Here is a 115,343-nt window from a genome sequence, read left to right as displayed (position 1 = left end):
ACATATTCACCATTTATAAACCGATAAACTTCTAAAGGTGGTTTTCTACGGCGTTGGGGATTGTAGACAACATAATACAAAATCTCCATCTCAGCATAAAGTTTCTTTTTGCTAGTGTATTCCCCACGCCGTCTGTGAGAAACAACTTCTAATGCCATAATCGGCATCACTTTTTCTTCCCACAGCACATAACTTAAGCGCAAGTTCTCATCAAAAACTCGCTCGACTCCCAAACTTAAAAACCCATCGGGTACAATCGGCGGTAATTCGGGATCGTAATATATCCCCATATCAACCCCAAAAAACCAATCCATGCGGCTTACCCATAACCAAGCTAGGATGGCTTCTAGCAAGCCAGGAATCAAATGTTGTAGTTGGTTATCTACAGGTTCATCGTCAGAGTCGGGCAAGTCCTCAGCGGAGGGTAAGCAGGGCAATGGGTTGTAATTTAACATAGTGGGGTGATGGCGCGAAGCGCCCGCTAGAAGCTAACGCAGACTCATAATATTAATGATATCTATCCACCTCTGACTTTTTCTTGCGATAATTCCCAAGGGGGACGCGCTTCCCAATGCTTAGTTAAAGGGGGATAGATGACAATCAAACGGTTGCTTTTAATTTTAATGACACTGGTAGCGATCGGTTCTTCCGGTTGGTCTTTGTTCAGCAGTTGGCAAGAACCTCAGTTCCAAAGTCGCCTGGAACTCTACCAAACAAATATTGGGCTGCAAGCGCAAGCATGGCAACCTGAAGATAGCAACGACAAAAATTTGCAAGGAATTCAAGAAGCAATACTGGGCGATAAACCGCTGGAAAATGCTACAAAGCAGTATCAGGAAGCGCGGAAATCGGTTCAAACTAATTTGGACAAAGCCAAAAACCAACTAGCAACACTGCGTTCTCAACCCCAGACAATTCCTATATCTCCTAAACCTTTACCAGAAGCCCCTCCCGCTACTAATACCTCCCGCGAAGTACAGCAAAAAAAGATTCAGCAGTCACTTCAACAACTGCAAAAATTGCTGGGTGAGTTAGATTTACGACTGGGAATTTTACAAGCACAGCAAGGACAGACAGATACAGCTTTCAAGACTTGGACGGACTTGCAGCAACGTTCAGATATCAATCCCGAATTTGGGGAAACTGCTGCTGCATTGCGTGGACTGTGGAGTAATCCGGCTCGTCTTCTACCCAATGCTCAGCAACTGATTCAAAAAAATTTAGAAGGTTGGTTTCGCTCTACTGCATTGGTTCAACTATACCAACTCCAGCAACGTCAAGAAGCTCTATTAGAAGTTAAAGCCACAGCACAAGAAGCTGCAACCCAAGCTTTGTGGAAATTAGCAATTATTGGCACTATCCCGACGTTGACAGCTTTCATTGGGCTGATGCTGCTAATTTTTTTGGTTGGTCAGTTTATGGTAAAGGGAAAAGCCGCTTTATTAGCTCAAAATGCTGATGTGCCTTGGTCAACACCTTGGGACGTGGAAACGATTTTACAGGTTTTTGTCCTGGGCTTTTTCTTGATGGGGCAACTTTTTGTACCCTTGCTATTATCGGTGATCCCCATCCCGCGTCCTGCTGGTAATGTGCGAATTCAGGCTGTTTATGTATTAATCAGTTACCTCCTAGTGGCTTCAGGTGCGCTGTTGGTTCTGTATTACTCTATTAAGCGCTTTTTCCCACTACCAGAATTCTGGTTTCGCTTCCGTTTTCAAGATAAGTGGTTTTTGTGGGGATTCGGTGGCTATTGTGCGGCATTACCGATAGTTGTGATCGTGTCGTTGATTAATCAACAACTATGGCAAGGACAAGGTGGTAGTAATCCACTATTACAACTGGCACTGGAAAGCCAAGATAGTGTAGCACTTGGGATATTTTTCTCTACAGCGGCGATCGCAGCCCCATTGTTTGAAGAACTTCTGTTTCGCGGCTTTTTATTACCCTCTATAACTCGTTACCTACCTGTGTGGGGAGCAATTTTGGTAAGTAGTTTGTTATTTGCGATCGCTCACCTGAGTCTGTCGGAAATTCTGCCACTGACAGCCCTGGGTATTGTCTTAGGCGTAGTTTACACGCGATCGCGCAACCTCTTGGCTCCTATGCTCCTCCATAGTCTCTGGAATAGTGGTACGCTACTGAGTCTTTTCCTTTTAGGCAAAAGTAACGGATAATACTCAATCGGTACGGTTGCTAATAATAAAAATATTTGATTCTATCTCCATATGTAGAGACAATTTACTGATGATTATTTAATAATCAGCATAAATGAATGCTGTACTGGCGCTAAATATGCTAGTGGCGAAAGCAACTCAAACAGTGCTGTTAAATAGATAAAAACTATCTAATTAAGCATTTAGTCTCATCTTTCTTTAATTTAGCCATTTTGGGGATATTAATTGTCTTCCCAATCCGATTGCGTCTTGAAGCATTCGGGTTACAAACTATGTTTGCACTTACAAAAGTGCAGATGATAACTCAGTATGGGTTACTTAAAGATATGGAAGATGCCTCTTGCCTATCTGATGTTTGTATTACGCAGACAACTTAACCTCAAGGTTGCTACAATTCTGATAAAAATTCCGGAAGTAATACTGATGAACTTGTAAACAGTGGCAGACCATAGCAGCTTTTACCAATTATTGCAGTTAATTCTTTTCAAGAAGAAAGTCTTACCTGAAAATCTGTAAAACTGCTTAAGCAAGGTTTGCGCTTAAATTCCTAACAAACCTAACAATCTCATTAGGGAAGTGAGAGATTTTCAAGTTATCTTGGATACTCTATTCTGTAGCATCCTTCCAGTGTTAACTCTGACAGAGACGCACACTGGTTGAAGACGTTTATTGTCGAATATGCTTCGCCTGAAACAAAGTAAAAATATATCTCAGAAAGTAAATATATTTAATTACTTTTATTACATTAAAAACTTTAATTCTATACCTTAGTTATCCCAGGAGCAGCACTCATATGGCAAATCTCAACCCTAGTCACCCTACTAAACAACTTCTAGCTGGGTACTGTGGCATTATTTTGGGTGGTTTCGGAGTTCACAAATTTATTCTCGGATACACTACAGAAGGCTTAATTATGTTGTTAATTTCTGTAGTTGGAGGTTCTTTCACCTATGGCTTTGCCCTGATAATTATGCAACTTGTAGGTTTGATTGAAGGCATGATCTACTTGAATAAAGATCATGAAGAATTCGTTGATACCTACTTCGTCAAGAAGCAAGGCTGGTTCTAGTGGAAGAAGGCAAGGAGATGACGGAGATGAGGAGCAGGGGGAAGAAATAACTCTTGCACCAATTCTCTCAAATCCGGTAAAAAATTTTAACCCCCAAACCAAGTTAAATCTGACGCTTCTTAATTACGAATTACGAATTATTTTAATAATATGCTTTCCCTTAAACCTAAACAGGTTACCTGGGCGATGTTGCTCTTACTGGGCTTAGGTTATTTTAGTGCGATGTCTCATTTAGAAATTAACTATTTCTTGAAAAGCCTGATCTTTACTATGCCAATCCAGCTTGGAGCGGTTATCTATGTGACTTATCAGCGCTGGAGCGATCGCCAAAACTCAACTTAGTACGATAAATTAATAAAATTAATATAGTTGACGTTCAGTCGTAGTTCCAGATTTAGCCTACGCTCGAATTAGAGACGCTTTAAGCAGGCGTTGAATTTTCGTAGTGAATCTAAAACAATTGCCATGCAACTTGTCCCCAAAACTCAGCTTACCCCAGAACTGTCCCCAACTCTAGAGAAAATTATTCTGGATGTTGGGGGCATGAAGTGTGCTGCGTGCGTGAACGCAGTAGAGCGACAGCTAAGCCAATACCCAGGAGTCAAAAGCACCTGTGTGAACTTGGCAACAGAGGTAGCAGTCGTAGAAACGGAAGTTGGTGCGGTAGATCCTGATGCACTGGCAAAGCGATTAACATCTGTTGGGTTCCCATCTCAACCCCGCACAGCTAGCGGTATAGCAGGCGAGACATCTGCTTTACAAGACCCAGCAGAACGACAACGCCGAGAAATGCGCTCTTCATTAGGAAATTTAGCGATCGCTGGTGTGTTGCTAATATTGTCAGCCACTGGACATTTTGGTAGCGATGGTAGCCCAGTGCTGCAAGCGTTAAAAAATATCTGGTTCCACTGCGGACTAGCAACAGTGGCGCTACTAATTCCAGGTCGCCCAATTATAGTAGATGGCTGGCTGGGCTGGCGGCGAAATGCTCCCAACATGAACACCTTAGTGGGATTAGGAACACTCACAGCTTATACTGCTAGTTTGATAGCGCTGCTGTTTCCTCAAATGGGTTGGGAGTGCTTTTTTGACGAACCAGTGATGATGCTGGGTTTTATTTTACTGGGAAGGACATTAGAGCAACAAGCCAGAGGACGTGCAGCCAAGGCATTTAGACAACTGCTTGCACTCCAGCCACAGATAGCCCGATTGATTGCCAACCCAGAGAACGTAGGCGCGGGGTCTACTAGTGTCGAGATTCCAGCAGAACAGGTGCGTGTTGGTGAATTCTTACAGGTGTTGCCAGGAGATAAAATCCCTGTTGATGGTAAGGTAGTGGCTGGTCAAACAACAATCGATGAGTCAATGCTGACTGGGGAAGCAGTACCAGCAATCAAGCAACCTGGAGATACGGTAACAGCAGGAACGATAAATCAGTCAGGTGCGATCGCTATTCAGACAACGCGTACTGGAAGTGATACAACTCTAGCCCAAATTGTTGCTCTAGTTGAAACTGCCCAAACCCGAAAAGCTCCAGTACAGAAATTAGCCGATACAGTAGCTGGTTACTTTACCTACGGCGTGTTAACGGCTGCAATTCTGACATTTGTCTTTTGGTACTTTTTTGGCACTCACATCTGGCCAAATGTCACCATGTCTGGTGGAATGGAAATGATCAGCCACTCTGCACATAACGCCCACCACTCGCAACCTCTAACTCACTACTCCCCACTTTTAGTAAGTTTAAAGTTAGCGATCGCAGTTATGGTAGTCGCTTGTCCCTGTGCTTTGGGACTTGCCACGCCAACTGCTATTCTCGTAGGGACTGGTATAGGAGCAGAACGAGGTCTGTTAATCAAAGGTGGCGACGTTTTAGAAAGAGTACACCAACTTGACACCGTAGTATTTGATAAAACCGGCACATTAACCACAGGTAATCCCACTGTTACTGATTGTTTACTAGTTGGGGAATTGGAAACTCAGAATTCCCATTACCCCTTATCCTCAGAGGGGGCCCCGAGTTCCCCAGTCCCTAATGCTTCGACTACGCTCAACACAAGTCCCCAATCCTTAATACAACTAGCAGCAGCAGTCGAAATCGGCACTTACCATCCCCTGGCAAAAGCGATTCAGAAAGAAGCACAGCAGCAACAGTTATCAATTCCAGAAGCTGTAGACTTCCACACAGAAGCAGGATTGGGTGTGTCTGCTGTCGTAGAAAGTAAAAGCGTGCTTTTAGGAAATTGGGACTGGTTGAGTTGGCACGGAATTGCTATTAGCGAAACTGCACAAAAAGTAGCAGACAGGTTAGCAGCAGATGGGAAAACAGTCGTTTACGTAGCAGTTGCAGGAACTTTATCTGGGCTAATTGCTGTTAGTGATACCCTCAGACCAGATGCCCAAGCGACCATAGACAAGTTACGCCAAATGGGTTTACGGGTAATGCTACTCAGTGGCGATAGAATAGAAGCAGCTAGTGCGATCGCTAAACAACTGGGACTAGATAGCACCGATGTCATTGCAGGTGTTCCCCCAGCAAAAAAAGCAGCTGCCATCGAATCTCTACAAAAAGAGGGACTGGGAACAAGGAGAATAACCAGTCCCCAGTACCCAGTACCCAGTCCCCAATCTGTTGTCGCAATGGTAGGAGATGGAATTAATGATGCTCCAGCCCTATCTCAAGCAGACGTAGGAATTGCGTTGCACTCCGGGACAGATGTGGCAATGGAAACTGCTGAAATTATCTTGATGCGCGATCGCTTAACCGATGTAGTTGAATCAATTCAGCTCAGTCGTGCCACTTTCAATAAAATCCGCCAGAATTTATTCTGGGCTTTTGCATATAATACAATAGGTATTCCTCTAGCAGCAGGGGTTTTGTTACCCAGTTTGGGTTTTGTCATGACGCCATCTGGGGCCGCTGCATTAATGGCTTTTAGCTCTGTTAGTGTTGTCACCAACTCAGTTTTATTACGGTGGTGGTCTCATCGTCTATAGAATAGCTCCTTGGAGATAAGATTTCTCGGCAGAAATCTTGGTTATTCCCTTATAAGGTTAAACTGAGTGCATACTGAGTAATATGCATCTTACTGACTCTGTTGAGACTCCTCTGCGAGCTATGATAGCTACTGGAGTAGAACATTTATGTTCTACTCTTTTGTTAGGGTAATATACCAATTCAATGCTTATTTAGATTTCAGTACCTCAGACTTAATAGTGCGTGAGAATGGCAGGAAACGATACTCAACAAATCTTGATTAATCACAGTTCAAAAGATTTTAGCAACGATTTGTCAATGGCAGCAGAAACCAATGAAAATCATCTACTGATTATTGAAGATGATCAAGGTCGTAAAGAATTTTCTTTGGAACACGCAGTTTATTCTATTGGTAGAGACCGCGATTGCAATATTCGTTTAATATCGCAGTTTGTCTCTCGTCGCCATGCCACATTAGTGAGATTGCCACGAGAACATAATAGTCATAGCTATTATTATCGGATTGTGGATGGCGACGCCAAAGGAAAGCCTAGTTCCAATGGTTTGATGATTAATGGACGCAAGATGCCAACTCACGATTTGAAAAATGAAGATGAAATCGTTTTTGGCCCTCAAGTACGTGCTATTTATTACCTATTAAAAAATACTCAACGTTCGGGGCAAACAGATGCAAGTGAGTATGACATTACGCTAATAAACCCCGGCATGACCGAGGATATAGAGGACTAACAACATCTTGAACCAAGTTATGATATGGAGTCTAGGCGAATTGCTAAAGCTAGCTTCTAACAAAGCTAGCCGCAGCAGAGGCTTTTACTATAAGTACTAATAGTTATTATCCTGCAAGACTTTCAATCAAATGCCAATGGCGGCTGCGTTCAATCTCCTGCTTAACGAATTCAAACATTTGTCGGCAGTGATTATCCAGTTGGAGTGGTAGTTCATCATTTTTAATCACCATACTCAACCGCGTTTCTGTTTCGGTAGCTGTTGCTTTATCAATCATTACTTCTACCGTAACTAGCTTAGAAAAAATAACATTACCGGGAATCTCACGAGCCATAATATAATCTGCCGAGTAGTATTGAACATCTAACTCACAGTCCTGTAGAAGTTCCACAAGTAACGGCTGGAGATGGTCAATAGAAACAGAAACAGTAAATGAACCAGTATAGCGAGCCATAATAGCCCCACGCCTTGCAACACTCCGTCCATCCTATAATACCGAAGCATCGAAACGATAAATCATAGATTCCGGCCTTTAAACTGGCACATTGGATATCTACCACTAAACAAGAATAATCATGGCGATCGCCACCGAATTTATCCTCAATACTTGAAGATAAGCTGAGAATAATATTTGAACAGTTCAGGGGTTTGGCAGAGATAGAAAATGAAAATAGCAATTACTGGAGCAACAGGATTCGTGGGTAGTCGTTTGGTACAACGACTCCACACAGAAGGTCATAGCATATTAGTGTTAACTCGGAATACTACCTTTGCCCAAAAAGTTCTTCCATCTGAGGCTTTCCCAAATCTAGAAATTATTTCCTATACACCCACTCAATCTGGTTCTTGGCAAAGTGCGTTAGCTGGTTGTGATGGTGTAGTTAATCTAGCAGGAGAACCCATCGGGGAAGGACGATGGACACCGGAACGTAAAGAGGCAATCCTCAATAGTCGTAAACTAGGTACACAAAAAATAGTGGAAGCAATAGCTAACGCCAACCCCAAACCAAAGGTGTTAGTCAACACTTCGGCTATTGGCTATTACGGTACTAGTGAAACCGCAACCTTTGATGAAACTAGCCCTGCTGGTAACGATTTTCTCGCCCAAGTCTGCCAAGCTTGGGAAGCAGAAGCGCAAAAAGTAAAAGATGCTGGTGTGCGGCTGGTAATTTTGCGTTTCGGTATTGTCCTTGGGAATGGTGGTGCTTTGGGTAAAATGATTACTCCTTTCAAACTTTTTGCTGGTGGCCCAATTGGTAGTGGTCGCCAATGGTTCTCATGGATTCATTTAGACGATGTAGTTAATCTGATTGTGCAAGCTTTAACCCAATCGGAAATAGAAGGCGTATATAATGCTACTGCTCCTAATCCTGTTCGGATGACAGATTTGAGCCAAACTTTAGGGCAAGTGATCCATCGTCCTTCCTGGCTACCCGTTCCTGCCTTTGCGATCGAGGCTCTCTTAGGAGACGGCGCAATGGTAGTTTTAGAAGGACAACAAGTCTTACCCAAACGCACTGTAGACGCAGGCTTTAAGTACCAATATCCTAATTTGCAATCGGCACTGGCACAAATTCTTAAATAGAGTCTAAGGTTAGCCTTTCAAGCTGAGTCGACATTCCAGAAAATCTTACCCAATTTTGAGCTTTTTGCCTTGGTGGCTTAGTACGGCAGTTGCTTCTCCCTTGGCGCTAGCCTCTCCCTTTGGGAGAAGGGGAGACGCTACGCGAACAAGTCGGCGGAGCCGCCCAACGCACTGCCTCGTCTTTGTGGTTCAGTCTGAATTTTGAACTACAAAGACACTAAGAAAAATACATGATTGGTTATTGACTAGAGAAGAATTTTCGTGAAACCCAACTGATAATACCGCTGAGAATAGCACCTCCCATGAGAATGCCAATAGCTGGGTTAAAAACAGGTTGCCAAAGTTGGTGCCACAAATCCAATCCTAAGTTTACTCCAGCAGCATCACCGATCGCAGCAATCGCTAACCAGCCAAAGCCAAACAAAACCAAAAAAACATCTGCTACTAAAACCACGTTTAGCCAGCTTAACAATTTATCTTTCATTTGCGACTTACATAAAGGGGACTGGGGACTGGAGACTAGGAGGACAAGGGAACAAGGGGAATAATCAGTACCCAATCCCTAATCCCCAGTCCCTAATCACCAATCCCCAGTCCCTTAAATTATTCTTCAAACAGCCAGTTTTTGACTTTTGCCAAACTCTGCCAGTCTGGTTTTCTGCTTAAACCATCTTCTATACTGTTTTTGATTTCATCTCGCCATTCTGGATTGACAAAAATTAACTGTTGTGCAAAATCAATATGTTCGCGTAACCCTTTTTGTTTGGTTTCCAGCATTGCTAGAGCTAGATTAATCCTTGCTTGTGGATCTTGTGGATTTAACTTTACTGCTTTTTGTGCAGCTTTATACGCCAAGCTAGGTTTATTGTCAAGCAAATACAACCACGCTAAACAAATCCAAGCCGCACTAGTTTTGGGAGCGCGATCGCACACTTCTTTAAACACAGGGATTAAAGAATCCGCTGCTTCTCCAGCTTTATAGCGTTCTAAACCTGTATCAAACAGGGATTCAACTGTTTGAGTCATAGTAAATTTGTCAATAGTCATTAGTTAATAGTCATTTGTCCTTTGTCATTTGTCCAATGACAAAGGACAATATTACACCCCAAATGACTTACCGCAACCGCAAGTTTGGGCGGCGTTGGGATTAGTGAATTGAAAGCCGCCACCAATCATAGCGTCACTATAATCAAGCATCAAGCCATAGAGATATAATAAACTCTTGCGATCGCTAACAATTTTGAAGCCTTCATAGTCAAAAACTTCATCCTGAGGGGTGATCTTGCTGACGTCCTCGAAGTCCATCATGTAAGACATCCCAGAGCAGCCACCTTGACGGACTCCTACCCGTAAGCATAAGTCTTTGCCTTGCTTGTCCTGGAGTAATTTTACTTGGCGCAATGCTGATTCGCTCAACAGAATTCCGCGTTGTTGAGGCTGAGTTGCTTGTGTCATCTGCTTTTTCAACTCCTTAAGTGATGTAACTATTACTTTGTTAGAGCTTTTTATTGCCCTTTGGTTGCCTTGAAGTGTTTTTGTATCCATTCTAGCGGGATTGACGTCGCTGGATGCCAAATTGTAAACACTCCGTTAAAAGCAGCCAAAGATTTTTATTCTAGAATTGAGAGATTCGGTGTGTTTAAAGATTCGATATTTTTGAATTTTCAACCTTGTGGCAACCTGAGTTGCAACCATTCTTCAGGTGCAGCCAGGAACTTTCATCCGCGGCGAGTCATTCCCAAAAGTTTACTTTCAAATTGCTTCCTTTGATTAACTTACTCTATGACAAGTTTTAATCGCTCTACCAGTCGTCGGTTGAAGAAATTAACTCAAATTCCTTCTGTATGGGAGGGCGATCGCCGTCCATTGTCATCTTCTCAAACCTCCCTAAGAGAATCGGAGGCAACCGGCGAATGCATTATCTGGGTGGACGGTTCGCAAGGTATTGTCCGAGGAATGGATGTAGTTGCTCCAGACACCGGGCCGGAAGCAGTTGTTCGCACCTTAATGCGAGCAATGGAACATCCCCACAGTCCAGCCAAACCCGCTAGACCCCAAAGGATTGTTGTGCGCGATCGCGAGATCCAATTTTATCTGCGTGGGGTACTGCAAGATTTAGATATCGTCATTGACTATGCACCAGAATTACCTTTAATCAATGAACTGTTTCGAGGATTTGCCGACATTCTCGATAGTCAAATTCCTGATTTACCTCCACAGTATGCCCAAATTCTTAGAGAAAAGGCATTTGCAATTTGGCAAGCAGCTCCTTGGGAATTTTTGGAAGAACAGCAAATTTTGTCAGTAGAGATCAACAGATGGGATGTTGGTACACTCTACGCCTCAGTTATGGGAATGCTAGGGATGGAGTATGGCATCTTATTATATCGTTCTGAAGATTCGCTCAAGCGTTTTCGTGCCGCAGTTTTAAGGGATGAGGAATCACAAGGACGTTTAGAAGAAGCTTTCCTCAAGCAAGATTGCTTATTTCTCACCTTTGAGCGTGCCGAGGATACCGACGAAGACGAAGAGGAAACTAGTGATTTAGCCGATTTACCCCTAGCAGAAATTGACCCTACCTTCGGCAATATCCATCCTTTAGAAGGACTACGGTCTGTTTTGTATGACGAAGAAGCACTTGTAGTTTTAGTTGCCCTCGAAAGCTTGATCCGCTTTATTCGCGATCACCGTCGCCAACTTCATGGGAATGGTTTCCCTACCTTGAGTCGTCGCTATCGGATTTCCCTCCCGCAACCAGAAGAATCAACTAAATCCTTATCTGTCACTGTCTCTACCATGCCACAGATGGCAGCGGAATTAGAGGAAATGGCAGGCTTTGGTGTCGAGGAGCAGGAGATTGGAGAAACTAACTCCCCAAGGTTCCACTCGTTGCGAGATGACTTGATCCCAGAAGACTCCTTCCTCAGCTTAGGCGTGGTTTCATGGGAAATGTTGGAGTACCTGCATAAGGGAGCAAATTACCATAAAGCCGGTGAAATTAAACAAGTGGGTGACGGATTACCTGTGATTTTGATTCAAACTTCCCGCCCCAAAGCTAAAACTGTAATTGAAAACATTGAAGCAGCAGGTGGACTAAAAGCAATTTGCTTTAATCCAGGTGCAGATCCTTTCGATGATAATCGTTACGATCTGGGTTTATTGCAAACTCAAAATGATGAGTTGTTTCTATTTGGTGAATTTTTAGATGACGATCCAACTCATGTAGAAGCTCGAAAAAAATGGAATCAGCGTTGTAAAAATACTAAGGGCTACTGTGGCTTAATTATTGCGAAGGGTCTTACAGGAGCTGCTCGTGGTAATCCCCAACTACGAGATATGATGGCTTTATTTGAAGCGCGATCGCTTTCACCTAAAGATTTAGGCATAGGTACTCTTCAACTTATGCCCCAACTTCAATTTGAATAATTGTCTAAGTAATTACCACAGATAAATATAAAATTTGTTTAAATTCTATATTTATCTGTACTTATGAAAAAGCACCTAAACAAATATTTTGAGCTAATTTTTAGCCGCTATAGTCAATAATTTATGCTATTTACGAAAAAATTTATACTAAATTGTACTGAAAAACTCAGCTTCGTTCTATTTCGTAATTAACTATGTAACTATATAGCTATTTATAATATAATTGCATATTAACTACAACAGATGTATCAGTTATAGGATTCTGTCAACTTTGATTTGATAAGTTCGTAGTTGGCGCTGTCTTCGAAGACAGCATATACTTCTCTATTTTTCTTTAACAGGCTACTATTTATGGACAAACAAAACAGTCCCTCGCGTTCCCCAACCCTGATCTCTACAGGGGACTCTGAGATTGCCATTGGTGATTAACTCCAATAAAGCAATCTCTACAGCTAAGCACGTGGATGAACAGCACTACCAGTCCTGAATAAGAGTGATATCAAATCAGGCTAATCACTGATTATTGAAATTTCTTTGCGTCGACCCTAATAATACACCAGTTTGTAATCTAGCCTAGTGCAGAACATAGGTCTCAAAACCACGTATAAAGACTGTTTTAGCTTCTGGTTCCTACCTGCTTAATTCTGTTATCAGTCTCTAACCGACATCACATACCACTATAAGTGCCTGCCTTACTTTGGATTCGGCAGGGAAATAAAATTGGCGTAATATTTAATTACTGTTTTGTCACAGATTTCTCCCCTGTATGACGCTTTGCAGCTCACAATCATGCAACCTCAATAACTTATCGCTCAATAGAAGTGAACTTTATCCAAATTTCATGAAGTATCTGTATTCTGATGTTTTTCTAGTAACTTTTTCGTAAATATATAAGTATAAAATTTTACTAATTACACAAAATTTCTATTCATTCAACTCTATCAGGGACAATTAAATATCTAAATCTTTTATTTAATAAATTTTTGTTGTCAGTATCCTGTTATATATCAATATAGTTAAGCAAAAGTTAGGTAAAAATATCGTTCTTTGTAATTTTTTTGTAAATCATGTAAATCAGTATTTTTTGGCATTTTAATAAAGATTATTTAAAGCACTTAAATAATAGCTATAATGAACACACACCGAAAATACGGAAGTACACAATACTTTTTATAAGTAAGTTTACCAATAGACAATAACTGGAGATTAAGAGTTTTTTGGGAGTCAATTAAAGCATAATTTAGTCCTGATAAACCAGGATTCTCTTAAGCATTGAATACAATAATAGAGTAAAACTTATTTCTACAACTTCCATATTGTTGAATATGATAATAAGTTTTTCTTTGAATAACTTACCTATAAGATTTGGAAAACAAACAAGTTGCAGAGTTTTAAAACAGCGTTGGCTTTGAGTGAAAAAAAATAGTTTTAAAATTATTTAGTATCTTTATGAACAATTAGAAGAAAAGCTGAAAAATCAAACATAATTTGTGAAGATAGAGGGTTAATGAAAAAACTATACACCAGTCCTGATCTCAAGTTCATTGCTCTAAACAAATATCCATAGCAACTGGTTTTACTCCAGAGCGATCGCTTATTTGTTTACTTTCAATTTATTGGTGAGCAGCTACTACAAGCTACTTGAGAGTCACCAGTTAAGCATGATACTGATTCTCAAGTTTTATTTACAGGAGTTTTGATAGATGTTCTCTCCAGCAATATTTGGCAACCTTGAGCAAAAGAGAAGAAATGCTTTTAAATAATAATTGTGGAAATCTACATTGAGTTAAAAGTAGATATTTTAAATTAACTTATGGAATTTAGTTCTCAGGCTTTACTCATTTTGTTACTAGCGTTATTATTTTCAAGAGCAAGTACTTATTCTTTAATCCTGTCAAAAAAGTAACAAATAAATTGTAGTTTTTAAATTTTATTAGGAGATGATGAATCCTTTGCCAAACCGTACAATTTTAATACCAATACCATTACTTGTTTCTGGAGACAAACTCTGATAATGTTATCGTTTTCCTCTTTAAGTTAGACTCTTCGGATAATGTTACCACATAGCAAATAGCATGATAATGACAAATAAAAAATGGGCCGTCAAACGCATAACAGTTAATCTAGCAGCACAAGAAGCAGAAAAGCTGGAAAAGTATTGTCAACAAACAGGGAGACCGGCAACTGATGTTATTCGTGAACTGATTAGAACCTTGCCTGTCTCAGATGACAATAGAGATACAAACAAGTAGGGAATTGTTTTTACAGCATACCAAATCACTGCTTTCCTACTAAAAAATAGCCATTATACCTGTTTTGATGGCAACTTCATAAACAAGAGATTATCTCACCGATACAGACGCGATGTTTCTCGCGTCTGCTCAGTCGCTAAGAGCAAAAGAAGTCTTTAAAGAGGCTTTATTATTGACATTGCGATGTATTAATATGCTGGTTAAGTTGATATAAGTAGCAAATTCCGACACCAACCCAGTTACAATCTGTAAAGAAACTGAAAAGGAACGAGGGAATGCGTGTTGCAATTGTAGGTGCGGGACTTGCTGGGCTAGCAACCGCAGTAGATTTAGCTGATGCTGGCTGCGAAGTACAGATTTTTGAGTCTCGACCGTTTGTTGGTGGTAAAGCTGGCAGTTGGGTAGATGGCGATGGCAACCATGTTGAAATGGGGTTGCACGTATTTTTTGGCTGCTACTACCAATTGTTTGACTTGATGAAAAAAGTGGGAGCGTTGTCTAATTTACGCCTCAAGGAACATAGCCACACTTTTATCAACAAAGGGGGACACACTGGTGCTTTAGATTTTCGCTTCTTCACCGGTGCGCCTTTTAATGGATTAAAAGCATTTTTCACGACTTCTCAACTTTCGTTGTTAGATAAATTGCAAAATGCGATCGCCCTGGGTACTAGTCCAATAGTTCGCGGTTTAGTGGACTTTGACGGGGCGATGAAAACCATCCGCAACTTAGACAAAATTAGCTTTGCTGACTGGTTTCGTAGTCATGGCGGGAGTGAGGGAAGCATCAAAAGAATGTGGAATCCTATCGCTTACGCTCTGGGATTTATTGATTGCGAAAATATTTCAGCCCGTTGTATGTTGACAATATTTCAGTTCTTCGCAGTTAGAACTGAAGCTTCGGTATTGCGAATGTTGGAAGGTTCGCCTTATGAGTACTTGCACAAGCCCATCCTAGAATATCTAGAAGCTAGAGGCACTAAAGTTTATACACGCCGACAAGTTCGAGAAATTCAGTTTACTGAAGAAGGAGAACAAACTCGCGTCACTGGCATAGTAGTTGCCCAAGGTGATGCATTAGAGACCATTACTGCTGATGCCTATGTCTGTGCTTGTGATCTGCCAGGAATTCAGCGTGTGTTACCTCAAGAGTGGCGTAAATGGTCGGAATTTGACAATATTTATAAACTAGATGCAGTACCAGTAGCCACAGTGCAGTTAAGGTTTGATGGTTGGGTAACAGAACTGTATGATGGCGAGCAACGTAAACAGCTAAATCAGGCAGCGGGGATAGATAATTTACTGTATACCGCCGATGCTGACTTTTCTTGTTTTGCGGATCTGGCTTTGACAAGCCCTAGCGATTATTATCGTCAAGGACAGGGTTCATTGTTGCAGTTAGTACTGACACCAGGAGATCCGTTTATTAAACAGAGTAATGAAGCGATCGCTCATCATGTCCTCAAGCAAGTGCATGAACTGTTCCCCTCCTCGCGAGAGTTAAATATGACGTGGTACAGTGTAGTAAAACTTGCTCAGTCTCTCTACCGGGAAGGGCCAGGGATGGATGTTTACCGTCCTGACCAAAAGACACCAGTGAATAACTTCTTCTTGGCAGGAAGTTACACCCAACAAGACTATATCGACAGCATGGAAGGAGCCACAATTTCTGGACGGCGTGCGGCAAAAGTCATCCTGGAAAATATTAAACAATAGCCATTAGTGCTGCGATCGCTTATCTATAACTATTTAAAATCTCAAATCTAAAATCGAATGGCAGACTGGTTAGAGCATAGTGTACAGGTAGAAGTAGAAGCTCCCATAGACTTAGTATGGAGCCTCTGGTCTGACTTAGAGCAAATGCCCCGCTGGATGAAGTGGATTGATTCGGTAAAGATTCCGCCAGATAATCCAGAAATTTCTATTTGGAAACTGAATACTGGCGGTCTGGAGTTTAGCTGGAAATCGCGCATTCTCAAAGTTATCCCCAATCAAATTATTCAATGGGAATCTGTTGATGGCTTGCCCAATCAGGGAGCAATTCGCTTTTATGATCGCCAGGATAGTAGTATCGTCAAAATGACCGTTTCCTATGCTATTCCCGGCATTATTGGCAAAATTATGGATAACTTATTTTTGGGGCGAGCTGTGGAATCGACGATCCAAGCTGATTTGGAGAGATTTAGGCAATATGCTCTAAATATTAAAGCTAATCAACCACAGTCATAAAGTTGCAATTAATTGCAACTTGAATTTATGCCGCGTTACAAACTGTTGATTCTGGAAGTAGCTCACCTGTAGCCTCGTAAGCAATAATTAGAGATTCTAAGGCTTCAATTCCATTTGCTACTACTGCTTCGTAAGTATCTCCATGAGTCCGCCGGCGCTGTCCTAGAAAATCAGGGAATCCTACCAAGAAACAATTATCTTCCTCAGACCACTGAGTAATAATTTGGTATTTAAGATTACTCGTCTTCTTTCTTACTCATTGTTGACTTAATTGCCTGTTTAACTTCCTTTTCTTGGTTAAGCTTGGAGGATTCAAAAATTACCAAGTCGGATCGCTAAACAGATTAATGATTAATTCATCACGCCCTGCTGGTACTGCGGTAATACAAGCGCGGATAATATCTCCATCATCCAATTCCACGGTGCAAGCGTGACACGAACCCATGAGACAGCCAGTGGGAATGAACACCCCAGCCCGATCTGCTACATCTAACAGGGCTTCTCCCACTTCGGCATCTATTGTGACATCATCTGGTAGAAAACGGACGCGAACAATCATCAGATAATACTTCGGCTACGCTCAGTACAAGTTCGTAATTAAGACTTACTCCAAGTGGTTTTCACTACTTTACCGTGTTCGGCAAACAATACACCTTTATGAATTGGGTATGAGAGCTTGGCTAAGACAAAAATGGAGTTAAGTCTAAATGACTTTCAATTTCAGTAGCTAGAGAGTCCAAAATCTGCTCTCGATGTTCCCGATAGTTAGCAACACCAGTAGGCAAAGATTTCAAACCCCGCTGTTGACGGAGGCGATTTAACCAAGCACGTCGCCAAGGGCCATTGTCAAACAGTCCGTGGAGATAACTACCCCAAACTGATTGACAGCTATCCACTAATCCTAAATTAACATCGTCAAATAGGGGTTGGTAGGCTTGGGTATCTCCTTGTTGTTCGATGCGCGATCGCCCTTGGTGGATTTCAAACCCATTTACTGGCAAGCCCTGCTGCGGATAATTAGAGGTAACTTGGCGCTGGCGGGCTATTTTCTGTCCAGTAATTACAGTTCTGATTGGTAATAGATTTAACGCTTGAAATCTTCCGGCTTGTCCCTCTATCCCCTCTGGATCAGCAATCATTTGGCCCAGCATTTGGTAGCCGCCACAGATGCCTAAAACCGTCCCACCAGAGGCTGCATAATTTTGGATTGCTTCTGCCATACCGCTTCTTTGCAGTAGTAGTAAATCAGCAATTGTAGTTTTTGTCCCTGGGAGAATTACCGCATCAGGATGTCCTAAATCTTGCTTTGGACTAAGATATCTCACTGAAACCGTAGGTTCTGATTCGAGAGGGTCAAAGTCGGTAAAGTTGGCAATTCTCGGTAAGCGGATGACGGCAATGTTGAGGTCGGCTTGGGTTTTCCGCGATTGACGTTCTAGCAAATCAAGGGAGTCTTCAGCCGGAAATACTTCTTGAAGGTAGGGTATTACACCAACAACAGGGATACCTGTACGTTCTTCTAACCATTTTATCCCTGGGTCTAAGAGCGATCGCTGTCCGCGAAATTTATTAATTACTACACCCTTAATTAGAGCGCGTTCATCTGGTTCTAGTAATTCTAAGGTTCCTATAACATGGGCAAAAGCCCCACCCCTGTCAATATCAACTACTAATAGAGTTGGCGCATTCAAGTATTTTGCCACTCGCATATTCGTCAAGTCGCGGTGCTTGAGGTTAATCTCCGCCGGGCTACCTGCACCTTCGCAAACCAGCATATCAAATTCTGTTGCTAAATGTTGTAGCGATTCCTCAATTGTGCGCCAACCTAGTTCAAAATATTGCTCATAGTAATCCGCAGCGTTGACTTTGCCTACAGGTCTGCCCTTAATAATTACTTGGGATGTCATATCCCCTTGAGGTTTAAGTAAAATTGGGTTCATTTCTACCCAAGGAATCACTCCCGCCGCCCAAGCTTGTACTGCTTGGGCGTAGCCAATTTCTCCCCCACTGGCGGTTACATAAGCATTTAAAGCCATATTTTGACCTTTAAAGGGAGCCACTCGCCAGCCACGCCGCGACAAAATACGACAAATAGCTGTAGTTAACAGTGATTTCCCTGCATGGGATGTTGTCCCCACTACCATAATTGATTTCATATTCATTATCGGTTTTTCAAAATCCAGGGTGAGATATCAGGGGTAAACAATATGGCAATCTGCTCAACAGTTATAAATGCGGGAAGCGGAGTGAGCAAAGGAATGTGAGGAAGCAAGGGAAAATGATAACAGAAATCTGAGCTAAGGCTTCCTTAGAGCAGAACTTCAGGGAGCGAGCAAATATTACCATTTGTTGCCCCTCATCTTCATCATCCTCATCTCTCCACCAACATCTCACAAACTCAGTTAGATGATTATGGTAAAGACTTTATGAATGAGTTTGATGTTTCCGTATATATTGTTCCCTTTGATTCCCTAATGCTAACTTTGGAATTTTCTCTTTTAAAAGGGTAGTCTAAACCAACGAATTACAGCATTGTATAGGCGATCGCTCCACGAAGGAGGACGCCAATTTTTTCCCTGGTACTGTTCTACCAGCTGATGGCCTAGAGGAGTCAGGCGAAAACCATCCGTAATTCCCTGTCCATCGACTTCTCGCCGTAGTACACCTACTTGAATCAGCCAGCCCAAGGCGTTGTCAGATGCCAATTCTGATAATGCACGTTTAGTGTAACCTTGTTTGAGACCATTTTCTTGGGCGATCGCACCCACTGAAACACTCTGGTGTCGCATCAGTTCAAATAAGCATAAATTAAAAGGCGAACACATCAGCGATCGCTCAGCTCTTTCTACTGTGCTACGAGGATAGCTAAAAGTTTTCGAGTTTTGGGAATCAACGGCAGGCATTGTATTTAGGTAGAAATTTTCTGCTAATCGAGATTGATTTAGAAATATGTCTGTGCTTGTACCAGCTACCTCATTTAACCCATCTTGGTTAAATTGAGAATATTCACGCTGTTTTTTTAGCAATTATATTTAATCATTGTAAATTATTGTAAAATTTCAAGTGCATCAATAATCTGAAACAGGAAAGGTTCATTATGCCTCTAGCAGTTGGTACGGATGCACCTGCATTTACCGCTAAAGATACTAACGGCAACACCGTCTCTTTATCTGACTTTGCGGGTAAGACGGTCGTTTTGTATTTTTACCCCAAAGATGACACACCAGGTTGCACTAAACAAGCCTGTAGTTTTCGGGACGCGCAAACTGAATATCAAGGTAAAAATGTTGTAGTGCTGGGAGTAAGCGCAGACGATGAAACTGCCCATCAGGCTTTTACGGCAAAATATAATCTGAATTTTCCCCTACTAGCTGACACCGACAAAAGTCTGATTAAAGCTTTCGATGTCGATGGCGGCGGCTATGCTAAGCGGGTCACTTACGTAATTGATCCCAATGGCAAAATTACCCATGTTGACGCTAGTGTCAACACAGCTACTCACGCTAGTGATGTTTTAGCTGCACTTGGGTTGTAGTTTTTTACTTGGTAATTAAGAATCAGCTTAAATCAACCTAAACTCATCCCCAACCCTTTTTCAGGTTGGGGTTTTTGTTTTGATTCAGTTGCTTGATGGAAGTGTATTTGATTGCGGTCTTGCCACAGGTGCTGTAATTACAGGTAAATTTGGGTTTACTTGCTGCTGACCTCGAATTTGCGGTTGTTGACCTACTGGAATTAATTTTTGTTGTCTTGCTCTAAAGGCTGCTGCTTCTGAATTTAGTTCGTCTGTCTTTTCTGTAGTATTCCAGTTGGCAGTTCCAAGATTTGCCCGATGAATCAGGTCAAGTGGGTTGAAATTATTTGAGTTGGAGGAAAACGGATCAGTATTTTGATCAGAATTAACGTTAGGAAAAGACTCCTGAGTGATTTGAGCTAAGCTAGGTTGGGCTGCAAGTAAGGAAGCGATGCTAACTCCTGCTACAGTTGCCACAAAGGTACTGGTGAGTAAAAATGGTTTTTTCATGGGATTTTAAACCGAAAAACGCTTTAACATAATCATGCTTATATCTTAAGCAAGAGTTCGCCGCAGTTGGGGCTGAATGCTCAACAAGGCTACAACAGCAAAGCCAAGCAATACTAGCAAAGCTCCGCCAAAGGTAACATCACCCCAAGGAGCCTGCATTACTACATTGCTCAATCCCCAATCACTATGAAGATATAGATAGCGAATTGGTTCAATAGCGTAGCTAAGGGGATTGAGGGTAGCCACAACTTGTAACCACCCAGGCATAAAAGATAAAGGTGCTAAGGCAGTACTAGCGAATAACAGCGGCAGGGTAGAGACAAAAATTACAGCAATTAGTTCAATGTGGCCAGGTAGGGCAAAAGCTAAGCCAAGAGAGATAGCAGTCACGCCCAAAGCGAGAAGAAAGACAATTAAAGCGATCGCACCCAAACCAGCTGCATCTGGTAATCCTGCCCCTAAAAACGCCGCTGCTGCCACAATTACCGCTGCTTGCAGTAAACTTTGGCTGATGATAAAAATTGCGGAAGCAAAAACAATTGAAAATCGTGATGCTAGCGGTGCTACCAGCAACCGATTTAAAAAGCCGAATTCTCGGTCAAACATTACAGGTAAACCAGCATTCAGCGCCCCGGCAAATGCTGTAAATACAATTACACCAGCAGCTAAAAACTGACTGTAATTTGTTGTACTGCCAAATAAGCCCTTCGGTGCATTTTGGAATAAAGCCCCAAATAGCACTAACCACATCACTGGCTGAATGATCCCGGCAACTAAGGTTGAGGGACGCCGTTGCAACTGAATAAATAAGCGACGAGTTAAAGCAAACGTTTCTTGTAGCAATTCACCGAAAAAATTTGGAGTAGTCTTAGCATCTACTTGCGGCGATGCTAGTTGTTGCCAATTGATATCAGATTTTGGGGTAACACTCATAGGGATTGGGGATTGGGTATTGGGTATTGGGGATTGGGGATTGGGGAAGGTGGGGCCCCCTCTGGGGATAAGGGGTAATGGGGATTGGGGATTGGGGGCTGAATTGAAGTATGAAATTCCAAAATTGAGTGTTTAAAACTCTTGTCATTGCACCTTTATGTGAGACTAAATTCATACTCTTAATCAGCAACGCCAAAAATTCTTTCCTAGTCCCCAGTCCCCACTCCCCAGTCCCTATCTCATATTCTGCTTTTTCTCAGCTTTGGGATCGCGAGTGGCAACTGCTGCCAGTTCTGCATCTAATAAGGTGCGTCCTGTGGCGGCGAGGTAAACATCATCTAGACTGGGGCGAGATTGGGCAATGCCAAAAATTGGTAAATCAGCGCCCTTTAAGGCTTGCTGTATCGTAATCAGAGCATCATTTTGAGGTGTTACTACCAAATTTAGAGAATTACCTTGAGCGCTGTTAATGATTGCTTCTTGCACAAATGGCAACGCTTTTAAGAGATTTTTGGCTTTTTCGGCTTCTTCAATTGGGGAAAACTCTTGAATTCGCAACGTGATGCGATCGCCCCCGACTTGATCTTTCAACTGTGAAGGTGTGCCAGCCGCAATCACAACGCCGCGATCAATAATTGCCACGCGATTAGCCAAGGCGTCAATTTCTTCTAAATAATGGCTGGTAATCAGTACTGTTGTTCCAGATGCCCGCAACTGGCGTAAGAAATCCCACACCACGAAACGGCTTTCTATGTCAAGACCTACGGTTGGCTCATCCAATACCAGCACATCCGGTGCGTGGAGCAAACCAGCAGCCAAGTCGAGACGCTTGCGTAAACCGCCAGAGTAAGTTCCGGTTTTTTTATTGGCGTATTCCTGCAAACCAAGTAAATCTAATACTGTCTCAATACGTTGTTTTGCTGCTGCCCTTGGAAGATGATAGAGTGCTGCTTGCAATTGCAGTAGTTCTCGTCCAGTCAGCACCTTATCTATAGCAACTTCCTGAGCCACATAGCCTAGCCGTTGTCTTGCTAGTTTGGGGTTATCTAACACAGAGATGCCAGATACCTCGATTTTCCCAGCATCCGGTGTGGTGAGAGTACACAAGGCACGCAGAGTTGTGGTTTTGCCAGCACCATTGGGGCCGAGTAAACCAAAGATTTCTCCTGGTTCTATCTCAAAGGAGACGTCCTTGACGGCGACCACTGTGCCGTAGCGTTTTTGCAGATTTTCAATTAAAACGGCGGGAGCCATGACAGCTTAACCCCTAACTATACAAATCTCAACAAAGTCTATCTCTATTGTAGTTGAGTCGGGTTAGGTGGAGCGATCGCTTGGATACAGCTTCTTAATTTTATAGGTTGGATTGAGTTGAGTAGATATTCACTAAGTAATTAACTAAATTGCTTTGGCTGTTGAAGTCTAACAGCGCCTCAGCTAACTCCTCAAGCTAAGTGATAGATAATGTGCGAATCTGCTGTTCTACCTCCGGTTCAATTGCACCAAACCGCCGTGTCAAAGGACGTACAATCAATGCTAAAGCTTCCTGTTTCTTTTATCGTTCTTCTCACTGTTGCAATCTCTGTTGCAGAATGTCTTGGTAAATCACGGATTCTTGCATAATTTCCTCTTGAAACATCTGTCTAATCAAATCTTTTTCAAACCGCAAACTAGCCAGAACCTGTATGCAAGCAGATATATTTTGTCGTTTGATTTTCTAGGAAGTCTAAAATATCAATTATTATGCGTAATTAAGCAAAATAGAGAATAGCGATGTTAGTTTCTAAACACAATGATGTTGTATTCGTCCCCGAAATCCATTCTTTAGAAGACTTCATGGCAAATCCTCCAGAGGGAATGGAGTGGGTGGACGAGCAACTGGTAGAAAAAACAGGGATGTTTAATGTAGCAGTAGACGAATTGTTAGCTTGAAAAGGCGATCGCTTCTATGATACAAAAATTGATTAAATGTGATCACTCAACAGAATTGTTATCTATTCTCCATAGTGACCGTCTGTTACCTTACCTCGGAAAACAATGTACTGATAGAGATTATAGAACAGCATCACCGGAATCAGTAAACCAATAAAGATAAGCATAATTACCAGCGAGCTGGGGTCAGCAGATGCGTCATAAATCGTGATTTCAGTGGGAATGATATAAGGGAAAACAATTAATCCCAGCCCAATAAACGACAGCACAAACAACAGAATAGTCCAGATAAAAGGCGCTCGTTCTTGTCTACGATTTATACTACTTAGAAGTTGTGAAACCAGCACAACTCCTAGTAAGGGAATGAGTGCAAAGATAAAAATTAGAGGGGTTTGAAACACCCGTAACCTAGTACTTTCATAAAAAATTGGGGTTGTAACTGTAATAAAAATTGCGCCTATTAGTGTCGTCCACGCAGCAATTTTTGCGGTTTTATAGTGAGTTTCCTGTAATTCTCCTGTGGTTTTCCAAATCAGATAGGTGGAGCCAATCAATACATAACCTTGAATTAAAGTTAAAGCCACCAGCACAGACGGAATGCTCAACCAATCCCAAGTTGTACCAATGAAATGTCCCTGCTTGTCAACTTCAATCCCTTCTAGCACCGCACCCAACGCGAATCCTTGACCGAGTGCAGCAGCAAAGCTCCCAGCACCAAAGGCAAAATTCCAAAATAATTTGCGCTTTGATAGTTCACGAAACTCAAAGGCCACAGCTCGAAAGATAAACCCAAACACCATCACGATAATCGGGATATATAGTGCATTCAAAATTGTGCTGTATGCCAAAGGAAATGCACCAAATAAAGCCCCAGCCATGAGAACTAGCCAGGTTTCGTTAGCATCCCAAATGTTGCTCAAGCTTGTCATTAAGATGCTTCGGCGTTCGTCATCGTCGGAGGTAAGAGATAATATCCCCACTCCCAAGTCAAACCCATCTAGCATCACATAAAGGAATAAGAAGAGAGCTAAGATTACAAACCATATTTGAGGAAGAAAATACTTGAGCGTCTCCATAATAATTCGTAATTCGTAATTAAAAAAGTCAATCCCTTCGGGTAATTTATTATTGTGCCTTAACAGGACGCTCGTCTGGGAAAAATTCTCTGTAGAGGAAAGATAACTATTACTTGATTTTTCTCATTATATTTAAGCATGGATAGAAGATATTATATTTAGTTGTAGTGTTAGACATCAATTTTTGCTTATTTGCGAAATTAAATTATCCTAAAAGGGACTTGGACAATTTAAATTGTAAATTAAATTATAGGAATAGTTTTCTTGCGATCGCTCTTGTCCAAAGCTTGATGAACATTTTTAATGAAAAGGCAGATTTATGTACATTTTTCTTTAATAGACCTAATTTTTGTAGAAAAACATCTCCCTATAGATAGGTAAAAATCTTTTAAAATTTAAGTTAATTAGTAATAGATACCAAAAACCAAGCTGTCAAAATTGGCATAAAAAAAAGTCTTGGTTGATGTAGATTCTCTCTCATAAACACCAACAACAAGACCTTTTTAAGTAATGTAATTATTTTTGGCTCTTGAACCTGCGATTGATATGAATTGCTAACTAAGCCACCAAGTCAGGAAACACCTCTTGGACGGCAGGATGCACTAAGCGATGATTCTGCACATTCACACCCTTGGCTAATGCTGGGTTAACTTCTAGTGCTTTAATTCCCAAATTGGCCAATTGAACGACGTAAGGCAATGTACTGTTATTGAGTGCTTGGGTGGCTGTCCAAGGTACTGCCCCTGGCATATTGGGAACGCCATAATGCACCACACCCTCTTCAACGTATACCGGATTTGTGTGTGATGTAGTATGTAAAGTTTCTACGCAACCGCCTTGGTCAACGGCTACATCAACTATTACAGAACCAGGATGCATTTGTTTAACCAATTCGCGGGATACTAATATTGGCGCTCTACGCCCTAACACTAATACTGCACCAATCAGTAAATCGGCTTCTTTGACGGCAGCTTCGATATGAGCAGAGTTGCTATAGAGCAGTTCGACTCTGGAGCCAAATAGGGTTTCTAAATAGGACAAACGCTCAACATTCACATCTAAAATTTGCACGATCGCACCCATACCCACAGCAATTTTAGCTGCTTCTGTGCCGACTACGCCGCCACCGAGAATTAAGACTTTCCCTGGTTTAACTCCAGGTACACCACCTAAAAGCACACCTTTACCACCCTGTTGGCGTTCGAGGAACCTAGCCCCAAATTGTACTGCTAGCCGACCAGCAATAATACTCATTGGTGTCAGCAGTGGTAGTCTGTTGGCTCCGGGTAGCTCTACAGTTTCGTAAGCGATCGCACTAGTGCCACAATCAATTAAATGTTCGGTCAATTTGCGATCGGCTGCTAAATGCAAATAAGTAAATAATATCTGCTCTTTTTGCAAAAATTTATACTCAGATGCCAGCGGTTCTTTGACTTTTACAACTAGTTCCCGATTCCAAACCGCTTCTGGGGTGGGTACAATCTCTGCTCCAGCACTTCTGTAGTCGTCATCGGTGAATCCAGCGCCAGTACCTGCTTGCGTCTGGACGAAGATGGCATGACCATTTTCCTGTAACACCCGAACACTAGAAGGACTCAACCCTACGCGAAACTCTTGATCCTTAGTTTCCTTGGGAACGCCGATTTCCATGTACCGCCTCTAATAATTTTTTATTTAACTCTAGCCTGCCAATTTTCAACTAGCTACTTCCGTATTAGGGATAGCTAATCTCTAACCTAAGTTCTGCAATTCCATCTGAGTAGCTCCAAACCTAGCCCTTGACTATTGCTCAGGATTCATACAATATATAAACAATAATAACAATTTGTTAAGAGAGCGTTTGCATAGCTCCTTTCCAAGAAGCTCCGAGTTTAGTCTGTCAACTTAAAAATGAGGAGTTTAAGTCGGCACTAAAGTACAGAGAAAGTGAGACGCAAAAGACGTTGCTAAGATGATCTATAGCGTCAATGCTTCCTATCTACCATTGGTCTTAAGCCATTAATTTAAATTAGACAGACTGCTAAATTACTCAAGCTATCTTGGCATTCAAGCACTGTAAACAGCTCAACACTTAGCACAGTTCTGAATCACTATCAAAATCCCGTTTGCCTAAAAGAGGTTTGCAAAAAATGACACAATCACAACCAACAGTTACACCTAAGCTAGAAGAGCCTAAGTTTGGCTTTAATGAATATGCTGAGCGCTTGAATGGTCGAGCTGCAATGATTGGTTTTGCCTTGATGGTGGTGATTGAATACGTTACTAATCAAGGAGTCTTATCATGGCTCGGACTTAAGTAGTGCTGAGTTAACAGGCAGGAGGTGAGACAGCGCGGTCTTCTCCCAAAGGGAGAGGCTAGCGCCTGCCGTAGGATGCCCGTTCGCTTTTAGCGTCTCCTTTAGGAGAAGGGCTGTAGGGGGTTTCCCCCATGAGCGACTGCCGTTAGCGCAGCGTAAAACCTTCTCTACGAGAGGCTGCGCCAACGGCATAGCTTCTCTACGAGACGCTAACGCGAACGCTTAGAGCGACGCAGGAGCGTCACCCGAAGGGCAAAGGAAATAGGGAGAGGAGGGAATAAGAATATTTACTTACCTAACCACTCGCCTGCACAGACGCGTAGACGCTCGAAGAGTGGCTTCTCGTAAGAGTATAATCGCGTCTCTACCCTCATTCGCCTGCACAGACGTGATTAATCGGGTCTCTACCCCCACTCCCCTAATCAGCATTGTTTCTGTAAGTTGTAAGCTAGTAGATAGAAGAGTCAGAACCAGCTGGAATATCCAGCTGGTTCTGACTATAGAAATGGAAAGCGAAGTACTTCGCTCCAGATAGTTTAATTAAACTTACCCGTAAATTATTACTGTAGAATCTAGGACTGGGAGGAACTAAATACTTATTAGGGATTGAAATAGACTTGCATTTACTGTATACAAGAGCGTTAATGACTATACTTCCTCCCCTACAAGAATAAAATTGTAATGCAATATGCTTTCAATTTAGAAAGGCAATTTGCGGGTGGGGTATTCTCGATAAATTACACAAAAGGTTAACTGGAACCAACCAAGCTGTGATGAATGCTGTATTACCTCGTTTTTTGAAGTCAGCCTACCGGAAAGAGCCAGTAATCAGTGCATTGATTACGATTGGCATAGTAGATGCCCTAATTGGCGGATTAGATGATAGCTGGTCGTTGTTAGTTTTTGGTTTGGGAACAGCAGGGATAACGCTCGCCTTTAAGTTGTGGCGTATCCAGCAGCGTCGTCCCATAATAGAGGAACCTGTAGTGCAACATTACTTGCCGCCTCGTTCATCTAGTCCGGCTTTACCAATGCTGAGTGTTTCTAAAAAAAAACCACCTAAGTAAGAAATGTTGAGTAATGTCAACACTTGAGCGGCGAGACAGCAAGTATTTCATAGGAGGATTTTACTCCAAAGAAATTACACTGCTCTAGTTAGGATAAACCAGACTCAGGCTATACATACCTTTAAGACAAAGCAAGCTAGGCAAAGCGTGGGCTTTATGCTCACCCATGGCGCAGCGTCTGCGACGCTAGAAGAACTGAAGGCATGGTAGAGCAAGTAGGTGGTTCGGGGTTTGCAAGAAGTGTTCCTCTAGGGCAGCCATTCCCAAAAGTTATATCAATTTAAAAAGTGAGGAAAACAAGTGAGCAGTCAGGGAAGAAGTGGGGGTAATTTTGCACTTCGTTTTTATATGATCCTGGCATTTATGGCAACTGTTGCCCTTCCAGTAACTATTTGGAAAAAGTTTTATATTGATGCTGCTCATGCTGCTCCTGCTACAGGAGTAATACCAAATTCCCAAACTACCAAAGGCTTTACCAGTCCTCATCTGCAATATACCCTCTTAGGACATAGAGGAACTGTTAAATCTTTAGCTTTCACTCCAGATGGCAAAATCCTTGCCAGTGGTGGTGCAGACAATGAAGGGGTGATTCGTCTGTGGAATCCGCAAACAGGCAAAAAGTTGGGTGATATTAACAAAGCGCACAAAACAGCCGTAGAATCTATAGTGATTTCACGAGATGGTCAGACCCTCGCTAGCTGTAGTACTGACAACATAATTAACCTGTGGAGCCTGAGAACTCGCAAGTTTACCCGCTCTTTCGTTGGACATACTAGTAATGTGTTGTCCTTAGCGGTATCTCCTGATAGTAAAGTTCTGGTTAGTGGTGCTTTAGATGGAATTCGCTTGTGGGATTTAGTACAGCAGCGCCCATTGGCTACTCTAGTACGCTTTGATAACTTAATTTACACACTGGCAATTAGTCCTGATGGTCAGACAGTGGCTAGTGGTGATAATAAGGGTGTAATAAAGCTGTGGGATTTAAGTACTGGTAAATTAAGCCGTGAATTTGTAGCTCATTCTGATGGTGTTAATGCTGTAGCTTTTACACCAGATGGGACAACATTAATTAGTGCTAGCCGCGATCGCACTATTAAACTTTGGAATATGAACACTGGGGAGCTAGTCCGCACCCTTACAGGACATAATAATTGGGTGAATGCTATAGCTATTAATCCTAATGGACAAACCCTGGCTAGTGCTGGCAGAGATGGGATTAAAGTGTGGAATATATCTACAGGTGAGTTAATAACTACACTTAATGGGCATACAGATTGGGTGAGTGCGATCGCTTTTAGCCCTGATGGACAAACACTTGCCAGCGGTGGATTTGACGAAAGGATTAATATTTGGAGAGGTCTGTAAATTTTAAGTTAAAAGTGCCGAGTCAGGAGTCGGGGAGATGATAAGCAGAGGGGCAAAGAAGAAATAATAACTCTAAATTCTTAACTCCTAACTCCTAACTCCTAACTCTTAACGAACACCAACAAACCCAGCTTGCTGAATTGCTTTTTGTCCTTGGTCAGTCTGTAAAAGCTTGGTATAGGCTTCGCCAATCTGCTGTTCTCGACCTTTGTTCTGCTTAACAATCACATACAAGTTAGCAGTCAGCGGATAACTACCATTCTTGATAGCTTCAGTATTTAACTGGTTGCGCTGACGTGGACACTGATCAGGTGACACCAAAGGTTCGCGGTAGGGGGAAATTAGCTCATTAGAACTACGACCCAGTAGCAAAGGCTTCACACTACATTGAGGTACTACAGCACGGGCAGAAGCGTAATACACACCACCAGGAATTTTACTGAGTTGACGCACTGCCTCTGTAGTAGAGTAAACATACTTTACATTAGAGCCAAGCGCTTGCTGATTTAAATTGCTCTTGTTAGAGAATATTACTGTGTCTGCGTCCTCTGGTTTTTGAGATAACGCAGTGATGGGTAAGTTTGGCCCACCTACTTGTTTCCAATTAGTAATCTGCCCCAGATAAATCTGCTGCAACTGCTCAATAGTTAAACCGGGTACATTGAGCGATGGGTTCACTATGACTGCGATTCCATCAATGCCAACCTGACGTTGCTCAAGCGTGAAGCCTCGCTCTCTAGCAGTAGCTTTTTCTTCATCTGTGAGGGGACGGGAAGATTGGGCAAAATCTAACTGCCCGTCAAGCAACATTTTAATACCTGCACTAGAACCAGGGGTGCGATTGACGGGATGTACGTAGTGCAACTGTAGTTCCGGGCGAGCGCTTTGGATTTGAGCGTCTACGACTTGCCGGATAGGGGCCCAGGCTGTACTACCACCATAGTTAAATGAATTAGTTGGAACATCAGCAACTGTCTGAAAATTTGATGCATTTCCACCAGAAGTAGTATTTAAACTTTGATTAGAGGAAGATCCAACACCGCTACGAGTCAATAAGTTCGGTTTGAGTAACCACCAGAGCAGTCCGCCAATAACTAAAAGTGTCAGGACTTTACCAATAATTAACCCTCTAAGAAAGAGTCCAATTTCTCCGTTAATTAATGCTCTTCTTTGATTTGTATTGTCCATATTATTATTTTGTTTATTTTATTTATCCTACAGTGATCTCTAAGTATTCTCACATATTGCACCGAGCTAAAACGAATGAAAGTTGTCCGCCATTTAATACCCTGCAAGAAGCCGCGCAAAGCACGTCTACAGGAATATACAGTGGCGGAGAACTCACAAAGGCGGACTAGCTGGGCTAAAAAAAGCAAGTCCCTTTAGGTTTTTCTAAATATAGTTAAATTAAAGTTAGTTGTTAGTAGTCTTTTTAATTAAGCAATTCCCTTTGCAGACTTCTTTGTAGGCTGTTAATTTGGCTACTTGCTCATTCACATTAGTTAACTTAGAGTTGAAAAATTTTTCTATAAAGTTATTTATTGGAGTAGGTTGATTAGGAGGTGATGTACTAGCTTGAAAAAATGTATAAATTAAAATCATTATCACTACACTAGTGATTGTGCCTAAACCGATCCCCAACAGCAAAATAAAATTTCTATATACTAACAAAGAGTCATTAACATCATTGTTATTGCTAATAGATAGTGAGGAAGATGACAATAATGGAACAGAAACCAGTGCTTGCAATGCTTCTACAGCTGATTGGTAACGCTGACTATAGCGTTCGCGAACCATTGTATCTAAAACATCTGCAAAAGCGTCGCTTACTTGCACCTTGTCACGCCAGATAACTTCTCCAGTGTTGGGATCTTCTGGTAGTTCTTCAGGCGTTAAACCTGTCAAGGCTTGAATGCCTATCATGCCTACTGCATAGATATCACTGGAAAGTTTGGGCTTTCCCTTAGCCTGTTCACTCGGCATATAACCAGGAGTACCAACAGCAATTGTTAGGTTACCTGCCAGACTACTGACTTTCTTAATACTTCCAAAATCTATCAGTACAATCTTGTGATCAGAGTGTCGCCGCATTAAGTTTTGGGGTTTGATATCCCGGTGGATGATTTTGTGCTTGTGGACAAAAACCAACACTTCCAGGATCTCTTTCAAGAGATTAAATACTGTATTTTCATTCAGACGTTGACCTGGAAGTATTTCTTGAGTCAGGTCATGACCATCAATAAATTCCTGGACTAAATAGAAATCTCCATCTTCATCAAAATGGGCAAACAGTCTAGGAATTTGGTAGTGATCGTTGCCTAAATGATATAAAACTTCTGCTTCTCTGGCAAATAGGCTTTTAGCGATCGGCACAACAGCAGGATTAGGATCTTTTGGTTGGAAATGTTTGACAACACAATGAGGTTGCCCTGGTAAATCTAAGTCGATCGCTAAATAGGTATCACCAGATCCACCCTTGCCCAACAACTTGACTATCTTAAAGCGATTCCGCAGTGTTTTTTTTATCAAAGGATACTGATGCTTGTTGCGTATTCCACCTAATAACAAGTAGGTATTGCCAGATCCTCTGCTCCCCAGCAGTGTTACAGTCTCGTAGCGATTCCGAAGTGTTTTTCTGATGAGAGGATACTGACGCATTTGGCGTATCTACCTTTTAAATTACTGACCATTCAGAGTTTGGTTAAGGGAAAGAATTAACTGCCGTTTGGTTTCCCAGTACTTGAGACAGTGATATTCACCAAATTTCGGGTTTACGCTGGGGTAGTTTCATGGTCAGCCCTTTAATTCATTTATGCGATACCTTTATAGGCATCTCAATTTTACAAAATCTATGTAGTAACTATTTTAGCACCTAAGTAAATTTAACACTACTTTAGTAGGATGTTAACTAATTGAAATTAAGACTTTAATTGCAGACTCATAAAACTGTGGATTTTCTACTGCGATTAATCAATATTTCAAATAATGTCAAGCTTTATAAAAATCAAAAGTAGCCCTAATTGTTTGCTAAACCCCTCTTAATACCTATTAAGATAGATTTTTTTAACTTGTCTTCCTCTAAAGCGCTTTTCAAGCTGACAAAGTTAAGTTAACAACAATTATCGAGCTTGAAGAGTACCAGATTCTCAAATCATTCAGCGATGCCAAAATATTTATGTAATAAGTCTAGTAAAAAAGGGATTATTATCTTAATCCCTTTTTTTTATAAGAAATCTTTATACACAGTTACTACAACTTAGAGCAGTCGAAAAATAAACGGATAACGGAACGGTTCATCAGGCTTGCTTAAACAGTGCAACAGCGCCCAAATAGTCAGTCCCCAGTGTAGTGCAAAGCCAAGCGCAATAATGGGGAAGAATAAAATTCCACCAATGCCAAAAGTTATCCAAGATAAAATCCCGACTGGGACTCCAATTACAGTTGCCCAAAACCAAACATTGAAGTGAAAATTAATCGATTCTTTCGCGTTACTTTTAACAACAGGGTCATCAGAAATTAAGTTAATTACGATTGGAATCCCAATCGAAAACAATGTTGTACTCAAGAAAATCGCCCCATGACACAGAGATGATAGCAATTTCCGCTTATCAGAATCGTATGTAACTTGCATCCTGGTGGCTCCTTTATTTGCTTTCTAGCTACGATTCTAAAGGACACTTGAGAAGTTTTGTATTACAGTTTCCCCTACTCAGGAGATTTTCCAACTTTTCCTTGAGTGACATTAACTTTGACTGCTACTCATCAACTATAGGCTATGAGGTTTGCCGAACCACTACAGCGGTTTGTCTTCATCTCATACTAAGTTGCGTTACCGTTTTCTGGTTAGAGACAATCATAGCTGTTGAATAGGAGAGCAGGTATAACATAGAGTAGGATATGCTCTAACTTTAAATTACTTTACAAAGGCGGTAGAAAATGGGTCGTATAAATCCCTACACGCTACAAATGCAGATTACCCGAATGTTTGAGCAAGGGCAATCATTTTTTGCCACAACCAAGGTGCAAGAATGGTTGAAAGAACGAAATCACAATCCCCTAGATTATGATATTGTTTTCCATCAAAAGCCAGCCCCCCCTGGTTCAAAAGAAGTGATAGCAGTGGAAATTGAATTGCGGCGAAAAGATGGACAACCAATAGATCCGTGGTTGCAAGAACAAGCCAACCTTCATGCCTAAGTTTGCCAGATAGCTGGTATTTTCCTGACTAAACATTTCCAACTTAAATTCATATTATCTTAAGAGAATTTATGTAGAAAGAGCGTTGCCAATTGCGGAACGCTCTTTGTTATTTTTGTACTCATAAAACATACTTTTAAAATCATTTAAATGAAATTTAAGCAGCCTTGGATTTTTATTTTTTGGGTTTAATTTGGGATTTTAATGTCAATCTCGATATCAGCATATCTGAAAATAATTCCGGTGGCTACTTCGGCTGCGCTCAGTACAAGTACGCTCAGTAACCATGAGACCTATATTGTGTACTTCATCAACTTGAAATCTGCTGTATGCAATAATTCACTCAAACTCTTATTTCTATCCTGCGGTAAGCCGCTCACGGCGCTGGCTCCCCTTAAAGTCAGCCTAATAATTAATATCACCCAATCAGGTGAGTCGACTGGGGGAAGTACAACAAATACAACCTGTCATACCTTGATCTTATACATGGTTGCTTGGCACACCAATTTATAGCATCAAAAGCTAGGAAGTAGATAATGACTGTAAGCCAAATTCGTGGAGAATCATCAAATCATATTTGTGGCAACTTTAGTAAACGTCTCTTTCCCTGGGTGATGGCTAAAGGTAGTAATACCTATAATAAATTTGTAGGCGATCGCAAACGCTCTCTTTTTGCCAATCTCCACGGTAAAGTATTAGAAATCGGCCCAGGAACTGGCCCAAACCTATCCTACTACCCTAAAGATATTCACTGGATAGGAATTGAGCCAAACCCATATATGCATCCCTATCTTCACAAAGAAGCAGAAAGACTAGGTTTAAATATTGATATCCGCAACGGTGCTGCTGAATGGATAGATGCTGAAGATAACAGTATAGATGCTGTTGTTAGTACTTTAGTATTGTGTTCAGTTCAAAATATAGCTTATACATTACAGGCAGTTTTAAGAGTTCTTAAACCAGGTGGACGCTTTTTATTTATTGAACACGTTGCTGCACCGCATGGTACTTTTCTCCGACAGGTGCAAAGTACAATTAGCCCTGTTTGGAAAGTGCTAAGTGATGGTTGTCAACCAGATAGAGAAATTAAACTAGCGCTAGAAAACGCTGGTTTTACCAGCGTGAATTATGAGTACTTTGAAGTGCCATTGCCGATTGTTAGTCCTCACATTATCGGCGTTGCAACAAAATAACTTTACTAATTTAATTTTCAGGTTGAGCTAGATTCTGAAACCTTTCTAACCGTTCCTCTATGCCGATATTGCCCTGCAAGCCGCCAGTGTGTACCAACAAGAGGCGATCGCCTCGGCGAAAAAATCCCTGGTGTAGCAAATCCATCACCCCATAAAACATTTTAGCGGTATACACGTAATCAAGGGGTATACCGTGCCTCTGTGCAAACTGTTGTCTGAACTGTATTAGCTCATGGTTGACCTTGGCATAGCCGCCAAAGTGGTAATCACAGACTAGTTCCCAGTCTCCCGGATAGCTATTTGGTGAGGGTAAATCAGAAACGAGGTAATTCTTCAGCAGTTTTTCTATTTCCGGTGCGAGAAAGGCTCCACCTTTTAAAACGGGGAAAGCAAGCGATCGCTGCCCTTTATGCAGTGAAAGTACAATACCAGCTAATGTAGTAGCTGTACCGCAAGCCACACATATAGTATCAAATGCTGCCGCTTCCTTAACTATCTCCGTGCAGCCGCGCACACCATTTAGGTTACTACCCCCTTCAGGAATAATAAAAACCTCTCCAAAGCGTTGGCGTAGGTCTTCTTCTAGTGCTGCTGTGTTACGCTGTCGATATGCCTCACGATTAATGTACACAAGTTGCATACCCTGTTGTACAGCGAAAGTCAGTGTGGAGTTGAGCGGTAGTTTTTCCTCCCCCCGTATTACACCAATCGTCCGGAATCCAAAAAGATTACCGGCGGCTGCGGTTGCATAGATGTGATTGGAATAAGCGCCCCCAAAAGTTAGCAGCGTCGTCAAATTTTTCTGTTTAGCCTCTAAGAGGTTGTACTTCAGCTTGAACCACTTATTACCATTAACCCACGGGTGCATCAAGTCAAGGCGTAGCACGTGCAGGTCAACACCAGCGTGGTGGGTGATTGCGTTATTGATTTGCTGTGTGGGAGGAGGGAGAAAGATTGACGACATGAGAAAACAGTTTAATTCAGAACTCACGTTTCGTTTGTAGTACGAGATAGCTTTAGTCGAATGGCACTAAGATAACGGCAAACCTATTATTTATAAGACTTTTGGGTGTGGGGTGTAGGGTGTGGGGTGTAGTGATCAAGAAGTTTATTAATGTTTGCACTTCCATTCTATTTTTCTTAGTTTCTGACTACACCCCACACCCTGCCCCCAACAAAGAGCTTGATTCATGGATTTTAGCTTTTCAAGCGTGCCATTCAGCTTCAGTCCTCTCATATCATGTCTGCTTAATTAGTTCTCATTTTTACATCGGTGCAAAAACTTTAAAATTCCCTCTTCTGCTCTTTTGCGTTCTTAATGATAAGTCTTTAACCAGACGTGATATCAAGAGGAATTGTACTATGCATCTCTAGATTCATAACTTATAGCAGTTGATGTACCAAAGTGGGATAATCAAATAGTCTTTATCGGGTAAGCTTTTCTGTATATTTTATCTACCTGTCAGTAAATATTCTCTTATACCCAACACAAAACCTCATCTCGAATTTGTCTGTGTCTCCTGCTTTATTAAAATAAATATTTACACTGACTTACTTGGTATTTAGTCAATATATTTCGGATTTGAATCTTTTATTTAAACAAGGTGGAAGATGAAATTGCCAAAAGCTCATAAATCTATCCTTTTCAATTCCTCAACACCAGAAAAAACCTCTCGGCTTGCGCCTAGACCTTTTGGTATCCAAACACAAAAAGCGTCAGTTGCACCCAAGACAAAAAAGGATATAGAGAATGAAGCGTTTCAGCAGCAAAAGATAGCAGCAACAAAACTTGAGATCCAAGCGAAGTATGGCACGATTACGCCAGAGGGAAAGGAAAGTCTTAGTATATTGCAAGCTAAGATGGATGGATTATTGACTTCGAGACTGGGACAGGCTTCTCAATTTGGACATAACTTTGCCAATATTTCTGTAAGAAGACCTGAAACCCCAATAGGAATCCAAACAAAGCTGACTCTAGGTAAGCCTGGGGATTCAGTATGAGCAAGAGGCAGATGAGACAGTGCGTCAGGTGGTGCAACAGATTCATCAACCACAGAAGCAGAGAGTTGAACCAGAACAGACGCTTGATAATGCTCAAGGTTTGCAGGAAGAAACAAATGTGATAGAGAAGAAGCAAATAGGTGGTTTGAGCCTGCAAAAAGATGCGGTTAGTAACTCGGTTTTAGGCAAGAGTGAATTTACCCCCGTCCCATTTGTTATTCAACGCTATATCGAAAATGATGCCGCACTTGCGCCAGGAAAAGTTTCAGACGGCGGCAATATCGTTATGGTAGATAAGATGAATGTTTATGCTACTCAAGCCAAAATACAAGAGGCGATCGCTGCATTAGCAAATACCCCTGCACGTATTACACTGACTCAAGGGGCAGCTTTTACTAAACCTGATGATATTGCTTGGACAACTCGCTTCGGGAGCAATCAAACCCTCTATCGCGTGAAACCAGTCTATAAAGCCAATGCAGAACTTACGGAAAAACAAGCAAAGACTGAGCCAGTTGCAAATGATAGCGCTCAAGTAGAGGCTAAAAAGCTACAGTTGTATAAAGACTCGTTGCAAACAAATACTCTGCTGATTTTCAATCTCAAGAATGAATTTACAAAACGTTGGCAGGAACTAGCAGCCGAACGTAAAGGGTTTTTTGGTGGTTGGTATTCATCTACTACGTCGTTAGAAATTTGGGAGGAGTTCAACGGCAATAAAGCAGGAGGAACATCCACACCGCTTTTTGCCTCCCCTACTTAAGATTTACTTTATAAATAATCTCTAATCAGTAATTCTTTTTATCAACTGTCAACTTTCAACTGTCGACTATCCACTGTCCATTGTTGAACCTTTGAGCAATCCTCTCCCTTGGAGTGCTACCGTGTACACACAAGTCTTTTAGAGTAGCTCAACAGACTTTTAATCCGCCCAACCCCTCTTGAAAAGCAAAGCTGTTTCATTCTCTCAAAAGCTCAAAAAAGACTTGTGTTGTGAACGAAAAGACTTGTGTTGTGAACGAAAAGACTTGTGTTGTGAACGAAAAGACTTGCGTTGTGAATGAAAAGACTTGTGTTGTGAATGAAAAGACTTGTGTTGTGAACGAAAAGACTTGTGTTGTGAACCAAAGTACTTGTGTTGTGAACGAAAAGACTTGTGTTGTGAACGAAAGTACTTGTGTTGTGAACAAAAAGACTTGTGTTGTGAACGAAAGTACTTGTGTGTACACCGTAGCTCTTGAAGTGAGAGGTACTTATTAACTGTCAATTGTCAATTGTATAGCCGTAGTCATATAGGTTAGGACAGTGTTAATTGCTCAAATCCTTGTAGACGCATTCGCGAAGCGTTCTCGAAGAGTAGCGGCTTCCCGTAGGGTAGTAACTAGGTTTTTACTCAGCACGGGCTAAACGTCCTGCTACCGCTAACAGCACTTTACTATGCATTGTTGAAAATCTGAGCAAGTCGGCGCACTCCTTCCTGAATTTGTTGCTCATTTAGTTCCGCGTAACCTAAGACAAATTCACGACTAGGGCTTGTCTTTAAATAGTAGGGATGAGCAGCAGTAATGCCTACGCCAACCTGTGCAGCGCGTTGGACTATTTCCTCATTGCTTAATGTTGTATGCATTTTTACCATCAAGTGCATTCCGGCATTTTCACCTAGAATTTTGACTTGATCAGCGAAATGGTAAATTAGAGACTGCACCAAGGTTTGCCGCCGTTGGCCATAGAGCGATCGCATCCGTCGAATATGCCGTTCTAAATGTCCTTCAGTAATAAAATCTGTGAGGGCATGTTGTTCTAATAAACTAGATTGACGATCCGCCAGCCATTTGGCGCGGGTAAATACATCTACCAAATTGTCTGGTATTACTAGATAACCCAGACGCAAAGCCGGGAAAAGTACCTTAGAGAATGTGCCAACATAGATAACTGAGTTACCTTGATCTAATCCTTGCAACGCAGGGATGGGACGCTCACCATAACGATACTCGCTATCATAGTCATCTTCAATAATCATTACTCCTGAGTTCTGCGCCCAAGCCAGTAGTTCTAATCTGCGGGGAAGAGATAGCAAAGCCCCTGTAGGGAATTGGTGAGATGGCGTGACGTAGATTAGCTTAATTTTTGGGGTTGTACTTGTCGTCAGGTTGCTAACGATTAAACCCGAATTATCCACAGATACAGGGAATAAACAAGCTCCCTGCGCTAAAAAAGCCCGTCGCGCTCCTAAATAGCCTGGTTCTTCTACAGCAATCCAGTCACCGCGGTTAATTAGCAGGCGTGTGATTAAATCAAGTCCTTGCTGGGAACCACCAATAATGATAATTTGTTCAGCATTACACTTTACCGCTCTAGAGCGAGCAAGATAAGAAGCGATCGCCTCCCGTAGCGGTCGATATCCCATTGAATTATTAGTATAATCCAGTACATCTGGACTATTGCAACAATGACGAGATAGCAACTTGCGCCACAAGTCTATCGGAAACTTGTCAAAAGCTGGTCGTCCGTAACTTAAGCTAATCTGTGCTTCTGGTTCTGGGAGGCGAAATAGTGAAGAGTCTGTCAAACTTTCACCATAGGCTGATAAAGCTATTGATGAACTAGCTACTTGAGGTATTGACTCAATAGGTGCAGTGCCTAATAAATCATCGGGGATTTGGTGACAAACAAACGTCCCCGAACCTCTTGTTGTTTCTAGATAACCCTCACTCAACAATTGCTCATAGCTTTGGGTGACAGTAGCGCGAGAGATACCAAGAGACTGAGAAAGTGATCGCGTCGAAGGTAGCCGTTGTCCTGGCGCTAATCTTCCTGACAAAATTGCTCGTCGCAGTTCCTCATAAACTTGGCGATGCAATGGTAAAGCTGCTTGCGAGTCGATATTAATTACAAAGTCCATAGTAGAAATGCGATCGCAACAGTGAAGAACTATAGAAACACCAACAGAAAGTAATATTTTCTTTAAACAAAGTGGACTGGTACTTCAATAAAAAAGTGGCACTTGTATCATGCCACTTTGACGACTACTCTAACGATGTCGGCTCAAAAATTTCCAGTCATGCATCAGCAAGAACCTCCAAGCCTAAGAACCACTATCAAACGCATACCTCAACGAGGCAACTATGAACGTGACATTATCTATGAAATTTTGGATGAAGGATTAGTTTGTCATGTGGGCTTTGTAACTGACGGACAACCTTTTGTGATCCCTACAGCTTATGGAAGAATTGACGATACGCTATATATTCATGGCTCACCAGCTAGCCGGATGTTAAAATCGCTCCAACAAGGCATTGATGTCTGCGTGACAGTAACTTTACTGGATGGTTTAGTACTGGCGCGATCGGCGTTTCACCACTCAATGAACTATCGCTCGGTGGTAGTGTTTGGTAAAGCAACACTAGTACAAGATGCAGAGCAAAAGTTAGTTGCCCTGCAAGCGTTTACAGAACACGTCATCCCCGGACGTTGGCAAGAAGTGCGATCGCCTAGTCGCAGTGAGTTGGCTGGAACTCTGGTGCTATCTCTACCTCTAGTTGAAGCTTCAGCTAAGGTTCGTACTGGTGGGCCTATTGATGATGAAGCTGATTATCAATTGCCAGTGTGGGCAGGAGAAATACCCTTAAAGTTGACTGCGGCAACGCCCATCCCTGATTCACGTTTGCATACAGAAATAAAAGCCCCTACTAGAGCAAACGCATAATTATCAAAAAATCTTTGGAACCCTACTCCACTAGATTGAGAGGGAAACTTTAGCTTCAGCTAAAAGTGGAGTAGGATACCTTTGATGCCTTTGCCCTGAAGTTCTGGCTTATGTTTAGTTGCTATATCTCAGTAGTTAGGTGCAGCCGCTACCGCAGGGTAGTGGCGAGTCAAAAGATATAGGTGGCTGGGTCTTGTTGAATTACCAGTTAAGAAATAGGCTGAAAATATGGGAAAATGGTAAACATTAATCAGACAGTCTATGGCTAAACTTTTTGACTGTATTACTGAAGAACTACAAGACTTCATTGCTGCCCAACACCTCTTCTTTGTTGGGACTGCACCGTTAAGTCCTACAGGACACGTTAACCTATCTCCCAAAGGATTAGATTGCTTTCGTATCCTCTCTCCCAATCGAGTAGCTTATCTGGATCTCACAGGTAGTGGCAATGAAACCTCTGCTCATTTGCAAGAAAATGGGCGAATAACCTTCATGTTTTGTGCTTTTCAAGAACCTCCGTGTATTCTGCGTCTCTATGGAGAGGGACAGACTATTTTACCGAATTTTTCTGATTGGAACTCGCTGTACTCTCTATTTCCGCAGATTCCTGGAACTCGCCAAATTATCGTTGCTGATATTGATAAAGTGCAGACTTCCTGTGGTTATGGTGTACCACTTTATGAATATCAAGGTCAACGGCAGACTATAGTTAAATGGGCAAGGAATAAAGGGGCGCAAGGAGTTCAAGATTATCAACAGCAAAAAAATCTTGTCAGCCTTGACGGGTTACCGACTCCACTGAGTAAATTACTCTAAGTAGACTTGTGAGCAAAATTGAAATATGGCATATGCAATTCGTCCAATCATACAGGAAGACGAACCTTTTCTTTGGCAAATGCTTTATGAAGCGGCGCATATGGCAGAAGAAGGAGCATTGACAGTGCAGGATGCAATGAACCATCCTGATTTGGCAAAATATGTCAAAAATTGGGGACTTGAAGATGATATGGGCTTTATCGCTACCTTAGCGAGCAGCAATCAGCCTGTGGGAGCAGCTTGGTTACGTTTACTGACAGGTGAAAATAAAGGATATGGTTACCTTGGCGATCGCACTCCCGAACTAGCGATGTCTGACGACAAGCCGCTGTGCGTCTACGCTGTTCTTCCAGAATATAGAAATCAAGGCATAGGAACGCAGTTACTAACTCATTTATTAGCAACTGCTAAAGCAGCTTATCCATCAGTATCACTGAGTATCAGAAGCTCAAATCCAGCCTTACGTCTATATAAACAATTGGGCTGGAAAATCGTTGATGGCAGTGAGACAATCAACCGAGTTGGTGGCATCTCTTTCAAGATGAAATTAGATTTTGATTAAGGTGACTTTAGCGTTCAAAACCTTTACACCCCTACACTTAGCTTTAGTTTGTCTCATTCTCCGCCGCTTTCAACCACTCTTGCATCGTCGATAATGCTAAAACTGCCTTCACATAATCCTGAGAAATAGCATCTAACTGCACATCATAGGTAACAAACCGTAGGACGACAGGGGCAAAAAACGCATCAGCAATGGTGAAGTTGCCAAGCAACAAATTGCCACTAGACCCAAAATTTTGGCGAGAATATTGCCAGATGCTGGTGATGCGATCAATATCTTGTTGTACGCCAGGAGCTAAACCTTTACCAGGATATTTAGCACGGCAGTTCATCGGCATATTCTCGCGCAGATTTGCAAAGCCTGAGTGCATTTCTGCACTAATGGAACGGGCGAATGCTCTAGCTGCTTTATCTTCTGGCCACAAGTGCTTATTAGGAAATGCTTCTGCTAAGTACTCGCAAATAGCAAGGGAATCCCATACTGTTTGAGTTTCGTGCAACAGCACAGGTACTTTTCCTGATGGAGAATATTGCCGAATTTTTGAGGAAGATTCCGGGGTATAAAGAGGAATCAAAATTTCATTGAATTCCAAGCCTAATTCTTTCATTACTAGCCAAGGACGGAGTGACCATGAGGAATAATTTTTACTACCAATTACTAAAGTTAGTTGTGTCATCTTTCTAAAACCTATAAAGTTGTTCAATCCACATACATACGTCAAATTCAGAGCCGGAAGAAAAAGATTTTCTTGTTACAGGGTCGTAAGCGTGCCAAGAAATATTACCGTAGCGGTCAACTTTTTGCCAAACTTGTAATTCGTTAGGATCTGCCATAAGCGTCTTCACAAGTTTTTCCCAAATATCATGTAGAGATTCTCGTAAAGATAAAAGTTTGCTAATATTTAATTTTCTACTACATAAGGAATCGCAATTGATTTCTATATCTTCTGATTGCAGATATCTGCTCTCGTTTCTCATCAGATTATTCCTGAAAATTGCTGTATCAATAAAACAGTAGCAATGTCTCAGTTAGTAATCAAATCATGGCTTGTATAGTATCTATAAATAGTATTTATAAATAAGAAAAAGCACTTGTATAACCTTTTTGCCACAATTAAGTGAAGATATTTATAGCTTTAATTACATCAATGCCTTATGAAAATTTTCCAACTTCGCGCCGTAGTTGCAGTAGCAGAGCGTGGTAACTTCAGTGAGGCAGCTTTAGAATTGCAGCTTTCTCAGCCAGCGATTAGTCATGCCATTGCTACTTTAGAAGAAGAACTAGGTGTGCCTTTATTTGCTAGAGGTCGTCATGGTGCTGTGCTAACACCTGCTGGAGAGCGTATCTTATATCATGCGCGGCAGGCAATGCAACATCTAGAGATGATGCAACGAGAAGCAAACTTGCATAAAGGTTTACACGGTGGCCATGTACGAATTGCGGCTTTTCGCAGCGTTGCTACCCATTTACTACCAAAAGCGATTGCAAAATTTCACGATCAATTCCCAGAAGTTGCTGTAACAATCATAGAACGCCTTTCTTATATTGATGTAGAACAATCTTTGCGTGAGGGACGTGCTGATATTGGCGTTACTTATTTACCGACTGACAATGAATTTGAAACATGGGAAATTCTTCGGGATGAGTATGTTGCTTTACTACCACCAAAAGCCAAAATTAGTAGTCCCCAAATTACTTGGGAAAATATAGCTGCATATTCACCAGTATTACTTGCTTGCTTACCCTGTGGACGACCTATACACAACCACATCAAAAATGTAGCACCCTTTATGAATACAGTTGGCGATATTCAAGAAGATTCAACTGTAGTCAGCATGGTCAATCAAGGCTTAAAAGCAGCTATTCTCCCTCGTCTAGCAGCTGTACCAATTCCTCAAGGTGTGCAAGTCTATAGTTTACCAATCCCATTAGAGAGAGTAATGGGTGTTGCAATTCTATGTAATGCCCTTCAAGTACCTGCCGTATTCACATTTCTGGAGATGCTGAGAAAATTTGATTTTGATAGTTTGGCTAAATCTACTTATTAATTATCTTTTAAGCAGGGTAATAATTGATGTTTAATACTAAACAAAGTTAAGATTTTCATCAAATTTTCGTCAGTTCTTCTATATTTTATTTGCATACATAATGTCACCAGAGATACTTATCCAGTGGTCAAATTGATAGACGCGTAGACGCTCGAAGAGCGGCTTCTCGTAAGAGTATAATCGCGTCTCTACTCCTTATTATTCGTCCATCTCCTTCAATGTAGCTAATGCTGACGGAGATAGGCGACTCAGATAGCGGAATATCCAGTATTTAAAAATAGTATTCAATATCACAGGAAATGTAGCAATAAATATATATATTGCGTTTCTACTAGCGGGTAGACCTAAATGTCCAGCCAATTCTTCAAGAATAACCTCCCATCCATGTGGTGAGTGGAACCCTACAAATATATCTGTGAATAAAATAATTAGAAAAGCTTTGGCACTATCGCTTAGCCCATAGACAATATTATCTATAAAAGATTTGACAATTACAATTTCTTTTTTACTCAAAGCAACTACGACACCAAAAGCAATTAGAGATAAAAAATCAGCAAAAACGTTACTGATAGAACTACTACTTTTGTTCCTGAATTCTTCAGCTATTTCAATTGCTTTGTTTTTAACTTCTTTTTTGACTTCCTCTGAAGAAAGCGGTGGTGCTATGTGCAGTAAATATTCAAATTTTAGTTTTTGTTCATAACTATGTAATTCCTGGAGAGCTTCTGTTTCCATGTCAGAATTAATGAAAATTCGAGTTGTACTTTCTCCTCTGATTCTTTCTACTATAGGATTTACTAGAAATTGTTTAGATAAATATTGAGTTAAAAGTGGTACGATGACTAGAAGTATCAAAAATCTCAGAGCAGTTCTTGTCCGATATCTAGAAAGCCGATAATCTCTGAGAAATGTTTCTTCTGCTTGTGGGGATAAATCTGCTGTAATTCTATTAATTGTTCTGCCAATAGACCGGGGGAAAGCTCCATTCTTCTGGCTTAATTGTGGATCTACAACTCGATTATCAATAGGTAAATCGATATTTGTTTGGTCTTCACTACGGTTAATTTGTAAGGGTTGAGAAGTTGGTAGTACTGAGCGATCGCTTATAAGTTCATCTGCTATGCTATATTTCTCTATTACTTCATCAATAAAGTTTAACTTCTCTAACAAATCGGCATTAGATATAGTTACGATTCCACGACTTAGTTTAAATTCTGCCAGCCTTAACTTGATAATAGTTAATTTTTTACTTAGGTATCCTTGCCAATAAGACATCACATTTTCAGTAAAATTTACTGATTCTCTAGATATCTTTTTGCCACCAAAATGTTGAATTTCAATACTTTTAATACCTTGAGCGGCTTCGTAAGCTTCTAATAGCGCTCTTTCGGGTGTATTTAATAACCAGTGATTAAGCGATCGCCAGTATTGTTGGAGCTTTTGACGGATTAATCCTGTATTTTTTTTGAAGAATGAAGCTTTCATTGCACACATAGTTATTGATATAGATTATGTGTTGTAGTTAGGTGATCATAAAAAATTGGTAATAGCTAGATGATAATAAATATTATTAACTATTACCTAACTTTCATCAACATTACATCAACCTCTTATTCTGAGTGTACACCGATTAGACGGGTAGGTATAGGTAACGCCCGATTTTCCATAGGTTTAAATTGTCCTGTGTCGGCGTCATAAGCGAAGACTTCCCCACTTTCAATTTCATACCTCCAAGCGTGAAGGGTGAGTTGACCACTATGGAGTTTAGAGCGAATAATCGGGTGAGTCTCTAGGTTTTCTATCTGCGTCAAGACATTCTGCTCAATTGCAATTTTTAAAAGTTTATCGGGAGGATAATCTTTGTAGTTGTCCAAGACTAGGCGGCGGGTAGGCTCGGCATAATGCTTCAACCAGTCATAAACTAAAGGCATCTGCTGAGCAAGATTACCTATCTGTAATAATCCTTTCATCGCTCCACAATGAGAATGGCCGCAGACAACAATATCTTTAATGCCTAAAGCCTGAATTGCATATTCTATACCTGCACCTTCGCCGTTATTGAGTGTTCCATATGGTGGTACGATGTTACCTACATTGCGAATAACAAACAAATCACCAGGCTGACTTTGAGTTATTAAAAATGGGTCAATCCGTGAGTCAGAACAAGTTATAAATAATACTTCGGGATTCTGGCCATGAGACAAGTGTTCAAACAAATCTCGATGTGCCATGAAATAGTTGTCATGAAACTCATTCAGCCCAGCAATTATTCGTTTAATTGGCACGATTAAATCCTCGTTATAACAATTAATATATTTATACTCTTCTTTATAAAAATTAGCCAATTTCCGCTAGAAACATCTGTCAAAATTAAACTGGAAATGGTAACTAATAGAATAGTATTTATCTCATTGCATCTCTTCTTCTGCTGTGTTATTGCTTGATAATTTTCAGTAGATTTAAGTACAGAAACACTAACACAAAATGTCGGAAAAGAGAGGAATACTCATCAAACTAGCTATAACTAGCTTAAAAATTAGATTTGCTATAAGCATTAAAATATTTAGCTGGCATTTTATAAAAATTGCTACTAATCTTACAAAGAAGAAAAATACTGACAAATTCAATACTTAAACAGGATCAGGCTTGAATTTATGCTTACTAACCCTGTTATGTGTTGAGAGACACGACAAAGAGAATACTAAAGTTAGCGATCGCTACCAATGTAACAACTTCTTAACATTAACGGGAATAGTATCTTAAACTTGTGAAGAAGAGATGAATATTGTGTATCAAAAGTGTGAAATATGCCAAAAATATGCTTAATAGCTTGATATCAGTTATACCATACAAATTCTCTTGTCAAGTAAAAATATGTAATTAGCACTATTAAGTGCAAGAGATGCTATATGCTCCGACTTGAATATTGAAAGCATACTAAGACTTAAGAGCCTGTTCTACAGGGTTATAAGTCAAAATATTTTCAATAATCAAAGATGATTTCTATAGCGGTAGTCATGTAACTTTAAGCGTCAAATATCGGGAACAATTACTGAGAATTGGCTGTCGTTTATATATTAAAGCTTCAGTAATATTTAAGTGTTGTTTTTTTATAAGCTGGGCATTAATGATGAAACTAAAGTTATTCGGTCATGGGTTGACAGGGATTGCAATAGCTTCGCTGAGTGCGTTGACTACAATTGCAACCATCAATCAGCCTAGCTATGCTGGAAGGACAACCTTCTACTGTGAAAAGAGCAAAGGCGTACCCATAACATTTGCTAGTACCCAGGATGGAAGGAAAGTACCAATGATTAAATGGATTTCTCAAGACTACTTCTCGCGAGAGTGGACAGGTGAACGCCGTTGTCAGGAGGTATCTCGCAGATTTCAAAAGAGCTATGACAACGGTACACTCAAGTACATTAGGACTGGTACGCTTAGAGGAGAACCAGTTGTATGTGCTGCTACTAGCCAAAATGCGCCTTGCACAGATAGCACTTTGTTATTCACCCTCAAGCGTGGGAGTAATCCTAAAGAGACAGTGCGGAGGTTATTGAATCGCCGTGGTTTAGTAGCTGGAAATATAGTAAATGAAAACAGCGAGAGTACGCTAAATATCGATTTTGATGCGTATTTAAACAACGCCACAGACGAGATAAATACTGAGTCGAATTGAAATTCAGGTAATATTTATTGAAGCGATCGCAACTTCGTATTATCTGGAAAATCAGATGGATTGGCGCAAATTGACACTGGTCGTCTGTGTTGGTAGCTTAACTATGGCACTGTCAGCATCAGCACCAGTTGTCAGTGTTGCTACACCATGCACTAGCCCTGATTGCAATACTCCTCAGTCGAAGCAAATTTATCAACAGGCTCAAGTTATCACTGTCAAAGTGATGTCGACTGATTTTTTAGGCTCAGGAATTTTGCTGCGAAAGCAAGGTTCTGTGTATACAGTATTAACCAATGCTCATGTATTGCAAGCAGGTGACGCTCCATACCGTGTTCAAACACCAGATGGTCAAATTCATGCAGCTAATTTACCTAAAGGCGTGAACTTTGGCAAAAATGATTTAGCTTTATTGCAATTTCAGAGTAATGGCAAGATTTATGCTGTGGCATCTCTCGGTAAATCTCCAGCAGTGGGGGATGAAGTTTTTGCTGTCGGGTTTCCGGCTACGGAAGAGGGAACGCAAGCAAAAGGCTTTGTGTTGACTACAGGTAAAGTATTGCTGGTGCTACCTAAACCTTTAGAGGGTGGCTATCAGTTGGGATACACTAACAATCTCGAAAAAGGCATGAGTGGCGGGCCTTTGTTGAATCGTCGCGGTGAGGTTGTGGGTGTGAACGGGATGCAAGCTTATCCTCTTTGGGATGCTCCCTCTGTGTTTCAAGATGGCATTGAGGTAGATGAACCGTTGCATAAGACGATTATTCGTCTGAGTTGGGCTGTGCCAATCAAAACGCACTAGTTAGGAATGAAAGGGGATAGGGGAGTTCCCAATACAGTTTGGATAAGGTTTTTTAATGAAAGTTATAGATCACAAAGACGCGATAAATCGCCGTCTTTACAATAATTAGTCCTTTGTAGAGACGGCGATTTATCGCGTCTCTTCCCTTAACCGAACCGTATTAGGGGAGTTCCAATCTCGAAGTTCCGAGTTCCAATCTCGAAGTTCCAAGTTCCAATCTCGAAGTTTCGAGTTCCAATCTCGAAATTTTGAGTTCCAATCTCGAAATTTTGAGTTCCAATCTCGAAGTTCCGAGTTCCAATCTCAAACTTTTGAGTTCTAATCTCGAAGTTTTGAGTTCCAATCTCGAAGTTCCGAGTTCCAATCTCAAAATTTTGAGTTCCAATCTCGAAGTTTTGAGTTCTAATCTCGGATGAATGAAACTTGCAGCTGAAATTCGACTCGTACTAGCTCTCGTCAAACAACTATAAATCATTCTCTGTTCCTCCTTTACCCATGCTGTATGTTCCTTTTTGGGTGACAGATGATGTTAACTGCACCGTAAAGACGGTGGGGTAAAGTGGATATATTTACTAGTAAAGTCGATTAATACCTATTAGTAATTGAATAATGAAATTTGATTATGCATTCGCACCAACAATCATTGGTGTATCAATCGCCCTTACACAACCACAAATTGCTGTGGCATTATCCTCTGCGGAGGTGGCTAAACTTGGCAAAGCAATCACGGTGCTGATTGATAATAAAAATGATTCCGGGACTGGGGTAATTATTCAGCGACAAGGCAACACCTACACGGTTCTCACTGCTAAGCACGTAGTAGAAGCTCAGACTGAATATGAAATTGTCACCCCAGATGGTCAGCGTTATGCGCTTAATTACAAAACCGTAAAAAAGCTGCCAGCTGTAGACTTAGCTATTTTGCAGTTTACCAGCAATCAAACTTATGCTGTTGCTAAAATCGGCAACTCGGACGTGGCTACAGAAGGTACAACAGCTTATGTAGCTGGTTTCCCAAAGACCAGTCCAGCATTTTCCAACTCAATTTACAATTTCACCGATGGGCGGATTACTGCTAACGCCTCAAAAGCTTTGCGTGATGGCTATGCGTTGGTCTACAGCAATAATACATTACCGGGGATGAGTGGCGGCCCGGTGCTGAATGACAAAGGTGAACTGGTAGGAATTCACGGCAGAGTAGATACCACGGAGAACTTTGAAATCTCGGATCAAAATCCCAACATTATTATCAAAACAGGCTTTAATTTGGGCATTCCCATTAATAGCTTTTTGAAACTCTCAGCTAAAGCTGGGGTATATGCTGCTGTTAAGCCTCCAAGCAAATCTGTAGCAGCACCGAAAGCTGATGACTTCTACATTCAGGCTGGGGAAAAGTATAAAAATGGTGATTTTAAAGGAGCAATAGCTGATTACACCCAGGCGATTCGCCTTAATCCTAACTATCTTAATGCTTACTTCGGGCGGGGAGTAGCCAGCTATAACTTGGGAGATAACAAAAGGGCGATCGCAGATTACAACCAAGCCCTTAAAATTAATCCTAACTATGCCAATGCTTTCATCAACAGGGGAGTATCTCGCTCTGCCTTGGGAGATAAGCAGGGGGCAATAGCAGATTACAATCAAGCGCTGAAAATTGATCCCAACTATGCCAATGCTTACATCAATCGAGGAATAGTCCGCTCTGCCTTGAGAGATAACAAGGGAGCAATAGCAGATTACAACCAAGCCCTTAAAATTAATCCCAACTATGCCAAGGCTTACTACAATCGGGCGCGTACTCGCTCTCTCTTAAGAGACCAGCAGGGGGCAATTGCAGATTACAACCAAGCTCTGCGAATTAATCCTAACTATGCCTTAGCTTACTACGGTCTGGGGTATGCCTACGCTGGCCTGGGAGACAACAAGCAGGCAATAACAAATTACAATCAAACCCTTAAAATTAATCCTAACTTTGCCCCAGCCTACTATGGACGGGGAAATGCCCGCGCTGCCTTCGGAGACAGCGCGGAGGCAATGGCAGATTACAGCCGAGCTTTACGGATTAATCCTAACGATGCCAAGGCTTACTATGGACGGGGGAATGCCCGCGCTGCCTTCAAAGACAACCAAGGGGCAATTGAAGATTACAACCAAGCTTTACGAATTAATCCCAACTTTGCCCAAGCCTACTATGGCCGGGGTATTGTTCACTCTGCTTTGGAAGATAAGAAAAAAGCGATCGCGGATTTCCAGAAAGCTGCTAATCTCTACAAAGCACAAGGAAACACAAATTATTACCAAAAAGCATTGCAATTAATTAGAAAGCTTCAATAATAGCCTAACGAAAGCAAAGTCAAATAGAAATCTATTGGAAATTAAATCATGAAATTTGATTATGCGATCGCACCTGTAATTATTGGAGTATCAATTGCTCTGGTACAGCCGGAAATTGCCGTGGCACTTTCCTCAACCGAGGTTGGTAAAGTTGCTAAAGCAATCACAGTGCTGATTGATAATAAAAATGGTATTGGTTCCGGGGTAATTATTCAGCACCAGAGCGACACTTACACCGTTCTGACAGCTAAGCACGTGGTTGAAGCTCAAGCTCAATATGAAATTGTCACCCCAGATGGACAGCGCTATCAACTCAACTACAACACTGTCAAAAAGCTGCCAGAAGTAGACTTAGCTGTTGTGCAGTTTAACAGCAAGCAAAGTTATCCTGTTGCTAAAATAGGCAACTCTGATGCAGCCGCAGAAGGTGCAACCGCTTATGTTGCTGGTTTTCCCCAAGCGACGGCAGCAATTTCTAACACTATTTACAATTTCACTGATGGGCGGATTACTGCTAATGCCTCAAAAGCTTTGCGTGATGGCTATGCTTTGGTCTACAGCAATAATACATTACCGGGGATGAGTGGCGGCCCGGTGTTGAATGACCAAGGTGAACTGGTAGGAATTCACGGTCGAGGCGACACTACCGAGAACTTTCAAGTCTCTGAGCAAAATCCCAACATTGTCATTAAGACAGGCTTTAATTTGGGGATTCCGATTAATACCTTTTTGAAATTGTCAACTCAGGCGGGAGTAAATATCGGCGTTAGTCCTCCTAGTACATCTGTAGCCACAGCACCGAAAGCGGACAACTTCTATATTCAAGGTGGAGATAAATACGATAAAGGAGATTTTAAAGGAGCCGCTGCTGATTATACCCAAGCAATTCGCCTCAATCCGAATTATCTCAATGCTTACAACAATCGCGGTCTTGCCCGCTTTAACTTAGGAGACTTCCAAGGGGCAGTTGATGATTATAATAAAGCTCTAAAAATTAATCCCAAAGATGCCGAACCTTATAATAATCGGGGTTTGTCCCGTTATAACTTGGGAGATAAACAAGGAGCGATCGCAGATTACAGCCAAGCCATCAAGCTGAATTCTAACTATGCTTTAGCTTATAATAATCGGGGGATTGCTCGGAGTAATTTAGATGATAATCAAGGAGCAATCGCTGATTTTAACCAAGCTTTGCGAATAAATCCTAACTTTGCTGAAGCGTACAGCGGTCGGGGTCTTGCTCGTTATCAGTTGAAAGATAAGCAAGGTGCAGTTGCAGATTACAATCAAGCCATTAAAATTAATCCCAAACTTGCCCCAGCCTATACTGGTCGAGGCATAGCCCGTTCTGATTTAGGAGACAAGCAAGGGGCAATTGCAGATTTGAACCAAGCCTTACAGCTTAATCCTAACTTCGCTCCAGCCTACACTTTGCGAGGAATTACCCGCTATCAATTGGGAGATAAACAAGGTGCGATCGCTGATTTACAAAAAGCTGCTAACCTGAATCTAGAACAAGGCAAAACAGATGATTATCAACAACTTTTGGAATTAATTAAAAAGCTTCGCCAGTAGCCAGATTAACAGAGCCTTTGTAAAGAAAATCTAAGGGTAGTAAAAAGCGATCGCTTTCAATCGGGATAATGCAGTTGAATTTGCTAGTTCATTAGCTGTTAACTAAGTAAACCAATGCCTTTATGACATACACACCGAAAATTCTGGCTTTTGCTGGCAGCACCCGCACCGATTCCTACAACAAAAAATTGGTCAAAATTGCAGCAGAGGGTGCTAAATCCGCAGGTGCAGAAGTCACTTATATAGATTTACGCGATTTGCCTCTACCTCTTTTTGATGAGGATTTGGAAGCCCAAGAAGGAACACCTGCTAACGCCCGCACATTTAAGGACTTGCTGATTTCACATCAAGGATTGTTAATTGCTTCTCCTGAATACAACAGTTCGCTGACAGCAGTTTTGAAGAACGCTATTGACTGGGCATCTCGTCCATCTCCTGGTGAACCTCCGTTGGCTGCTTTTACAGGTAAGGTTGCTGCAATTATGAGTGCTTCACCAGGAGGACTTGGTGGTTTACGAGGATTGGTTCACCTGCGAGCTATTTTAGGCAACATCAAAGTTTTGGTACTTCCAGAGCAAGTAGCCTTACCCCAAGCTTACCAAGCTTTCAATAATGATGGCACACTCAAAGATCCTAAACAGCAGGAATCTATTGAAAAGTTAGGTGAGAGTGTAGCAAGTATATTGCTGAAGCTCAATTAAATTATTTAGGTGTTCAGTAAATAACGAACACCTATAAATCGTTCTATAAACGTCTGATTATATAAACACTAACTAAAATTTAATTAAGAATAATTTCTTAGATATGCAGATTAATCCAATTATTATCAAAAATTAATTCATAAATTCGATTATGTACTTTCAGATAACCTTGCTGCTTAACCACTAAACCAGATAGGAGCAATTCTTTTTCTTCTAAACTGTCAATTGAAATGACTTTGCCTTGAGCTAAAATTTTTTGATAGAGGTCTAGTAAAAAGACAGGTAACTGAGTACTATTGAGAATGCGATCGCGAATAGTTTTTAAATGCTCCGGTTCATCTTGAGATTCCCAGCTTTCGATCACATTCGTTCGCACTAAATTCTCAATCCATTCTGCTTCAGTGTTGATAGTAATAGGAGATGAAGAATTACGGATGAGCTTACAAATTTTTTGGGTAAGAAAAGGTTGACCACCTGTCCAAGCTAAAACTTCGTTGAGTATTACTTGAGGATTACCAACTTTTTCTGTTAATCCTTGTAGTAAAGGTTGAGCTTCATGCAATTGAAAGCCATTTAATTGAATTGACTGACCAATGTTAAAAGGCGTTCTCTGATAGTCAGTAATCAAATCTGAGGGTGTGGCCACGCCAAAGAGAGCAAAGCTTAAACGTTGATATTTCGGATTAATGCTGCGCTGATTATAGCAGAAACGAATCAGCGCAAAAAAATCATTAACAGAAAACTTTAATGCTAAAACACTATCTATTTCATCCAGAAAAATAAAAATATTTTCGCTTTTAACTTCAACTAGTAAAATATCTTCGATAAATCGACTTAAGCACTGAATAGGAGATAAATCTTTTTGCTCATTCCACCAATTTTTCAGATTTACTTTGTCTGGCAAGTCAAAACTCAGCCACAACTCAACTATTAATCCCTTGTACCATTGAGCAGGTGTGATGTTTTCGCTACCTAAACGAGTGATATCAATTGCTGCACAGCTAAATCCCTCTTGCTGAAGATGGTGTATCATGCGTACCATCAAGCTGGATTTGCCCATCTGCCTTGTATTGAGGATGTAACAAAACTCACCACGTTTTAAAGCTTTATAAAGATAACGGTCTGCGGAGCGCACCACATAAGTAGCAGCATCCATAGGCAAACTTCCCCCAACTTGATAATCAAAGGTGACAGGCTGTTCTGCACTTCTGAGAAGTGCGTTTTCAAATACTAGTTCAGCTTGCGTAGCTTTGAGAATTTCTAGGGTTTGTGACAGTTCTTGAGTGCGTTCTTTAACTTTTTGCTCTAAATTCAGGTTTGATTTAGCTAATGCGTCTTTAGCCTCTTGTAAAGCAAAATTCTTGACTCCTAGTTCTAGTATTAATCGAATCCGCTCGGCTTCTGAACGTTTGCGTTGTGTGATATCTTGAAAGGCAGCGATCGCATAGATAATTTCACCTTTGTCATTAAAAATCGGAGTAGCTGAAACTTCTACGGGAATCTTCTTGTCTCCTTGGCGAATTTCCATATTATCAATAGTTATACTCTTGCCTTTCAATGCTTGCAAAATCGGCAGTTGTTCCGTAGGATATAGCTGATTATTCATTGCCAGATAGACTTGATAAATCTCAGACATTAGAGCTGGTGTAACTTCGCTAACAATTTCCTTGCCCAATATTTGCTTAGCTGTTTGGTTAGCGTAGTAGGCTTGACCATTGCTATCAACTACGAAAATACCTACTGGCAAAGCTTCCAAAAATTGAGCCAGTTTAGCCTCGCTTTCACGCAATGCTTGCTCTGCCTGTTGGCGGACTGCAACCTCTTGTTGCAGGCGAATTAATAACTCTGTTTTAGCTTGCTGTGCTAATAATTCTTTTTCCCTAGCCGCTTTCATCCGCTGCACATATTGCAGACTTTTATAAGTAGTAATCTCTAAATCCTGAAAATTGATCGGTTTAGTCAGGAAGTCAAATGCACCAAGATTCATTGCCGTTCTAATATTCTCAATATCGCCATAGGCAGAAATAATTACTGTCTTAATGATGGGATACAATTCAGTGAGCTTAGTAACCAAAGTTAACCCATCCATTTCCGGCATATAGATATCGGTTAACACTACATCTATATGCGGTTCTACTTGCAGTTTTTCTAATGCTTCTAAACCATTACGGGCAAAAAATAACTCAAATTGCTTTTCCCGAATTTGTTTTCTAAATTTTTGCCTTAGCAAAAGTTCTAAGTCAGTCTCATCATCAACAACCAGTATTTTAGCTAGCATAGTTGTTTACCTGATTGGGATTATTTATGATCTGAGGATTTTTTCTTTTAATTTATTAAATTCAATTGGCTTAGTAATATAGTCATCTGCCCCATGTTGTTTGGCAATCAAGGAGTTATATTCATCATTATAAGCAGTAGCTATAATTACTTTTATTTCTGGGAAATTTCCTTTAATAATTTTGAGCATTTCTAGCCCGTTCATTCCAGGCATATTAATATCTGTGACAATTATACCCAGGCAATCAGTTAATTTATTTTGTAATTTTGCCAATGCTTCCTCTGCTGAGAAAGCAAAATATAATGTAATTTTATTTTGTTTAACTTCCTTTCTAAATTGTTGTCTAAACAACAATTGCATATCTTGTTCATCGTCTACAACCATTATTTTCATTTAGGTCTTACACATTGACAAAATGAACACAATATAAGAAAAAATGCTAGTGAGGCAATTTCAAATTTTGCAGAGAGTTTAAGCCCCAGCTTCCGAAAACTCTGAGCGGAGGCTACCTCTATTCATAGGTTCGGTGGGCGCTCAGACTAGTCTCAAAAGTAAACCTAGCTAAATTGAGTAGACCTTCTATTTATACTATCTGTGAATTCAAGAGAGATTATGCAGAAATTTGGCTAGTTTTTGACTCACTATCCTTCGTTTCTATAATGCAATCCTTATTCATATTGCAAGTTTTTTGTCAATACATCTATCTGTAGTGATTGTTTATCAAATCGGTATAAGCCCTATAATTTCTGAAGCTCATACTTGTCATAAGAAAATTTAGGTAAAGTAATAATAAACTTTGTATAACTGCCTACCTCGGTTTCTATTCTGATTGACCCTTGATGCTGCTGAACAATAATATCGTGGGTAATAGATAGACCTAGACCAGTTCCTTCACCAGTCGGTTTAGTGGTAAAAAAAGGATTAAAAATTTTATTTAGTATTTCTTGTGAAATGCCTTCACCGTTATCGCGGATGCAAAGTTCCACCGATTCGCCCAAGTCTTTAGTACTGACTGAAAGTTTAGGCAAAAATTCTTCATCTTTGTCTCCTGGTTCTGCTATAAAACGAATTTTCTTTTTATGCACTGTATAACAAGCGTTATTGATGATATTTATAAAAGCACGGCTAATATTCTGCGGCACGATACTCACTTGCCCCAGGTCATGCTCGTAGTTTGTTTCTATAGTTATTTTGAAAGCAGTATCCTTGGCACGCATTCCGTGATACGTTAGATTTATAGCTTCTGCTAGCAAAGCGTTGATGTCTGTCAGTTGGCGATCGCCTGTTTTCCCGCGTGAATGCATCAACATACTGTTGACAATATTGTCGGATCTTGTCCCATGCTCATAGATTTTTTGAGCGTTTTGTTTGAGATCGCTTAAAATTTCTGTAATATACTCCCTACTTTCTGGGTCTAATCGGTCTTGTTGATTTTCTATCTCTTCGAGCAATTCTTGGGTCAACTCTACCGACAGCTCGGCAAAGTTGTTAACAAAGTTTAAGGGGTTTTTGATTTCATGGGCAATGCCCGCTGTTAAAGCTCCTAGAGAAGCTAGTTTTTCTTGTGTAATAATCTGAGCCTGGGTAGCTTTGAGCGTTTGTAAAATACTGGCTAATTCTTCATTTTTATCTTGTAATTCTTGGGTTCTTAGCGCCACTTTTTGTTCAAGAGTTCGGCTGTAGCCTTCTAACTGGTCGTAGAGACGGGAATTTTCAATGGAGATGGCAGCTTGAGCAGATAGGATTTTTAAGACTTCGACACGCTCTGGAGTAAATGCGCTCGTTGTGAGATTATTTTCTAAATATAAAATGCCGCTGAGTTTACCTTGATGGAGTAGGGGAGTGCAGAGAATGGATTTAGGTTGAGTTGCGATAATATAGCGATCGCGTATAAACTGCCCTTCATTGACAGCATTATTTAAAACCACATTTTCCTTCGTGTGGGCAACATAATTGATAATGCCCGCTGACACCAAAGGAATTTGCTCGTCTGCATCTACAGAGTCTACTGGAACTGATTGTAAGATAGTAAGATTCAGAGAATCCACTGCTCCTTCAGCTTCAATAAACCAGTTACCGTCTTTTTCTAAAATCAGAAAGCCTTTTTGCGCTCCGGCATTCTCAATTACAGTCTTCATTACATTTTGCAGTAACTTGCTCAGAACGATTTCACCAGAAATCGTTTGTGAAGCTTTCAGCACTGTAGCTAAATCTAGCGCCTCACTGGAGCTGTTGCTGTTTGTTGAAGTGATTCCAAAAGTTGTTTTGCTTCTAGATGATGTTGAAGCCAGCCACTGAGGATATTTTTCATCTAAATCCTCTACTTTGCGTTTAGCGCCCCAAATTTGGTAGCGTTGATGGGCTTTTCTGATGTAGAGTCCGGCAAACTCCTCTTTTCCTCGTTCCATCCAAAATTTTGCTGCTAGTTCATTAGCCAAAGCTTCATTGTGAATAAATTCATTTTCTCTGGCAGATTTAATGGCTTGGTCATATAAATCTACTGCTTCGCACCAGTTACCAGAGAGACGAGAAATTTCTGCGGCTACCAAAAGATATTTATCCAAGAAATTTTCCGGGCAGAGATTAGCCCACTCTTTCATCCGTTGCTGATTGGCTAGCATTTGCTGCCAGTATTTATCTCGTTCAGCCAATGAAGCTTCAGGATAGAGAGCAGCTAGCGTTAGCGAGTAGTAAAAGTTATGCTTGGCGATGGAAATCGTTCCTGGTATGTAGGCAAACAACTCTGCTGCTTGCTCCAGCAGGCTCAACTCAATTGGCTTACCATACAAAAATAGAACCTCAGCTTTAAAAATGTAATAAAAGCAAATAGCTGCCGGCGTTTGATTTGGTTGAGTAACTTCTAAAATATCGGCTTCTTTTATTTCTGTTGTATTAAAACAGAATTTGTTTTGGGTAAGTCCCAATAAGTTTTGGATAAGAATTTTACTAGCTGATATGCAATTAAATGCCCACTGATTCTGAGTTTCTTGACTGAATAGTAAAGCGCGAGAAGCTTCCTTTAAAAGAATATCTAGATTTTTACCCTGATATATTAGGTTGTATAAGTTGTAAGTCCAGGTATATCCGACAACTTGCAGACCATCAGCTTGCAATCCTGCATCAGCCCCTTCAGTATTAACTGCCTCAGACAGCTTGATATGTTGTAACCAGGGCATAGTAATATTGCCGTGAAGTTGGCAAACCACACTCTTAGAAACCAAGTTTTGATATTTATCTGATAGTTTCATACTGAGACAGCCATATTCATAACCTGAGAGATAATCGTTGAGAGCATGGGTATTGATTGCTCCAAAGAAGCCATAGCCCATTGAAGACAATTCCGTGTGGCCGTATTTAATATTGAGATTGACTATTTTAGTCCCGACGATATGCATCAGAACTGGGTTAGAAGCCCAAGCAGCGGGAAAGATGCGAGACAATATTTTTAAGGCAGCTCTTTTCTCCGGTAGCTCCATTTCTGGATTGTCATACAATAAACTAATCTCTCGTCCCTTCAAATTTTCTCGATATTGGGCAAGTTCTGCCTCGAAAGCTGCTTGAAAGTTATTTGACGGTAAATCAATTTCCAAATCTCTCAATGCAATTCGCCCTGTCTCAATTGCTTCGTTGTATTGTCCTAATAGGGTGTATTGGATAATTTTGAGAAAGTGAAATTCTGTGCAATCAAGAGTTGATTTCGCTCGCTTGAGTGACAATTGGAGTAAGGATTGCGACTCCTCAAAGTTACCATTGAGATACTCAACTTCTGCAAGTTCTTTATAAAGGTCGAGTGCTATATTGTAGCTTTCTTCCCAGATATCTCCAGGAAATTCATTGTCAGCCAAAATCAGATATTCTCTGGATGCTTTATAAGCAGTCGCTTCTTTTGCCTTTTTCCCAGCCTGTAAATTTAATTCTGCTAGCTCTACCTTTTGGGTTTTACTCTTAATTAACTCCCGTCCTTTATTAAGATGATCTACCAAGGTAAATAGCTTTTCTTGACGCTCTAATTCACTGATATTGTCAAATAATAACCTGCCAATTCGGAGGTGAACTGCTTTTTTATATTCGTCATCAATTAGGGCATAAGCGGCCTGCTGCACTCGGTCATGGCGAAACTTGTAATCCTGGATAATCAAGGCAGATTCAATTGGTGCTTCTGAGGTCGTTTCTAGAGATGAAATAGGCTCAATAAAACCCCACTGGATTGCTGTCAAGATATCTCTAAAAGTTTTAGCAGCTAGTTTTTCGTAAATAATTGAAAGTGTATTCAGGTCAAAGCTGTTACCAACACAAGCGGCTAGGCGTAGTGCTTTTTGGCTATTTTCTGGAAGTTTTCTCAAGTTGCCAAGCATTAAATCTACCACGTTTTCTGTGATGCCCAAAGCTTGAATTTGAGTAATATTCCACTGCCAACACTTTTGCTGTCGGTCGAAAGTTAAGAGATTTTCTTGATAAACAGTTCTAATAAATTCATTAATAAAAAAAGGATTACCTGAAGTTTTTTGATAAACCAATTCTGCCAACGGTTTAGTTATTTTTGGTTCAGCGTGGAGAGTATCTGCAAGTAGCTGAGTGATTTCTTTGATGTTTAAGGGAGCGAGAATGATAGTGTTGATAATTGCCCCTTGCTCCTGCAAACGCTGGATGGTTAGCATCGTCGGGTGGCTGGAACTGACTTCATTATCGCGATAAGCACCAAGCAAGAGCAGATATCCTAGATTATAATCAGTCATGATCAGCTCAATCAGCTTTAAACTGGCAGAGTCAGCCCATTGCAGGTCATCAAGAAAGATAACCAGTGGGTGCGATTGGCTTTGCCACTGCCCCTTGGGCAATCGCTGGCAAAAAACTCTGATAAACTTCTGAAAGACTCTGTTAAAGCGATTTTGTGCCTCAGTTGGTTCTAATGGTTGCACTGGCGGCTGAGACCCAACAATTTCTTCTATCTCAGGAATCACTTCAATTATCACTTGACCATTAACACCGAAAGCAGCGAGAAGTTTTTCGCGCCACATAGCTAGTTGAGCTTCACTTTCGGTAAGCAGTTGTCGCACCAAAGATTGCAGAGCAAAGGCAACTGCTGAATAAGGAATACTGCGCTGAAACTGGTCAAATTTACCTGTGATAAAATAACCACGTTGCTGGGTGATTGGTTTGTAGAGTTCCTGTACCAGCACAGATTTACCGATACCAGAATAACCGCCAACTAGCATCATTTCTCTTTGCTTGTTACCTACTTCTTTTTCTGCTAGTTCTTCAACAGGTTCGTATTCAGCAACACGCTTAAATGCCGAAAGTAGAGTTTCTATTTCCACCTCTCGACCGTAGAGTTTTTGCGGAATTTTGAAGCGGTCAGAAATATCATGTTCAGCCAGGATAAACTCTAAAATTTGTCCAGTCTGCTCTAACTGTCTCAAACATTCTTCTAAATCTGCTTTTAAACCCAATGCACTTTGATAGCGCTCTTCAGAAGTTTTTGCTAACAACTTCATCACAATATTGGAGAGGCTTTGCGGAATTTCTGGAGCGGCTATATGGGGAGGAGTAGCTTGTTTGGCAATGTGACAATGGACTAGCTCTAAAGCATCATTAGTTTCAAAAGGTAGGCTTTGAGTGAGTAATTTGTAAAAAGTTGCGCCGAGAGAGTAAAAGTCTGTACTGTAATCGAGGGTGCGATTCATTCTGCCAGTTTGTTCTGGCGACAGATAAGCTAAGGTTCCTTCCAAGATATTTGGATTTTTAATTGTCGGATTTTCGCGGGTAAATACTGTAGAGATCCCAAAATCAATAATCTTCATTTGCCCAGTATCTGAGTTAAAAACTATATTAGAAGGATTGATATCTTTGTGAATTACATTGGCAGCGTGAATCTCCCCCAGCGTCTCAGCAATTTTAATGGCAATAGAGAGAAATTCTAAAAGCGTAAACTTTTTAGATTGCATTAAAATGTCTAATGATTGACCTCCAAAATCCTCTAAAGCTATTGCCAGAGTACTATTGTAGGGAAGTAATTTATAAGCTTTAATTACTCCATCAATTTTCAGGTAACGAGTAATCTCGTACTCTTGTTTATAGCGAGTTAGTTCTGAGGGAGTTGGATAATTTTGTTTAAGAACTTTGAGAATAATAGGTAGATTGCTGGAGTTACAGATAGCCCGATAGACTAATGAATTAGCACTTTCGTAAATCTTGGAGATAATCTGATAGTCGTCAATAGGACTCATAGTAATTCATAATTCACGCCTAATGTGAATTAAATAGGTTGAGACTGAAAAGTGAGAACATTGATGCCAAAACGGCGGCGAAGCAATAGACGTAGTGTGTGAGATGCAACTTTGGCAGCAATATGTACACAAAAGCCATCAACAGTTTTATTAAGTAGGCGTTCGGGATTACGGCCAGTATTTTGAATTTCGTGAAAAACACCTTCAACGCGTTGGCGAACACGACTAATAAAACGTTTCAAAGCATGAGAATGTTGAAGATGCTGGTTATCGCGCTTGTTTGTCCAGATACGATTACCAGTGCGGCGAGCGATGGCAGCTTGCCAGTCGGCAGAAATAAAGCCTTTATCTGCGTAAATATCGCTGTGCTGAACCATCTCTAAAACAGCATCAGCGGCAATTCTTTCATCAGTATTAGCAGGTACTATGTCATAAGCAACGGCAATTCCATTCCACGTTGATAGCATTACTAGCTTGTAGCCAAAATAACTCATTTCTCTAGCAGCACATCGACCAGGGGCAGCGTTTCCGGCAAAGTCACTATATCGCTTGTCTCGTTTGAGTCCTAATACTGGTAACGGTTTAGTATCGAGAAGGAAATATTTTTCACTTCCTTCAACCAATTGCTCTACCCAACTGCGGCGTAAGTTCTCTAACATCCCATCTAATTTGCGTAACCGCCGATTAAATTGACTCTGGTCGAGTAAATTTGGAAACCATTGCTTGTAATTTCCCCTGATGAAACCAAGAAATTGTGTTTCTCCGGGAAATGGTAGATAATCCATGACCAATGCTAGTGTCATGATTTCGCTATCACTCATTCTCGTCTTCGCACCCGGTTTTATCAAAGTTTCATTTTTTACTTGCTTTTGATACCAATCATCGACTACTACAAATATTGTTGTAATTAATGTTCCAAAGTCTATGCTAGTCATGGGGGAAGTCTGAGTTAAAAGTCTGGTAACTTTCATCTTCTTACTTCTCCCGCCTTTTTTTCTAATTCACATTAGGCGTAATTCGTAATGGGCTACGCCCCGCTACGCTAACGTAATTCGTAATTAGAGGCATTAGTCTTGGTTGAACGATTTCAACACTTCGGCTACGCTCAGTGTTGAAGCTTCGACTACGCTCAGCTTCAATTTTGAGTTTTGAATTGCTTAGCCGATTATGTATGAAGATGCATCTAAAAAGACCCTTCTGTAGTCTTCCCTTGGCAAGTAGAATTACCCCCCTTAATCCCCCCTTATAAAAGCTACCGTGTACACATAAGTCAAAATATTGAATTCGGGTGGTTGTTTATCGAATTCGGGTGGTTGTTTATCGAATTCGGGTAGTTGTTTATCGAATTCGGGTGGTTGTTTATCGAATTCGGGTGGTCGTTTATCGAATTCGGGTAGTTGTTTATTGAATTCGGGTGGTCGTTTATTGAATTCGGGCGGTCGTTTATTGAATTCGGGTGGTCGTTTATTGAATTCGGGTGGTCGTTTATTGAATTCAAGCAGTGGTTATACCATTTCACGAAATTCTTGATACACATCACTTTTCTTGCTTCCCCTGCCTCCCCTGCCTCCCCTGCTTCCCCTGCCTCAAGAGCCTCAAGAGCTTGCCCATGTTGTCAACCTTAAAGTGAAACGGTATTAGGGTGGGGTAAAAATATATGCAGCTTCACAAGGTAACGGTATTAGTCGATTAACTTTGCCACTGCTCCTTGAGCGATCGCTCAATTTTAATACCTCCAAGATATATGATGGGCCAGACTTATAACCTATAATTGCAAACTATAATTCCCTCTTTCTACAGCAAATTGTAAAAACGCGCTGGGTTGTCCCAGAGGATTTTCTGCACAACTTTCTCAGGCAATTGTGCTTCAAGCGCTACTACTTCCGCAACGATTTCTGGGTGATGATCCATGTGAGGGTAATCAGAGCCAAAAATCAAGTTATCAGCACCGAGATATTCAAGCATTTGAGGCAAATAAGGTTCTGAAGGCTCGATCGCAATAAAGCATTGGCGGCGGAAATATTCAGAGGGTTTGATTTTTACGTTGTCTACAACTTCCCAACGCAGGTCTTCGTATTCGCGATCGAGTCGCCAAAGCCAATATGGGAGCCAACCGCAGCCAGACTCCAGAAATCCTACTCTGAGCTGGGGATGGCGTTCTAGTACTCCGCCTTCGATTAATGCCAGCAGCGCCATCATTTGTTCCATTGGATGAGAACAAGCGTGTAGGGCAAAGCGCGTGTGAAAGCGATCGCTTCCAGCCGTGGGTAAGCGACTGTGAGTAGACTCGTGGAGACTAACTGCAATCCCCAAATCTTCGCACATTGTCCAAAATGGTTCGTAAGCAGGGTCAGACAACAGTCGCCCTTTGACTGGGTTAGGACGTAAATAAACCGCTTTCCAACCAAACTCTGCTATTCGTTGTAATTCCACCACCATTTCTGCTGGTGCGTGCAGGTTCACAACTCCAACGCCGCGAAGAATTTGCGGATCGTAGCTGCAAAAGTCTCGCAGCCAATTGTTATAAGCACGGACAAATGCACCAGCTAATTGGGGAGCCATAGTATCCACGCCAATCATCCATGAGAAATAGGTGGGATAAATAAACGATACATCAACCCCCATCTGCTTCATAGCCCGCACCTGAGACTCAGCATCAAAATTGCTGAGCCAAGATAAGGGATAAGCTTGAGTTACTTGTTTCGCACCTTCTTGACGCAGACGTTTAGAATATTTGTTGACGATCGCTTCGCCTTTAATTGTCAAATCTACAGACGGAGCAAAACCCTTAAATGCTGGTTCTAGATACTCTTGCCACATCTGCTGTGGCTCGTAAATGTGGGAATCCGCATCAATAATTCGATATCCTTTGAGCATGGGGACTGGGGACTGAGGACTGGGGATTGGGGATTGGGGACTGGGGATTGGGGATTGGGAAAAATGAGGGAGTAGAGGGAGAACAACAAATGACAAATGACCAATGACAAATGACCAACGACAAACGACAAATGACAAATGACAAATGACTAAAATTACATCCACATGGGGAACGGGTTAAGCCGCTCCTCTGGGATGGCTTCTTTGAGCCAACCCAGTTCCACAGGAATCTCATAAAGCCGTCCTGCACCTAAGCGCTTCCAAAAGTGACGCATTCCCGGAACGATTACCTTAACAACTTTCAACCCGATATCAGGACGGGTTTGGTCAAGAACTAGCATTTCCAAGCCACGTTGTTTGACAATTTGCTCACAGCGCTTAATATCATCTAGCAGGTCATCGCTCTTAAATTGGTGATAGTCAGAATAAACTTTAGACGTAACGCTTTTATTGGGTATTAGGTAAGGCTGATTCTTCAGCGTTGCTGTTTTCCACCAGTCTAAAACGAGTGGTTCCGCAGAACTAGCATATTGGGTTGTGCCGTTGGCATCAGCAGTTAAGACAGCAGGAAGAACTTGATTTACCTCAGTTAGCGCTCTTTGAACTGCAAGTTTTGGATCAAAGTGGCTACCAAAGCCTAAAATGATATCTTCCACTGCACGATGGTCGCTTCGCGAACCGCCGAAGGCATCGCACCTACGGCTAATTGCGGCAAAGGCAGGAATATTCAGGTCACTGGTTATATCTAAAACCCAAATTTCGCGACCCAGCGATTGGTAATAATGTTTTAAGGCTGCAAAGTACGGTTCTTCAAAACTGTCTAAATCTACTGCTGGTCTTGAAAGACGGTTATACCACCATAAAGCAACGCTATCTCGCTCTACCAATTCCATGAAACCTTGCAAGATAGCCTCTTCTAAAGTGTTCCCTGCTGCACAACCGTTGGTGTCTGCCCAACAGTCAGGTTTTGCCAGTATAGGATAACCAAAATAACAGTAAGCAGTTGGCAAAAATTTGAAGTCTTGATGGGTTAACGACCAAACAGGTGTCCACTCAATTTCTCTTTCTTCGTCAAATGGTTCGGGAACTCGTTGAAAGAAACTCGTACAATAATCGTTCCACGCCAGACGATTCTCGTATTGAGCTTGGCTGAAGTTCATGCAGATATTAGGATGGATAGCGCGATCGCTCATTTTTGAATAACTCTCTTTAACTTTGATTTCGTCCCCTTGAAAAACACCAGAGTATCTTTCTATCGCTTCGCACAAGCCGCTAGCTTTGGCTTGGGCATCTGTTCTTCCTTTTCCGGCACTTTTACCTCCAAGATTCTGCTTTAAGATGCTTAAGTCGTCAAAGATTGAAGCGAAATGATGCTTAGCAAAATAAGTCGGGGTTAAACCGTTCAAATTCCGTGAGAGTTTGCCCAATTCTCTTACTACTCCTGTAATTGGGCTGATGTGATGTTGATATCGCTCAAAGGTTGCTTCTGGCGAAACACTACGATGTCCACCATCAGTAGTAAAGCTTTTTTTGCGGCTGCCAAGGATCATAGGCTGCAAATGTTGATATCCTTGAAGAATGCCACAGCTAAGGCACTGGGGACGCTTGGTTAGTAGATGATTGTGCGTTTCCAGAGACAGAGTATCATGGGTCATCACCAATCCTTCTAGACGCTGATTTTCTCCCTGAACGATCCATTTAAAGATTTCAGTTGCTGCCATTGTTAGGGCAGTTTGCTGTGTTGAGGGCAGGTTAGCCAGTGGTGGCGTTAAAGGCGATGAGGCATTCTGACGTCTTTGAATAAACCTTTCAATGGGACGGTTATTTTGCAAGCGTTGGCGTAAGCATTCCCAACAACCTGTTTTTTCGGGATGGAAGATTGGCCCAAGCCAAATCAGGGTTCCCGTTGGTTTCACCAACATCCAAGGACGCGATCGCGCCAAGTTTTTTTCGTTAATTTCTACCAGTTCCGTTCGCAAATAGTCGTCAGTTAAGACAACTTCAATGTCTGCCTCTTGCGTAACTTGAATTTGCAACGATTCAAGAATGGCAATCAATTCTAAGGCAGACAGTGACCCTAAAGCTTTGACTACAACCTTGGTTGTTTGTAATCTCTGGTAAGCATTTTTTACATTAACATTCAAATGCTCACAAAATGCCGCTATGTTTGCGGGCAAAACCTCCTGATTTTCGATGAGATAACCTCTTTGCTCTAACTCCATGAGTGCATAATAAATATGCTGTGCTGGTAGCTGGTCTTGGAGTTGCTCAACAATTTCGTCAGCGCTGTGAGTTCCATCAACTAAAGGAACTAACAATTGATAGAGGCGATCGCTCAATAAAACTGCATCTCTTTCAGACAAAAGAAATGCACCTTCTGCTTCAATTGTCTCAATACGAAAGCGAGTCTTAAACTTCGGTTTTTTGAGCATATTTACTGAGGATTATGCAACTATCAATTGCCAAGACCAAAATATTACAATTAAACAAAAGAGGTAAGGTAGATAGAAGAATTACTTGCTTTTATCTCTACCTCTTTTGCCATCAATCAAACTTATGATTGCTTAAGTTGCACAGAGAGGAATATAGGCAGAAGGAGGCAGGTACTCGCCACTACCTGGAGTTGTAATCCAGGCAATCAATTGTTCTTCCGTCACTGTGGCTTCATTAAAGGGAGGTGGTGCTGGATAAGCCATAACTGAAATGTATTTTCCTGGATTCTCTGTGTCTTCGCGGAGGGTACCAGAATGAAAATCCACTGTTATCTCAAAGGTAAACTTATCCAAAAACTCTTGATCCACTGTGAAGATGTAATCTTCATCAGTAAGTTTTTTCAAAACATCAGACAAAGTTAGAGTTAGTTGAATTCCTTTGTCGCTGAGTTTATTATTTTGACCTCCAAGAAGATATTTAAAAATTTCGCTGGCATTGTCTGCAATCTCTTTAGAATCTTGCTGCCCATAAGCTGTAAATGCAGAGAGATTCTGAGCTTGAGTTTGGAGAATTTTCCTTAAAATTTGTTTTAGCTTTTTCTCTTCTTCTGCCTGTTGGGGATTGTCAGCAAATGCCAAGTAAGAAGACCATGACCAAGCAACTACTTTAGACCATTGTGTAACAGCCTTTCTCACTTTCCCTAAGTTGTCTGGATCACTCAATCCTTTGGGTAATGTATAAGTTAGGTTTGCCATTGTGAAAAACTCCTTAAATATTAGTTCGATTTAGATAGGAAACTAATCAAGCACTACAAAGCCTCATCACACTGGTGGAGTAACCATTTACTCCGCTTCTTGTCTCACGCTCAAATTGCTAGACTGAGCTTTATTCATCAGAAAGCTAAAGTCTGCATGAGCTTTATTAGGGAGGCTGGCCCCACTGTGGCAGTTAATACAAGAGACACCTTGGTGATAAGCTTCTAAGGCAACATTCGCCAGCACTGGTTTTTGCGGTAAAAGTTGTCTAATATTTTCGTTGTATGGCGTTTGAGGATTACCTAGCCACTCAGTGCCAATGAGTTTGTAGTATTGCCACACTGATGAGTCAGAAATTTTCCGCAGTTCTTTTTGCCAATCTGCGGACGATTCTATTATCTTGGCCTCACGAACAATCTGTGACGGAATTTGAGTCTCAATTTTTCCCCCTACTTTTGTGACTGCGTGGGGTGTCTGCTGACGCCACAGGAATGGTGCTTTAGCAAGGAAGGTATTTGTGTCGCAATTTGTACCGCTGCAATCTGGATTGAACAGTGTGTACCGTCGTCCCTGTTCGGGATTACCATCTGGAACGTTATCTATCTGCTCGAAGGTAGACCAAATCCAACCTTGTCGGCTAGTTTTGTGGACAATATGCAAGCCAATTAAACCTAATTCAACGACTTGACTAAATTCTTCACCAGTGTCACTACAAACTGCCTTACCGGCGTCACATTCATCTGATTTTCCTGGAATTAACAGTTGTTGCTTAGTGGTGTAATAGCGGGATTTTTCTGTATTGGATGTTGAGTCGTTGAAAACTCGCCAAGCAGCCTTAATTTCTATTGCACCTGCTTGTTCATCATCTGGACACACAGCATCTGTAAATGCTTCTTCATCTTTGCTACAAGCTAGTTGAAACCATTTGTTTTGTTCATCGTTGAACCCCTCTAAATTAGAAGCGTCATACCATTTGTTTTTAACAATTTGGTTGAACTCAACTGGATTAATATGAATTTCATTAATAATGTAGTTACCTTGTTGATCAATTACAGGATCTTCATTTAATGGAAAGATAGTCTCAATTGGGACTGTTAATTCACTCTTATCGTCAAGCAGAGGACGACTTGCTATGATTTCGGCTTTACGAAACTCATCTTTTGTTACTAGCTTTCCTGACTCTGTAATTCGTAGTAACTTCAGTTCATGTTTATTATCACTCTGACAAGTTAGGGGTTTGGTTAATTGAATAGTGCTTGGGTTTTTTCCCTTTGGCAGAAATACCTCGCCAGGAGTGCGGTAGAACTCCCAAACACGGGGAGCTTCTGGTGCTTCGCCTATCTTCTTGTCTACTAAGGGGTTTCCTTCGCAATCGGCTGGCCAGTTAAGGGCAATGAAGTCTTGCCAAGCAAAATTACTGTTAACTTCTAACCGTGAAGTCACAAGTGGTATATCAGGATTGACTGGAATCTCTGAAGTGATTACTAGTTGCTTAAGCCCTTGTGCCTGAACTTCTTTGGCAGCAGGTATACAAATTAGACCTACAAAAACAAAGGCTAAAATCGCAATTGAAATTGCAGCAAAACGTTTAATAGCTTTCATCTATTGATTAGATATTTAGATATAGCTGTAATAAAGCCTAATAATGATTAGCTAAGAATGAATAATATTGTTTGTACCATAACAAACAAGGTAGCTATATACAATCAACACATTTTTTGATAATTCTTGCTGCTATTAGTTTTATATGAAAATGGAATAATTAAATATGAGATTTTATATGAGATTTTTTCAAATAAAATGAGTATAAATATGATAAAAGAGTTATAAATGATTTTTAAAATTCTCTGTTTATTTTCTTCTCTTTTCCTTCTCCTATCGAAGACGCTGCGCGTTAGCGGAGCTTTCGCTTTAGCGATACGGAGACGCTTCTCTACGAGAGGTTACGTCAACGCTTTGGCGGAAGCCGATTGCAGAGAAGGCGATTCGATAGTTTTCACAAAGCTCAGAGCCTCGACTTCTCTAATAAGTTACGGATCTTGTTGTTCACGAATAATTTAAGAATCTTATATAGCAATCCTAAATGAGTTGTAAAAAATTCACCCCCCGGCTAACGCCGTCCCCCCTTGGTAAGGCTACGGTGTACACACAAGTCAAATTACCCCCCTTAATCCCCCTTTATAAAGGGGGGAAACAATAAATCTAGTTCCTTTCCCTTTACAAGGGGAGGGTTAGGGAGGGGTAAAACCAGCGCTTAAACCCAGATAAATATACTGTTTCCGACTTGTGTGTACACGGTAGCTTGCTAAAAAGATACATGATATTTATATGAGATTAATATCTTTTCTGATGTCTTGCACGAGACAATTACAACGGTTCTCATTTGCATGAAATATAATAAACTCCGCCCCATTCTATCAGACACTTCTGTTTTTTAAATTTGAGTAAAATTTTAGGACAAGAAGAAGCGTGGATTAATTTTTGCAGGTCTGCAATGGCATAACAAGCCAATGCAATGGCATAACAAGCCGATGCAATGTCATAACAAGCCGATGCAATGTCATAACAAGCTGATGCAATGGCATAACAAGTCGATGCAATGGCATTTTTAAGCGCAAACTAGAGAATACAGTAGTTTACAAGTTATACCAATTAGAAAAAAGAATGCAACAAATAGTCCATTTGTAGAGACGCGATTCATCGCGTCTTCACCCAAGGATATGTTGCAATCATTAATTGAATTGGTATTAATAAGGTACATTTTTTCAACTGAAGAGGCAGATATAGATCCAATTTTACAGACTGATTAATCGCGTCTCTATTCCTGTATTACAAAATCAATTAATTAAAATAGTAGAAACTGTCAATTATCTAAGTTTTCCAGCAATACTTGTCTGCCTTTATCAAGGAACTTAGGCTGAAAATACTGGCGATATAACTGGCAGCTAGGCATTGCTTTATTGTTATCTAACTTAATCAGCCCCATACTACTTAACTTGTAAGCCAGAATAGGTTCTAATGGCATAGGTTCAGTGGCACTCATAATAGTACCAAGAGCGATCGCTAATTCAGGCTGCTCTTGCAAGGTTGCCCAGTGACGTTGTAAGTGATGCTGATAAATCCCAGTTGATGTTGGGGCAGCTTTTAATAATTGCGGAAGAGTTAGTTCACCACGCTTGAGATGGTAAAGTGCTAAGTTAACTAATGCTGGATGTCCCTCAACCATATCCATAAGTTGTCTGGCTCCTTGTCCCTCAGCCCAATCAAGTCCATAGCAGTGGGCTAACTTCTGCACTTGCTCAAGGTTGAAGTTAGTTAGCTGAACTGGTAAACCCACGTTGAAAGGGGACTGATGAAACTGGAGGGGAACATAAATGTCAGTTGAGTGCACTACAATCAGACGCAGCTTTTGCCAAATGGGCGATCGTTTTGCTTCTTCGTACCATGAACGCAATAAGGGTAAAAATTCTTTTGCTACTTGAGGATGCTCAAATATTTGATTTACCTCGTCTAATGCCAAGACAAGAGGAATGTCAATTTGTTTTAACAAATAGCTTTGGAAGTAGAGGGTACAGCTGACTTTGCTGCCAATATCTTCATCCCAATAATCGTCTAGCTTCGGTTCTAGCTGAAGCTGAAGGCTGATGTTAGCACAAAGCCAGCGCAAAAATCGATTTGGATCGCTCAAAAAGTCTTGGTCAATTTGCTCTAGATTTAGGCTAACTGTGCGGTAGCCTATCTGATTAGCGTGTTCCAGCATCCTCAGTAGTAGCGAGGTTTTACCCATTTCCTTGGGAGCTTTAATCCGTACTAAAGCTCCTGGTTTAGTGATTTCTGCATAAGCCTGTCTCTCAACAGGAAAATGTTCAATGTAAAAAGGGGACTTAAGAGGAACTGAACCACTAGGAAAGCTAGGCGACATATCTTGGTTAGTTTCAAAAGAGTTACCCGTATTATGTTGCCAAAGCAGTTTTGTCTCAGATGCAGCTTGTGTAGCAGCATATGTCTCCAGTAGCGCCCGACAATTTTTTTTGGTAACACGCACACCAATAATTTCACTAAGTCGGCGGCACAGCTCAGGGGCCACGACATTAGTAAAGTAGCCAGAGCTATAACCTTGCTCTTGGGCAATTTGGCTATAGGTATGATACTGCCATGTACCCCGCAGAATTAGAATTTCTGTGGAGTTAAGGGGACGGTGTTGAGTTTCAAGCAGCTTGCGGTTAACAATTTGAAGTATAGAATCGAGGTGCATGGAAGTTTGAGAGCCATTTTCCTAGTATGAGAATTGACTCGACCATGACCAGATAATATCAGGACTTACTTAAGTAAGTCTATATAAGTGAATAGATAAGATTTGTGCTAAAGGTTACTAATAAATTAGTATTACTCCTTTATAAGTCCAAGATGGCGTTGTGCCATAACCTCTATAGAGATTGGAACTTTTGTGCAAGTCGTACAGTCACCTGGCTCGGCAGTGACAGCAGGAGCCGCAACAGATTACTGGGAGCAAAGCAGATTTATGGAGGTGCAGCAAGCGATCGCCCAAGAGCCATTAGCAAAGCCTATATGTTTGCAGTAGAGCATTCCGCAGTTTTTAAATGGTAAATTAGTCAAGCTTAAAAAGTGGGAAAAGTGGTAAAAGTAGGAAAAGTAGGAAATTGCAAAGATTGATTGACAATGAAAAAATAATATTATTCAATACATTAGATTCAACAATATAAACACATGATCTTAATGAAAACACAAAATCATTACAAAAACTTTAAATATAATAAGGATAAATATGAATATTGAAAAAGTCTTAGTGTTTCAAGGCAAGTAACTAATTGACCTATTTAATTTTAATGCTGAGAAAACAAAAAGACAGTTTTAATAGATAAAAGCTAATAAATTTAGAATATTTTATGCTTTACTAGGCATAATATGTGAAAAGTAAATTTTTTTAAAACTTATTACATATCTAATTTTATTTTGCGTATTGGTGAATAATCTTATTAGCTAAAGATAAAAAAATTTGTGTAATTAGAGATGAATTAAATGTTATTGTAAATAACACTTTCAATATTTATGTCAGGTGCTTTAACTGACAAGTTTATATTTTTCTTGCCCAGCAAATAACTTGACAGGCTTTTTAAATCTCGTAAGACAACACAGTTGAGATAAAACACTTAGCGTTAGCGATCGCTTGTGGAGAGATGTTGCAGTGCAATATCTCTATAACAATCCTAAATGAGTTGTAACAAAATTCACCCCCCAGCTAACGCCGTCCCCCATTGCCAAGGGGAGCCACTGCGCCCTTGCGGTTTCCCGACTTGTAGCAAGTGGCGTGAGACTACAGGGGGGTCGCAACAACCTCAAATTTTAACGAATGATTTAGGACTGCTATATAACAATGAAACTTTCAGCAATAATCCTTAACTGAACTGTATTTCCCTCTGATAAAGCGCTTTTAAAAGGGGCCTATTAGTTCATTAAATTTGACAACACTTACTATTGAGCTTTGAGCGCTTAATAGAAAAAATCTTCATGCTTCAACTGCTAAAAACATAATCTTTTAGCGTCACATTAATATCCCTTGTAAAGATAGGATTGAGATAATAAATGTCTACATTTAGTGTTACTAACACCAATGACAGTGGTATTGGCTCTTTACGGCAAGCAGTTCTGAATGCTAATGCTCAAACAGGAAGAGACATCATCAGTTTTAAGGGAGTATTCGACGATAAAATCGCTGATACTATTACTCTCGGTGGTAGTAGTTTGAGCATTACAGATGACCTTGAAATTAGGGGTAAAGGTACGAACTCACTATATATTAGTGGTGACAATGCATCTCATGTCTTTGAGATTAGCAGTGGTGTCACTGTTGAGATAGAAGGGTTAATTATTGCTAATGGCTATAATTCTGAATTCACTGGTGGCATCTATAATCAAGGCATTCTCAGCATAAGTAATAGCCTCATCAGGGATAATTCCGGTTATTTTGGCGGTGGCATCTATAACACTGGTAACCTTACAGTGAAAGACACTACTATAACCAATAACTTAGGATATCTTGGAGCTGCCATTTACAATGAAGGCACGCTTACAGTAAGTAATAGCAGCATTAATAATAACTATGTTTTGTCCCAGGGGACTGGCAGTGGCATCTATAATTCTTCTGGCATTGTAACTGTGGACAACAGTACCATCAGCGATAACGGTGGAGGTACGGATGGAGGCGGCATTTACAATTCTTCTGGTATTCTGACTGTGAATCACAGTACCATCCAAGATAACAAGGCATTATACGACGGTGGTGGGGTTTATAATTCTGGAGTTTTCACAGTTGCTAACAGTACCATTAATAATAATCAGATAACAATAACTAATAACGGTGGTGGTGGTATTTACAACTCTGGTGAAGCGATCGTGAATAATAGTACCATCAGTGGCAATGAAGCAGAAATTGGTGGTGGGATCTACAATGAAAGCACAATTACAGTCAAAAATAGCACTATCACGCTAAACACTGCTTACAACTACTATGGGGGAGGTAGTGCTGGTGGCATACATAACTCTAACTCTGGTAATGCCACAATAGAAAACAGTATCGTTGCTGGCAACTTTGATAACTACGATAAGGATTTAACTAACACCACTAACCCTGACGTTTTTGGCAATTTTAACAGCAACGGCTATAACCTCATTGGCGACCTCCGCGGCAGTAAAGGCTTCAGTACCAACGAAAAGTTAAACGTTCCGATAGAAAAATTGCTGGATACCACCTTGCAAGACAATGGCGGCTTAGTCAAAACCCATGCCCTTGTCTCAGGTAGCCCCGCTATTAACGCAGGCAACAATGCAGATATACCTTTTGATGTTACAGATATAGATAAAGATGGCAACACCACAGAACAAGTACCCTTTGACCAACGGGGTTCTGGCTATCAACGCATCTCTGGGACTCGCGTAGATATTGGTGCTTATGAAGCAGTAGTTGCTAATGTTATTAATGGAACTGCTGCTCGTGAAACCATTTACGGCACTGCTGGCAATGACATCATCACTGGCCACCAAGGACGAGATATTATCTCTGGTGGCAAAGGTGCAGATACATTCGTATATGAAAGTATTTGTGATATGGGCGATACTATAACCGACTTTCAAGTTGGCATAGACAAGATTGAGCTGCGGCAAGTTTTCCAGAGTTTAAATTTGAATAAGTTGAACTTTGCCTCTGCACTTTCTCTTGGTTACTTGCGCTTTCAGGCCCAAGGAAATAATACCCAAGTCTGGATTGACCCAGATGGTTCATCTGGTAAAGGTCGTGCAGTCAAGTTTCTTAACTTGAACAATGTCACTCCGAGTTCTGTGAAAAACCCGAATAATTTTGGCTTTTCGTAATTTCTCAGGACTTCTATTAAGTTGCATTCAAAGATAGTATTCTGTCATTGCGACATCAGGAAGCAATCTCATGCACTCGAATTACTGCAATAGAATGCAACTTGGTACTAGGCAGCGGTTATAAACCGCGTCTAGGCAAACAAAACCTGCTTATGCAGGTTAAAAAACGTGAATTCGACAAACCTCTCCCTGCCTTGAATTAAAGTTCAAGTCTGTCCCTCTCCGATTCGGAGAGGGACGGTTTTGCGTAGTAAAATCTCTTATATCTAGGACTTACGCACCGTGACGAAATTAGTTTATGTAGTCGCGAATTCCAATCGCTAGGGTTTCAGTTGACTTTGTATTCAATTCAAATGAAATCCGCTGTAATCCCCTTGGATAATATTGATTTGGATAGCATACCATGCACACCTTTTTGGGGACTGTTCACAACTTGAGTAATGTGAAAGTTCACGGCTAAACTACATAACACATAAGCATCTTCTGGAGACAAATTTACGAAACGTTCCAGAAAATCAATCATATTTTTTAAAGCTAATTCTAAGGCTTCATCTAAGGTTTGAGCAAACCCCATTGTGATGATATGCGTTGGAGTTTCTGCAATTGGCGTTGTCAGTTGCAAATCTTTGCGAAGCTTGAGTGTGATTCTACCGTTCATCGATGTTTCTATGGCAGTGACATTTACTTCACCATCTCCCTGCGCTGAATGACCATCACCGATAGAAAATAACGCACCTGGAATAAAAATAGGTAGAAATACGCGAGAACCGGCTTGTAGTTCGCGATTGTCAATATTACCGCCATAAGCACCAGGGGGAACAGAGGTGCGAGATGTTTCTGGGGTAGCGACACCAAGAATACCAAAAAATGGTTTAAGGGGAATTTTTATGCCACTACCCGCAGGAAATTCAGCAATATTATTTTTTAAATCAAGGGGAATGAATCTTAAAGCAGGTTGATCAAACTGATATGGTAAAGCTCCCCAACCTTTACGAATTGCATTGAAGCCTACAGGTAAACGAGGTGCGATCGCTTCTAATTTTACTTCTAAAACATCTCCTGGTTCAGCATCTTTGACGTAAATTGGCCCTGTGAGTAAATGCGGCCCCCCAGCAACTTTGCGTTCTGGTGCTAGATTTTGACAGATATCAAGAAATTCTGGGGTGAGAAACTCTGCTGGTGCTTGGTCATGCACATAGTAACCAGTGTAAGTTTCCACATCAATTGTATCGCCAGAATCTACAGTAACTGCTGGTTTTAGCTGATGGGAGAAACCGCCCAGGTGTACAGTTTCTTTTGTAGCTTTTAAAATATGGTGAGTCATTGCTGCTGTACCGCTTTTAATTTCTAATGCCTAAAAAACATACAGCAGAATTCAGAATTCAGTAGTCAGAAGGATAACAGGCTTTCTATCTAACTTTACTTCGACTACGCTCAGTAACCATGAGGTCTATATTGTGTAATTCATCAACTTGAAATCTGCTGTATCTATATAAAATATCAGTATCAGCCTTCTGATTAAGTAATTCTAGTTTTTAATGCCTGTGTTGACAGAAAGTTCTACCGGAAAATGCAGTACTTTAGGCTTCTGTATTTTGTGAATTTAAAATCAGAGGCAGAGTCTCCTGAATTGCGCCCCCGGTCAAAGCCAGGAAATGAAAAATTCTATAATTTACTGGAGGAAGAAATGGAAACGAAAAAATTGCGATCGCATATTGGGGCAGATGGTATATTGCACATTCAGACACCTACTGATTTTAAAGATACATCTGTAGAAGTAGTGGTGGTTGTACAGCCGTTAGATAAAACAGACCTTGCACCATGCGATGACAGTGTACTGCAATATAACGCTTGGGGAAAACCAACAACAAAAAAATCGATTCAAGAAGCAATCGCCAAAATGCAGCAACTGCGGCGAGAAGTAGCGTTAGATGAAACTTCAATCCACGAAATGGTTGAAGAAGGGCGAAGATTTTAATGCAGTTTGTTTTAGATTGTTCTGTAGCAATTAGCTGGTGCTTGGTGGATGAAAACAATGATTATGCTAATACCATACTGGCAATAATGCCAAATTCTGAAGCTTTTGTACCAGGAATTTGGTCTTTGGAGATTGCTAATACCCTTGCCGTGGCTGAACGACGTAACCGTATGACCAAGGAACAATCTGAGCAAGCTATTGCTTTGTTACAGTCACTATTAATTCAGGTTGATCAAGTTACGGATGCAAAGGCATTGGATGCAACCTTGAAGCTAGCACGACAGGAAAGTTTAGCAGCGACGCAGCTTATTTAGAATTGGCGTTGCGGTTACAATTGCCGTTAGCAACTCTTGATACCCGGTTAGCAGAGGCCGCGACTCGCTGTGGTGTGGGGTTGGTCGTTGTTGATGAGAAAACATGAACTCAAGGCTGAGTTTGGGGCGTTTGTCACCCCTTTACATATGAAATCGGGGAATTGCGTTCCCTGTGAGAGTCAGGGAACGAGAAAAACACGAAAATTTAAACCCTAGCCGCAGTAGCAGGCAAACTTACTTTCAACCGCTTAAACATCGCTTCTCTTGCTTGTACAGCAAGGCTATCATCTAAAGATTGCAATGTAATAGGCTCTTGATACTTTAGCCGTAGTGCTGTTTGAATTAACCAATCGGCGACAAAGGGATTTTTTGGTAACAATGGCCCGTGAGAATAAGTTGCGATCGCATTCTGATAAAATGCTCCCTCTGTACCATCTTCACCATTATTTCCTAAGCCGTACACCACTCGCCCCAATGCTTCCACTTTCCCTAATTTGGTGCGTCCGCCGTGATTTTCAAAGCCAACTAGATAAGCTTTACTACCTGTCATTTCTGCCAAATCTCGTGCTAGACGAGATGCTGTCACTTCAATCACTAAATTCCCAATACAGCGCCGAGTATTTTCCCCAGGATGCACAGAAACTAAATCAAGTATTCCTAATCCTTCAATCCGCTGACCAAATCCTGGTTCATAATAGTGTCCTAGTAGTTGCGGTGAACCACAGGTAAACACTCCCGGAGTTCCGTTTTCAATCTTCTCCCGCATTGCATCGGCTTTCGCACCTTGCAAATCACGCATCACAATTTCTTGCTGACGGTCTTGTGCGCCACCACCCACTATGACATCTACCGATTTAATATCTGCGGCCGTGGTATTTTGATCCAGGGGTAACACTTTAACATCATATCCCCGCCACTGTGCGCGACGTTCGATTGTGATCACATTACCGCGATCGCCGTAGGTACTCATCAAGGTCGGATATAGCCAACCGATTGTTAATTCTAAATCTTGAGAACTCATAACTCCTCACTTATAACTTTTTCTCTCTGTGTTCTTATAATCCGGTGTATCTCTAATAGTTCATCGCATTCTTAGATATAGTAATCCTATTTGATTTTTGAGAATCGTTAAGCTAAAATCTTCGACTGGTTAAAGAAGTCAGGAATATTGTTGTTTACAAATGATTTATGACTGACATCGCTAAGTAAAAACAAATATTTTAGTATTTTATGTAACAGTTTTTTGGTAACAGTTTTACCATAATCTCAACGGTAGGATTTAAATAAATATTTCGTTATCAGTTTAAACCTTCCAACTTGGTCGTAATATTACAGGGTTGCAAAGTTTATTTTATAACCAGATAAATTGTCATATGGATTGTAAAACTGCTACTTTGGTCTACCAAACTGAAAATCATATAGAAAAAATCCGCGAGATATTCCCAGATGCTTGGAAGTTCTTAGAAGAGCAATCTTTTGCTTATGTTGAAGGAAAAGAAAACGAGTTTGACTCAGCAGTCAAAAATTTAATTGGTGAACATAATTTTAAATTTAGAACGATTCATCGTGATGATAAAGATCCATTAACAAAAGACCTCTCTGAATTATTGGGAGATATTACATCTCGGTTACTTCTAGAAAAACATTTTTCAGAATTAGTTGGTCAGAAAGTTTTCTTCAGCAACATTTGTTGTAAAAGTCATATTACCGCTGATCATGAACTGACTTTAGAAGAAGTTTTACCAATACAACGTGCAGCAATTCAGTTGCAATAGGGCTGGGGACTAGGGACTAGGGACTGGGGACTGGGGATTGATTACTTAATTCTATTTCCAATGACGCCAGTTCTCTCAAGTCGGCGGAGCCGCCCATGAGACTGGCTCCCCAATGCCCAATGCCCAATCAGATTAAAGAATCTTCCTCCCAGTCAAAACTTCTCGTACTTCCAGCATGGCTGAATAAGTAGGCAGAATGTGCAAAGTCTCATCTTCTGGAGTATGCTCTAATGCGGTAGCGATCGCTTGCCGCAAATCTTCTTCTACAATCAAATTTAAGTTAGTAGTCTGAGCAGAGTTTTGACTATAGCGTAGACGTAGTGCCATATCATAAACTCGGTCACCACTAACGACTAAAGTTCCTCCCCTTTGTACTAATTTTTCTGTATCAACATCCCAAATCCAGGATACATCAGTGCCATCAGGTGTGCGATCGTTCAACACCAACAGAGTAGTTTTATCTGTACTTTGATTCACCACGCGAATGGTTTCATTCGTCCCTACAGGATTTTTTGATAACAGAATTCGTACTCGTTTACCGTTAATTACTAAATCTTCAGTACGCCCAAAAGCTGCTTGAAAATTGTTAATTGTATCTTTAATTGTAGCTTCATCAACTCCTAACTCTTGAGCAGCAGTAACAGCAGCTAAAGTATTATATTTGTTGTACAAACCAACGAGAATTTGTTGCCATTGGCTGCTTTCGAGAGTCGGTTTACTTTTGCTAAAGCCGCAACTGGGACAAGTGAAATCGCCTAAATGAGACAAATAGACACCTTTGTAATCTAAAGAGTGTCCACATTTAGGACAATAAATAGAATCGACAGCGTGAGGAATTGCCTCAAGATAGTTTTCAGGTTCGTTCAAACCAAAGAATAATACTCGTTGGGGTAACTGCTGACCGAGGTGAGATAAAGTTGGGTCGTCAGCGTTAGGAATTACAACCGTTTCTGGTGGTAGGGTAGAGATGACTTTTGTCCAACGCTTGCTAATTGTGTCGACTTCTCCGTACCTGTCGAGTTGGTCACGGAATAAGTTTAAACAGAGAATGATTCGTGGCTGGAGAGGTTTCAATATCTTCGGTACAATATTCTCATCAACCTCCAAAATGGCGTAATCAACATCCAGCGTTCCCACCAAGCTGGTGCTTTCTAACAACGCCGTCATCAAGCCATTTTCTAGATTTGCCCCTGTTGAATTATGAGCAACACGGTAACCTTTACGTTCTAAAATCGTTTTTAAAAGCAGTGATGTAGTGGTTTTGCCATTAGTCCCAGCAATTAAAATCACCCCGTTTTTCACCTGCTGACTCAATAATTCTAAGAGTCGGGGTTCAATGCGACGAGCAATCGAGCCTGGTAATACACTAGCAGCACCCAAACGCAGCGATCGCACCAAAAACGTCACACTTTTTGCTGCTGATACCGCAAAACCAAGTCGTAGTCTATCTATAAGTTTTATTTTGTTTCCCACATCCGTACCCTAAGCTTCTCGCGGTTGCTAACTGATAGTCTATATAATTGCAAATTTAATCTAGTGAGTTTAACTAATCTTTGCTCAAAAAGCCAGCCCATTCTTAAAGAGATGAGGCAGACAAGGAGGACAAGGGAATAAGAAGAATTACTACTCCTGCCTCCTTCCAAATACCCAATGCCCACTTGCCCTGAGCGTATGTTCAAGCCAAAGCTTCGCTAACGCCTCCGGTCTCGTAGAGAAGCCGAACGGATGCTCAATGCCCTTTCAAGAGATAATCTCAGTAAGCGTTATCTTAAAAAATAGCGTGCGGACGTAGTTATATATCCAATCCAGTTTGCCGAATTCAGCACAAACTTACGACATCTAATAGCTTGCAAGGTTCCTTTTGATGAATAGTAGAAAGTTTCTTTTTTTACATACCCAAATTGCTGATTGGCGAAGATTGCTATCGAAATGCCTGTTAATACTTGTTGTTTGTCTGTTCGTTATAGGTATGCAACCTGCATCTGCTGGTATTAAGGATGATGTATATGAAGGCAACATTTTTGTGGTTTTTGCTGGCAATGGTTCACTGGTTCCTGCTAAACAGACTCTTGCACAGGCGTTAGAGCAGCATAGACCCACAATGTTAGCCTTTTATGTGGATGACAGCAGCGATTGCAAAAAATATGCCATTGTTATTTCACGGGTACAGGAATTCTATGGTCGAGCAGTAGAGATTATCCCTGTGAATGTAGATACAATCTTGCCTAAACAAACATACAAGCCCACAGAACCAGGATATTACTATTCTGAGGGTGTTCCGCAAGTCGTGGTGTTTAATCAGTCAGGTGAAGTAGTCTTGAATAAAAAGGGTCAAGTCCCATATGAAGAGATAGACGATCGCTTACGGGAAGTGTTTGATTTATTACCTCGTACAGAATCAGTGCAGTTAAAGCGACGCGCCTTTAATGAGTACAGTAGTGAATTAGCCAAATGACTTTTAGGCTAGACCAAATCGGTCTAGTCTAAATTTTCGTGCTACCTGTTACTGCATTCCATATTCTGCCAAGAGATAATGTTTAAATATCTGGTTTAACAAAAGTCTGTAGTTCATAAGTCTATAGTTGATAACTAATGACAATGGCCAATGACTAATTAGAGTGTGTTCTGATGTCAAAGGTTTACACCACCGAGGAGCTAATTCAGATTTTGGCAGCTGAACGCCAAGCTTGCCTCAAAGGGAATCGCCTGAAATTAGAGATAACAGTTTCTGGCAACCCTGTAATTGATCAGTTTATTAGAACTGATGGGCTGCAAAAGTTTTCTGCCTATCAAGATTTTAAAGCTGCGATTCACGACTATCAACAAGAAAATCAAGTTTCAGGTGTTGTCTGGCGGGAGATGATAGTTAAAGGTAAAAACTTGCGCTATCCAGCAGTAGATACAGAATTAATTGCACTCACCAGTGACTTAGAAATATTAAAATCTGCCAAAAATTCAATTTTAGAGTTTTGGTACGAAGTGACTGCGGAAATGGACTTATATTTGAGTTTTAATAATAGTAAACAGTACCAGCAAATTAACAAACCTGATGTAGAGAGAATTGCTCAAATAACAGAATGGGCAAGTTTGTGGAAGTGGGAAAATTCTAGCTTTTTAGAAATAGTTTTGCAGATGGGATGGGGTAAACCAGAAGAAGCTAATTATAAACGAGGAAGACCGCGATCGGGAAGTGAATATATCCATGCTGTGAACCCAGGAAATCGTCCTATTGGGTAATTAATATTTCGGATAGCAATGCTCAAACCTACTGACAAAATTATGGAATAAAATTTCAACACAAAACCGCTTGTTGTCAGTACAAAGGCACTATATGTATAATAAAAATTTTACTTGTACAGATAGGTAACAATATTAAACTACACGAAGTATTTCAATAACAAAAATATCAAATGTAGTGCAATCTCTTAATCGCTTTAGTTACTCATAATTAATTAAATTTGTATCTCTGTCTGAACCTCTGTTTCAACTTGAGCCTCAACAATAGACGTATAAATTGGAATATCAGCTTGTATTGCTTCAAAACTTACAACTAAAGAGTATGGAACGCTAGCCTCTGGATCATTGTTCCAACCTTCATGTCCAACAACTGCAATAGAAAATGCCTCGGTAAGTTCAAATGAATTTACAACTGTCCAATCCTTTTGAAGAGTTCCTGCACTTCTAGATACACCTTTAATTATTCCGTGATTATTTTGTTTGCCGAGCATCCATTTAAAAAGACCTTCTCCCTTCTCCGCATCTTCTGGAGCATCAAACTCTTTCAAAACTCTAGCTTTAAAAAGTTCTGGATCTTCTCCTTTTTTACTACATTCCCAATCAAGCCAAGTTGAAAGATATTTTCGACGATTTCTACGGGTTCGACGTGGTTGGGCTTTGTATGATAAAGTAACCTCCAGAAGAATCTTAAATGCCTCTCCTTGAGAACGTAATTTTTCTGGCAGTTTTACTTGGTAAATATGAGCTTGTTTAGCTACAATGCGGCGCTCTCCTGTTGTCATCAAAGTGATTCTATTGGGAGCATTACCCAAAGCACGATCAACATTGGGAAGACCATAACCAATTTTACGAAGAACGTGCAATTTATTAACATCGTCTGCCACTGTCCATTCAGGCCACCTTGCTGATTGAACTATTAATGCACGGTAAAGAAGGCAATTATCATTAGGTAAATTAGCTGCTAGACGCGCAGCAATATGGCTTACTTTTGGTACTGAAAATGATGTTCCCACATTATCGGCAGCAATTGCAGGCCCACCATTCAATGTTGAACGCACTAATTCAGGACAAACATTTTGAGGATATGTAATGTTAGGTGGTGTACCTTCGTCTATAACAAAATCCCCACCATATTCAACTACTTCTGGCTTAATCGTCTTCCAAATTCCCAATCCAGAGCATGAAAAGGCTGAAGGCTGATCTTTCTGTGAGATAGAAGAATAGGGAAATTGATGGTAATAATTTAGAGCAATTGAACCAACTGTTAAAGCTTGAAAGCTTTGTGCAGGGTTAGCAATTCTACATGAATCCTCCAACAGATAATCTGGATACGGTCGATTAGCTGCCAGATGTTCTTTCACAGATAATCTTGTAGAGCCTGTTTTCCCGCCTTCGGAAGGTAAATTACCAGCTGCGACAATAAACAGGATATCCTCAGCCCATGTTAGATTATCAATCGTTGCTGCCCAAGCACTCATATATTGGGTTCGGCAGGGAACAGACCCAGCAATACAATGATTAAAAATTCTTGTTTTTGTTTGCTCATGGTAAATTTTTACAACTTCACCTAGAAGATTGGGAGGAAATAGCTGTTTAGGTAGTTGACAGTTAGCATCCAGAACTCTTGCATTTTGAATCCAACAAATAGATTTTTCCTTGCCATTGCGGGGTATAGTCCTGGGGTAAAGAACCGCACCAGCTACTCTAGTTCCATGTCCACCGTTGCCATAATAGTCAGAAGTTATATGAGTTTCTCCTGGTATCCAAGACCTTGAGCTTTGTGAATCAATCGCTGCTTTTAAAAGAAAATGACTTTCTTGAATACCACTATCAATAACACATACATTAGGAGCATTTGATTCTGGTGGCTCTAGTTGAAAATCGATATTATCAACATCTGATAAAGCTTCAGGCTCAACAAATTCAGCTAGATCATCAGGTAAACTGACATCAAAAATATACGGAAAATTTAAAACTAAATCTTTTAAACCCTTACCAGAAATTTTAATTCTGCAAGAAAAACTATCTGGTAGTTGAGCAGAATTAGGAATATGACCATCAATAATATTGAAAATTTCTCCTTGATATCCTTGAACAAAATCTGTAAAATCATCTTCTCTTTCTGACTTTATATCATCCCATTGTTGGTATGTTGAATCACGTTTGTTTATCCACTCCCTAAGCCGTCTAGTATATCTTTCATCAGTTTCATTAGATTTTGGTTCTGGATAATCAGAAAATTGAGACTTAGTACCTATGCATGAGATTCCCACATCTACTATAAAAATTTTATCGTCACTAATTTCTTCCCATTCATTAAGTAATTCTGGTGATAAAATGTATTCTGGTCTTCTAGTTCCATTCAAAATTTCCCATATTTCGGCAATTTTATTACCACCTCGCTCTGCCTTAATAAATTGTTCTATCTTTTTTTGTAGTTTACTAAATTCTGGATCATTGGCAGAAGCCCCAATAATATATCCATCTTCTAATTCAGCAATAACCTCAATACCATACTTTCTCAGATCCTCTACATCGAAAGCAATAGGATCTATCTTTAAAATGATAGGTTTAGATTTTTCGGTAAGTGGTGGCTTTCCTTCTTGCTCACGTTTTTCTTGAGTATCTTGCCAATCAAATATTAAGGAGTCAACCGAACCTTTGAGTTTACCTCCATGTCCCTGGCGATTACCCAGATTAACGAGTGTTATGGAATTCTTTTTTGCTCCTCCTCCTGGTGGCGATGCAGCACGTCCTTCTGTTGTCAGCCTAAGCTGGATATGTGGAAAACCCTGAGAACTTTCAACCATTTATTTATTCAGACACCAAAAATTAATACTAGGAAACTTTAATTTCTGTGATCGCTTCTTCTAAGTGTTCCTGAATCACTAGCTCCTCTCGCTCAAGGATTGCTCTTTTAGCTGCATCTTGTGCAACCCTCACAGCTTGAGCCGCAGAAAAATCTTTCATCTGCTCAATGATCCTTGGCCAGTTGATAGATCCCACTTCAATTGCAGATAATGTTTCCCTTAGTATAAATTCTAGCTCTTGTTCTCCGGGTTTGGGTACTGCGATCAAGTCATCAAATCTTCTCCAAAGAGCAGTATCTAGAGATTTATTTAGGTTCGTAGCTGCTACTAAAAGCCCAGAAGACGGTTGATACTCGTCCAAAATTTGAAGAAATGTATTTACTACTCGCTTAATTTCTCCTACTTCTTGAGAGTCTTCTCGTGTTTTAGCAATTGAGTCACATTCATCAAGAAACAATAAGCATGGATTTTTTGAAGCATCCTCAAATACAAGTCTCAAATTGCTCGCAGTTTCCCCTAAAAAAGACGACACCATTGCATCAAACCGAACTTTCAGCAGTGGTAATCCTGTATTCCAAGCTAAACGTTCTGCTCCTAGCGTCTTTCCACACCCAGGAGGCCCATATAGAAGAATTTTTTGTCTGTAACGCAATCCATGATGAGCAAGCCTATCTCTTGCCGCATATTCACGTTCAATTCGGCAGAAACGTTTCTCAATTTTTTCTGGCAACACCATATGATGCCGTAAATGCTCCCTTGGTATAATAGTTACTAAAGGAAGATTAAATCGCTTGCTAGTCGGTAACTCAGTTAATGTCTGTAAGTTTTCTGGTATTGAAGAAGCAGATTTGCTGATGTTAGTAGGCTTCTCTTTCTGGCTTTTTTTAGTGATATTCTCTAACTGGTCAGCTAAGAGAGTATGTCCCTTACTGCGTTCTTCCTCAATCACTAAATATGTCAGCTTATCAATCGCCTGTTGATCTGAACTAGCGATCGCCCTAAAAAATCTCTTGAGAAGCTCTGCTTTCATACTGCCTCTCAGTATAAATATTGACTTATAATATAGTATTATTGTACTATAATACTATAGCGCACTGCAAATTATAACGCGATCGCTTTATCCTTAGTGACTATATTAAGTTATATAAAACATCTCTTTTCTTAGAAACGTTCTGCATAACTTCCTCCCAGTTACTAAACTTAACCCCAATTATAGTTAATCTACCTCTGCATTAAAAAAGGCGGGCTTTTCAGCCCACCTTAGAAAATAAGAGAATATTCTGTTGCTATTAACCCAACAATTGCTTAGCCTTAGCTAACACATTATCAACGCTAAAACCAAACTTCTCTAAACAAACTCCACCAGGAGCCGAAGCACCGAAGCGATCAATACTAACAGTATCGCCTTCAGTACCAACATACTTATGCCAACCGAAACTGCTGGCAGCTTCTACAGACAAGCGCTTGGTAACGGCTTTCGGCAGAACGGACTCTTTATAAGCCGCATCTTGTGCTTCAAATAGATCCCATGCTGGCAAGGAAACAACACGGACTTTTTTACCTTCGGCTGTGAGTTTCTCAGCTGCGGTAACAGCGAGGTTTAATTCTGAACCAGTAGCAATGATGATTAACTCTGGTGTGCCTTCAGAATCCACAACTGTGTATCCACCTTTCGCCACATTCTCAACGGACGTACCTGCTAAGTTAGGAACATTTTGACGGGTGAACGCCAATAGGGTAGGAGCGTTGTTCTTTGCTCTTTCAATCGCTATTTTGTAAGCACCAGATGTTTCGTTTCCATCTGCGGGACGAATCACTGTCAGGTTAGGGATGGCTCGCAAGGAAGCCAAAGTTTCAATTGGTTGGTGGGTTGGGCCATCTTCACCTTGTCCAATCGAGTCGTGAGTCATCACCCAAATGACACCAGCTTGGGACAAAGCAGATAAGCGGATCGAGGCACGCATATAGTCTGTGAAAATCAGGAAGGTAGCACCGTAAGGAATTAATCCTGAACCATGCAGCGCTATACCATTACAAATCGCGCCCATACCATGTTCCCGTACACCAAAGTGGATGTTGCGGTTTTGGTATTCCCCTTTCTGAAAGTCACCGATCCCCTTAAGCTCGGTGAGGTTGGAGTGGGTTAAGTCAGCTGAACCACCAATTAATTCAGGTAAAACTGACCCTAGTTTGTTAAGGCTGGTTTCTGAGTGCTTACGGGTAGGCAGCGCTTTGTCTTCGGGGGTGTAACTAGGTAGTACCTTATCCCAACCGTCAGGCAGTTTACCGCTAGTATAACGCTCAAATTCAGCGGCTTCTTGAGGATACTTAGCTTTGTACTCGCTATATGCCTTGTTCCAGTCAGCTTCGTAGCCTGCGCCACGTTCTACTGCTTTACGTGTATAGTCGAGGACATCTTGGGGAATGACAAAAGGTTCGTATTCCCAACCCAAATTTTTCCGCGTCAATGCCACTTCATCTCCACCCAAAGCAGCACCGTGAACACCAGCGGTGTTTGCTTTGTTGGGAGAACCATAACCAATGGTGGTTGTGACTTTGATGAAAGAAGGCTTATCGGTGACAGCCTTGGCTGCTTCAATTGCTTTAGCAATCCCTTCTAAGTCAGTGTTACCTTCTTTAACGTGTAGAATGTGCCAACCATAAGCTTCAAAGCGCTTGGAAACATCTTCGGTGAATGCTACATCGGTGGAACCGTCGATGGAAATGTGGTTGTCATCGTAAAGGGCGATGAGTTTGCCTAGTCCCAAATGCCCTGCGAAAGAAGCAGCTTCACCAGAAATGCCTTCCATGTTGCAACCGTCACCCACAATTACGTAGGTGTAATGGTCAACAATCTTGGTATCGGGCTTATTAAACTTAGCAGCAAGGTGGGCTTCAGCGATCGCTAAACCTACGGCATTAGCAATTCCTTGACCCAGTGGGCCTGTGGTCACTTCCACGCCTGGGGTCATGAAGTTTTCGGGGTGTCCAGGGGTTTTGGATTCCCACTGCCGGAATTGCTTGATATCTTCAATGGTTACGCTGTCGTAGCCTGTCAAGTAGAGCAAGGCATACTGTAACATCGAGCCATGACCAGCAGACAAGACAAAGCGATCACGGTTAAACCACTTGGGATTTTTGGGGTTAAACCGCAAATAGCGATCCCAAAGTACAAAAGCCATTGGAGCCGCGCCCATCGGCAGTCCTGGGTGTCCCGATTTAGCCTTTTCTACGGCGTCAATAGCCAAGAAACGGATCGAGTTGATTGAAAGTTCTTCGAGGGATTGGGTTGCAACAGCCATAATAAGATTGTTTTTAACGACGGGTTAGCACTCTTGAGTAGCTCTCTCTTGCTGGGGTTATTCTAGATTCCCCCACAGTATCCTCATCATCCCACTCCCGATTGTCGATGGACAAGCGGGATCTTCTGAGTTTCTGGTGATAAATCAAGCTGATAATTGGGTTATGCCGAACGCTTAACTTATATCGGAATGATATCTATGATACTTTTGCCATCTCATTTTCTGAGATCCGGCAAGCTACAAAATTGGAAATTTTAGGGGTATTTCTTAAACGCTAGTGTGACATTGTGACCGCCAAATCCAAAAGAGTTGGATAGTGCCACCTCGACTTTTTGAGCGCGACTGGTGTGAGGTACGTAATCTAAATCACACTCTACATCGGGATTTTCTAAGTTGATTGTTGGTGGAATTTGGTCGTTAGCGATCGCCAGTGCTGTTGCTACGGCCTCAATACCTCCAGAACCGCCCAACAGATGACCTGTCATCGATTTAGTCGAACTGATTGCCACTTTATAGGCGTGTTCTCCCAAAGCTTTTTTAATTGCTCCGCTTTCAGTCGAATCATTAGCTGGGGTGCTAGTACCGTGAGCATTGATATAACTAACCATCTCCGGCGTTAGTTCTGCATCCTTGAGGGCGAGTTGAATGGCTCTGGCTGCTCCCAGTCCACCAGGTACAGGTGAGGTGATGTGGTAGGCATCACAAGTCATCCCATAGCCGATAAGTTCGGCATAAATGCGAGCGCCGCGACTAATGGCATATTGTAGTTCTTCTAGAATTAAAATTCCCGCACCTTCACCTAAAACAAATCCGTCGCGATCGCGGTCAAAGGGACGACAAGCATGAGCTGGGTCGTCGTTGCGAAAAGACAATGCCTTACAAGCAGCAAACCCAGCTACCGACAACGGTGTAACTGCCGCCTCTGTGCCACCACAAATCATTGCTTGAGCGTAGCCCCCTTGAATTAGGCGAAAAGCGTCTCCGATAGCGTTGGAGCCGGCAGCGCACGCAGTTACAGCGCAGGAATTTGGGCCTTTAGCACCAGTGTGAATTGCCGTTAATCCTGCCGCCATATTGGCAATCATCATGGGTATCATGAATGGACTACAGCGGTCTGGCCCACGATTGAGGTAAATAGTTTGCTGGTCTTCTAATACCTTAATGCCGCCAACGCCAGAACCAATCATAACACCGACCTGTTCTGCGTTCAGGTCATCAATCACTAATTGCGCGTCAGAGAGAGCCTGTTTTGCAGCAGCGACCCCAAATTGGGCAAACCGATCCATACGCTTGGCTTCTTTGCGTTCCAAGTAATCATGTGGATCAAAATTTTTCACTTCACCAGCAATCCGGCAGTCATGGCGAGACGCATCAAAGGCGGTGATGTAATCAATGCCATTGCGTCCACTTAACAATCCTTCCCAATAATCTGTTGCTGTGTTACCAATCGGTGTAATCGCGCCAACACCAGTTACAACAACGCGTTTACGATTATAATCTGTCATGATTCAATAAAAGGTGGCGAAAAAGCGAAAAGTCGAGCCAGTACATTCCTGTCGCCTTGCGTCGGAAAGCAACTGGTGAGTCCAGTCCTGTTCGCATAGCGTCTCCGTTAGGAGAAGGCGGGTTTCCCGCCGTAGGGAACTGGCGAACCCGAAGGGCTTGCCGCAGGCATCTGATACTTTGTAAGAAGCAGTAAGCAAATAGCTAGATATTAGGCATTAAGGATTAGGAACTGGGTACTAGGGATTGGGTATTAAGTATCAGGTGTTGAGTATAGGCAAAACTTTTTACCTAGTCCCCAGTACTCAGTACCCAGTACTCAGTCTCTAGTTAAGCTGATGTAGCAGCGTGTTTGTTTATGTAGTCCGCTGCATCTTGAACTGTCAAAATCTTTTCGGCATCTTCATCGGGAATTTCTACCTCAAATTCTTCTTCCAAAGCCATTACTAATTCAACTAAATCCAGAGAGTCTGCCTGTAAATCGTCCGTAAATCTGGCTTCTGGCACAATTTTTTCAGGCGCAACTTCCAGTTGATCGGCTATTACTTTCTTAACTTTTTCAAAATTTGCTGTTTGGCTCATAGATATAAAGTCCTTACCTGGTTGTTAGAATTCTGCTCTTTATGGAAGATATTGATTTGAGCATATACATCTTATCGGAAAGCGCGATCATCCGTATACGCTTCAGCCCTAAAAGAAGAGGGGAAGGAGAGGAGCAGGGAGAAAAATAACTTACTCTTGACTCTTGACTCTTGATTCCTAACTCAGCACTCTAAATGCCCAATGCCCAATGCCTCTTGAAACTCCACATTTCAATACTTCTATTTTTCAATTTTGGCTAAATCTTTTTTTTACGAAATCCCCATCAGTATCTCAAGCCTTGATAGCATCGATAAGTATGTGAAAACTTCTGGGGCTTCCCAAAGTAGGGCGCTTCCTTTGCTTGTAACTTAGGTTGCTGCCGCTCAGGGCTTCCATACTAACAAGGGATGATAAAACAGTGATTGTCTAGGGCGATCGCCCTAACTAAAACATACTTCTATGCTATCTCAGATGCTTAAATACGCTTACTTTCCTGGCTGTGTTGCCCAAGGCGCTTGTCGGGAGCTTTATCAGTCAACCCAAGCCCTCACTCAAGCACTGGGAATTGAACTGGTTGAATTAAAAAAAGCTGCTTGCTGTGGTTCTGGCACATTCAAAGAAGATTCGCAGCTGCTAGAAGATACAGTCAACGCTAGAAATATTGCTTTAGCAGAAGAATTAAATCTGCCACTACTTACCCATTGCAGCACTTGTCAGGGTGTTATTGGTCATGTCAACGAACGCCTGAAAGAATGCCAGACAAATAACCCTGCCTACATTCAACAGGTTAATGGCTTGCTCAAGAAAGAAAGTTGTTTGCCTTATCGTGGCAGTACTGAAGTTAAACATCTTCTCTACGCTCTAGTTACAGATTACGGTTTGGAGGAAATTACCAAACGTGTTACCCGTAAGTTGAGTGGACTAAAATGTGCAGCTTTTTATGGCTGTTATCTCCTCCGCGCCCAAAAGTCAATGCCCTACGATGACCCCTACCAACCGGAAGCGATGGAAAATATGTTTCGGGCGGTGGGTGCAACACCAATTTATTACCGAGGGCGAACGCAATGTTGCGGTTGGCCACTTTCTAGTTATGCCACTACCCAATCTTTTAAGATGGCGGGGATGCATATTCAAGATGCTTTGGCTGCTGGTGCTGACTGTATGGTGACACCTTGTCCTCTGTGCCACCTGAATTTAGATTCTCGTCAGCCAGAAGTAGAAAAGGTAATTGGGCAAAAGCTAGGTTTACCAGTCTTGCATTTACCTCAGTTGATTGCTTTGGCAGTTGGAGTTAGTCCAGAAGAACTGGGTTTATCACGGCACATTGTTTCCACAAAATCAGTTTTGGAGAAACTAGGTTTTTAGTAAGCCTCAATTCCTTAGCGTTTATACTTAGTGTCTTTGTGGTTCAAAAATAAATGCGATTAACCACTAAGATACTAAGACACCAAGAAAACTCAAGATTGTGCATAATGAAAAATCCACTTCTTTTCTAATTTTCGGACAGTCTAATGCCTGTATTTAATCTCAAAAATTCATACTAATCTTATTGATAACTGACATACCCTGGATACGCCACTCACTGTCTTGTCGAATCAAATCATACCGAACTCGCAAATTTTCGTTAGAAGAATTTCTAAACTGACCATTTTCATAAAACTGCGTAACTTCCTTGACTGTAGCTTCCACCGTAGCGCGATTAAGATTGAACTCAGTGCTATTTACAGAATCCACTTTCAGACTATGGTTATATTTACGGTAGCGATTGTCTACTACATCTTGCTGGGTAACTAACCGCCATTGAGATAAGGCTGAACCAGTTAAAATCTGCTTCAAACTATCAATTTCATGAGTGGGGCCGAAAGCTGCTGCTTTAGTAGATAGCCAAAGCTGGATAACTTCCTCTGCTTTTGCCTCTGTCAGAGGCCCCTCTAACGATTGCAATTTGCTGGTTTGGTCAGGTATCTGTATTGGTGGTTGATTGAGTTGTATAAACAACTGTGAACCATTTGTAGCTGGTTTAGGGAAAAACAAATTTTTTAGCCATCCAAAAGTTGCTGTGACCAATACCCAAAAAACTAAAATAGCGACTAAAGAAATAAACACCCTCCATACCAGGCGTGTTTTCCCTTCTAGAGTGTTAGCAAAAGTTCGCCGCCGCCGAGGAGAACGACGATGATTATCAGGTATGCGTTCTCGGCTGGTTGCTTGAGTAGAAGGCTTTCGCTTCCTTCGCCTTTGGTTACGGTTAGGTGCAGCAGTTTTAGCCGCACCATTCATGTTCTGGTTAGCACCTCTCCCCATGCGTTCAGCAGTGGGAAAGTGTACCGACGGTACTTCAAATTTTGCGCTTTTGGATGTATTTGATGTCGGTGGCGAGAAGTTTAAATACTCCAAGTTTTCTCTTATCGGCGTTTCTCGCAACTCTCTATCAGGTATTCCACCCTGATGGAATTGCCCTGGAACCCCAGTGGAATTGCTGCGGGAACTTGGCTTATTTATCTGCGGCTGCCCAAACCCAAAAGGCTGGCGGTTAATTACAGCCCATTCATTAGTTGTTTCTGCATCAGTTGGCAGGGCTTCTAGATATGCTTGCACTTGTTGATTGGCAAAGTAATCTTTTAAGGAAGCTTGCTGGTTTGCCAAATCGCGAAAATGCGGAAATACTTCGTGTTGCAACCACTGTTCTCCATACAGACATAGCCCCGGTAGCAAGTCTGGAGACTCTCGTGATTTTTCTCGAATAAAAGCTAAAGCTTCGTACTCTTGACTGAGTTCTAAAACACGGGTAGCTTCTTCAGTCTGCCCTAAAAGTAGCGCACATAGCGATTGTTCTAGATGCACGTCTTGGCGCTTGCCCAAACGCATTAACATTTGCCTTGCTTGACGAATTAAAGCAGGTTGACGTTGGGCAAATCCCCTTGCTATCAAGGCATAGACAGCCAAGTAGGTGGCGACAGCAGAGGGACGTTTGCTTTCTGCTTCAAATAACTTATGCTGTTCTGCGACTGTCAGATAGTTACGTAACTGTTGAATAAACCGCAGAAAATCATCTACGCTTAAACCAGATTCATCATTGCCATTGCCATCAATTCCACCACGATCATCTAAGATATTTTGTAATAATTTCAGACCTTGGCGGCGTTCGGCAGTTTTTTCTTGAGGTAGTGCTAGCAACTCCAGAATTCGATATGGTCGTAATTTGTAAAGGTCTGCCTGAATTTCAGCCTGTACAGTAGGGAATAACCCTTCGCGTATTAATAATTCCTCACCAGTTTCTAGGGAAATGGCAGCATTTTCGTGGTGACCTTGCTGCCATTGCTCGCGACCTAGTTCTAAGCAAGCAAGGGCAACAGTCAGAACAACATCTGGACGTTCAGCACTTTCGTGGGTTTCTTCGCTGACAAGATTATTGCTTTTACTGAGACTTGTTGCACCGTTTTTATTTACTAGGTAAGGGCGACCCAGTTTTAAGACGAGTTCGTATTCTCCTAGTTCTTGTAGAAGCAATAAAGCACCAACCAACTCGTCTTGAGAAATTTCGATGCTGAGACTTTGCGCCTCAAGACCCCTTTTATGGATTTCTGGACGATTTTCTACTGCAATTTTGGTAGCGGCGGCGCTATCAGGATCATAGGCGTGGGAAAGATAAAGCTGATCGTAGCTACTGCGTTCTTTGGGATCTGATAAAACCACGTAAGCTTCTTCTATGAGTTGTTTACGAGAAGAAATTGCTGTTTGAGAATACTCACGTCGCGGCAATTGTACAATGCGATCGCTATATGCCTGTCGCAATTGTTCATCACTTGCCACTAACGGGAGTCCTAAAATTCGGTAGTAATCTAGTGGGATTCGCACAGCCTACTTCCCCTGCACCGTGATCAGCATAATTTACCTAGAGCTTTCCAGGCATGTAAAACCGTGCCATAATAATGCCGTGTAGAATTTACATTACAAGTGTATATTGCAACAACTTGTTTTGCACCTTCCCGAAATTTTGAGTCACATTTTATTATTAATTTTTTGCTTTCGCCTACAGAGCGTCAGCTTTTTGTCTTAATTCTTAGTATTACTGGTTTAACACAACTACTTTTAGCCCTAGATACCACCAAGTACCGTTACCGTTTTGTTAACGGCATAGATGTTGCACTTAATGGAAATCTACGTTATCGATTCTCTTTTCAGCACTGCGGTGCGCGGTAAGTAAAATACCACTGCCGAGTTTTGACCCTGGTTAACAAGACGGGAGAAGAAAATCATATCATGGTTAGATTTTAATTACAATTATCTAGCCAGGTATACTATATTTTTGCGTCTATTCTCTGAAAATTGTTAATGGATATGCAGAAAGCAATTTATCCTGATTGTTAGCTTATAGAGGGGAGTACTAAACAGTGCCGAGTTCTGAATGAAAAGGACAACACTCAGGACTTTACACTTCGAACTCAGAACTAGTGAAATATTCCCTACGATGCTTTTTGGTGCATAAATAAACTTGGTGTTGACTATTGCAAAAGCCAGCTACTGAAAAGACCAAGTGTGATAAGACCAACTTATTTAAGACCGTAACTTTTAAGTTGTACAGCAGGGATACTCAAAAATAATGGTTCAAGAACGCACATTACCAACATTTAATACTGCCACTGCCCAAATTACCAAGGAAGAAGGGTTGCGGTTGTATGAAGACATGGTGTTAGGGCGCTTTTTTGAAGATAAATGCGCTGAAATGTACTACAGAGGCAAAATGTTTGGTTTTGTCCATCTGTACAATGGTCAAGAAGCCGTTTCTACTGGTGTCATCCAGGCAATGCGACCCGGTGAAGATTTCGTGAGTAGCACCTACCGCGACCACGTTCATGCTTTGAGTGCGGGCGTACCAGCAAAAGAAGTAATGGCAGAGTTGTTTGGTAAAGCCACAGGTTGCAGTAGAGGGCGTGGTGGTTCCATGCATATGTTTTCTGCCAAACATCGCTTGTTAGGTGGCTATGCTTTTGTTGCTGAGGGAATTCCTGTAGCAGCTGGAGCAGCTTTTCAAAGCAAATATCGCCGGGAAGTGCTAAAAGATCAAAGCGCTGACCAAGTGACAGCTTGCTTTTTTGGTGATGGTGCTGCTAATAACGGACAATTTTTCGAGACACTGAATATGGCAGCGTTATGGAAGCTGCCAATTCTTTTTGTGGTAGAAAACAATAAGTGGGCAATTGGTATGGCTCACGATCGCGCTACGTCCCAACCAGAGATTTACAAAAAAGCCAGTGTATTCAACATGGTGGGCGTGGAAGTAGATGGAATGGACGTGCTGGCAGTGCGAGCTGTAGCACAAGAAGCTGTAGCCCGCGCTCGTGCAGGTGAAGGCCCAACATTAATCGAAGCACTTACCTACCGCTTCCGGGGTCATTCCCTGGCAGACCCAGATGAAATGCGTAGCAAAGCTGAAAAAGAATTCTGGTTTGCCCGTGACCCCATTAAGAAGTTGGCAGCTTATCTAATTGAGCAAAACTTAGCGGATGAGGCAGAACTCAAAGGCATTGAGCGTAAAATTCAGGATGTGATTGACGAAGCGGTCAAGTTCGCAGAAAGCAGCCCTGAACCAGACCCCAGCGAGTTATATCGCTTCGTGTTTGCAGAAGACGAATAACAGAGTTAGGAGTTAGGAATTAAGAGTTAGGAATTTTTAACTCTTAACTCACAACTCCTAACTCCTAACTATCCCTAGACTCAGGACTAAATTTGTGTTTACCATTGCACTTCAACAGCAACAGTACAAAACTTACATTCTTTCTGACGAAACTGCTAACTCCCAACTGGAAGTTGTCCCAGAACGTGGCGGCATCATTACCCGTTGGCGCGTCCAGGGGCAAGATATTCTCTACTTGGATGCTGAACGCTTTGCTAATCCTGACTTGAGCGTTAGGGGTGGGATTCCAATTTTGTTTCCCATCTGCGGAAATTTACCAGAAAATACTTACACTCATAACGGCAAACAATATACCCTCAAGCAACACGGTTTTGCCCGTGACTTGCCCTGGGTGGTAACTAACCAAGTAACCGAAGAACGGGTTAGCCTCACTCTTGTCCTCAATAGCAGTGAGCAAACACGAGCAGTTTATCCTTTTAATTTTCAACTGGCTTTTACCTACAAACTCCAAGGCAATACCTTAGAAATTCGGCAGCAGTATAAAAATCTTTCATCCACACCAATGCCATTTTCTACTGGTTTCCATCCTTACTTTCTGACAGTTGATAAAACGGGATTAGAATTTGAAATTCCTTCCCAACAGTACCAAGACCAAATAACTAAGGAAATTCATCCTTTTAACGGAACTTTTGACTTGAACCGCGATGAAATTGATTTTGCTTTCGGGCAACTCACCAGTCAATCTACCAGAGTGACAGATAATACTCGTAAGCTAAGATTAACCTTGGATTACGACGATATCTATTCCAAGCTGGTGTTTTGGACATTGAAAGGCAAAGACTTTTACTGTTTAGAACCGTGGAGCGCTCCCCGTAACTCTCTAAACACTGGTGAAAACCTCACTGTGTTAGAACCAGAAGCTAGTTTCTCGACATCTGTCAGGTTCAGAGCAGATTTTTTCTAAACCCCTTTACAAATCTACAGACATCTGTGCTAATATAGCAAAGTTGCGAAATGCAAAAAAAGGGTCGCTAACTCAACGGTAGAGTACTCGGCTTTTAACCGATTAGTTCCGGGTTCGAATCCCGGGCGACCCATTTTTATAGTCTAGAGTAATGAGTCCTGAATCTTGAGTAACAAAACCCAGGAAACTGTTTGTTTAAAGTTAACAATCGGGAGTCACCGTTACCCTATAATCAGCCTTAAAGGGCGTAAAGTTTTTCAACATAAGCACAGTACACTAGTTATAATTTCCTATAAGTTGAAAAAACTCTTAAGATTTAGCGTAATTATTACGCTTCTCTCACACCGACTAGCTGACAACCACATTAGGAGGACTATCTATGGCGCTTGTACCACTGCGGCTGCTGTTGGATCACGCAGCTGAAAACGGTTACGGCATCCCAGCTTTCAACGTTAATAATTTGGAGCAGATTCAGGCGATCCTGAAGGCTGCTGTAGAGACAGATAGCCCCGTAATTTTGCAAGCTTCTCGTGGCGCTCGTAATTATGCAGGAGAAAACTTTCTCCGCCACCTGATTTTGGCAGCAGTAGAAACCTATCCTCACATTCCCATTGTCATGCACCAAGATCATGGTAATGCGCCTTCTACTTGCTACTCAGCAATTAAGAACAACTTCACCAGCGTGATGATGGATGGTTCTTTAGAAGCTGATGCTAAGACCCCTGCTAGCTTCGAGTACAACGTCAATGTAACCCGCGAAGTGGTGAATGTAGCTCATGCTTTGGGTGTCAGCGTTGAAGGCGAACTCGGTTGTTTGGGTTCCCTAGAAACTGGTGCTGGTGAAGCTGAAGATGGTCACGGTTTTGAGGGTACACTCGACCACTCACAACTGCTAACCGACCCCGATGAAGCTGTTGAATTCGTAGAAGCAACCCAAGTAGATGCTTTGGCTGTTGCCATTGGCACAAGCCACGGTGCTTACAAGTTTACCCGCAAGCCGACTGGCGAAATTTTGGCAATCAGCCGCATTGAAGAAATTCACCGCCGTCTGCCTAACACCCACTTGGTAATGCACGGTTCTTCTTCTGTACCTGAAGATTTGCTTGCACTGATTAACCAGTATGGTGGTGCAATTCCTGAAACCTACGGTGTACCTGTAGAAGAAATCCAGAAAGGTATTAAGAGCGGTGTACGTAAAGTAAATATTGACACCGATAACCGTTTGGCAATTACTGCTGCGGTACGTGAAGCTTTGGCTAAAAAACCAGAGGAGTTTGACCCCCGTCACTTCCTCAAGCCTTCCATTGCATATATGCAGAAGGTTTGTGCTGAACGCTATCAGCAATTTGGCACAGCTGGCAACGCTAGCAAGATTAAGCAGATTTCTCTGGAAGATTTTGCTGCTAAGTATGCTAAGGGCGAACTCAACGCTGTTACCAAAGCAACAGCTAAAGTTTAATAAAAGGGACTAGGTATTAGGAACTGGGGACTGGGTAAGATAGTCCCCTAGAAGGAGCGGACTATATTATTACAATCTTCCTAATTCTTAATCCCCCATTTCTTTGATTTATAAATAGAGGCAAAGTACTTATATGCTTCTAGAAAATTAAATTGAAATAAATAAACCGGGAACGTAAATGTTGCCCGGTTTTTTGTTTTATTTACGGGCATTGGGGATTGGGCATTAATTATAAGTTATTCTTCCCCAGTCCCCAGTCCCCAGTCCCCAGTCCCCAGTCCCCAGTCCCCAATCCCTAAAATACCCGATGCTGTAAGGAAGGCATTTGACGGCGGACTTGTTCAAGGCGCGAGGGGTTAATTTCTGCGATCGCAATTCCCGGCTTTTCTCCGGCATCGGCTAAAATTGCACCCCAAGGGTCGATAATCACAGCGTGTCCGTGGGTTTGGCGACGCCCGTAGTTGTTGCCAGTTTGGGCAGGCGCAATCACATAGGTGGTATTTTCAATGGCTCTTGCTTGTAATAGCACTTGCCAGTGGTCTTTACCAGTGAAGGCGGTGAAGGCAGCGGGAACAAATAAAACATCAGCTCCCTTATATGCCAAATGTCGGTACAATTCAGGGAAGCGGACATCATAGCAAATAGAAAGTCCTAGATTACCTAATTTGTCTGAGAAATGCACAGGGGGTAGTTGGTTCCCTGGCTCAACAGTACTAGATTCACGATAGGTGTTGCCGTCGGGAACATTAACATCAAATAGGTGTACTTTGTAGTAACGGGAAAGTTCTTGACCGCTGGGGTCGATGAGTATGGTAGTGTTATAAACCTTGCCCGTGTTGCCTACAGGAACTGGAAAGCTGCCGCCCAAGATGGTAACTTGAAAGCGCTGAGCCATTCTTTTGAGGAATTTTTCACTTTCACGAGCAATGACATCGGCTTGGGCGAGTTTGTCTTTTTCTTCTCCCATAAAGGAAAAGTTTTCTGGCAACCCTACCAATTCAACACCTTGACGTGCGGCAAGCTCTATTAATTCTTCTGCCTGTGCTAGATTTTTTTCTAGATCAGGCACACTTGTTAATTGAATAGCGGCGGCTAAATAAGACTTCATAGATTCAACAACGAACAGTTGATTTATGGGAGATAGATTATCAAAATATATCGCTACTTCAACATCTATGGGGCTTAATACGAAACACGTTAGCTTTGCTTTTCTTTAAGCTGCTTGTTTCTTTGCCCGTTTGAAGAATACAGGAGTCAGGAGTAGAGACGCGATTATACTCTTACGAGAAGCCGCTCTTCGAGGGTCTACGCGTCTGTACAGGAGCCAGAATAGTTGAAAAATTAAAAGAATATTTGATGAATGAATATACCAATGATACTAGACTGTTTATAAATTCTGACCCTTAAGAGCGGGACGCTTCTCTGCGAGAGGCTCCGCCAACGCGTAGCTTGCTTCCCCAAAGGAGTACGACAGGCGGTAGTTGAATCTCGACTTCGCTCGATTTCCGCGCACTTGTGCCGAGCGAAGTCGAGGTAGCCGAAGTAGTCGAAACTAAGGGCATCGCTTTTAACTGCTGTTAGCGGAAGCGGGGCGTTTAGCCCGTGCTGAATCTGATACCTGTACTAATCTTCCTCTAGGTTCTAGTAACTTCAGCAGCATTAAGATTACGTTGTTAACAAACCTTGATAAAAGCTATCTATTGTGGATGTCTCGATTCTCATTCAAACATTTGTTGCTGTGTTTGTCCTTGCAGATGCTGTGGGCAACATACCAGTTGTTTTGGTTTTGACTAAGGGCATGATGCCAGACCAAAGAAATCAAGTTATAGATAAAGCGGTTATTATCGCGATCTTTGTTCTTTTGCTGTTTGCTTTTGCAGGTCAATTAATTTTGACTTATTTAGAAATCAGCATCGGGTCTTTGCGAGTAGCTGGAGGATTGTTGTTGCTGTTAATTGCTTTACAAATGCTACGAGGAGAGTTAGATACGCCGATTATTGAAGAAGGACGCGATGTTGCAATTACGCCGCTAGCTTTGCCCTTACTGGCAGGCCCAGGTACGCTGACAACAGTGATGTTGTTGATGTCGAAATCACAAAGTCCGCATCTTGGGGTGGCGCTGGGTATTGTGGCAGCTATGTTTGTTACTTGGTTGATTTTGCGTTTGGCAAACTTTATCCAAAACTGGATTGGTACAGAAGGTGAAGTGATTATTACTCAGCTTTTAGGTTTTATATTGGCGGCGCTAGCGGTGGAAATTGGGAGTACGGGGATTCGGGAGTTATTTTTGCAGTAAGAAAAGGCTCAAGAAGAGAAGTTATGAGCTAAGTTCATAACTTTTCCTATCGGAGACGCTGTACGAAGTGATGGCAATTGATATTAGATAAAAAATAATTTTGCCAAAACTTAGCTTGAATTTATTCAAATATTTTTGTCCATTATAAATTATCAATAGAATTATTCTTTTTGCCAAGCTGTAATAATTTATAAATCACTTTAAAAAAGAATCCAGAAGTCAGAATTCAGGAGACAGAATCAATAAGTGGGGGATTTAAACCCATCTATTCATTCGCCAGCGATGCACTGAGTTTCGACTGCGCTCAACTACCGCCAGTCGAAGTGTCGCACGAATTATATTCTGTTAACGTAGCGGGGCGCAGCCCATTCTGGCTTCTGACTTCTGAATTCTATTTTGTTAAAATTGAGAAAATTATTATCGTTAAATATAATTAATTTTTGATTATTATTTAGCTATTTTAAGGTAAAGCCTAATAAAAAAACAAATAAGATATGTTTATTAGCATTGTTAATATTAACTATGCAGTTAATTCATGAGCGTTTATAATCCAGGCATAAATATCTCTAAGGGATTTGTCAAAAGTTTATCGTAAACAATTAAAATGTCTAGGCAACGGGGCGATCGCTAGAGTAAAAAGCTCAAGTGTGCCTTTTAAATTTGAGTATCCAGATTAATTGACAAATCAAAGAAGCTGTAAATTTGTAGTTTACCAACATCCTGCTAAAGTAACAATTTCAATCACAAAGCTGTAGAGGAAGATACAACTACCCATTAACTAATTTATGAATAAAATTGATTTAGCTTTTACCCCAGCGTTAGAGTTGGCGGAATTAATCCGCCGCCGGGAAGTGTCGCCGCTAGAGTTAGTGGACATATATTTAGAACGGATTGAGCAGTTGAATCCGCAATTGGGAAGTTATTTTACGGTGATGGCAGATTTAGCGATCGCAGATGCCAAAGCTAAAACAGAAATACTCACAACTACTTCAGAATTACCGCCATTTTTTGGTGTACCGATTTCTATTAAAGACCTTAATCCTGTGGCAGGCGTGCCTTGCACTTATGGAAATCCGATATTACTAAACAATATTCCCGACAATGATGATGGGGTAGTAGCAAAGATTAGACAAGCTGGATTTATTATTCTCGGTAAAACTGCAACCTCGGAAATAGGTTCTCTTCCTTACACTGAACCTACAGGATTTACCCCAGCTAGAAATCCCTGGAATTTGGAATACACTCCTGGCGGTTCTAGTGGTGGCGCAGCATCATCAGTAGCAGCGGGATTATCTGCGATCGCTCAAGGTTCTGATGGTGGCGGTTCGATTCGGGGGCCTGCGGCTTGCTGTGGTTTGGTGGGAATCAAACCATCACGAGGCAGAATCAGTAAAGCACCCGTAGGCGATCGCCTCGCAGGAATTGCTAGCAATGGGCCGATTGCTCGTACAGTTGCTGATGCGGCTGCCCTATTAGATACAATATCAGGCTATGTCACAGGTGATCCTTACTGGTTACCCGATCCAGAAGTACCATTTCTCGCCGCCACACAGGCAAAACTTGGTAGTTTGCGAATTGCCTTTGCCACTAGTGTCCCTCCTTTAGGGGAAGCTGACGCCAACTGTCAGCAAGGTGTCCGGCAAACAGTAGAGTTATTAGAACAACTCGGTCATCAAGTTGAACAAAAATCTCCCGATTTCAGTGGATTAATTGAACCCTTCCAAGTCGTGTGGCAAGCTGGGGTAGCTGCATCGGGAATTCCTGTTGAGGTATTGCAGCCGATGAATCGTTGGCTGTTTGCCCGAACAGGTTCTGTTGCTGAGTATCTCAGGGCAGTTTCGCAAATGCAGATAGTGGCACGGCAAATTGTAGCGTTTTTCGATACTGTAGATGTGTTGGTATTGCCAGTTTATCTGCATTCACCCATCCGAGTTGCGGAATGGGCTGCTTTGAGTTCAGAAGAAGCATTTGAAAATATTATTCGTTGGGTTGCACCTTGTCCGGCAGCTAATGCGACTGGACAACCAGCGATCGCACTTCCTGTAGGTTTTGATAGTAATGGTTTACCCATTAGTGTGCAGTTAGTTGGTAAACCTGCGGCTGAAGCTACCCTAATTAGTCTTGCAGCCCAAATAGAAGCGGCAAAACCTTGGATTCAGCATCGTCCAGTGTTTGCCACATAATACTAGTTATACAATTTTGAAAAAAGAATACGACAGATAGACCATTGTAGAGACGTTGCATTGCAACGTCTCTACTTTTAATTACGAATTACAAATTACGAATTATAGCTGTAGCCATTTTTGTTAGGACAAGTCTATTCTATTGAAACGCAAAGGAGCGCAGAGTTAAGCGCAAAGGGGCGCAAAGCTATTTCAGTCTCTTCGCTACGAATTAATGAAATACTGTACTAAGTTTCCTGTCCAGTGCTATACAAATTACGAATTACGAATTACGAATTACGAATTAATATTATGCAGGCATCCTTGGAACAACTCTCACAAATTATCGTGTTTGCGAGTTTAGAAACAGTAGACAAGATAAATTTGCAACCTCACACCAAGGTGCAACGCTATACCAAAGGAGAAATCATTTTACATGAGGGCGATCGCTTACCAGCAAAACTATATGCTGTTGTCAGTGGCTCAATTCAAGTTACTAAAATAGCAACCACCGGAAAAGAAACAATTCTTCGCGCCCTAGCTGCTGGAGAAATTTTTGCTGCACCAGCTTTATTAGGAAATGGAATTTCTCCGGCAACAGTAACTGCTGAATCTGATTGTGAAATTCTCACTGTAGAGCGAGATGCTTTATTAAAAGCTATTGGGCAGAATCCTGAAATTGCCTTACGGATGTTGATGGTTTTTAACACTCGGATTCAGCTACTTCATGAAACAGTCCACGGATTAGTTTCTGAAAGAGCTATTGTTCGCCTTGCGAGATTAATTCAATATTTCGCTATGGAATCAGGTACTGAATCAAGTCCGGAAGGTGAGTGTTTAAAAGTCAAATTATCTTATTATCGGATAGCGCGGAGTATCGGCATTACTTATGAAGAATGCGTGCGTTTAATTAAAAGCCTCAACTCAGTAATTGCTTACAGTCGAGGTGGGAAAATTATAATTCTTGATGAAAATAAATTAGATGCGATCGCTTCTGGAGAAATCTAGCAGTTCTATTAAACCTAGACAAAAATGATAAGTTTTGCAGCCACCTATTTTAAATGCCCTATTTCCCAGACAAGTCTATTATCTACCTATAAAATCCTTTTACCCAACGGTACATTTCTATCTGGCTGAATTAACGCAACTTCTCCATCATCTAAAACAACACCCAAAACTAAAACTTCTGAGATAAAATCAGCTATTTGACGGGGTGGAAAGTTGGTAACAGCTAATATTAATCTATTGACTAAATTCTCTGGTTGGTAAAGTTTGGTAATTTGAGCGCTAGATTTTTTGATGCCCAAATCACCAAAGTCTATCCACAATTTATAAGCTGGTTTTCTTGCTCTGGGGAATTCTTCTACTTTAATTACTTTGCCAACTCGAATATCGACTTTTTCAAAGTCATCATAGCTAATTTGTAACATCTAATTTTGAATTTGAGCAAAGTAACTATTTACCTGTGAGTTTAACCAGCCCAACACCACCAAAGTAAAGCCCTAGAACTGCCCCTGCTAAGAGACTTTGAGTCAGAGGATCAGTAGAAGGTGTGAGAATAGCTCCTAAAATTACTCCTCCCAGAATCACATAACGCCAACCAGAAAGCATCTGTTTAGAAGAGACAATTCCCAAATTACCAAGTAACAGTTGAATGACGGGAATTTGAAATGCTAAACCAGTACTGAATAACAACAGTAGTACAAATTCAAAATATTTATCAATTGACCACAGTTGTTCTACTACATCTGCTCCATAACTAATGAAAAATTTCAAAGCTGCGGGGATAAGGAGTAAGTAGGCAAATACCAATCCCCCGGCAAATAGCACACTCGAACCCAAAACTATAGGCCCCAGCAAGCGGCGTTCCCGGCGAGTTAGTCCTGGAACGACGAACTGAATAATCTGGTAAAGAATAAAAGGACTAGAAAGTACCAAACCGCTGTAGGCTGCCACTTTAATAGAGACAAAGAAATATTCTCCCGGCGCTAGCTGGAGGAATTTTACTCCTTGCGCTGGGACTTCTAGCAGCTGAACAATCGGTTTGACAGCAGTGAAACAGCCGATAATACCCACTGCTACAGCAATCAACGAATAAAAAATCCGCTGTCGCAACTCCTCTAGGTGATCGAAAAGGGACATTTCGACCTCACCCGGCAACTCGTCGAGAGGATCAGTTTCTAAGTTGCCCAATCCTTCTTGGTCGATATTGGGAGGGTTTACAGTATTTACGTCTTGTGAAGGCGTCATGAGTTACTAGTAGGCAACATTTGTTAACTATTTTATCTGGCGAATGTAGCTACCAAGATATGTTTTTGATTTCTATAGGTTTTTTGTCCTGTTTTTTGAGGATGCATCTGCATAAGTTAGTAGGGAGCAATCTTATAAGCAATGCTTACCTGAAAAAGTCTGGAACGGATAATTTACAAATCACGTCTGTTAAGTAAACAACATTTAGTAAATTAATACAAAATTGTTAACATACAATGCTCAGTTTTTAAAATCCGGTTCATCAAGATGGATCTAAATGTAACGCGATCGGAAATTTTTAGCTGAGGTTTTGTATGAATCGGACAATTTGCATCGGTCTGATTGCATGGCCTGTTTATCTATACAATGTTAAGCTCAGCTTTTTTAGTGCTGACCTACCAATTGTCAAAAACCAACTTCCCGTAGTAAGTGCTTTAATTGCTCACAGCACAAATGCTCAGTCATGCAAGTTACCGTGGGAAATATCAGCTAGAGATGACCAAACCGAAGATTGCCTTCGTGCCGGCATCTGCAAGGATTGATGGGGTAGAGACGCGATTAATCGCGTCTCTACAGGAGTTGGGAACGTCGCGTCTGTACATGAGTTATTAGCAGTTATTTCTCCTATATCTCTTTCACGAAGTACTTTGTATTTTGTATATAGATACTGCTTACCTTGAGCTAGTCTCGCTTTAGGAGAAGCTAATCCGCATCTACCCAGAAGTCAAAATGAGCTTGTCGTATGCGGAGAAAGTTAATGGTTGCAGAAAATCAACGTACAGTTGTAATTACCGGAGCATCAACAGGAATTGGTGAGGCGTGTGCTTTGCTGTTAGATCAGTTGGGATTCTTTGTCTTTGCGGGTGTGCGTAAAGATGCTGATGCTGAAAAACTTATACAGAAAGGATCACAAAGGCTGATTCCTATTTTTTTAGATGTTACTGACGCTGAGGCGATCGCAGCGGCTGTTGAGACGGTAACAAATACAGTCGGTAACGCTGGGATCTCAGGTTTGGTAAATAACGCCGGGGTTGCCGTCCCAGGGCCGTTAGAGTTGTTACCCATCGCCGAATTTGAACGACAGATGCAGATCAATGTCACTGGGCAATTAGCAGTGACACAGGCATTTCTTGGGCTATTACGCCAAGGTCGGGGTCGAATTGTCAATATGGGTTCCATTAGTGGTAGAAGTGCTGCGCCGTTCTTGGGAGCCTACAATGCTTCAAAATATGCTCTGGAGGCACTTACCGATGTAATGCGGATGGAGTTACGACCTTGGGGAATCTCCGTTTCAATTATCGAACCTGGGGCGATCGCTACCCCAATCTGGGAAAAGTCTTTTGCTCAAGCGGACATGGCACGAGAAAATCTTTCCCCATCAGCGCAACATCTCTATGGTGAGGCAATGAATGCTGTACGTAAAAGTACTGGAATCATTGCATCTAAGGGAATTCCTGCGGAGATTGTAGCCCAGGCTGTGGTTCATGCCCTAACTGCAAAACATCCAAAGACGCGCTATCTGATTGGACAAGATGCCAAACTTGCAGCAATGCTTAAGCGCCTGTTGCCTGACAAATTGTATGACCGGATAATTTCATATTCGATGGGTTTGTAGATAGCAAAGGGCATTGGGTAGGGGACATGGGGGCAGAGGAGAGAATAAATAGTGCCTCCTGACTCTTATTAAAAACCACCCGTACTAAGCCTTTCTCTGTATATCTTAATTACGAATTACGTTAGCGTAGCGGGGCGTAGCCCATTACGAATTACGAATTAGTTAGGAATGCATTTTTGCATACAAAATGTAAATTTGAAAAATTATTCATAATATTGTTAGCTTAGTTAGTAATTTGAATAAGTTGGACTGAAATTAAAGTAGAAATTCTTAGACAATAATTTATTCAACAGATTTCATCTTCCCTACTCCTAAGTGAATTCGATTAGTTATGCTCCTAGATTTAGAAAGATTCTATCAGGCTTGCAATCCGAGCAGACCTCTAATGATAGGAAATCTGCGCGATCGCCGATACTATATCGATTTTGCTGCGGTGCGGGGTGGCAAAATTATTGAGGCTTTGCAGCGCACAATCACTCGGATATCGCCAGATGCGCCTACCTGTCAATTATTTACAGGACATCTTGGTTGTGGAAAATCAACGGAGTTGTTGCGGCTCAAAGCTGAGTTAGAAGAACAGAAATTTCATGTAGTTTACTTTGAGTCCACCCATATCCTCGAAATGGCAGATGTGGATGTGACTGATATTTTATTGGCGATCGCAGGTCAGGTAAGTGAAAGCCTAGAAGCGATGAAAATTCGCCTCAAACCCCGCTACTTCACGAAGTTGTTTAGTGAAATTATCGATTTTCTACAAACGCCAATTGACCTTGGAGTAGAAGCAGAATTGTCTGTTGGAATCGCCAAAATTACAGCTAAGACTAAAGAAAGTCCCCAGTTGCGGCGGCGATTAAGAGACTACTTAGAACCGCGAACAGCGAATATTTTACAGTCAATTAATCAAGAACTGCTTGAGCGTGCTAACACCGAACTTAAAAGTAGAGCCAAACAAGGACTAGTGGTAATTGTTGATAACCTAGATCGGGTTGCGATTCGCCCTTTACCATCTGGGCGATCGCTGCCAGAATACTTATTTATTGAAAGGGGCGAACAGTTACGCAAACTCAATTGTCATGTTGTCTACACTATTCCCCTAGCTTTGACTTTCTCCAACAATAGCGCCGAACTGCAACATCGCTTGGGTGGTGGTGTCGCGCCGAAAGTGTTGCCAATGATACCTGTGCGTCTGCGTTCCGGGGATATTTTCATCCAGGGGTTAGCGATGATGCGACAAATGGTGTTAGCGAGAGCCTTCCCAGACGTTTTAAGTAGCGATCGCTTAAACTTGATTACAGAAGTATTTGATAGTTTAGAAACTTTAGATCGGTTGTGCTTGATTAGTGGTGGTCATGTGCGCGATTTACTGGGGTTGCTGTTTGACTGTTTGCGAGAACAAGATCCACCCTTTGACCGGGATTGTATGGAGTTGGTGATTCAAAGACAACGGGATTACCGCGCTAACGCCATTGACCCTCATGAGTGGGAATTAATTTTTCAGGTGATGCAACAGCAAAGAGTCGGCGGTGATATCGAATACCATACTTTATTACGAAGTTTATTTGTATTTGAATACCGCGATCATCGAGGAGCTTGGTATGCTGTCAACCCGGTGTTAGCAGAGACGCAAAAATTTAAATCATGGTTGAACGAGACCAACAAGCAGATGTAATAGCAGCTAACGAACGGGCTTTGCGAAGTTTAGGAAGAGCGATCGCTCTTTCTAGCGGCCAGTTTTCCGTAGTTTTGGTGTGCTGTAATTATAGAGTTTTACAAGAGCGAATCTTGCAACAACTTGAAGAACTTTCTTCAGGAGAGTTGCAGATTCAAAAGATAGTCCTGTCTCACAATATCAGAAGTCTTTACACAACTATCCATTTCCAGTTTGCAGAGCAGCAGCCATCGGCACTGATGATTTCGGGTATTGAATCAGTTGATGGCATTGATGATTTATTGAGGTCAATCAATCACATTCGTGATGAATTTCCGAAACGCCACTCATTTCCCATGATTTTTTGGGTGAATGATGAGTTGTTGCAAAAAGTGGTACGTTTAGCACCAGATTTTGCTAGTTGGGCGGCGACACCGATTCGGTTTGAAATGACTACTCCAGAGTTGCAGCAATTTCTGCAACAGGAAACTGATTCTTTGTTTGCTACGGTGTTGCAAACTGATGCTACACCACATAATGAATCTAAATTTGTTGAACATTATTCAACTCTAGAGCAAGTCTGGAAACATAGTTGTGAACTCCACTTTGCTATCAGAGAATTGCAAAATCGTGGCGTTAGCTTAGAGCCAGAATTACACGCTAGCTTGGAATTTATTTTTGGTTTAGATAATTATGTTAATGACCGAATTAATCTAGCGTTAACCCATTTTCAGCAAAGCTTGCAGTTTTGGCAGCAAGGGGAAGAGGGGGAGAGGGGGAGAGGGGGGGAGTGGGAGAGGGGGGGAGTTTTTGAGTGGGATAATTCTTCTTTATCCCCCTATCCCTCTTGCCCACCCTCTGCTTTTCTTCTGAGGCAGGGAATTTTGCTATTCTATATTGGGCTATGTTATCACCGTTTAGCAGAGCAGAATCAAACAGAAAATCGTCAGCATTGGTCTCTAGCTAAATCTTATTTTCAACAATGTTTCAATGTTTTACAAGAGGCTCGGCGGTTAGATATAGTTGCTAAGTTTATTGGTCAACTCGCTGAAGTTGTGCAACACCTCGAAGAGTGGGAAGAATTGCGAATTGTTGCTCAAAACTCTTTGGAATTGCATCAAACTTATGGCAGTCAAATTCAACTTGCTTGTGATTATGGTTATCTCGCTCAAGTTGCTGTGCAGCAGTCCAGATGGGGACAGGCGAGTATTTTAGCACACATATCACTGTTGAAATTAGCTGAGGCACAAAAGCATAATGAGCCGTATAACTGTTTATTTCCGTTATTATTGGGGCAAATTTATTATTTAGTTTTAGCGAAAGCTCAGCGAAAGTTAGGTCAGCCAGAAATAGCCCGTGAATATTTAGAAAAAGCTGCAAAAGAACTGCCATCAGCTTTAGAAAATAGCGCACCTCAATATGATGCATATCGTTATATTCGACTATTGCGAAAATTGCGATCGCTCTATTTTGAAGAAGGTCGTTATCTAGAAGCCTATTATATTAGACAAAAACGGCGTTCTGTTGAGCAGCAATATGGTTTTCGGGCTTTCATTGGTGCAGGGCGCTTACAACCCCAAAGACACGCTACAAATCCAGCATTGATCTCTGCTGCTGGAAGTAACAGCGTTGCTTTAGAAATTGCTGCTTCTGGCCGGGAACGAGATATTAACAACTTAATTGGCAGAATTAGCCGCGCTGACCAAAAGCTGACCGTGATTCATGGTCAGTCAGGTGTAGGGAAGAGTTCTACTGTCACGGCGGGTTTAGTTCCAGCCTTGCAAAATCGCGCTATAGGTGATCAAATTGCTGTGCCTGTGGTGCTGCTATTTTATACAGATTGGGTGCAGGCTTTAGGAAAATCTTTAAGTGAGGCAATGTCTCAAATTAAAGGTGAAACAGCTATTGCAGCGGAAGATTTGCCTAATTCTGATACAGTGATGACTATCGCGGAGATTTTACAACAATTACGGGAAAATGCTGATGCTCATTTGATTACAGTATTGATTTTTGATCAGTTTGAAGAGTTTTTCTTTGGTTATAGCGATCGCAAACAAAAACAAGAATTTGATAAATTTATTAGTGACTGCCTTAAAATATCGTTTGTGAAAGTTGTTCTCTCATTACGAGAAGATTATTTACATCGGTTATTAGAGTTTAAAAATCTTTCGGCATTAGAGGCAATTAATAATAATATTCTGGACAAAAATATTCGTTATCAACTAAATAATTTTTCACCAGAATATGCTAAGGCAATTATCCAAAATTTAACAGAGCGATCGCACTTGCATTTAGAACCAACTTTAATTGATGCTTTAGTTGAAGATTTATCAGCAGAACTAGGAGAAGTCCGCCCAATTGAATTGCAAGTTGTGGGAGCGCAACTACAAGATGAGCGAATTACCAAATTAGAAGAATATCAACGATATCGACCGAATAAACTTATTGAGCGATATATTAAAGAACTCATCAGAGACTGTGGCCCAGAAAATGAACGAGCAGCTTTACTCGTCTTATATCTATTAACAGATGAAAGCAATCAACGACCTTTTAAAACTCGTGCTGAGTTAACAGCACAATTAGCAGAATTAGAAGATGCTGCCAAATTAGAATTAGTATTAGATATTTTAGTCCGCTCCGGGTTAGTGATTTTGTTTCCCGATGTTCCTGAACGCTATCAACTGATTCATGATTATTTAGTAGACTTAATTCGCTACTTGCAACAACAAGAATCGAGTTTACAGGCACAACTTAACCAGCTACGCTACAAAGTAGAACAAAGTCAATTTGAAATTGAGCGACTTAAGAGCGAACTAACACAAAAAAAGCAGCAAGGTAAACTTGTAGAGACTCATCCTCAACAGGGATTAGACTTATTAACAGAATTAAGAGAACTCCGTAAGCGCGAAGAACTGAGTCAGTTAGAAATTGAGCAATTACGAGCAGAACTCAAAGAGAAAGAGTTAACAACTCAATTAGTAGAAAGCCAGAAAAAACAAAGGCTTAGTGAAACTCGATTAAATCGTTCTTTAAAAATCGCTCTGACAGCTTCTATTTTGGCAATATTGGGGTTAAGTGTTTCTATAGTTACAGCGGTAGATAGCGAAATTAAAACCCTGAGTGCATCCAGCGAAGCCCTCTTTGCCTCACAGAAAGGTATCGATGCTTTAAAGGAAGCTTTAAGAGGTGGTAGAAAACTACAACAAACAGTCTGGGTAGATTCTAATACAAGAGAACAGGTAAAGACGGCGTTATACCAAGCAGCTTACGCGGTAAGAGAGTATAACCGCTTGGACGGGCATTTGTCAGGAGTGAATAGTGTGACATTCAGCAGCGATCGCTCTTTGATTGCTTCAGCCAGTGCTGATAGTACAATTAAGCTGTGGCGGCTTGATGGTACTTTAGTCAAAACCTTATCAAGTCATACAGATGTCGTTAACAGCGTCAGTTTCAGCCCTGATGCTCAAATTATTGCTTCCGCTAGCCAAGATAAAACGGTGAAACTGTGGAGTCGTGAGGGCGAATTACTCGCCACCTTACCCGGACATCAGGCTGTCGTGAACAGTGTAGCTTGGTCGCCTGATGGTCAAATCATTGCTTCTGCAAGTACCGACAAGACAGTCAAGCTTTGGAATCGCGAAGGAAAATTGCTCAAAACCTTAGCTGGTCATAGTAATGCAGTTTTGGGTGTAACTTGGTCGCCTGATGGTCAAACCATTGCATCAGCAAGTACTGACCAAACTGTGAAATTGTGGAATCGAGAAGGAAAATTACTCAAAACTTTGCAGGGGCATAATGATGCGGTGAAAAGTGTAGCTTGGTCGCCTGATGGTCAAATCATTGCTTCCGCAAGCTTGGATAAAACAATCAAGCTGTGGAGTCGGGAAGGTCAATTACTCAAAACCTTAGCAGGGCACAGTGCTGGAGTTACCAGCGTTAGTTTCAGCCCAGATGGAAATACCATCGCCTCAGCCAGTACCGACGCAACGCTCAAACTCTGGAGTCCTGCGGGTGTGCTGCTAGGAACCTTAAGGGGACATAATAATTGGGTGAATAGCGTGACATTCAGCGCTGACAGTCGCACCCTGGCTTCTGCAAGTCGCGACAAAACCATTAAACTGTGGCATTGGGACGATGTATTGCTGCGAAATCCCACGGCTGATAATGATGATTGGGTGACTAGCATCAGCTTTAGCCCTAGCGATCGCATCATAGCAGCAGCGAGTCGTGACAAAACTGTAAAACTGTGGACTCGCGACGGTAAACTGCTCAATATCCTTAAAGGGCATCAGGGTGAAGTTTGGGGCGTTAGTTTCAGCCCAAATGGTGAGGTAATTGCTTCAGCGAGTAAAGACAAAACAGTTAAACTTTGGAGTCGCGATGGTCAATTGCTTAACACCTTCAAAGGACATAATGATGCAGTTTTGAGCGTAGCTTGGTCACCTGATGGTCAGCAAATTGCCTCAGCGAGTAAAGATAAAACAGTCAAGCTTTGGAGTCGCGATGGTAAATTGCTCAACACCTTTAAAGGTCATAATGGTGCAGTGAATTGGGTGAGTTTTAGTCCAGATGGTAAGCTGTTAGCCTCAGCCAGTGATGACAAAACTGTGAAACTTTGGAACCGCGATGGTAAACTGCTGTACACCTTAGATGGACATAGCCGTCGCGTAAATGGTGTAGCATGGTCGCCTGATAGTCAAACTATTGCCTCAGTTAGTATTGATAGCACCGTCAAACTTTGGAGTAGAGACGGTAGCCTAGTAAACAATCTGGCAGGGGATGGCGATAGTTTCGTCAGTGTGAGTTTTAGCCCCGATGGTAAAACTTTGGTAGCTAGCAGCGATGATAAAGTCAAGCTTTGGAACCGCGAAGGGACGTTAATAATTGCTTTGAAAGGTGATAAAGGCGAGTTAACCAGCGTTAGTTTCAGTCCTGATGGCAAGACTCTTGCAGCAGGTAGTGGTGACGGTGCAGTGATTTTCCGAGATTTAGCAGATATTAAACTGGAAAAACTACTTTCACGCGGTTGCAATTTACTACAGGATTATTTAAAGACAAATCCGAAAGTGACAAAAAGCGATCGCTCCTTGTGTTCTACTAAGTGAAGAGATATAGATTCAATATTTGAAGTGTGAAATACTACTGTTAAGTTATACCAATTGGAAAAAAGAATGTGACAAATAGACCATTTGTAGAGACGCGATTCATCGCGTCTTCACCCAAGGATGTGTTGCAACCATTAATTGAATTGGTATTACAAAGAGTAAGTCATGAAAACTTTTACAATCGCTTTTAATTTCAGTTATTTAAAATTGAGGTTTGATATACAAATCCCATACTTTTTTTAAGCGCTTTGCATCTGATTCAGAAACTTGCCCTATCTTAGCCAGCAACAAAGGCTGTTCTAGGCAATCCAATCGAGACAAGCGCACGGTTGAAGCAATACGCAAGCCACTTGTAGCCCAATCATTTAGAAGTACATCAGTTTGTGTGCGTGGTTCGGCGGATGTAACTACTGCTGCTACAACATCATTTCCATCTATCCACAACACAAGTACAGGGCGCTTTTTAAAACCTTTACCGCTGGTGAACGGAATATCTGCTACCCAAAACTCACCTGCTTGGATAGTCGTCATAAAGCCCTTCGTCTTCTGGTGCGTAGCCGTTAAAAAAGCCATCATGACTGCGGGTGCTTTCGAGTTCTTCGGCTTTTTGTTGGATCGTAATTACCCAGCGTCCTGTAGTAATATTTTCCAGTATTGATTCTGGGAGATTCAATTTCTCCCCTGGTTTTAATTCAATTTCATAAGTCAGAGTAGTCAATTCTTTTTCCATAAATGTTAGTTAGGATTCTCATAATATTTAGTGTAATTCCATTTAGGAGCGATCGCTTTTAATTTCATTGTTCATATTAACAAATTTTTTCACAAGTGAAAAATCCGGGTATCTCTTGAGGGATAGTAGCTGAGAAAGGAACGAATTTGACACCTCCAGAAAGTATTTCTTGGCAAACTTCAAAGGGAACCCAAACCTGGGTGTACAAAGATTGAAGAATTATTAAATCTCCTATTGCCGCTATTAGAGAGATAAGTGGTGCTGTATTGATAACAATTATGTTTGTTTCAGGCATTCGCTAAATCAGATATCAGTTCTTCTTCTGTTAAATCAATCATAGCTACGCCATAACGGTGTAAATTAAGTAAAAAAGTTACCCTATCTATACCTGCTAACTGTGCAGCTAAACCAGAAGAAATACGTTTCATTTCAAATAGTTTGACTGCCATTGCCATTTTTGCCTCTTGTTCAAATTGTTCTCGTGTTTGTTGTAAGGCATCTGGTAAAGTTTCTGGATAGTCAATTTTTAGCTGTGACATATTTATGTAAAATCATTTCGTAGATGATCGCTTTTAATTTCAGTCGTCATAAAGTCCTTCGTCTTCTGGTGCGTAGCCGTTCAAAAAACCATCATGACTACGGATGCTTTCGAGTTCTTTCACATGAATTGTGTTGTCATTCTCAGTTTCCCAATCTTCGCCATTTAAAATTGAGAATTCTGTTAATTCCGGGTCGTTTAAAAAATCTTCGGCTGTAGCTGCGATAAAGGGTGCTAGTAATTTGTGCCGTTCTGCTATAGGTAGACTAACTATTTCTTGGAGAGATAGCTGTTTTTGCTTTTGGGGGTTTTTTGACATTTTTTATTGAATTAAAGCTTTAAAACGCTTATCTTCTCTAATACCATCAAAATCAGAGTCAGTTTTTGCCCATTCACGACATTTTTCAGAATTCAAATTAATTGCTTGTTGCAGGTTTTGCAGTGCTTGATCAATATTACTTTCAAGGGCATAACTACAAGCTTTGTTGTACCAACTTGGGAAGTAATCAGGTTTAATTTTCAGTGTTTGGTCGTAGGATGCGAACGCTTCTTCAAGGCGTCCCAATTTCAAGAGCGCAGTACCTCGCCAGTTCCAAGCTTCGTGGAAATCAGGTTTAAATTTCAGTGCTTGGTCGTAGGATGCGATTGCTGCTTCAAAGCGTCCCAATTTCAAGAGCGCAGCACCCCGGTTGTACCAAGCATGGTGGTCATC

The 115,343-nt window shown here is 41.3% G+C and carries 101 protein-coding genes and 1 tRNA gene (2 of these 102 running past the window's edge); 50 read left to right on the top strand and 52 right to left on the bottom strand.

Annotation, left to right across the window (positions count from 1 at the left end):
• On the bottom strand, positions 1 to 455 hold the 5' portion of the coding sequence (locus WKK05_RS21460; protein ID WP_341525111.1) for a Uma2 family endonuclease. The gene continues 244 nt to the left of window position 1, outside the view; only the first 455 of its 699 coding nucleotides appear in the window; its start codon is at positions 453 to 455; its stop codon lies beyond the left edge, outside the window.
• 138 nt (positions 456 to 593) lie between these two features.
• Between WKK05_RS21460 and WKK05_RS21455 the strand changes: the two genes are divergently transcribed.
• From WKK05_RS21455 to WKK05_RS21435, 5 genes are all read left to right on the top strand, one after another.
• Positions 594 to 2,174 (top strand): lysostaphin resistance A-like protein, encoded by a 1,581-nt coding sequence (locus WKK05_RS21455; protein ID WP_341525110.1) that lies wholly within the window; start codon positions 594 to 596, stop codon positions 2,172 to 2,174.
• Positions 2,175 to 2,967: 793 nt separating this feature from the next.
• Positions 2,968 to 3,243, top strand: coding sequence for an NINE protein (locus tag WKK05_RS21450; protein ID WP_341525109.1), 276 nt, complete (start codon positions 2,968 to 2,970; stop codon positions 3,241 to 3,243).
• 150 nt (positions 3,244 to 3,393) lie between these two features.
• Positions 3,394 to 3,585, top strand: a complete 192-nt coding sequence (locus WKK05_RS21445; protein WP_341525108.1) for a hypothetical protein — start codon at positions 3,394 to 3,396, stop codon at positions 3,583 to 3,585.
• Positions 3,586 to 3,708: 123 nt separating this feature from the next.
• Positions 3,709 to 6,240 carry a heavy metal translocating P-type ATPase gene (locus tag WKK05_RS21440; RefSeq protein WP_341525107.1) on the top strand — a complete coding sequence of 844 codons (2,532 nt, stop codon included), beginning with the start codon at positions 3,709 to 3,711 and terminating at the stop codon, positions 6,238 to 6,240.
• Positions 6,241 to 6,469: 229 nt separating this feature from the next.
• The gene (locus WKK05_RS21435; RefSeq protein WP_341525106.1) at positions 6,470 to 6,970 is read left to right on the top strand and encodes an FHA domain-containing protein; all 501 of its coding nucleotides are present in this window, start codon (positions 6,470 to 6,472) and stop codon (positions 6,968 to 6,970) included.
• Positions 6,971 to 7,076: 106 nt separating this feature from the next.
• Here WKK05_RS21435 and WKK05_RS21430 read toward each other — a convergent pair whose 3' ends face one another.
• On the bottom strand, positions 7,077 to 7,424 hold the full coding sequence (locus tag WKK05_RS21430) for a hypothetical protein (protein ID WP_341525105.1): 348 nt from the start codon (positions 7,422 to 7,424) through the stop codon (positions 7,077 to 7,079).
• A gap of 210 nt (positions 7,425 to 7,634) precedes the next feature.
• Between WKK05_RS21430 and WKK05_RS21425 the strand changes: the two genes are divergently transcribed.
• A complete protein-coding gene (locus tag WKK05_RS21425) occupies positions 7,635 to 8,555 on the top strand; it encodes a TIGR01777 family oxidoreductase (RefSeq protein WP_341525104.1) in 921 nt (306 codons plus the stop codon).
• 238 nt (positions 8,556 to 8,793) lie between these two features.
• Here the strand turns inward: WKK05_RS21425 and WKK05_RS21420 are convergent, their stop codons facing one another.
• The 3 genes from WKK05_RS21420 to WKK05_RS21410 form a co-directional block, all read right to left on the bottom strand.
• Positions 8,794 to 9,039, bottom strand: coding sequence for a hypothetical protein (locus WKK05_RS21420; protein WP_341525103.1), 246 nt, complete (start codon positions 9,037 to 9,039; stop codon positions 8,794 to 8,796).
• 119 nt (positions 9,040 to 9,158) lie between these two features.
• A complete protein-coding gene (locus tag WKK05_RS21415) occupies positions 9,159 to 9,581 on the bottom strand; it encodes a tetratricopeptide repeat protein (RefSeq protein WP_341531149.1) in 423 nt (140 codons plus the stop codon).
• Positions 9,582 to 9,653: 72 nt separating this feature from the next.
• Entirely contained in the window at positions 9,654 to 10,010 is a 357-nt protein-coding gene (locus WKK05_RS21410) for an iron-sulfur cluster assembly accessory protein (RefSeq protein WP_341525102.1), read from the bottom strand.
• Positions 10,011 to 10,337: 327 nt separating this feature from the next.
• Between WKK05_RS21410 and WKK05_RS21405 the strand changes: the two genes are divergently transcribed.
• From WKK05_RS21405 to WKK05_RS21390, 4 genes are all read left to right on the top strand, one after another.
• On the top strand, positions 10,338 to 11,981 hold the full coding sequence (locus WKK05_RS21405; protein ID WP_341525101.1) for a hypothetical protein: 1,644 nt from the start codon (positions 10,338 to 10,340) through the stop codon (positions 11,979 to 11,981).
• Positions 11,982 to 14,056: 2,075 nt separating this feature from the next.
• Positions 14,057 to 14,233, top strand: a complete 177-nt coding sequence (locus WKK05_RS21400) for a ribbon-helix-helix protein, CopG family (RefSeq protein ID WP_341525100.1) — start codon at positions 14,057 to 14,059, stop codon at positions 14,231 to 14,233.
• Positions 14,234 to 14,508: 275 nt separating this feature from the next.
• The gene (gene zds, locus WKK05_RS21395; protein WP_341525099.1) at positions 14,509 to 15,948 is read left to right on the top strand and encodes a 9,9'-di-cis-zeta-carotene desaturase; all 1,440 of its coding nucleotides are present in this window, start codon (positions 14,509 to 14,511) and stop codon (positions 15,946 to 15,948) included.
• A 57-nt stretch (positions 15,949 to 16,005) separates the two neighbouring features.
• Positions 16,006 to 16,461, top strand: a complete 456-nt coding sequence (locus WKK05_RS21390; protein ID WP_341525098.1) for an SRPBCC family protein — start codon at positions 16,006 to 16,008, stop codon at positions 16,459 to 16,461.
• Between the two features lie 25 nt (positions 16,462 to 16,486).
• Here WKK05_RS21390 and WKK05_RS21385 read toward each other — a convergent pair whose 3' ends face one another.
• From WKK05_RS21385 to WKK05_RS21370, 4 genes are all read right to left on the bottom strand, one after another.
• A complete protein-coding gene (locus WKK05_RS21385) occupies positions 16,487 to 16,684 on the bottom strand; it encodes a type II toxin-antitoxin system HicB family antitoxin (protein WP_341531148.1) in 198 nt (65 codons plus the stop codon).
• A gap of 96 nt (positions 16,685 to 16,780) precedes the next feature.
• On the bottom strand, positions 16,781 to 17,020 hold the full coding sequence (locus WKK05_RS21380; protein WP_341525097.1) for a 2Fe-2S iron-sulfur cluster-binding protein: 240 nt from the start codon (positions 17,018 to 17,020) through the stop codon (positions 16,781 to 16,783).
• Between the two features lie 121 nt (positions 17,021 to 17,141).
• Positions 17,142 to 18,617 carry a cobyric acid synthase CobQ gene (cobQ, locus tag WKK05_RS21375; RefSeq protein ID WP_341531147.1) on the bottom strand — a complete coding sequence of 492 codons (1,476 nt, stop codon included), beginning with the start codon at positions 18,615 to 18,617 and terminating at the stop codon, positions 17,142 to 17,144.
• Positions 18,618 to 18,959: 342 nt separating this feature from the next.
• Positions 18,960 to 19,364, bottom strand: a complete 405-nt coding sequence (locus WKK05_RS21370) for an Npun_F0494 family protein (RefSeq protein ID WP_341531146.1) — start codon at positions 19,362 to 19,364, stop codon at positions 18,960 to 18,962.
• 194 nt (positions 19,365 to 19,558) lie between these two features.
• Here WKK05_RS21370 and WKK05_RS21365 point away from each other — a divergent pair, with 194 nt between their 5' ends.
• Entirely contained in the window at positions 19,559 to 19,996 is a 438-nt protein-coding gene (locus tag WKK05_RS21365) for a peroxiredoxin (protein WP_341525096.1), read from the top strand.
• Positions 19,997 to 20,080: 84 nt separating this feature from the next.
• On the opposite strand, the gene WKK05_RS21360 is transcribed toward WKK05_RS21365, so the two are convergent.
• From WKK05_RS21360 to WKK05_RS21345, 4 genes are all read right to left on the bottom strand, one after another.
• Positions 20,081 to 20,485: a hypothetical protein gene (locus WKK05_RS21360; RefSeq protein WP_341525095.1), complete on the bottom strand. Its 405-nt coding sequence runs from the start codon at positions 20,483 to 20,485 to the stop codon at positions 20,081 to 20,083.
• Positions 20,486 to 20,530: 45 nt separating this feature from the next.
• Positions 20,531 to 21,418 carry an ABC transporter permease gene (locus WKK05_RS21355; protein WP_341525094.1) on the bottom strand — a complete coding sequence of 296 codons (888 nt, stop codon included), beginning with the start codon at positions 21,416 to 21,418 and terminating at the stop codon, positions 20,531 to 20,533.
• A gap of 234 nt (positions 21,419 to 21,652) precedes the next feature.
• On the bottom strand, positions 21,653 to 22,672 hold the full coding sequence (locus WKK05_RS21350; RefSeq protein WP_341525093.1) for an ABC transporter ATP-binding protein: 1,020 nt from the start codon (positions 22,670 to 22,672) through the stop codon (positions 21,653 to 21,655).
• Positions 22,673 to 22,868: 196 nt separating this feature from the next.
• On the bottom strand, positions 22,869 to 22,937 hold the full coding sequence (locus tag WKK05_RS21345; protein WP_341531145.1) for a hypothetical protein: 69 nt from the start codon (positions 22,935 to 22,937) through the stop codon (positions 22,869 to 22,871).
• Between the two features lie 254 nt (positions 22,938 to 23,191).
• Here WKK05_RS21345 and WKK05_RS21340 point away from each other — a divergent pair, with 254 nt between their 5' ends.
• Positions 23,192 to 23,350 carry a hypothetical protein gene (locus tag WKK05_RS21340; RefSeq protein WP_341525092.1) on the top strand — a complete coding sequence of 53 codons (159 nt, stop codon included), beginning with the start codon at positions 23,192 to 23,194 and terminating at the stop codon, positions 23,348 to 23,350.
• Positions 23,351 to 23,412: 62 nt separating this feature from the next.
• Here WKK05_RS21340 and cydB read toward each other — a convergent pair whose 3' ends face one another.
• Positions 23,413 to 24,426, bottom strand: a complete 1,014-nt coding sequence (gene cydB / locus WKK05_RS21335; RefSeq protein WP_341525091.1) for a cytochrome d ubiquinol oxidase subunit II — start codon at positions 24,424 to 24,426, stop codon at positions 23,413 to 23,415.
• 558 nt (positions 24,427 to 24,984) lie between these two features.
• The gene (gene ald, locus WKK05_RS21330) at positions 24,985 to 26,076 is read right to left on the bottom strand and encodes an alanine dehydrogenase (RefSeq protein WP_341525090.1); all 1,092 of its coding nucleotides are present in this window, start codon (positions 26,074 to 26,076) and stop codon (positions 24,985 to 24,987) included.
• A 479-nt stretch (positions 26,077 to 26,555) separates the two neighbouring features.
• Between ald and WKK05_RS21325 the strand changes: the two genes are divergently transcribed.
• The 3 genes from WKK05_RS21325 (at position 26,556) to WKK05_RS21315 (ending at position 29,155) form a co-directional block, all read left to right on the top strand.
• Positions 26,556 to 26,726, top strand: coding sequence for a chlorophyll a/b-binding protein (locus WKK05_RS21325; protein WP_341525089.1), 171 nt, complete (start codon positions 26,556 to 26,558; stop codon positions 26,724 to 26,726).
• 770 nt (positions 26,727 to 27,496) lie between these two features.
• Entirely contained in the window at positions 27,497 to 27,790 is a 294-nt protein-coding gene (locus tag WKK05_RS21320) for a hypothetical protein (RefSeq protein WP_341525088.1), read from the top strand.
• A 300-nt stretch (positions 27,791 to 28,090) separates the two neighbouring features.
• On the top strand, positions 28,091 to 29,155 hold the full coding sequence (locus WKK05_RS21315) for a WD40 repeat domain-containing protein (RefSeq protein WP_341525087.1): 1,065 nt from the start codon (positions 28,091 to 28,093) through the stop codon (positions 29,153 to 29,155).
• A gap of 108 nt (positions 29,156 to 29,263) precedes the next feature.
• Here the strand turns inward: WKK05_RS21315 and WKK05_RS21310 are convergent, their stop codons facing one another.
• From WKK05_RS21310 to WKK05_RS21300, 3 genes are all read right to left on the bottom strand, one after another.
• Positions 29,264 to 30,343: a substrate-binding domain-containing protein gene (locus WKK05_RS21310; RefSeq protein WP_341525086.1), complete on the bottom strand. Its 1,080-nt coding sequence runs from the start codon at positions 30,341 to 30,343 to the stop codon at positions 29,264 to 29,266.
• Between the two features lie 225 nt (positions 30,344 to 30,568).
• Positions 30,569 to 31,813 (bottom strand): serine/threonine-protein kinase, encoded by a 1,245-nt coding sequence (locus WKK05_RS21305; protein WP_341525085.1) that lies wholly within the window; start codon positions 31,811 to 31,813, stop codon positions 30,569 to 30,571.
• Between the two features lie 598 nt (positions 31,814 to 32,411).
• The gene (locus WKK05_RS21300; protein WP_341525084.1) at positions 32,412 to 32,786 is read right to left on the bottom strand and encodes a DUF4870 domain-containing protein; all 375 of its coding nucleotides are present in this window, start codon (positions 32,784 to 32,786) and stop codon (positions 32,412 to 32,414) included.
• Positions 32,787 to 33,091: 305 nt separating this feature from the next.
• Between WKK05_RS21300 and WKK05_RS21295 the strand changes: the two genes are divergently transcribed.
• Entirely contained in the window at positions 33,092 to 33,352 is a 261-nt protein-coding gene (locus tag WKK05_RS21295) for a hypothetical protein (protein ID WP_341525083.1), read from the top strand.
• Positions 33,353 to 33,888: 536 nt separating this feature from the next.
• Positions 33,889 to 34,545: a class I SAM-dependent methyltransferase gene (locus WKK05_RS21290; RefSeq protein WP_341525082.1), complete on the top strand. Its 657-nt coding sequence runs from the start codon at positions 33,889 to 33,891 to the stop codon at positions 34,543 to 34,545.
• A gap of 10 nt (positions 34,546 to 34,555) precedes the next feature.
• Here WKK05_RS21290 and WKK05_RS21285 read toward each other — a convergent pair whose 3' ends face one another.
• The gene (locus WKK05_RS21285; protein WP_341525081.1) at positions 34,556 to 35,509 is read right to left on the bottom strand and encodes a pyridoxal-phosphate dependent enzyme; all 954 of its coding nucleotides are present in this window, start codon (positions 35,507 to 35,509) and stop codon (positions 34,556 to 34,558) included.
• Between the two features lie 647 nt (positions 35,510 to 36,156).
• Between WKK05_RS21285 and WKK05_RS21280 the strand changes: the two genes are divergently transcribed.
• Entirely contained in the window at positions 36,157 to 36,546 is a 390-nt protein-coding gene (locus WKK05_RS21280) for a hypothetical protein (protein ID WP_341525080.1), read from the top strand.
• 19 nt (positions 36,547 to 36,565) lie between these two features.
• Positions 36,566 to 37,309, top strand: a complete 744-nt coding sequence (locus WKK05_RS21275; RefSeq protein ID WP_341525079.1) for a hypothetical protein — start codon at positions 36,566 to 36,568, stop codon at positions 37,307 to 37,309.
• A gap of 672 nt (positions 37,310 to 37,981) precedes the next feature.
• On the opposite strand, the gene WKK05_RS21270 is transcribed toward WKK05_RS21275, so the two are convergent.
• Entirely contained in the window at positions 37,982 to 39,448 is a 1,467-nt protein-coding gene (locus WKK05_RS21270) for a PLP-dependent aminotransferase family protein (RefSeq protein WP_341525078.1), read from the bottom strand.
• A 159-nt stretch (positions 39,449 to 39,607) separates the two neighbouring features.
• On the opposite strand from WKK05_RS21270, the gene WKK05_RS21265 reads away from it, so the two are divergent.
• The 3 genes from WKK05_RS21265 to WKK05_RS21255 all read left to right on the top strand — a co-directional run bounded on the left by WKK05_RS21265 (position 39,608) and on the right by WKK05_RS21255 (position 41,630).
• Positions 39,608 to 40,252: a pyridoxamine 5'-phosphate oxidase family protein gene (locus WKK05_RS21265; protein WP_341531144.1), complete on the top strand. Its 645-nt coding sequence runs from the start codon at positions 39,608 to 39,610 to the stop codon at positions 40,250 to 40,252.
• A gap of 261 nt (positions 40,253 to 40,513) precedes the next feature.
• Positions 40,514 to 41,068, top strand: coding sequence for a pyridoxamine 5'-phosphate oxidase family protein (locus tag WKK05_RS21260; RefSeq protein ID WP_341525077.1), 555 nt, complete (start codon positions 40,514 to 40,516; stop codon positions 41,066 to 41,068).
• A gap of 25 nt (positions 41,069 to 41,093) precedes the next feature.
• The gene (locus tag WKK05_RS21255; protein ID WP_341525076.1) at positions 41,094 to 41,630 is read left to right on the top strand and encodes a GNAT family N-acetyltransferase; all 537 of its coding nucleotides are present in this window, start codon (positions 41,094 to 41,096) and stop codon (positions 41,628 to 41,630) included.
• Between the two features lie 43 nt (positions 41,631 to 41,673).
• Here the strand turns inward: WKK05_RS21255 and WKK05_RS21250 are convergent, their stop codons facing one another.
• Positions 41,674 to 42,306: a glutathione S-transferase family protein gene (locus tag WKK05_RS21250; RefSeq protein ID WP_341525075.1), complete on the bottom strand. Its 633-nt coding sequence runs from the start codon at positions 42,304 to 42,306 to the stop codon at positions 41,674 to 41,676.
• A 4-nt stretch (positions 42,307 to 42,310) separates the two neighbouring features.
• Positions 42,311 to 42,607 (bottom strand): hypothetical protein, encoded by a 297-nt coding sequence (locus tag WKK05_RS21245; RefSeq protein ID WP_341525074.1) that lies wholly within the window; start codon positions 42,605 to 42,607, stop codon positions 42,311 to 42,313.
• Between the two features lie 177 nt (positions 42,608 to 42,784).
• Here WKK05_RS21245 and WKK05_RS21240 point away from each other — a divergent pair, with 177 nt between their 5' ends.
• Positions 42,785 to 43,678, top strand: a complete 894-nt coding sequence (locus WKK05_RS21240) for a LysR family transcriptional regulator (RefSeq protein WP_341525073.1) — start codon at positions 42,785 to 42,787, stop codon at positions 43,676 to 43,678.
• A 198-nt stretch (positions 43,679 to 43,876) separates the two neighbouring features.
• Here WKK05_RS21240 and WKK05_RS21235 read toward each other — a convergent pair whose 3' ends face one another.
• Positions 43,877 to 45,163, bottom strand: coding sequence for a proton extrusion protein PcxA (locus WKK05_RS21235; RefSeq protein ID WP_341531143.1), 1,287 nt, complete (start codon positions 45,161 to 45,163; stop codon positions 43,877 to 43,879).
• A gap of 125 nt (positions 45,164 to 45,288) precedes the next feature.
• On the bottom strand, positions 45,289 to 45,963 hold the full coding sequence (locus tag WKK05_RS21230) for a carbonic anhydrase (protein ID WP_341525072.1): 675 nt from the start codon (positions 45,961 to 45,963) through the stop codon (positions 45,289 to 45,291).
• Positions 45,964 to 46,808: 845 nt separating this feature from the next.
• Here WKK05_RS21230 and WKK05_RS21225 point away from each other — a divergent pair.
• From WKK05_RS21225 to WKK05_RS21205, 5 genes are all read left to right on the top strand, one after another.
• On the top strand, positions 46,809 to 47,357 hold the full coding sequence (locus WKK05_RS21225) for a COP23 domain-containing protein (protein WP_341531142.1): 549 nt from the start codon (positions 46,809 to 46,811) through the stop codon (positions 47,355 to 47,357).
• 55 nt (positions 47,358 to 47,412) lie between these two features.
• Positions 47,413 to 48,156, top strand: coding sequence for a serine protease (locus tag WKK05_RS21220; protein WP_341525071.1), 744 nt, complete (start codon positions 47,413 to 47,415; stop codon positions 48,154 to 48,156).
• Positions 48,157 to 48,765: 609 nt separating this feature from the next.
• A complete protein-coding gene (locus WKK05_RS21215; protein ID WP_341525070.1) occupies positions 48,766 to 50,490 on the top strand; it encodes a tetratricopeptide repeat protein in 1,725 nt (574 codons plus the stop codon).
• 48 nt (positions 50,491 to 50,538) lie between these two features.
• Positions 50,539 to 52,065: a tetratricopeptide repeat protein gene (locus WKK05_RS21210; RefSeq protein ID WP_341525069.1), complete on the top strand. Its 1,527-nt coding sequence runs from the start codon at positions 50,539 to 50,541 to the stop codon at positions 52,063 to 52,065.
• A 122-nt stretch (positions 52,066 to 52,187) separates the two neighbouring features.
• Positions 52,188 to 52,766 (top strand): NAD(P)H-dependent oxidoreductase, encoded by a 579-nt coding sequence (locus tag WKK05_RS21205; RefSeq protein WP_341525068.1) that lies wholly within the window; start codon positions 52,188 to 52,190, stop codon positions 52,764 to 52,766.
• A gap of 97 nt (positions 52,767 to 52,863) precedes the next feature.
• On the opposite strand, the gene WKK05_RS21200 is transcribed toward WKK05_RS21205, so the two are convergent.
• The 9 genes from WKK05_RS21200 to WKK05_RS21160 all read right to left on the bottom strand — a co-directional run bounded on the left by WKK05_RS21200 (position 52,864) and on the right by WKK05_RS21160 (position 71,591).
• On the bottom strand, positions 52,864 to 55,044 hold the full coding sequence (locus WKK05_RS21200; protein ID WP_341525067.1) for an AAA-like domain-containing protein: 2,181 nt from the start codon (positions 55,042 to 55,044) through the stop codon (positions 52,864 to 52,866).
• A gap of 24 nt (positions 55,045 to 55,068) precedes the next feature.
• Positions 55,069 to 55,428: a response regulator gene (locus WKK05_RS21195; RefSeq protein WP_341525066.1), complete on the bottom strand. Its 360-nt coding sequence runs from the start codon at positions 55,426 to 55,428 to the stop codon at positions 55,069 to 55,071.
• 353 nt (positions 55,429 to 55,781) lie between these two features.
• Entirely contained in the window at positions 55,782 to 61,271 is a 5,490-nt protein-coding gene (locus WKK05_RS21190; RefSeq protein ID WP_341525065.1) for an AAA family ATPase, read from the bottom strand.
• 29 nt (positions 61,272 to 61,300) lie between these two features.
• Positions 61,301 to 62,242 (bottom strand): IS982 family transposase, encoded by a 942-nt coding sequence (locus WKK05_RS21185; RefSeq protein ID WP_341525064.1) that lies wholly within the window; start codon positions 62,240 to 62,242, stop codon positions 61,301 to 61,303.
• 823 nt (positions 62,243 to 63,065) lie between these two features.
• Entirely contained in the window at positions 63,066 to 64,286 is a 1,221-nt protein-coding gene (locus WKK05_RS21180) for an amidohydrolase family protein (RefSeq protein WP_341525063.1), read from the bottom strand.
• A 17-nt stretch (positions 64,287 to 64,303) separates the two neighbouring features.
• Positions 64,304 to 66,580, bottom strand: coding sequence for a TOMM precursor leader peptide-binding protein (locus WKK05_RS21175; RefSeq protein WP_341525062.1), 2,277 nt, complete (start codon positions 66,578 to 66,580; stop codon positions 64,304 to 64,306).
• A 132-nt stretch (positions 66,581 to 66,712) separates the two neighbouring features.
• Positions 66,713 to 67,336 (bottom strand): hypothetical protein, encoded by a 624-nt coding sequence (locus WKK05_RS21170; protein ID WP_341525061.1) that lies wholly within the window; start codon positions 67,334 to 67,336, stop codon positions 66,713 to 66,715.
• Between the two features lie 87 nt (positions 67,337 to 67,423).
• Positions 67,424 to 68,938, bottom strand: a complete 1,515-nt coding sequence (locus WKK05_RS21165; RefSeq protein WP_341525060.1) for a hypothetical protein — start codon at positions 68,936 to 68,938, stop codon at positions 67,424 to 67,426.
• Positions 68,939 to 70,199: 1,261 nt separating this feature from the next.
• Complete coding sequence (locus tag WKK05_RS21160) at positions 70,200 to 71,591, bottom strand: AAA-like domain-containing protein (RefSeq protein WP_341525059.1); 1,392 nt, start codon at positions 71,589 to 71,591, stop codon at positions 70,200 to 70,202.
• Between the two features lie 192 nt (positions 71,592 to 71,783).
• Here WKK05_RS21160 and WKK05_RS21155 point away from each other — a divergent pair, with 192 nt between their 5' ends.
• From WKK05_RS21155 to WKK05_RS21145, 3 genes are all read left to right on the top strand, one after another.
• Positions 71,784 to 71,918 (top strand): hypothetical protein, encoded by a 135-nt coding sequence (locus WKK05_RS21155; protein ID WP_341525058.1) that lies wholly within the window; start codon positions 71,784 to 71,786, stop codon positions 71,916 to 71,918.
• A gap of 650 nt (positions 71,919 to 72,568) precedes the next feature.
• Positions 72,569 to 72,757: a hypothetical protein gene (locus WKK05_RS21150; RefSeq protein WP_341525057.1), complete on the top strand. Its 189-nt coding sequence runs from the start codon at positions 72,569 to 72,571 to the stop codon at positions 72,755 to 72,757.
• Between the two features lie 183 nt (positions 72,758 to 72,940).
• Positions 72,941 to 74,725 (top strand): choice-of-anchor Q domain-containing protein, encoded by a 1,785-nt coding sequence (locus WKK05_RS21145; protein ID WP_341525056.1) that lies wholly within the window; start codon positions 72,941 to 72,943, stop codon positions 74,723 to 74,725.
• 349 nt (positions 74,726 to 75,074) lie between these two features.
• Here WKK05_RS21145 and WKK05_RS21140 read toward each other — a convergent pair whose 3' ends face one another.
• The gene (locus WKK05_RS21140; RefSeq protein ID WP_341525055.1) at positions 75,075 to 76,049 is read right to left on the bottom strand and encodes an acetamidase/formamidase family protein; all 975 of its coding nucleotides are present in this window, start codon (positions 76,047 to 76,049) and stop codon (positions 75,075 to 75,077) included.
• A 363-nt stretch (positions 76,050 to 76,412) separates the two neighbouring features.
• Between WKK05_RS21140 and WKK05_RS21135 the strand changes: the two genes are divergently transcribed.
• Together WKK05_RS21135 and WKK05_RS21130 are read left to right on the top strand one after the other, a co-directional pair.
• On the top strand, positions 76,413 to 76,703 hold the full coding sequence (locus tag WKK05_RS21135; protein ID WP_341525054.1) for a hypothetical protein: 291 nt from the start codon (positions 76,413 to 76,415) through the stop codon (positions 76,701 to 76,703).
• On the top strand, positions 76,703 to 77,017 hold the full coding sequence (locus tag WKK05_RS21130) for a type II toxin-antitoxin system VapC family toxin (RefSeq protein WP_341525053.1): 315 nt from the start codon (positions 76,703 to 76,705) through the stop codon (positions 77,015 to 77,017). Before WKK05_RS21135 ends, WKK05_RS21130 begins: the two co-directional genes overlap by 1 nt.
• A 205-nt stretch (positions 77,018 to 77,222) precedes the next feature.
• Here WKK05_RS21130 and WKK05_RS21125 read toward each other — a convergent pair whose 3' ends face one another.
• Positions 77,223 to 78,038, bottom strand: a complete 816-nt coding sequence (locus WKK05_RS21125; protein ID WP_341525052.1) for a type 1 glutamine amidotransferase — start codon at positions 78,036 to 78,038, stop codon at positions 77,223 to 77,225.
• A 352-nt stretch (positions 78,039 to 78,390) separates the two neighbouring features.
• Between WKK05_RS21125 and WKK05_RS21120 the strand changes: the two genes are divergently transcribed.
• Positions 78,391 to 78,792 (top strand): hypothetical protein, encoded by a 402-nt coding sequence (locus WKK05_RS21120; RefSeq protein WP_341525051.1) that lies wholly within the window; start codon positions 78,391 to 78,393, stop codon positions 78,790 to 78,792.
• Positions 78,793 to 78,924: 132 nt separating this feature from the next.
• Here the strand turns inward: WKK05_RS21120 and WKK05_RS21115 are convergent, their stop codons facing one another.
• Entirely contained in the window at positions 78,925 to 80,265 is a 1,341-nt protein-coding gene (locus tag WKK05_RS21115) for a Mur ligase family protein (protein WP_341525050.1), read from the bottom strand.
• Between the two features lie 391 nt (positions 80,266 to 80,656).
• Between WKK05_RS21115 and WKK05_RS21110 the strand changes: the two genes are divergently transcribed.
• Together WKK05_RS21110 and WKK05_RS21105 are read left to right on the top strand one after the other, a co-directional pair.
• Positions 80,657 to 81,247, top strand: coding sequence for a thylakoid membrane photosystem I accumulation factor (locus WKK05_RS21110; protein WP_341525049.1), 591 nt, complete (start codon positions 80,657 to 80,659; stop codon positions 81,245 to 81,247).
• 173 nt (positions 81,248 to 81,420) lie between these two features.
• A complete protein-coding gene (locus WKK05_RS21105) occupies positions 81,421 to 82,029 on the top strand; it encodes a hypothetical protein (protein ID WP_341525048.1) in 609 nt (202 codons plus the stop codon).
• A 215-nt stretch (positions 82,030 to 82,244) separates the two neighbouring features.
• On the opposite strand, the gene WKK05_RS21100 is transcribed toward WKK05_RS21105, so the two are convergent.
• The 5 genes from WKK05_RS21100 to acpP all read right to left on the bottom strand — a co-directional run bounded on the left by WKK05_RS21100 (position 82,245) and on the right by acpP (position 90,226).
• Positions 82,245 to 84,839, bottom strand: coding sequence for a S8 family peptidase (locus WKK05_RS21100; protein ID WP_341525047.1), 2,595 nt, complete (start codon positions 84,837 to 84,839; stop codon positions 82,245 to 82,247).
• 28 nt (positions 84,840 to 84,867) lie between these two features.
• Positions 84,868 to 85,869, bottom strand: coding sequence for an ATP-binding protein (locus WKK05_RS21095; RefSeq protein ID WP_341525046.1), 1,002 nt, complete (start codon positions 85,867 to 85,869; stop codon positions 84,868 to 84,870).
• Between the two features lie 259 nt (positions 85,870 to 86,128).
• Positions 86,129 to 88,141 (bottom strand): transketolase, encoded by a 2,013-nt coding sequence (gene tkt / locus WKK05_RS21090; protein ID WP_341525045.1) that lies wholly within the window; start codon positions 88,139 to 88,141, stop codon positions 86,129 to 86,131.
• 254 nt (positions 88,142 to 88,395) lie between these two features.
• Entirely contained in the window at positions 88,396 to 89,646 is a 1,251-nt protein-coding gene (fabF, locus tag WKK05_RS21085) for a beta-ketoacyl-ACP synthase II (protein WP_341525044.1), read from the bottom strand.
• A 328-nt stretch (positions 89,647 to 89,974) separates the two neighbouring features.
• Positions 89,975 to 90,226: an acyl carrier protein gene (gene acpP / locus WKK05_RS21080; protein ID WP_341525043.1), complete on the bottom strand. Its 252-nt coding sequence runs from the start codon at positions 90,224 to 90,226 to the stop codon at positions 89,975 to 89,977.
• Positions 90,227 to 90,685: 459 nt separating this feature from the next.
• Between acpP and WKK05_RS21075 the strand changes: the two genes are divergently transcribed.
• A complete protein-coding gene (locus tag WKK05_RS21075) occupies positions 90,686 to 91,591 on the top strand; it encodes a CoB--CoM heterodisulfide reductase iron-sulfur subunit B family protein (RefSeq protein WP_341525042.1) in 906 nt (301 codons plus the stop codon).
• A gap of 162 nt (positions 91,592 to 91,753) precedes the next feature.
• Here WKK05_RS21075 and WKK05_RS21070 read toward each other — a convergent pair whose 3' ends face one another.
• The gene (locus WKK05_RS21070; RefSeq protein WP_341525041.1) at positions 91,754 to 94,084 is read right to left on the bottom strand and encodes an IMS domain-containing protein; all 2,331 of its coding nucleotides are present in this window, start codon (positions 94,082 to 94,084) and stop codon (positions 91,754 to 91,756) included.
• Between the two features lie 165 nt (positions 94,085 to 94,249).
• On the opposite strand from WKK05_RS21070, the gene WKK05_RS21065 reads away from it, so the two are divergent.
• The 5 genes from WKK05_RS21065 to fba all read left to right on the top strand — a co-directional run bounded on the left by WKK05_RS21065 (position 94,250) and on the right by fba (position 98,287).
• The gene (locus WKK05_RS21065; RefSeq protein ID WP_341525040.1) at positions 94,250 to 94,429 is read left to right on the top strand and encodes a hypothetical protein; all 180 of its coding nucleotides are present in this window, start codon (positions 94,250 to 94,252) and stop codon (positions 94,427 to 94,429) included.
• Positions 94,430 to 94,829: 400 nt separating this feature from the next.
• Positions 94,830 to 95,864: a pyruvate dehydrogenase (acetyl-transferring) E1 component subunit alpha gene (gene pdhA, locus WKK05_RS21060; protein ID WP_341525039.1), complete on the top strand. Its 1,035-nt coding sequence runs from the start codon at positions 94,830 to 94,832 to the stop codon at positions 95,862 to 95,864.
• Between the two features lie 94 nt (positions 95,865 to 95,958).
• Positions 95,959 to 96,828: an aldose epimerase gene (locus WKK05_RS21055; protein WP_341525038.1), complete on the top strand. Its 870-nt coding sequence runs from the start codon at positions 95,959 to 95,961 to the stop codon at positions 96,826 to 96,828.
• Positions 96,829 to 96,889: 61 nt separating this feature from the next.
• Positions 96,890 to 96,961: transfer RNA gene (locus WKK05_RS21050), tRNA-Lys, on the top strand.
• A 246-nt stretch (positions 96,962 to 97,207) separates the two neighbouring features.
• Complete coding sequence (fba, locus tag WKK05_RS21045; protein WP_341525037.1) at positions 97,208 to 98,287, top strand: class II fructose-bisphosphate aldolase; 1,080 nt, start codon at positions 97,208 to 97,210, stop codon at positions 98,285 to 98,287.
• Between the two features lie 295 nt (positions 98,288 to 98,582).
• On the opposite strand, the gene WKK05_RS21040 is transcribed toward fba, so the two are convergent.
• Positions 98,583 to 99,395: a carbon-nitrogen hydrolase family protein gene (locus tag WKK05_RS21040; RefSeq protein WP_341525036.1), complete on the bottom strand. Its 813-nt coding sequence runs from the start codon at positions 99,393 to 99,395 to the stop codon at positions 98,583 to 98,585.
• A 295-nt stretch (positions 99,396 to 99,690) separates the two neighbouring features.
• Complete coding sequence (locus WKK05_RS21035; RefSeq protein WP_341525035.1) at positions 99,691 to 99,849, bottom strand: hypothetical protein; 159 nt, start codon at positions 99,847 to 99,849, stop codon at positions 99,691 to 99,693.
• A 140-nt stretch (positions 99,850 to 99,989) separates the two neighbouring features.
• On the opposite strand from WKK05_RS21035, the gene WKK05_RS21030 reads away from it, so the two are divergent.
• The 3 genes from WKK05_RS21030 to WKK05_RS21020 all read left to right on the top strand — a co-directional run bounded on the left by WKK05_RS21030 (position 99,990) and on the right by WKK05_RS21020 (position 103,753).
• Entirely contained in the window at positions 99,990 to 100,583 is a 594-nt protein-coding gene (locus WKK05_RS21030; protein WP_341525034.1) for a MarC family protein, read from the top strand.
• A 785-nt stretch (positions 100,584 to 101,368) separates the two neighbouring features.
• Positions 101,369 to 102,766, top strand: a complete 1,398-nt coding sequence (locus tag WKK05_RS21025) for an amidase (protein WP_341525033.1) — start codon at positions 101,369 to 101,371, stop codon at positions 102,764 to 102,766.
• 291 nt (positions 102,767 to 103,057) lie between these two features.
• Positions 103,058 to 103,753 (top strand): Crp/Fnr family transcriptional regulator, encoded by a 696-nt coding sequence (locus WKK05_RS21020; protein ID WP_341525032.1) that lies wholly within the window; start codon positions 103,058 to 103,060, stop codon positions 103,751 to 103,753.
• 86 nt (positions 103,754 to 103,839) lie between these two features.
• On the opposite strand, the gene WKK05_RS21015 is transcribed toward WKK05_RS21020, so the two are convergent.
• Positions 103,840 to 104,175 carry a tRNA-binding protein gene (locus tag WKK05_RS21015; RefSeq protein WP_341525031.1) on the bottom strand — a complete coding sequence of 112 codons (336 nt, stop codon included), beginning with the start codon at positions 104,173 to 104,175 and terminating at the stop codon, positions 103,840 to 103,842.
• A 25-nt stretch (positions 104,176 to 104,200) separates the two neighbouring features.
• Complete coding sequence (gene tatC, locus WKK05_RS21010) at positions 104,201 to 104,995, bottom strand: twin-arginine translocase subunit TatC (RefSeq protein WP_341525030.1); 795 nt, start codon at positions 104,993 to 104,995, stop codon at positions 104,201 to 104,203.
• 314 nt (positions 104,996 to 105,309) lie between these two features.
• On the opposite strand from tatC, the gene WKK05_RS21005 reads away from it, so the two are divergent.
• The 5 genes from WKK05_RS21005 to WKK05_RS20985 all read left to right on the top strand — a co-directional run bounded on the left by WKK05_RS21005 (position 105,310) and on the right by WKK05_RS20985 (position 113,554).
• On the top strand, positions 105,310 to 105,537 hold the full coding sequence (locus WKK05_RS21005; protein WP_341525029.1) for a hypothetical protein: 228 nt from the start codon (positions 105,310 to 105,312) through the stop codon (positions 105,535 to 105,537).
• A 215-nt stretch (positions 105,538 to 105,752) separates the two neighbouring features.
• Positions 105,753 to 106,610: an SDR family NAD(P)-dependent oxidoreductase gene (locus WKK05_RS21000; RefSeq protein ID WP_341525028.1), complete on the top strand. Its 858-nt coding sequence runs from the start codon at positions 105,753 to 105,755 to the stop codon at positions 106,608 to 106,610.
• Positions 106,611 to 106,941: 331 nt separating this feature from the next.
• Complete coding sequence (locus WKK05_RS20995) at positions 106,942 to 108,279, top strand: P-loop NTPase fold protein (RefSeq protein ID WP_341525027.1); 1,338 nt, start codon at positions 106,942 to 106,944, stop codon at positions 108,277 to 108,279.
• Positions 108,249 to 113,363, top strand: a complete 5,115-nt coding sequence (locus tag WKK05_RS20990; protein WP_341525026.1) for a hypothetical protein — start codon at positions 108,249 to 108,251, stop codon at positions 113,361 to 113,363. The genes WKK05_RS20995 and WKK05_RS20990 overlap by 31 nt, the downstream gene beginning before the upstream one ends.
• A gap of 68 nt (positions 113,364 to 113,431) precedes the next feature.
• Positions 113,432 to 113,554 (top strand): hypothetical protein, encoded by a 123-nt coding sequence (locus WKK05_RS20985; protein ID WP_341525025.1) that lies wholly within the window; start codon positions 113,432 to 113,434, stop codon positions 113,552 to 113,554.
• 10 nt (positions 113,555 to 113,564) lie between these two features.
• Here WKK05_RS20985 and WKK05_RS20980 read toward each other — a convergent pair whose 3' ends face one another.
• The 6 genes from WKK05_RS20980 to WKK05_RS20955 all read right to left on the bottom strand — a co-directional run.
• The gene (locus WKK05_RS20980; RefSeq protein WP_341525024.1) at positions 113,565 to 113,894 is read right to left on the bottom strand and encodes a type II toxin-antitoxin system PemK/MazF family toxin; all 330 of its coding nucleotides are present in this window, start codon (positions 113,892 to 113,894) and stop codon (positions 113,565 to 113,567) included.
• Positions 113,872 to 114,093 carry a hypothetical protein gene (locus tag WKK05_RS20975; protein WP_341525023.1) on the bottom strand — a complete coding sequence of 74 codons (222 nt, stop codon included), beginning with the start codon at positions 114,091 to 114,093 and terminating at the stop codon, positions 113,872 to 113,874. The genes WKK05_RS20980 and WKK05_RS20975 overlap by 23 nt, the downstream gene beginning before the upstream one ends.
• Before the next feature lie 76 nt (positions 114,094 to 114,169).
• Positions 114,170 to 114,388 carry a hypothetical protein gene (locus WKK05_RS20970; protein ID WP_341525022.1) on the bottom strand — a complete coding sequence of 73 codons (219 nt, stop codon included), beginning with the start codon at positions 114,386 to 114,388 and terminating at the stop codon, positions 114,170 to 114,172.
• On the bottom strand, positions 114,381 to 114,632 hold the full coding sequence (locus tag WKK05_RS20965; protein ID WP_267871451.1) for a UPF0175 family protein: 252 nt from the start codon (positions 114,630 to 114,632) through the stop codon (positions 114,381 to 114,383). Before WKK05_RS20965 ends, WKK05_RS20970 begins: the two co-directional genes overlap by 8 nt.
• A gap of 39 nt (positions 114,633 to 114,671) precedes the next feature.
• On the bottom strand, positions 114,672 to 114,950 hold the full coding sequence (locus WKK05_RS20960; RefSeq protein WP_341525021.1) for a hypothetical protein: 279 nt from the start codon (positions 114,948 to 114,950) through the stop codon (positions 114,672 to 114,674).
• A gap of 3 nt (positions 114,951 to 114,953) precedes the next feature.
• Positions 114,954 to 115,343: the end of a tetratricopeptide repeat protein gene (locus WKK05_RS20955; protein ID WP_341525020.1), read on the bottom strand. 1,080 nt of this gene lie beyond the right edge of the window; the window shows 390 of its 1,470 coding nt (coding positions 1,081-1,470); its start codon lies beyond the right edge, outside the window — the gene reads right to left on this strand; the stop codon is at positions 114,954 to 114,956.

The organism is Nostoc sp. UHCC 0302 (genome assembly GCF_038096175.1).
Classification (GTDB): domain Bacteria; phylum Cyanobacteriota; class Cyanobacteriia; order Cyanobacteriales; family Nostocaceae; genus UHCC-0302.
Note: the sequence above shows the minus strand (reverse complement) of the source record. Positions and strands in the feature narration are given on the sequence as shown.

Coding starts and splice junctions, on each gene's coding strand:
- WKK05_RS21320 (WP_341525088.1), top strand. CDS start 27,497: ATGAATGCTGTATTACCTCGTTTTTTGAAGTCAGCCTACCGGAAAGAG.
- WKK05_RS21360 (WP_341525095.1), bottom strand. CDS start 20,485: ATGAAAAAACCATTTTTACTCACCAGTACCTTTGTGGCAACTGTAGCA.
- WKK05_RS21445 (WP_341525108.1), top strand. CDS start 3,394: ATGCTTTCCCTTAAACCTAAACAGGTTACCTGGGCGATGTTGCTCTTA.
- WKK05_RS21140 (WP_341525055.1), bottom strand. CDS start 76,049: ATGACTCACCATATTTTAAAAGCTACAAAAGAAACTGTACACCTGGGC.
- WKK05_RS21130 (WP_341525053.1), top strand. CDS start 76,703: ATGCAGTTTGTTTTAGATTGTTCTGTAGCAATTAGCTGGTGCTTGGTG.
- fba (WP_341525037.1), top strand. CDS start 97,208: ATGGCGCTTGTACCACTGCGGCTGCTGTTGGATCACGCAGCTGAAAAC.
- WKK05_RS21340 (WP_341525092.1), top strand. CDS start 23,192: ATGTTAGTTTCTAAACACAATGATGTTGTATTCGTCCCCGAAATCCAT.
- WKK05_RS21160 (WP_341525059.1), bottom strand. CDS start 71,591: ATGCACCTCGATTCTATACTTCAAATTGTTAACCGCAAGCTGCTTGAA.
- WKK05_RS21005 (WP_341525029.1), top strand. CDS start 105,310: ATGAATCGGACAATTTGCATCGGTCTGATTGCATGGCCTGTTTATCTA.
- cobQ (WP_341531147.1), bottom strand. CDS start 18,617: ATGAAATCAATTATGGTAGTGGGGACAACATCCCATGCAGGGAAATCA.
- WKK05_RS21200 (WP_341525067.1), bottom strand. CDS start 55,044: ATGCTAGCTAAAATACTGGTTGTTGATGATGAGACTGACTTAGAACTT.
- WKK05_RS21205 (WP_341525068.1), top strand. CDS start 52,188: ATGACATACACACCGAAAATTCTGGCTTTTGCTGGCAGCACCCGCACC.
- WKK05_RS21135 (WP_341525054.1), top strand. CDS start 76,413: ATGGAAACGAAAAAATTGCGATCGCATATTGGGGCAGATGGTATATTG.
- WKK05_RS21235 (WP_341531143.1), bottom strand. CDS start 45,163: ATGAAAGCTTCATTCTTCAAAAAAAATACAGGATTAATCCGTCAAAAG.
- pdhA (WP_341525039.1), top strand. CDS start 94,830: ATGGTTCAAGAACGCACATTACCAACATTTAATACTGCCACTGCCCAA.
- WKK05_RS21290 (WP_341525082.1), top strand. CDS start 33,889: ATGACTGTAAGCCAAATTCGTGGAGAATCATCAAATCATATTTGTGGC.
- WKK05_RS21350 (WP_341525093.1), bottom strand. CDS start 22,672: ATGGCTCCCGCCGTTTTAATTGAAAATCTGCAAAAACGCTACGGCACA.
- WKK05_RS21430 (WP_341525105.1), bottom strand. CDS start 7,424: ATGGCTCGCTATACTGGTTCATTTACTGTTTCTGTTTCTATTGACCAT.
- tkt (WP_341525045.1), bottom strand. CDS start 88,141: ATGGCTGTTGCAACCCAATCCCTCGAAGAACTTTCAATCAACTCGATC.
- WKK05_RS21355 (WP_341525094.1), bottom strand. CDS start 21,418: ATGAGTGTTACCCCAAAATCTGATATCAATTGGCAACAACTAGCATCG.
- WKK05_RS21120 (WP_341525051.1), top strand. CDS start 78,391: ATGGATTGTAAAACTGCTACTTTGGTCTACCAAACTGAAAATCATATA.
- WKK05_RS21075 (WP_341525042.1), top strand. CDS start 90,686: ATGCTATCTCAGATGCTTAAATACGCTTACTTTCCTGGCTGTGTTGCC.
- WKK05_RS21400 (WP_341525100.1), top strand. CDS start 14,057: ATGATAATGACAAATAAAAAATGGGCCGTCAAACGCATAACAGTTAAT.
- WKK05_RS21240 (WP_341525073.1), top strand. CDS start 42,785: ATGAAAATTTTCCAACTTCGCGCCGTAGTTGCAGTAGCAGAGCGTGGT.
- WKK05_RS21415 (WP_341531149.1), bottom strand. CDS start 9,581: ATGACTCAAACAGTTGAATCCCTGTTTGATACAGGTTTAGAACGCTAT.
- WKK05_RS21310 (WP_341525086.1), bottom strand. CDS start 30,343: ATGGACAATACAAATCAAAGAAGAGCATTAATTAACGGAGAAATTGGA.
- WKK05_RS21000 (WP_341525028.1), top strand. CDS start 105,753: ATGGTTGCAGAAAATCAACGTACAGTTGTAATTACCGGAGCATCAACA.
- cydB (WP_341525091.1), bottom strand. CDS start 24,426: ATGGAGACGCTCAAGTATTTTCTTCCTCAAATATGGTTTGTAATCTTA.
- WKK05_RS20995 (WP_341525027.1), top strand. CDS start 106,942: ATGCTCCTAGATTTAGAAAGATTCTATCAGGCTTGCAATCCGAGCAGA.
- zds (WP_341525099.1), top strand. CDS start 14,509: ATGCGTGTTGCAATTGTAGGTGCGGGACTTGCTGGGCTAGCAACCGCA.
- WKK05_RS20975 (WP_341525023.1), bottom strand. CDS start 114,093: ATGGAAAAAGAATTGACTACTCTGACTTATGAAATTGAATTAAAACCA.
- WKK05_RS21260 (WP_341525077.1), top strand. CDS start 40,514: ATGGCTAAACTTTTTGACTGTATTACTGAAGAACTACAAGACTTCATT.
- WKK05_RS20960 (WP_341525021.1), bottom strand. CDS start 114,950: ATGTCAAAAAACCCCCAAAAGCAAAAACAGCTATCTCTCCAAGAAATA.
- acpP (WP_341525043.1), bottom strand. CDS start 90,226: ATGAGCCAAACAGCAAATTTTGAAAAAGTTAAGAAAGTAATAGCCGAT.
- tatC (WP_341525030.1), bottom strand. CDS start 104,995: ATGACGCCTTCACAAGACGTAAATACTGTAAACCCTCCCAATATCGAC.
- WKK05_RS21325 (WP_341525089.1), top strand. CDS start 26,556: ATGACACAATCACAACCAACAGTTACACCTAAGCTAGAAGAGCCTAAG.
- fabF (WP_341525044.1), bottom strand. CDS start 89,646: ATGACAGATTATAATCGTAAACGCGTTGTTGTAACTGGTGTTGGCGCG.
- WKK05_RS21220 (WP_341525071.1), top strand. CDS start 47,413: ATGGATTGGCGCAAATTGACACTGGTCGTCTGTGTTGGTAGCTTAACT.
- WKK05_RS21185 (WP_341525064.1), bottom strand. CDS start 62,242: ATGAAAGTTACCAGACTTTTAACTCAGACTTCCCCCATGACTAGCATA.
- WKK05_RS20980 (WP_341525024.1), bottom strand. CDS start 113,894: ATGACGACTATCCAAGCAGGTGAGTTTTGGGTAGCAGATATTCCGTTC.
- WKK05_RS21165 (WP_341525060.1), bottom strand. CDS start 68,938: ATGAAAGCTATTAAACGTTTTGCTGCAATTTCAATTGCGATTTTAGCC.
- WKK05_RS20965 (WP_267871451.1), bottom strand. CDS start 114,632: ATGTCACAGCTAAAAATTGACTATCCAGAAACTTTACCAGATGCCTTA.
- WKK05_RS21190 (WP_341525065.1), bottom strand. CDS start 61,271: ATGAGTCCTATTGACGACTATCAGATTATCTCCAAGATTTACGAAAGT.
- WKK05_RS21365 (WP_341525096.1), top strand. CDS start 19,559: ATGCCTCTAGCAGTTGGTACGGATGCACCTGCATTTACCGCTAAAGAT.
- WKK05_RS21380 (WP_341525097.1), bottom strand. CDS start 17,020: ATGATTGTTCGCGTCCGTTTTCTACCAGATGATGTCACAATAGATGCC.
- WKK05_RS21370 (WP_341531146.1), bottom strand. CDS start 19,364: ATGCCTGCCGTTGATTCCCAAAACTCGAAAACTTTTAGCTATCCTCGT.
- WKK05_RS21125 (WP_341525052.1), bottom strand. CDS start 78,038: ATGAGTTCTCAAGATTTAGAATTAACAATCGGTTGGCTATATCCGACC.
- WKK05_RS21225 (WP_341531142.1), top strand. CDS start 46,809: ATGAAACTAAAGTTATTCGGTCATGGGTTGACAGGGATTGCAATAGCT.
- WKK05_RS21420 (WP_341525103.1), bottom strand. CDS start 9,039: ATGAAAGATAAATTGTTAAGCTGGCTAAACGTGGTTTTAGTAGCAGAT.
- WKK05_RS21035 (WP_341525035.1), bottom strand. CDS start 99,849: ATGCCCTTAGTTTCGACTACTTCGGCTACCTCGACTTCGCTCGGCACA.
- ald (WP_341525090.1), bottom strand. CDS start 26,076: ATGGAAATCGGCGTTCCCAAGGAAACTAAGGATCAAGAGTTTCGCGTA.
- WKK05_RS21250 (WP_341525075.1), bottom strand. CDS start 42,306: ATGACACAACTAACTTTAGTAATTGGTAGTAAAAATTATTCCTCATGG.
- WKK05_RS21455 (WP_341525110.1), top strand. CDS start 594: ATGACAATCAAACGGTTGCTTTTAATTTTAATGACACTGGTAGCGATC.
- WKK05_RS21025 (WP_341525033.1), top strand. CDS start 101,369: ATGAATAAAATTGATTTAGCTTTTACCCCAGCGTTAGAGTTGGCGGAA.
- WKK05_RS21440 (WP_341525107.1), top strand. CDS start 3,709: ATGCAACTTGTCCCCAAAACTCAGCTTACCCCAGAACTGTCCCCAACT.
- WKK05_RS21100 (WP_341525047.1), bottom strand. CDS start 84,839: ATGGTTGAAAGTTCTCAGGGTTTTCCACATATCCAGCTTAGGCTGACA.
- WKK05_RS21170 (WP_341525061.1), bottom strand. CDS start 67,336: ATGGCAAACCTAACTTATACATTACCCAAAGGATTGAGTGATCCAGAC.
- WKK05_RS21215 (WP_341525070.1), top strand. CDS start 48,766: ATGAAATTTGATTATGCATTCGCACCAACAATCATTGGTGTATCAATC.
- WKK05_RS21245 (WP_341525074.1), bottom strand. CDS start 42,607: ATGAGAAACGAGAGCAGATATCTGCAATCAGAAGATATAGAAATCAAT.
- WKK05_RS21435 (WP_341525106.1), top strand. CDS start 6,470: ATGGCAGGAAACGATACTCAACAAATCTTGATTAATCACAGTTCAAAA.
- WKK05_RS21295 (WP_341525083.1), top strand. CDS start 33,092: ATGGGTCGTATAAATCCCTACACGCTACAAATGCAGATTACCCGAATG.
- WKK05_RS21300 (WP_341525084.1), bottom strand. CDS start 32,786: ATGCAAGTTACATACGATTCTGATAAGCGGAAATTGCTATCATCTCTG.
- WKK05_RS21110 (WP_341525049.1), top strand. CDS start 80,657: ATGAATAGTAGAAAGTTTCTTTTTTTACATACCCAAATTGCTGATTGG.
- WKK05_RS21410 (WP_341525102.1), bottom strand. CDS start 10,010: ATGACACAAGCAACTCAGCCTCAACAACGCGGAATTCTGTTGAGCGAA.
- WKK05_RS21040 (WP_341525036.1), bottom strand. CDS start 99,395: ATGAAGTCTTATTTAGCCGCCGCTATTCAATTAACAAGTGTGCCTGAT.
- WKK05_RS21095 (WP_341525046.1), bottom strand. CDS start 85,869: ATGAAAGCAGAGCTTCTCAAGAGATTTTTTAGGGCGATCGCTAGTTCA.
- WKK05_RS21255 (WP_341525076.1), top strand. CDS start 41,094: ATGGCATATGCAATTCGTCCAATCATACAGGAAGACGAACCTTTTCTT.
- WKK05_RS20990 (WP_341525026.1), top strand. CDS start 108,249: ATGGTTGAACGAGACCAACAAGCAGATGTAATAGCAGCTAACGAACGG.
- WKK05_RS21270 (WP_341525078.1), bottom strand. CDS start 39,448: ATGGACTTTGTAATTAATATCGACTCGCAAGCAGCTTTACCATTGCAT.
- WKK05_RS21450 (WP_341525109.1), top strand. CDS start 2,968: ATGGCAAATCTCAACCCTAGTCACCCTACTAAACAACTTCTAGCTGGG.
- WKK05_RS21390 (WP_341525098.1), top strand. CDS start 16,006: ATGGCAGACTGGTTAGAGCATAGTGTACAGGTAGAAGTAGAAGCTCCC.
- WKK05_RS21175 (WP_341525062.1), bottom strand. CDS start 66,580: ATGCTCAAAAAACCGAAGTTTAAGACTCGCTTTCGTATTGAGACAATT.
- WKK05_RS21195 (WP_341525066.1), bottom strand. CDS start 55,428: ATGGTTGTAGACGATGAACAAGATATGCAATTGTTGTTTAGACAACAA.
- WKK05_RS21405 (WP_341525101.1), top strand. CDS start 10,338: ATGACAAGTTTTAATCGCTCTACCAGTCGTCGGTTGAAGAAATTAACT.
- WKK05_RS21150 (WP_341525057.1), top strand. CDS start 72,569: ATGAGTTGTAACAAAATTCACCCCCCAGCTAACGCCGTCCCCCATTGC.
- WKK05_RS21020 (WP_341525032.1), top strand. CDS start 103,058: ATGCAGGCATCCTTGGAACAACTCTCACAAATTATCGTGTTTGCGAGT.
- WKK05_RS21015 (WP_341525031.1), bottom strand. CDS start 104,175: ATGTTACAAATTAGCTATGATGACTTTGAAAAAGTCGATATTCGAGTT.
- WKK05_RS21210 (WP_341525069.1), top strand. CDS start 50,539: ATGAAATTTGATTATGCGATCGCACCTGTAATTATTGGAGTATCAATT.
- WKK05_RS21305 (WP_341525085.1), bottom strand. CDS start 31,813: ATGCGTCAGTATCCTCTCATCAGAAAAACACTTCGGAATCGCTACGAG.
- WKK05_RS21265 (WP_341531144.1), top strand. CDS start 39,608: ATGCATCAGCAAGAACCTCCAAGCCTAAGAACCACTATCAAACGCATA.
- WKK05_RS21280 (WP_341525080.1), top strand. CDS start 36,157: ATGAAATTGCCAAAAGCTCATAAATCTATCCTTTTCAATTCCTCAACA.
- WKK05_RS20970 (WP_341525022.1), bottom strand. CDS start 114,388: ATGCCTGAAACAAACATAATTGTTATCAATACAGCACCACTTATCTCT.
- WKK05_RS21105 (WP_341525048.1), top strand. CDS start 81,421: ATGTCAAAGGTTTACACCACCGAGGAGCTAATTCAGATTTTGGCAGCT.
- WKK05_RS21425 (WP_341525104.1), top strand. CDS start 7,635: ATGAAAATAGCAATTACTGGAGCAACAGGATTCGTGGGTAGTCGTTTG.
- WKK05_RS21145 (WP_341525056.1), top strand. CDS start 72,941: ATGTCTACATTTAGTGTTACTAACACCAATGACAGTGGTATTGGCTCT.
- WKK05_RS21285 (WP_341525081.1), bottom strand. CDS start 35,509: ATGTCGTCAATCTTTCTCCCTCCTCCCACACAGCAAATCAATAACGCA.